The sequence below is a fragment of the Mycolicibacterium insubricum genome, assembly GCF_010731615.1.
GTDB classification, from domain to species: domain Bacteria; phylum Actinomycetota; class Actinomycetes; order Mycobacteriales; family Mycobacteriaceae; genus Mycobacterium; species Mycobacterium insubricum.
Map to the genome: position 1 here is coordinate 3,083,263 of NZ_AP022618.1, position 114,299 is coordinate 3,197,561.

General features: G+C 70.3%; 104 protein-coding genes (1 of these 104 running past the window's edge). 32 read left to right on the forward strand and 72 right to left on the reverse strand.

From position 1 onward, the window contains the following. On the forward strand, positions 1 to 2,084 hold the 3' portion of the coding sequence (gene lysX, locus G6N16_RS14610; RefSeq protein ID WP_083029968.1) for a bifunctional lysylphosphatidylglycerol synthetase/lysine--tRNA ligase LysX. Its footprint begins 1,186 nt before the window's first position; 2,084 of the gene's 3,270 nt are visible here — the last part of the coding sequence; the start codon falls outside the window, past its left edge; its stop codon occupies positions 2,082 to 2,084. A 132-nt stretch (positions 2,085 to 2,216) separates the two neighbouring features. Next, entirely contained in the window at positions 2,217 to 3,638 is a 1,422-nt protein-coding gene (locus G6N16_RS14615; RefSeq protein WP_179961260.1) for an alpha/beta hydrolase, read from the forward strand. A 16-nt stretch (positions 3,639 to 3,654) separates the two neighbouring features. Here G6N16_RS14615 and G6N16_RS14620 read toward each other — a convergent pair whose 3' ends face one another. Then, positions 3,655 to 4,338 (reverse strand): class I SAM-dependent methyltransferase, encoded by a 684-nt coding sequence (locus tag G6N16_RS14620; protein ID WP_083030006.1) that lies wholly within the window; start codon positions 4,336 to 4,338, stop codon positions 3,655 to 3,657. Between the two features lie 74 nt (positions 4,339 to 4,412). Between G6N16_RS14620 and G6N16_RS14625 the strand changes: the two genes are divergently transcribed. Then, positions 4,413 to 4,985, forward strand: a complete 573-nt coding sequence (locus G6N16_RS14625; RefSeq protein ID WP_083029967.1) for a TetR/AcrR family transcriptional regulator — start codon at positions 4,413 to 4,415, stop codon at positions 4,983 to 4,985. On the opposite strand, the gene G6N16_RS14630 is transcribed toward G6N16_RS14625, so the two are convergent. Next, on the reverse strand, positions 4,971 to 6,488 hold the full coding sequence (locus G6N16_RS14630; RefSeq protein ID WP_083029966.1) for a carboxylesterase/lipase family protein: 1,518 nt from the start codon (positions 6,486 to 6,488) through the stop codon (positions 4,971 to 4,973). The genes G6N16_RS14625 and G6N16_RS14630 overlap by 15 nt on opposite strands. A 60-nt stretch (positions 6,489 to 6,548) precedes the next feature. Here G6N16_RS14630 and G6N16_RS14635 point away from each other — a divergent pair, with 60 nt between their 5' ends. Then, positions 6,549 to 7,250, forward strand: coding sequence for a hypothetical protein (locus G6N16_RS14635; RefSeq protein ID WP_083030005.1), 702 nt, complete (start codon positions 6,549 to 6,551; stop codon positions 7,248 to 7,250). Positions 7,251 to 7,359: 109 nt separating this feature from the next. Here G6N16_RS14635 and G6N16_RS14640 read toward each other — a convergent pair whose 3' ends face one another. Beyond that, complete coding sequence (locus G6N16_RS14640; protein ID WP_083029965.1) at positions 7,360 to 7,692, reverse strand: hypothetical protein; 333 nt, start codon at positions 7,690 to 7,692, stop codon at positions 7,360 to 7,362. Positions 7,693 to 7,860: 168 nt separating this feature from the next. Between G6N16_RS14640 and G6N16_RS14645 the strand changes: the two genes are divergently transcribed. Further along, positions 7,861 to 8,199 (forward strand): RNA polymerase-binding protein RbpA, encoded by a 339-nt coding sequence (locus G6N16_RS14645; RefSeq protein WP_083029964.1) that lies wholly within the window; start codon positions 7,861 to 7,863, stop codon positions 8,197 to 8,199. A 193-nt stretch (positions 8,200 to 8,392) separates the two neighbouring features. On the opposite strand, the gene G6N16_RS14650 is transcribed toward G6N16_RS14645, so the two are convergent. The 5 genes from G6N16_RS14650 to G6N16_RS14670 form a co-directional block, all read right to left on the reverse strand. Then, positions 8,393 to 9,151 carry a polyprenol monophosphomannose synthase gene (locus G6N16_RS14650; RefSeq protein WP_110810773.1) on the reverse strand — a complete coding sequence of 253 codons (759 nt, stop codon included), beginning with the start codon at positions 9,149 to 9,151 and terminating at the stop codon, positions 8,393 to 8,395. Beyond that, a complete protein-coding gene (gene lnt / locus G6N16_RS14655) occupies positions 9,141 to 10,934 on the reverse strand; it encodes an apolipoprotein N-acyltransferase (RefSeq protein WP_083029963.1) in 1,794 nt (597 codons plus the stop codon). The genes G6N16_RS14650 and lnt overlap by 11 nt, the downstream gene beginning before the upstream one ends. Beyond that, complete coding sequence (locus G6N16_RS14660; RefSeq protein ID WP_083029962.1) at positions 10,927 to 12,531, reverse strand: amidohydrolase; 1,605 nt, start codon at positions 12,529 to 12,531, stop codon at positions 10,927 to 10,929. The genes lnt and G6N16_RS14660 overlap by 8 nt, the downstream gene beginning before the upstream one ends. 36 nt (positions 12,532 to 12,567) lie before the next feature. Then, a complete protein-coding gene (locus tag G6N16_RS14665) occupies positions 12,568 to 13,065 on the reverse strand; it encodes an FxsA family protein (protein ID WP_083029961.1) in 498 nt (165 codons plus the stop codon). Positions 13,066 to 13,242: 177 nt separating this feature from the next. Then, positions 13,243 to 13,620 carry a PPOX class F420-dependent oxidoreductase gene (locus tag G6N16_RS14670; RefSeq protein WP_083029960.1) on the reverse strand — a complete coding sequence of 126 codons (378 nt, stop codon included), beginning with the start codon at positions 13,618 to 13,620 and terminating at the stop codon, positions 13,243 to 13,245. A 203-nt stretch (positions 13,621 to 13,823) separates the two neighbouring features. Between G6N16_RS14670 and G6N16_RS14675 the strand changes: the two genes are divergently transcribed. Then, positions 13,824 to 13,964, forward strand: coding sequence for a hypothetical protein (locus G6N16_RS14675; RefSeq protein ID WP_163787893.1), 141 nt, complete (start codon positions 13,824 to 13,826; stop codon positions 13,962 to 13,964). A 32-nt stretch (positions 13,965 to 13,996) separates the two neighbouring features. Here G6N16_RS14675 and G6N16_RS21830 read toward each other — a convergent pair whose 3' ends face one another. Further along, positions 13,997 to 17,743, reverse strand: a complete 3,747-nt coding sequence (locus G6N16_RS21830; protein WP_234805767.1) for a cobaltochelatase subunit CobN — start codon at positions 17,741 to 17,743, stop codon at positions 13,997 to 13,999. A 92-nt stretch (positions 17,744 to 17,835) separates the two neighbouring features. Here G6N16_RS21830 and G6N16_RS14690 point away from each other — a divergent pair, with 92 nt between their 5' ends. Beyond that, complete coding sequence (locus G6N16_RS14690; RefSeq protein ID WP_083029958.1) at positions 17,836 to 18,972, forward strand: LLM class flavin-dependent oxidoreductase; 1,137 nt, start codon at positions 17,836 to 17,838, stop codon at positions 18,970 to 18,972. A gap of 24 nt (positions 18,973 to 18,996) precedes the next feature. After that, on the forward strand, positions 18,997 to 20,172 hold the full coding sequence (cobG, locus tag G6N16_RS14695) for a precorrin-3B synthase (RefSeq protein WP_083029957.1): 1,176 nt from the start codon (positions 18,997 to 18,999) through the stop codon (positions 20,170 to 20,172). Here cobG and G6N16_RS14700 read toward each other — a convergent pair. From G6N16_RS14700 to G6N16_RS14770, 15 genes are all read right to left on the reverse strand, one after another. Beyond that, positions 20,160 to 20,306 carry a hypothetical protein gene (locus G6N16_RS14700; RefSeq protein ID WP_163787703.1) on the reverse strand — a complete coding sequence of 49 codons (147 nt, stop codon included), beginning with the start codon at positions 20,304 to 20,306 and terminating at the stop codon, positions 20,160 to 20,162. The genes cobG and G6N16_RS14700 overlap by 13 nt on opposite strands. A gap of 402 nt (positions 20,307 to 20,708) precedes the next feature. Continuing rightward, the gene (locus G6N16_RS14705; RefSeq protein ID WP_083029956.1) at positions 20,709 to 22,175 is read right to left on the reverse strand and encodes a glutamate synthase subunit beta; all 1,467 of its coding nucleotides are present in this window, start codon (positions 22,173 to 22,175) and stop codon (positions 20,709 to 20,711) included. After that, a complete protein-coding gene (gene gltB, locus G6N16_RS14710; protein ID WP_083029955.1) occupies positions 22,168 to 26,775 on the reverse strand; it encodes a glutamate synthase large subunit in 4,608 nt (1,535 codons plus the stop codon). Before gltB ends, G6N16_RS14705 begins: the two co-directional genes overlap by 8 nt. Positions 26,776 to 27,138: 363 nt before the next feature. After that, positions 27,139 to 28,203, reverse strand: coding sequence for a hypothetical protein (locus G6N16_RS14715; protein ID WP_083029954.1), 1,065 nt, complete (start codon positions 28,201 to 28,203; stop codon positions 27,139 to 27,141). Between the two features lie 131 nt (positions 28,204 to 28,334). After that, a complete protein-coding gene (eccA, locus tag G6N16_RS14720; RefSeq protein ID WP_083030003.1) occupies positions 28,335 to 30,164 on the reverse strand; it encodes a type VII secretion AAA-ATPase EccA in 1,830 nt (609 codons plus the stop codon). Positions 30,165 to 30,211: 47 nt separating this feature from the next. Beyond that, positions 30,212 to 31,699, reverse strand: coding sequence for a type VII secretion protein EccE (gene eccE / locus G6N16_RS14725; RefSeq protein ID WP_083029953.1), 1,488 nt, complete (start codon positions 31,697 to 31,699; stop codon positions 30,212 to 30,214). Further along, complete coding sequence (gene mycP / locus G6N16_RS14730) at positions 31,696 to 33,387, reverse strand: type VII secretion-associated serine protease mycosin (protein ID WP_083029952.1); 1,692 nt, start codon at positions 33,385 to 33,387, stop codon at positions 31,696 to 31,698. The genes eccE and mycP overlap by 4 nt, the downstream gene beginning before the upstream one ends. After that, positions 33,369 to 34,886: a type VII secretion integral membrane protein EccD gene (gene eccD / locus G6N16_RS14735; RefSeq protein WP_083029951.1), complete on the reverse strand. Its 1,518-nt coding sequence runs from the start codon at positions 34,884 to 34,886 to the stop codon at positions 33,369 to 33,371. The genes mycP and eccD overlap by 19 nt, the downstream gene beginning before the upstream one ends. Further along, on the reverse strand, positions 34,886 to 35,863 hold the full coding sequence (locus G6N16_RS14740) for a MinD/ParA family ATP-binding protein (protein ID WP_110810779.1): 978 nt from the start codon (positions 35,861 to 35,863) through the stop codon (positions 34,886 to 34,888). Before G6N16_RS14740 ends, eccD begins: the two co-directional genes overlap by 1 nt. 5 nt (positions 35,864 to 35,868) lie before the next feature. Continuing rightward, a complete protein-coding gene (locus tag G6N16_RS14745; RefSeq protein ID WP_083029950.1) occupies positions 35,869 to 36,693 on the reverse strand; it encodes an ESX secretion-associated protein EspG in 825 nt (274 codons plus the stop codon). A 17-nt stretch (positions 36,694 to 36,710) separates the two neighbouring features. Further along, on the reverse strand, positions 36,711 to 36,998 hold the full coding sequence (locus tag G6N16_RS14750) for a WXG100 family type VII secretion target (protein WP_110810772.1): 288 nt from the start codon (positions 36,996 to 36,998) through the stop codon (positions 36,711 to 36,713). A 38-nt stretch (positions 36,999 to 37,036) separates the two neighbouring features. Beyond that, the gene (locus tag G6N16_RS14755; protein WP_083029949.1) at positions 37,037 to 37,363 is read right to left on the reverse strand and encodes a hypothetical protein; all 327 of its coding nucleotides are present in this window, start codon (positions 37,361 to 37,363) and stop codon (positions 37,037 to 37,039) included. A gap of 216 nt (positions 37,364 to 37,579) precedes the next feature. Continuing rightward, positions 37,580 to 38,788 (reverse strand): PPE domain-containing protein, encoded by a 1,209-nt coding sequence (locus tag G6N16_RS14760; RefSeq protein WP_163787894.1) that lies wholly within the window; start codon positions 38,786 to 38,788, stop codon positions 37,580 to 37,582. Further along, on the reverse strand, positions 38,788 to 39,111 hold the full coding sequence (locus G6N16_RS14765; protein WP_083029947.1) for a PE domain-containing protein: 324 nt from the start codon (positions 39,109 to 39,111) through the stop codon (positions 38,788 to 38,790). Before G6N16_RS14765 ends, G6N16_RS14760 begins: the two co-directional genes overlap by 1 nt. Positions 39,112 to 39,243: 132 nt before the next feature. Further along, complete coding sequence (locus tag G6N16_RS14770; RefSeq protein ID WP_083030000.1) at positions 39,244 to 40,458, reverse strand: oxygenase MpaB family protein; 1,215 nt, start codon at positions 40,456 to 40,458, stop codon at positions 39,244 to 39,246. A 42-nt stretch (positions 40,459 to 40,500) separates the two neighbouring features. Here G6N16_RS14770 and G6N16_RS14775 point away from each other — a divergent pair, with 42 nt between their 5' ends. The 4 genes from G6N16_RS14775 to G6N16_RS14790 all read left to right on the forward strand — a co-directional run bounded on the left by G6N16_RS14775 (position 40,501) and on the right by G6N16_RS14790 (position 44,961). Then, the gene (locus tag G6N16_RS14775; RefSeq protein ID WP_083029946.1) at positions 40,501 to 41,163 is read left to right on the forward strand and encodes a precorrin-8X methylmutase; all 663 of its coding nucleotides are present in this window, start codon (positions 40,501 to 40,503) and stop codon (positions 41,161 to 41,163) included. Then, positions 41,160 to 42,629, forward strand: a complete 1,470-nt coding sequence (locus tag G6N16_RS14780; protein ID WP_083029945.1) for a precorrin-2 C(20)-methyltransferase — start codon at positions 41,160 to 41,162, stop codon at positions 42,627 to 42,629. Before G6N16_RS14775 ends, G6N16_RS14780 begins: the two co-directional genes overlap by 4 nt. Before the next feature lie 35 nt (positions 42,630 to 42,664). Further along, the gene (locus tag G6N16_RS14785; protein ID WP_083029944.1) at positions 42,665 to 42,955 is read left to right on the forward strand and encodes a YiaA/YiaB family inner membrane protein; all 291 of its coding nucleotides are present in this window, start codon (positions 42,665 to 42,667) and stop codon (positions 42,953 to 42,955) included. Positions 42,956 to 43,092: 137 nt separating this feature from the next. Then, on the forward strand, positions 43,093 to 44,961 hold the full coding sequence (locus G6N16_RS14790; RefSeq protein ID WP_083029943.1) for a DUF4139 domain-containing protein: 1,869 nt from the start codon (positions 43,093 to 43,095) through the stop codon (positions 44,959 to 44,961). Here the strand turns inward: G6N16_RS14790 and G6N16_RS14795 are convergent. Genes G6N16_RS14795 through G6N16_RS14810 form a run of 4 tightly spaced genes read right to left on the reverse strand, consistent with a single transcriptional unit; the run spans position 44,948 to position 48,334 of the window. Beyond that, positions 44,948 to 45,667: a cobalt-precorrin-6A reductase gene (locus tag G6N16_RS14795; RefSeq protein ID WP_083029942.1), complete on the reverse strand. Its 720-nt coding sequence runs from the start codon at positions 45,665 to 45,667 to the stop codon at positions 44,948 to 44,950. The genes G6N16_RS14790 and G6N16_RS14795 overlap by 14 nt on opposite strands. Next, positions 45,667 to 46,419: a precorrin-4 C(11)-methyltransferase gene (cobM, locus tag G6N16_RS14800; RefSeq protein ID WP_083029941.1), complete on the reverse strand. Its 753-nt coding sequence runs from the start codon at positions 46,417 to 46,419 to the stop codon at positions 45,667 to 45,669. The genes G6N16_RS14795 and cobM overlap by 1 nt, the downstream gene beginning before the upstream one ends. After that, positions 46,416 to 47,591, reverse strand: a complete 1,176-nt coding sequence (cbiE, locus tag G6N16_RS14805; protein WP_083029999.1) for a precorrin-6y C5,15-methyltransferase (decarboxylating) subunit CbiE — start codon at positions 47,589 to 47,591, stop codon at positions 46,416 to 46,418. The genes cobM and cbiE overlap by 4 nt, the downstream gene beginning before the upstream one ends. After that, complete coding sequence (locus G6N16_RS14810) at positions 47,588 to 48,334, reverse strand: decaprenylphospho-beta-D-erythro-pentofuranosid-2-ulose 2-reductase (protein WP_083029940.1); 747 nt, start codon at positions 48,332 to 48,334, stop codon at positions 47,588 to 47,590. Before G6N16_RS14810 ends, cbiE begins: the two co-directional genes overlap by 4 nt. 35 nt (positions 48,335 to 48,369) lie before the next feature. Here G6N16_RS14810 and G6N16_RS14815 point away from each other — a divergent pair, with 35 nt between their 5' ends. Next, positions 48,370 to 48,789: a F420-dependent biliverdin reductase gene (locus G6N16_RS14815; protein ID WP_083029939.1), complete on the forward strand. Its 420-nt coding sequence runs from the start codon at positions 48,370 to 48,372 to the stop codon at positions 48,787 to 48,789. Positions 48,790 to 48,817: 28 nt separating this feature from the next. Here the strand turns inward: G6N16_RS14815 and G6N16_RS14820 are convergent, their stop codons facing one another. Then, positions 48,818 to 49,345, reverse strand: coding sequence for a hypothetical protein (locus G6N16_RS14820; RefSeq protein WP_083029938.1), 528 nt, complete (start codon positions 49,343 to 49,345; stop codon positions 48,818 to 48,820). Positions 49,346 to 49,478: 133 nt separating this feature from the next. Next, complete coding sequence (locus G6N16_RS14825) at positions 49,479 to 50,609, reverse strand: M24 family metallopeptidase (protein WP_083029998.1); 1,131 nt, start codon at positions 50,607 to 50,609, stop codon at positions 49,479 to 49,481. A 41-nt stretch (positions 50,610 to 50,650) separates the two neighbouring features. Between G6N16_RS14825 and G6N16_RS14830 the strand changes: the two genes are divergently transcribed. Together G6N16_RS14830 and G6N16_RS14835 are read left to right on the forward strand one after the other, a co-directional pair. Then, positions 50,651 to 51,082 carry a nuclear transport factor 2 family protein gene (locus tag G6N16_RS14830; protein WP_083029937.1) on the forward strand — a complete coding sequence of 144 codons (432 nt, stop codon included), beginning with the start codon at positions 50,651 to 50,653 and terminating at the stop codon, positions 51,080 to 51,082. 4 nt (positions 51,083 to 51,086) lie between these two features. After that, the gene (locus G6N16_RS14835; protein ID WP_083029936.1) at positions 51,087 to 52,043 is read left to right on the forward strand and encodes a 5'-3' exonuclease; all 957 of its coding nucleotides are present in this window, start codon (positions 51,087 to 51,089) and stop codon (positions 52,041 to 52,043) included. Positions 52,044 to 52,046: 3 nt separating this feature from the next. On the opposite strand, the gene G6N16_RS14840 is transcribed toward G6N16_RS14835, so the two are convergent. From G6N16_RS14840 to tatA, 5 genes are all read right to left on the reverse strand, one after another. Then, positions 52,047 to 52,505: a DUF1942 domain-containing protein gene (locus G6N16_RS14840; RefSeq protein WP_083029935.1), complete on the reverse strand. Its 459-nt coding sequence runs from the start codon at positions 52,503 to 52,505 to the stop codon at positions 52,047 to 52,049. A gap of 86 nt (positions 52,506 to 52,591) precedes the next feature. Further along, positions 52,592 to 53,437, reverse strand: a complete 846-nt coding sequence (locus tag G6N16_RS14845; protein ID WP_083029934.1) for a DUF4333 domain-containing protein — start codon at positions 53,435 to 53,437, stop codon at positions 52,592 to 52,594. Between the two features lie 126 nt (positions 53,438 to 53,563). After that, entirely contained in the window at positions 53,564 to 56,302 is a 2,739-nt protein-coding gene (locus G6N16_RS14850) for a DEAD/DEAH box helicase (RefSeq protein ID WP_083029933.1), read from the reverse strand. Further along, positions 56,299 to 57,195, reverse strand: coding sequence for a twin-arginine translocase subunit TatC (tatC, locus tag G6N16_RS14855; RefSeq protein ID WP_407663694.1), 897 nt, complete (start codon positions 57,193 to 57,195; stop codon positions 56,299 to 56,301). Before tatC ends, G6N16_RS14850 begins: the two co-directional genes overlap by 4 nt. Before the next feature lie 46 nt (positions 57,196 to 57,241). Further along, complete coding sequence (gene tatA, locus G6N16_RS14860; RefSeq protein WP_083029932.1) at positions 57,242 to 57,496, reverse strand: Sec-independent protein translocase subunit TatA; 255 nt, start codon at positions 57,494 to 57,496, stop codon at positions 57,242 to 57,244. Between the two features lie 122 nt (positions 57,497 to 57,618). On the opposite strand from tatA, the gene G6N16_RS21605 reads away from it, so the two are divergent. Both G6N16_RS21605 and G6N16_RS14870 read left to right on the forward strand, forming a co-directional pair. Then, positions 57,619 to 57,957: a hypothetical protein gene (locus G6N16_RS21605; protein ID WP_179961208.1), complete on the forward strand. Its 339-nt coding sequence runs from the start codon at positions 57,619 to 57,621 to the stop codon at positions 57,955 to 57,957. 240 nt (positions 57,958 to 58,197) lie between these two features. Continuing rightward, the gene (locus G6N16_RS14870) at positions 58,198 to 59,688 is read left to right on the forward strand and encodes an HNH endonuclease signature motif containing protein (protein WP_083029931.1); all 1,491 of its coding nucleotides are present in this window, start codon (positions 58,198 to 58,200) and stop codon (positions 59,686 to 59,688) included. Positions 59,689 to 59,805: 117 nt separating this feature from the next. On the opposite strand, the gene G6N16_RS14875 is transcribed toward G6N16_RS14870, so the two are convergent. The 4 genes from G6N16_RS14875 to pafA form a co-directional block, all read right to left on the reverse strand. Continuing rightward, complete coding sequence (locus G6N16_RS14875; protein WP_083029930.1) at positions 59,806 to 60,759, reverse strand: helix-turn-helix transcriptional regulator; 954 nt, start codon at positions 60,757 to 60,759, stop codon at positions 59,806 to 59,808. Beyond that, positions 60,756 to 61,769: a helix-turn-helix transcriptional regulator gene (locus tag G6N16_RS14880; protein WP_083029929.1), complete on the reverse strand. Its 1,014-nt coding sequence runs from the start codon at positions 61,767 to 61,769 to the stop codon at positions 60,756 to 60,758. The genes G6N16_RS14875 and G6N16_RS14880 overlap by 4 nt, the downstream gene beginning before the upstream one ends. 76 nt (positions 61,770 to 61,845) lie before the next feature. After that, positions 61,846 to 62,352 carry a hypothetical protein gene (locus tag G6N16_RS14885; protein ID WP_133052899.1) on the reverse strand — a complete coding sequence of 169 codons (507 nt, stop codon included), beginning with the start codon at positions 62,350 to 62,352 and terminating at the stop codon, positions 61,846 to 61,848. A gap of 90 nt (positions 62,353 to 62,442) precedes the next feature. Continuing rightward, positions 62,443 to 63,801: a Pup--protein ligase gene (gene pafA, locus G6N16_RS14890; protein WP_110810771.1), complete on the reverse strand. Its 1,359-nt coding sequence runs from the start codon at positions 63,799 to 63,801 to the stop codon at positions 62,443 to 62,445. A 124-nt stretch (positions 63,802 to 63,925) separates the two neighbouring features. Here pafA and G6N16_RS14895 point away from each other — a divergent pair, with 124 nt between their 5' ends. Next, positions 63,926 to 64,345, forward strand: a complete 420-nt coding sequence (locus G6N16_RS14895) for a hypothetical protein (RefSeq protein WP_083029926.1) — start codon at positions 63,926 to 63,928, stop codon at positions 64,343 to 64,345. Further along, on the forward strand, positions 64,342 to 66,048 hold the full coding sequence (locus tag G6N16_RS14900) for an alpha/beta hydrolase (RefSeq protein ID WP_163787895.1): 1,707 nt from the start codon (positions 64,342 to 64,344) through the stop codon (positions 66,046 to 66,048). Before G6N16_RS14895 ends, G6N16_RS14900 begins: the two co-directional genes overlap by 4 nt. Position 66,049: 1 nt before the next feature. Here the strand turns inward: G6N16_RS14900 and atzF are convergent, their stop codons facing one another. From atzF to G6N16_RS14925, 5 genes are read right to left on the reverse strand one after another with little or no spacing between them, the layout of a single operon-like run. Continuing rightward, complete coding sequence (gene atzF, locus G6N16_RS14905; protein ID WP_083029924.1) at positions 66,050 to 67,741, reverse strand: allophanate hydrolase; 1,692 nt, start codon at positions 67,739 to 67,741, stop codon at positions 66,050 to 66,052. Continuing rightward, entirely contained in the window at positions 67,738 to 69,738 is a 2,001-nt protein-coding gene (locus tag G6N16_RS14910; protein ID WP_083029923.1) for a 5-oxoprolinase/urea amidolyase family protein, read from the reverse strand. The genes atzF and G6N16_RS14910 overlap by 4 nt, the downstream gene beginning before the upstream one ends. Further along, the gene (locus G6N16_RS14915) at positions 69,735 to 70,427 is read right to left on the reverse strand and encodes a DUF1989 domain-containing protein (protein WP_083029922.1); all 693 of its coding nucleotides are present in this window, start codon (positions 70,425 to 70,427) and stop codon (positions 69,735 to 69,737) included. The genes G6N16_RS14910 and G6N16_RS14915 overlap by 4 nt, the downstream gene beginning before the upstream one ends. Next, positions 70,424 to 71,251: an urea amidolyase associated protein UAAP1 gene (locus tag G6N16_RS14920; RefSeq protein WP_083029921.1), complete on the reverse strand. Its 828-nt coding sequence runs from the start codon at positions 71,249 to 71,251 to the stop codon at positions 70,424 to 70,426. Before G6N16_RS14920 ends, G6N16_RS14915 begins: the two co-directional genes overlap by 4 nt. A gap of 1 nt (position 71,252) precedes the next feature. After that, positions 71,253 to 72,776, reverse strand: coding sequence for an amino acid permease (locus tag G6N16_RS14925; RefSeq protein ID WP_083029920.1), 1,524 nt, complete (start codon positions 72,774 to 72,776; stop codon positions 71,253 to 71,255). 161 nt (positions 72,777 to 72,937) lie between these two features. On the opposite strand from G6N16_RS14925, the gene G6N16_RS14930 reads away from it, so the two are divergent. Further along, the gene (locus G6N16_RS14930; RefSeq protein WP_133052898.1) at positions 72,938 to 73,987 is read left to right on the forward strand and encodes a DUF294 nucleotidyltransferase-like domain-containing protein; all 1,050 of its coding nucleotides are present in this window, start codon (positions 72,938 to 72,940) and stop codon (positions 73,985 to 73,987) included. A gap of 23 nt (positions 73,988 to 74,010) precedes the next feature. Continuing rightward, positions 74,011 to 74,574, forward strand: a complete 564-nt coding sequence (locus G6N16_RS14935; RefSeq protein ID WP_083029995.1) for an exonuclease domain-containing protein — start codon at positions 74,011 to 74,013, stop codon at positions 74,572 to 74,574. Between the two features lie 6 nt (positions 74,575 to 74,580). Here G6N16_RS14935 and G6N16_RS14940 read toward each other — a convergent pair whose 3' ends face one another. From G6N16_RS14940 to dop, 9 genes are all read right to left on the reverse strand, one after another. Beyond that, a complete protein-coding gene (locus tag G6N16_RS14940; protein ID WP_083029919.1) occupies positions 74,581 to 75,330 on the reverse strand; it encodes a succinate dehydrogenase/fumarate reductase iron-sulfur subunit in 750 nt (249 codons plus the stop codon). A 5-nt stretch (positions 75,331 to 75,335) separates the two neighbouring features. After that, the gene (locus G6N16_RS14945; protein WP_083029918.1) at positions 75,336 to 77,312 is read right to left on the reverse strand and encodes a fumarate reductase/succinate dehydrogenase flavoprotein subunit; all 1,977 of its coding nucleotides are present in this window, start codon (positions 77,310 to 77,312) and stop codon (positions 75,336 to 75,338) included. Beyond that, positions 77,309 to 78,094: a succinate dehydrogenase cytochrome b subunit gene (locus tag G6N16_RS14950; RefSeq protein ID WP_083029917.1), complete on the reverse strand. Its 786-nt coding sequence runs from the start codon at positions 78,092 to 78,094 to the stop codon at positions 77,309 to 77,311. The genes G6N16_RS14945 and G6N16_RS14950 overlap by 4 nt, the downstream gene beginning before the upstream one ends. A 94-nt stretch (positions 78,095 to 78,188) precedes the next feature. Beyond that, a complete protein-coding gene (locus G6N16_RS14955) occupies positions 78,189 to 79,454 on the reverse strand; it encodes a methyltransferase family protein (protein ID WP_083029916.1) in 1,266 nt (421 codons plus the stop codon). Further along, positions 79,451 to 80,401: a hypothetical protein gene (locus G6N16_RS14960; protein ID WP_083029915.1), complete on the reverse strand. Its 951-nt coding sequence runs from the start codon at positions 80,399 to 80,401 to the stop codon at positions 79,451 to 79,453. Before G6N16_RS14960 ends, G6N16_RS14955 begins: the two co-directional genes overlap by 4 nt. 10 nt (positions 80,402 to 80,411) lie before the next feature. After that, positions 80,412 to 81,158, reverse strand: a complete 747-nt coding sequence (gene prcA, locus G6N16_RS14965) for a proteasome subunit alpha (protein WP_163787896.1) — start codon at positions 81,156 to 81,158, stop codon at positions 80,412 to 80,414. Further along, on the reverse strand, positions 81,155 to 82,030 hold the full coding sequence (gene prcB, locus G6N16_RS14970; RefSeq protein WP_083034005.1) for a proteasome subunit beta: 876 nt from the start codon (positions 82,028 to 82,030) through the stop codon (positions 81,155 to 81,157). The genes prcA and prcB overlap by 4 nt, the downstream gene beginning before the upstream one ends. Further along, positions 82,027 to 82,218, reverse strand: a complete 192-nt coding sequence (locus tag G6N16_RS14975; protein ID WP_083034004.1) for a ubiquitin-like protein Pup — start codon at positions 82,216 to 82,218, stop codon at positions 82,027 to 82,029. The genes prcB and G6N16_RS14975 overlap by 4 nt, the downstream gene beginning before the upstream one ends. A gap of 67 nt (positions 82,219 to 82,285) precedes the next feature. Further along, on the reverse strand, positions 82,286 to 83,794 hold the full coding sequence (dop, locus tag G6N16_RS14980) for a depupylase/deamidase Dop (protein WP_163787897.1): 1,509 nt from the start codon (positions 83,792 to 83,794) through the stop codon (positions 82,286 to 82,288). Positions 83,795 to 83,884: 90 nt separating this feature from the next. Here dop and G6N16_RS14985 point away from each other — a divergent pair, with 90 nt between their 5' ends. Beyond that, positions 83,885 to 85,123 carry a metal-dependent hydrolase family protein gene (locus G6N16_RS14985; RefSeq protein ID WP_083029694.1) on the forward strand — a complete coding sequence of 413 codons (1,239 nt, stop codon included), beginning with the start codon at positions 83,885 to 83,887 and terminating at the stop codon, positions 85,121 to 85,123. 16 nt (positions 85,124 to 85,139) lie between these two features. Next, on the forward strand, positions 85,140 to 86,315 hold the full coding sequence (locus G6N16_RS14990) for a phosphatidylglycerol lysyltransferase domain-containing protein (RefSeq protein ID WP_083029695.1): 1,176 nt from the start codon (positions 85,140 to 85,142) through the stop codon (positions 86,313 to 86,315). Here the strand turns inward: G6N16_RS14990 and arc are convergent. Further along, complete coding sequence (gene arc / locus G6N16_RS14995) at positions 86,312 to 88,144, reverse strand: proteasome ATPase (protein WP_083029696.1); 1,833 nt, start codon at positions 88,142 to 88,144, stop codon at positions 86,312 to 86,314. The two genes, G6N16_RS14990 and arc, sit on opposite strands and share 4 nt — an antisense overlap. A gap of 188 nt (positions 88,145 to 88,332) precedes the next feature. Here arc and G6N16_RS15000 point away from each other — a divergent pair, with 188 nt between their 5' ends. The 3 genes from G6N16_RS15000 (at position 88,333) to G6N16_RS15010 (ending at position 89,680) form a co-directional block, all read left to right on the forward strand. Continuing rightward, on the forward strand, positions 88,333 to 88,818 hold the full coding sequence (locus G6N16_RS15000; RefSeq protein ID WP_083029697.1) for an MTB12 family secreted protein: 486 nt from the start codon (positions 88,333 to 88,335) through the stop codon (positions 88,816 to 88,818). A gap of 114 nt (positions 88,819 to 88,932) precedes the next feature. Further along, entirely contained in the window at positions 88,933 to 89,385 is a 453-nt protein-coding gene (locus G6N16_RS15005) for a lipoprotein LppK (RefSeq protein WP_234805750.1), read from the forward strand. A 1-nt stretch (position 89,386) separates the two neighbouring features. After that, the gene (locus G6N16_RS15010; RefSeq protein ID WP_083029699.1) at positions 89,387 to 89,680 is read left to right on the forward strand and encodes a DUF503 domain-containing protein; all 294 of its coding nucleotides are present in this window, start codon (positions 89,387 to 89,389) and stop codon (positions 89,678 to 89,680) included. Here the strand turns inward: G6N16_RS15010 and G6N16_RS15015 are convergent. Genes G6N16_RS15015 through G6N16_RS15025 form a run of 3 tightly spaced genes read right to left on the reverse strand, consistent with a single transcriptional unit; the run spans position 89,677 to position 93,429 of the window. Further along, positions 89,677 to 90,471, reverse strand: a complete 795-nt coding sequence (locus G6N16_RS15015; RefSeq protein WP_083029700.1) for a crotonase/enoyl-CoA hydratase family protein — start codon at positions 90,469 to 90,471, stop codon at positions 89,677 to 89,679. The two genes, G6N16_RS15010 and G6N16_RS15015, sit on opposite strands and share 4 nt — an antisense overlap. 11 nt (positions 90,472 to 90,482) lie before the next feature. Beyond that, the gene (locus G6N16_RS15020) at positions 90,483 to 92,552 is read right to left on the reverse strand and encodes a DUF7161 family protein (RefSeq protein ID WP_083029701.1); all 2,070 of its coding nucleotides are present in this window, start codon (positions 92,550 to 92,552) and stop codon (positions 90,483 to 90,485) included. 46 nt (positions 92,553 to 92,598) lie between these two features. Beyond that, on the reverse strand, positions 92,599 to 93,429 hold the full coding sequence (locus G6N16_RS15025; protein WP_083029702.1) for a tRNA (adenine-N1)-methyltransferase: 831 nt from the start codon (positions 93,427 to 93,429) through the stop codon (positions 92,599 to 92,601). Between the two features lie 100 nt (positions 93,430 to 93,529). Between G6N16_RS15025 and G6N16_RS15030 the strand changes: the two genes are divergently transcribed. Beyond that, entirely contained in the window at positions 93,530 to 94,321 is a 792-nt protein-coding gene (locus tag G6N16_RS15030; RefSeq protein ID WP_083029703.1) for a thioesterase family protein, read from the forward strand. A 96-nt stretch (positions 94,322 to 94,417) separates the two neighbouring features. Next, positions 94,418 to 95,203, forward strand: a complete 786-nt coding sequence (locus G6N16_RS15035; RefSeq protein ID WP_234805751.1) for a CD225/dispanin family protein — start codon at positions 94,418 to 94,420, stop codon at positions 95,201 to 95,203. A gap of 25 nt (positions 95,204 to 95,228) precedes the next feature. Here G6N16_RS15035 and G6N16_RS15040 read toward each other — a convergent pair whose 3' ends face one another. The 6 genes from G6N16_RS15040 to G6N16_RS15065 all read right to left on the reverse strand — a co-directional run bounded on the left by G6N16_RS15040 (position 95,229) and on the right by G6N16_RS15065 (position 100,051). Continuing rightward, positions 95,229 to 95,702 (reverse strand): DUF4126 family protein, encoded by a 474-nt coding sequence (locus G6N16_RS15040; RefSeq protein ID WP_083029704.1) that lies wholly within the window; start codon positions 95,700 to 95,702, stop codon positions 95,229 to 95,231. Positions 95,703 to 95,732: 30 nt separating this feature from the next. Next, entirely contained in the window at positions 95,733 to 96,578 is an 846-nt protein-coding gene (gene hisG / locus G6N16_RS15045) for an ATP phosphoribosyltransferase (protein ID WP_083029792.1), read from the reverse strand. 5 nt (positions 96,579 to 96,583) lie between these two features. Further along, positions 96,584 to 96,865, reverse strand: coding sequence for a phosphoribosyl-ATP diphosphatase (locus tag G6N16_RS15050; protein WP_083029705.1), 282 nt, complete (start codon positions 96,863 to 96,865; stop codon positions 96,584 to 96,586). Positions 96,866 to 96,927: 62 nt separating this feature from the next. Beyond that, positions 96,928 to 97,767: a DUF4344 domain-containing metallopeptidase gene (locus G6N16_RS15055; protein ID WP_083029706.1), complete on the reverse strand. Its 840-nt coding sequence runs from the start codon at positions 97,765 to 97,767 to the stop codon at positions 96,928 to 96,930. A 75-nt stretch (positions 97,768 to 97,842) separates the two neighbouring features. Continuing rightward, a complete protein-coding gene (locus tag G6N16_RS15060; protein ID WP_083029707.1) occupies positions 97,843 to 99,300 on the reverse strand; it encodes a sugar porter family MFS transporter in 1,458 nt (485 codons plus the stop codon). A gap of 70 nt (positions 99,301 to 99,370) precedes the next feature. Further along, a complete protein-coding gene (locus tag G6N16_RS15065) occupies positions 99,371 to 100,051 on the reverse strand; it encodes an HAD family hydrolase (protein WP_083029793.1) in 681 nt (226 codons plus the stop codon). 120 nt (positions 100,052 to 100,171) lie between these two features. On the opposite strand from G6N16_RS15065, the gene G6N16_RS15070 reads away from it, so the two are divergent. Further along, positions 100,172 to 100,747, forward strand: coding sequence for a hypothetical protein (locus tag G6N16_RS15070; RefSeq protein ID WP_133052891.1), 576 nt, complete (start codon positions 100,172 to 100,174; stop codon positions 100,745 to 100,747). Positions 100,748 to 100,756: 9 nt separating this feature from the next. On the opposite strand, the gene metH is transcribed toward G6N16_RS15070, so the two are convergent. After that, entirely contained in the window at positions 100,757 to 104,530 is a 3,774-nt protein-coding gene (gene metH / locus G6N16_RS15075) for a methionine synthase (protein ID WP_083029709.1), read from the reverse strand. A gap of 170 nt (positions 104,531 to 104,700) precedes the next feature. Here metH and G6N16_RS15080 point away from each other — a divergent pair, with 170 nt between their 5' ends. Further along, positions 104,701 to 105,582, forward strand: coding sequence for a PAC2 family protein (locus G6N16_RS15080; RefSeq protein WP_083029710.1), 882 nt, complete (start codon positions 104,701 to 104,703; stop codon positions 105,580 to 105,582). 4 nt (positions 105,583 to 105,586) lie between these two features. On the opposite strand, the gene G6N16_RS15085 is transcribed toward G6N16_RS15080, so the two are convergent. From G6N16_RS15085 to G6N16_RS15095, 3 genes are read right to left on the reverse strand one after another with little or no spacing between them, the layout of a single operon-like run. After that, positions 105,587 to 106,588, reverse strand: a complete 1,002-nt coding sequence (locus tag G6N16_RS15085; RefSeq protein WP_083029711.1) for a patatin-like phospholipase family protein — start codon at positions 106,586 to 106,588, stop codon at positions 105,587 to 105,589. Between the two features lie 30 nt (positions 106,589 to 106,618). Then, entirely contained in the window at positions 106,619 to 107,857 is a 1,239-nt protein-coding gene (mshC, locus tag G6N16_RS15090) for a cysteine--1-D-myo-inosityl 2-amino-2-deoxy-alpha-D-glucopyranoside ligase (RefSeq protein WP_083029712.1), read from the reverse strand. A 33-nt stretch (positions 107,858 to 107,890) separates the two neighbouring features. Further along, entirely contained in the window at positions 107,891 to 108,661 is a 771-nt protein-coding gene (locus G6N16_RS15095; RefSeq protein WP_083029713.1) for a 3'(2'),5'-bisphosphate nucleotidase CysQ, read from the reverse strand. 48 nt (positions 108,662 to 108,709) lie between these two features. Between G6N16_RS15095 and G6N16_RS15100 the strand changes: the two genes are divergently transcribed. After that, positions 108,710 to 109,207 carry an META domain-containing protein gene (locus tag G6N16_RS15100; RefSeq protein ID WP_083029714.1) on the forward strand — a complete coding sequence of 166 codons (498 nt, stop codon included), beginning with the start codon at positions 108,710 to 108,712 and terminating at the stop codon, positions 109,205 to 109,207. On the opposite strand, the gene G6N16_RS15105 is transcribed toward G6N16_RS15100, so the two are convergent. The 5 genes from G6N16_RS15105 to G6N16_RS15125 all read right to left on the reverse strand — a co-directional run bounded on the left by G6N16_RS15105 (position 109,204) and on the right by G6N16_RS15125 (position 112,781). Further along, complete coding sequence (locus G6N16_RS15105; protein ID WP_083029715.1) at positions 109,204 to 110,031, reverse strand: Rv2133c family protein; 828 nt, start codon at positions 110,029 to 110,031, stop codon at positions 109,204 to 109,206. The genes G6N16_RS15100 and G6N16_RS15105 overlap by 4 nt on opposite strands. After that, a complete protein-coding gene (locus G6N16_RS15110) occupies positions 110,015 to 110,599 on the reverse strand; it encodes an Rv2134c family protein (protein ID WP_083029716.1) in 585 nt (194 codons plus the stop codon). The genes G6N16_RS15105 and G6N16_RS15110 overlap by 17 nt, the downstream gene beginning before the upstream one ends. Positions 110,600 to 110,656: 57 nt before the next feature. Then, complete coding sequence (locus G6N16_RS22060; RefSeq protein WP_322790459.1) at positions 110,657 to 110,878, reverse strand: hypothetical protein; 222 nt, start codon at positions 110,876 to 110,878, stop codon at positions 110,657 to 110,659. A gap of 378 nt (positions 110,879 to 111,256) precedes the next feature. Continuing rightward, positions 111,257 to 111,937, reverse strand: coding sequence for a histidine phosphatase family protein (locus tag G6N16_RS15120; RefSeq protein WP_083029718.1), 681 nt, complete (start codon positions 111,935 to 111,937; stop codon positions 111,257 to 111,259). Between the two features lie 10 nt (positions 111,938 to 111,947). Beyond that, entirely contained in the window at positions 111,948 to 112,781 is an 834-nt protein-coding gene (locus tag G6N16_RS15125; RefSeq protein WP_083029794.1) for an undecaprenyl-diphosphate phosphatase, read from the reverse strand. Between the two features lie 525 nt (positions 112,782 to 113,306). Here G6N16_RS15125 and G6N16_RS15130 point away from each other — a divergent pair. After that, positions 113,307 to 114,281 (forward strand): YncE family protein, encoded by a 975-nt coding sequence (locus tag G6N16_RS15130; RefSeq protein ID WP_083029795.1) that lies wholly within the window; start codon positions 113,307 to 113,309, stop codon positions 114,279 to 114,281. Positions 114,282 to 114,299: the final 18 nt, after the last annotated feature.

Below are 114,299 nucleotides of genomic sequence, written 5' to 3' on the forward strand. Positions count from 1 at the left end.
TCGCCCACGCCGACGCGTGGCGCGACACCGAGACCGAACGCGGCTTCTCCATGGCGTTGGGCCGCCTCGGCGACCCGGGAGACGGCGACTGCCTGCTGGTGGAGGCCGTCCGCGAAGGTGGCGAGGACCCCGAGGTGGTGGCCATGCTGTCACTGGTGCCGTGGGGCGCCACCGGGGTGTCGCTGGACCTGATGCGCCGTTCCCGACAGTCCCCCAACGGCACCATCGAGCTGATGGTCAGCGAGCTCGCGCTGCAGTCCGAACGCCTCGGCCTCAGCCGGATCTCACTGAACTTCGCCATGCTGCGCTCCGCCTTCGAGGAGGGCGCCCAGCTCGGCGCCGGGCCGGTGGCCAGGCTGTGGCGACGGATGCTGATGTTCTTCTCCCGCTGGTGGCAGCTGGAGTCGCTGTACCGGTCCAACATGAAATACGACCCGGAGTGGGTGCCGCGCTACGTCTGCTATTCCGACGCCCGGCTGATCCCGCGGGTCGGGGTGGCCTCGGTGATCGCCGAGGGATTCCTGGTCCTGCCGTTCAGCCGGCGCAACGAGCAGCACACCGGTCAGCACACGACGGCACCGCGCACCCCGGTGTCCGCCGAGATACCGCCGGCCGAGGAGCCCGTCGGCACCGACGGACGTCGGCTGCCCGAGCAGGTGCGGGTGCGGATGGCCAAACTCGACGAGCTGACCCGCCGCGGCCTCGACGCCTACCCGGCCGGCGAACCGCCCAGTCACACCGTGGCGCAGGCGCTGGCGGCCGCCGACGGGACCGAGGTGAGGGTCGCGGGCCGCATCCTGCGGCTGCGCGACTACGGCGGCGTGCTGTTCGCGCAGTTGCGCGACTGGTCCGGCGAGGTTCAGCTGCTGCTGGAGGACGGCGCCACCGTCGACTTCACCGCCGCCATCGATCTCGGTGACCTGGTCGAGGCCACCGGCACCATGGGCGCCAGCCGCAACGGCACTCGGTCGCTGCTGGTGACCGGGTGGCGGCTGATCGGCAAGTGCCTACGCCCACTGCCGGACAAATGGAAGGGCCTGTCGGATCCGGAGGCGCGGGTGCGGACCCGCTACGTCGACCTGGCCGTCAACCCGGACTCGCGCGCGCTGATCGCGGCCCGCAGCCAGATCCTGCGCTCGATCCGCGACACCCTTTTCGACAAGGGGTTCCTGGAGGTCGAGACCCCGATCCTGCAGCAGATCCACGGTGGCGCCAACGCTCGTCCGTTCCACACCCACATCAACGCCTACGACCTGGACCTCTACCTGCGGATCGCGCCCGAGCTCTACCTCAAGCGACTGTGCGTCGGCGGGGTGGAGCGGGTGTTCGAGCTGGGCCGGGCGTTCCGCAACGAGGGCGTCGACTTCAGCCACAACCCCGAGTTCACGCTGCTGGAGGCCTATCAGGCCCACGCCGACTACCGCACCTGGATCGACGGGGCCCGCGAGTTGATCCAGAACGCAGCGATCGCCGCCAACGGCAGCGCGACCGCGCTGCGTCCCCGGGCCGACGGGACCCTGGAACCCGTCGACATCTCCGGGCAGTGGCCGGTCGTCGGCGTGCACGACGCGGTGTCGGCGGCCCTGGGCGAGCACGTGCAGCCCGATACGGACCTGGCCACCCTGCGCCGGTGGTGTGACGCCGCAGGGATCGCCTATCAGCGCGGCTGGGACGCCGGGGCGGTGGTGCTGGAGATGTACGAGCACCTGGTGGAGGACCGCACCGAGGAGCCGACGTTCTACGTCGACTTCCCCGCGTCGGTGTCGCCGCTGACCCGGCCGCACCGCAGCATTCCCGGCGTGGCCGAACGCTGGGACCTGGTGGCCTGGGGTGTCGAGCTGGGGACGGCCTACACGGAGCTGACCGACCCGGTGCTGCAGCGCCGGCGGCTGCACGAGCAGTCACTGCTGGCCGCCGGCGGCAACCCCGAGGCGATGGAGCTCGACGAGGACTTCCTGCAGGCCCTGGAGTACGCGATGCCGCCCACCGGCGGGCTCGGCATGGGCGTGGATCGTGTCGTCATGCTGATCACCGGCCGCAGCATCCGCGAAACGCTGCCGTTTCCGCTGGCCAAGCCCCGCTGAACGACGGCCGCCGCCCCGATGGGTGGCGGCCTTCCAGCGCGCTCACAGCAACCGTGAAGGTTTGCCCGCGAGGATGAGCGGGTGACGCCTTCCCCGACCGCCGGTGCTCTGTTGCTGGCCGATGCGCCGCAGATGTTCCGGCACCACATCTCGCTGATGCACGGCTGGGTGCCGATCACCGTTCAGGTGCTCGCCGGCCTCACCGTGCTGGTCGCGCTCGGGATCCGCACCCGCCGCTGGTGGGTCGTCAGCCTGCCGATTCTGATCGGCGCCGGCGTCGGCCTGGCGGCGATCACCCACCAGTTCATCTCCACCGGCGGCTATGCCGGGGACCCGGCGCCGCACGGGCTGTGGATCTGGACGGCGATGACCGGCCTGGCCGCGGTTCTGGTGGTGCTCGGCTGGCGGAATGTGCGCTGGTGGCGCCGCGCGGCGTCGCTGATGGCGGTGCCGCTGTGCCTGCTCAGCGCGGGCCTCGCGCTGAACCTGTGGGTCGGGTACTTCCCCACCGTGCAGACCGCCTGGAACCAGCTGACCGCGGGGCCGCTGCCGGACCAGACCGATCAGGGCACGGTGACCGCGATGGTGGCCTCCGTCGCGCAGACCAGGTTGCTGCCCGCCCACGGCAGTGTCCTGAAGGTCGACATTCCCTCCGACGGCTCACATTTCAAGCACCGCGACGAGCTGGTCTACCTGCCGCCGGCCTGGTTCGGCGACCACGTGGCCCCGTTGCCGACGGTGATGATGATCGGCGGCGAATTCAACACCCCGGGTGACTGGCTGCGCACCGGCGATGCGATCACCACCATCGACAACTTCGCCGCCGCGCACCACGGCAACGCGCCGGTGCTGGTGTTCGTCGACTCCGGCGGCACCTTCAACAACGACACCGAATGCGTCAACGGTCCCCGCGGGCGGGCCGCCGATCACCTGGTCAACGACGTCCGGCCGTTCATCATCGACCGGTTCCACGTCAGCGCCTCCCCCACCAACTGGGGTATCGCGGGCTGGTCGATGGGCGGTACCTGCGCGGTCGACCTGGTCACCATGCATCCCGACAAGTTCAGCGCCTTCGAGAACATCGCCGGCGACATGTCGCCGAACTCCGGGAACAAGGAGCAGACCGTCGCCCGGCTGTTCGGCGGGGACCAGGCCGCGTGGGCGTCCTTCGACCCGGCCACCATCATCACCAAACACGGGAAATATGAAGGTATTTCGGGACGGTTTGACGTCAACGGGACCACCCGGACCGCACACGGTCCCGCGGTGATCGAAGCCGCTGTCGGCAACCTGCCCGGGGCCAGCGATCAGATGGCCGCCGCGCAGACGCTGTGCGGCCTGGGCAAGGCCAACGGAATCGACTGCGCGATCGTCGAGCAACCGGGCAACCACGACTGGCCGTACGCGGCCCGGGCGTTCGCGACGTCGTTGCCGTGGCTGGCCGGGGTGATCGGCACCCCGGGTGTGACCAAGGTGCCGGTCGGCTATTCCGACATCCCGACCAACCTGGACCAGCGCAACAACCAACACCCGGTGCAGGCCGAGGGCAGGTAGGGAACCGCCCCCGAAACTAGACAGGCTCTCCGGCGTCGCCGGTGGTGCGCTCCAGGACCCGCAGCGACCCGGTGGCCGATACCTCCCGGAACGCTCCGCCGTCCAGCGCCCGCCGATAGATGCGGTAGGGCGCCTGGCCGCCGTCGGCGGGGTCGGGGAAGACGTCGTGGATGATCAGCGCCCCGCCGTGCGCCACCCAGTGCGCCCAGCCGTCGTAGTCGCGGCCGGCCGCCAGGTCGGTGTGGCCGCCGTCGATGAACAGCACGGCGACCGGGGTGCGCCAGTGCCGCGCGACCACCGGTGAGGACCCGACCACGGCGATGATGTGCTCGGGCAGGTCGGCGTCGTCGAGGGTGCGCCGGAACGTCGCGAGAGTGTCGAAGCGACCGGAATGCTCGTCGACCATCGATGTGTCGTGGTACTCCCAGCCCGGCTGGTGTTCCTCGGAGCCGTGGTGATGGTCGACGGTGTAGAGCACCCCGCCGGTGTGCAGGGCCGCAGCACCCAGCAGGACGGTCGACTTGCCGCAGTAGGTGCCGATCTCGACGGCGACGCCTGAGCCGAGGTGCCCGACGGCCGCCTCGTAGAGGGCACGGCCCTCGTCGGGGGGCATGAACCCGATCACCCGCTCGGCCAGGTGGAACAGGCGCTCGGTTTGCTGGGTCGGATCGTCGGCGATGCGGTCGTCGGCCTCGGTCATGCCGGTCACGCTAGCGGATGGGGGAATCGACGGCGGATTGCCCGCCCCGAACCGGTGTAGTAGCGTCCGGACATGTGTCCGAACCGGTAGCTCGGGAGTCGACCCGCCGCCGGCTGTCGGCAAAACAGGCCGACACCGTCGACCGTCTGGGCCGCTCCGCGGTCGAGGTGCTCAGCCGCCAGGGCTTCGCCGGCCTGACCATCCGCATGGTCGCCGCCAACGCCGGTGTCGGCGCCGCGACGGCCTACACCTACTTCTCCTCCAAGGAGCATCTGGTCGCCGAGGTCTTCTGGCGGCGACTGGCGACCACCCCCGCACCGCCCAACGACTCCCCCGACCCGGTCGAGCGGGTGGTCGGCGTGCTGCGGCACATCGCACTACTGGTGGCCGACGACGCCGAACTGGCCGGCGCGGTGACCAGCGCCCTGCTGGGCAAGGATCCCGACGTCGAACAGCTGCGCGTCAAGGTCGGGCGGGAGATCAACAAGCGCCTCACCGCCGCGCTGGGGCCGGATGCCGATCCGGGCGTGGCGGAATCACTCGAGGTGCTCTACGCCGGAGCGCTGGTGCGCGCCGGCATGGGCTACGCGTCCTACCAACAGATCGCCGACCTGTTGGAGCGGTCGGCGCGGCTACTGCTGCGCTAAATTCCCCATGCTGAAGTCCGCCCAGGCCGCCCGCCGCTCGGCGTGCGGGTCCAGTTCCACGCGAGAACGCTTGTCGAACACCAGAACCGGACGATCGACGGTGTCGTAGCGGGGCCAGTCGCCGCCGGGCACACCGGTACGGGCGAACTCCCGCCACCGGTTCTGCACGTCGTTGCTGATCCGGCGCGCCACCTTTCGGTCACCGGCCACCGTCAGCGCCTTCCCGAACCCGCTGCGGTAGGTGTCGAACACCGCCAGCAGCTCGGTGGCGTGGGTGGCGCCCACACCCGTCCATTTCAGAGTGCGCGGCGCGTAGTCGTAGCGGTACACATAGGTCGGGGCATGCTGGCTGTGCGCGTCGGCGAATTGCCAGACCGCGGAACCGAACGCGAAGTCGCCGCCGAACTGCACGCACGCGGCCTGTGCCGGATATTCGGGGTAGGCGGCCATGATCCGGTCCCGGCCCTCGATGCCCTGGGTGGCCAGTAGCGATTCGATGCGCCGCTCGGTGACCGGCAGCAGTTTGAGGAACCGGGTGAACAGTCGCGCCTCCTCGGCGTTGCTCCCGACGATCAGCGGCACCCGCAGCGCGGTGCCGCTGCGCATCGCCTCCACCGGGTCCACCGGCATCACCTCGGTGCCGTAGGTGGGCCCCAGGGGGAACGCACCGGCCATCTCCTTGGTGGTCTGGCCGATCAACCGGTCGACCGCGCGAACCAGCAGCGCGGTGTCGGCCTGCTTGAGCGCCGAGGCGGCGTCGCTGCGCCGGCAGCCCAGCACCTGGACCAACTTGCCGGCGAACACTTCGGCGATCTGCGGTGAACGGGACATTCCCGCGGCCGGGCTTTCCGAAATCACCTGGGAGAAAAGACCTTCGGCCGACGGCACCGCGAGCAGGCTGGCCACCGCGTGGGCGCCCGCGCTCTCCCCGAACACCGTCACCCGCTGTGGGTCACCGCCGAACACCGCGATATTGGTCTGCACCCAGCGCAGCGCCGCCACCAGGTCCCGGATGAACAGGTTGTCGTCGATCGGGTTGTCCGGCGTCGAGAGCACCGACAGATCCAGGGTGCCCAGCGCCCCGAGCCGGTAGTTGACCGACACGTAGACGCAGCCCCGCCGGGCCAGCCCCGCCCCGTCGTAAATCGGGGTCGCCGAACTGCCCAGCATGTAGGCGCCGCCGTGCACGAACACCATCACCGGCAGCGGCTGGTCACCAGGATTTTCGGGGGCGACGACGTTGAGTGTCAGGCAGTCCTCCCCCATCGGCTGGTAGCGACCCAGACCGGTGACGGTGTACATGCGCGACTGCGGGGCGCAGTTGCCGTGGGTGTGGCAATGCCGGACACCACGCCACGGTTGGACGGGTTGCGGGGCGACCAGGCGCAACGGTCCCACCGGCGCGGCGGCATACGGGATGGCGCGCCAGCGATGCACCCCGTCGCGAGTGAATCCCTCCACCACGCCGGCGTCGATGGTGGCTCGAATAATGCGATCATGCATGCCCCCGAAACTAGCCGACTGTTGACGGGTATCTGCAGCATGGGCCGCTACGGTGGCGATATGCGGATTCCCCTGCTGTGCGGCGCGCTGCTGCTGGTCGCCGGGTGCTCGTCGGGCACCGACACCGGTGCCGCGACCCTGGCCCCGCCGTTGACGCCCCTGACGCCCGTCCCCTCGGCTTCGGCCGGGGTGACGACGACATCCCCCACCTCACGGACGGCGGTACCGACCGCGGCACCGGCCGCCGGCACCGACGAGGCAGCCGTGGCGGCCTGGATCGACGCCGGCACCCGCTCCGATCCGGACAAGTTCCACACCGCCACCCGCGACGGCGTGGCGACCACCTTGCACGAGGGTGTGGCGTTCACCACCCCGGGCGGCCAGGCCCAGTGCATGACGGATCCCAAGCTCGGCGACGGGGTGCTGTCCTGCCTGCTGCGGCTGTCGGATCCGGCGCCGCGACCCATCGGCAGCGAGGGTCAGTGGGTGCCCGGCTGGGTGGACTTCACCGGAACCCAGATCAACGTCGGCTCCCTGCACGCGGACCCGGGGCCGTTCAGCGTGGGCGCCGGCCCGGAGCTACCGCTGGGCAGCGCCCTGGAGTTCGGTGACTACCGCTGCCGCTCGGATGCCGCCGGATTGTTCTGCGTCAACCACGCCCACCAGACCGCCGTGAAATTCTCCGAGGCCGGCATCGAGCCGTTCGGTTGCCTGCAGCGGGTGGACGCGCCGGTGGACGTCGGGGCCAAATACAGCTGCTGAGCCGGTCTGATCACGGCCGGTCCCGGCTTCCCCTCGGCTACGCGGCCACTCGCTACGCTCCCGTCCACCCCACCGAGCCTCGCCGAATCGCCCGACTTAATCGGGGGACTCAGCGCCAGCCATCGGCGGATTCGGCCGCGGTCAGCAACTCCGCGCACAGTCGGCGCAGTTCGTCTGCGTCGGCGCCCTCGGTGACGGCTGTCGCGACGTCCTCCGCGGCGCAGCGGACCTGGTAGATCCGGTCGGTCAGCGCCGCCGCCTCGGCTGCCGACAGTACGACGGCGTCCTCGGGCACCGCGCTGCCCTTGACCATCGACCGCTGCTCGTAAGCCCGCTGCCGGCAGGCCTGGCGGCAGTAGCGGCGACGACGTCCGGTTCCGGCGTCCGCGACGGTCCGGCCGCACCACAGACACGGTTGACGACGAGGCGACGGCGCAGCCATGCGGACGACTCTAAACCCGCCGCCGCCTCCGGCCCGGTATCCTTGGCTGTCAGCGCCGCGGGATCGGGAACAGTGCTGCCCTGCGCAGCGTTGCACCCGTCGGTTCTGCCGGGTCGCCGACCCGTGTCCGCACCGCAGCACCGGATTTTCAGCAAAGGAGTTCACACGATGGCTGATCGCGTTCTGCGAGGCAGTCGACTCGGAGCCGTGAGCTACGAGACCGACCGCAACCACGACCTGGCGCCGCGTCAGGTGGCCCGGTACCGCACCGACAACGGTGAGGAATTCGACGTCCCGTTCGCCGACGACGCCGAGATCCCGCACACCTGGATGTGCCGCAACGGCCAGGAGGGCACCCTGATCGAGGGGGATGCGCCCGAGCCGAAGAAGGTCAAGCCGCCGCGCACGCACTGGGACATGCTGCTGGAACGCCGCTCCGTCGAGGAGCTCGAAGAGCTGCTCAAGGAGCGCCTCGACATCATCAAGACCCGCCGCCGCGGGAGCTGATACCTCGAAACGACAAATGCCGGGCCCTGCTGGGCCCGGCATTTTCGTTGCGCTCGCCAGCTCGTCGAATCAGCCTGTGCTGGTCCGGCTGACCTCTTCCTCGCGGGCTCGTACCTCGCCCGCTCGTCGAATCAGCCTGTGCTGGTCCGGCTGACCTCTTCCTCGCGGGCTCGTACCTCGCCCGCTCGTCGAATCAGCCGATCTGCTCGCCGCGGGCGCGGGCCATCCGGCCGGCGATCCCCCACTGCGCGACCTTGGCCATCGCCTCCCGGATGTTGGAGCCGCTCATCTTCGACACCCCGAGTTCGCGCTCGGTGAAGGTGATCGGCACCTCGACGACGCTGAAGCCGTTGTTGATGGCCCGCCAGGTGAGGTCGATCTGGAAGCAGTAGCCCTTGGATTCGACGGCCGACAGGTCGATCTTCTCCAGCACCTCGCGCCGATAGGCGCGGTAACCGGCGGTGATGTCGTGAATGCCGACACCCAGCAGCAGCCGGGAGTAGGTGTTGGCGGTCTTGGACAGCACCAGGCGCCGCCACGGCCAGTTCACCACGGTGCCGCCTTCGACGTAGCGGGAGCCGATGGCGACGTCGGCACCGGCGTCGATGGCCTCCAGCAGGCGGTAGAGCTGCTCCGGGGCGTGGCTGCCGTCGGCGTCCATCTCGACCAGCACCGAATAGCCGCGGCCCAGGCCCCAGGCGAACCCGGCCAGATACGCCGCACCCAGGCCGTCCTTGGCGCCGCGGTGCATGACGTGCACCCGGTCCGGGTCGGCCAGGGCCCGCTGGTCGGCGAGTTCGCCGGTGCCGTCGGGGCTGCCGTCGTCCACGACCAGGACGTGGACGTCCGGGCGGGCGGCGTGCACGCGATCCAGGATCAGGGGTAGATTCTCCCGCTCGTTATAGGTCGGGATGATCACCAGGGTGCGCTGACTGGGGCGCTCACTGGTCATGGGACTCCTCGGTACGGTCTCGACCCGGGCGGCGCCGGATCCTGCTGATGAACACACCATTCTGCATTATCGCGGCCAGCAGACCCGCCACACCGGCTCCGACCAGCGTCCACCCGATGGCCGGGCCCCATTTGGTGGCTGGCGTCTCGGTGGTCTTCAACCGCACGGCCGAGTCGAGGAACCCGGGGGTGAAGAACTCGGTCCGCGCCATCTCCCGCCCGTCGGGGGCGATGACGGCGCTGATACCGGTGGTACCGGCAACCAGGACGTAGCGGTCGTGCTCGACGGCGCGCAGCCGGGCGATGGCCAGCTGCTGTTCGCTCATGGCCGCGTCGAAGGTGGCGTTGTTGGTGGGCACCGCCAGCAATTGGGCGCCGTTGCGGACGGCCTGGCGCGGCTGCCGGTCGAAGATCACCTCCCAGCAGGTGGAGATCCCGACGGGCACTCCGGCGGCGGTGACCACACCGGTTCCGTCGCCGGGGACGAAATAGCCGGCGCGGGCGGCGTACGGCGACAGTTTGGCGAAGAAGCTGCGCCACGGCAGGTACTCACCGAAGGGCTGCACGATCTGCTTGTCGTGCCGCGCCCCGGGGCCGGTCTCCGGGTCCCACACGATGACGGTGTTGGAGGCGGCCGGGTTGTCGCGGGTGGCTTCGGGCCGGGCGAGCACCGTCCCGACCAGGATCGGCGCGTTGATGGCCTGGGCGGCGGCGGTGATCTGCGCGCCGGCGTCGGTGTTGCGCAGCGGGTCGATGTCCGACGAGTTCTCCGGCCACAGCACGAACTGCGGCTGTGGCTGGTGACCGGCCCGCACTTCCTCGGCCAGCTTCTTGGTCTGGGCGACGTGGTTGTCCAGGACGGCGCGGCGCTGGGCGTTGAAGTCCAGGCCCAGCCGCGGCACGTTGCCCTGGATGATCGCGACGGTGACGCTTGGCTCGTCACCCGACCCAACCCCGGCCCGGCGGATCTGCGGGTAGACCAGGGCGGAGGCCAGCAGCGCGACCGCCACGCACACCCCGGGCAGCAGGACCGCCGGGGGAAGGTCGTGGTGGCCGTGGTGCCACCAGTCGACGATGCCGAACACCACCGCGGCCAGGCACACCCCGGTCAGGGCGGTGGCCAGCGACACCAGCGGCGCGCCGCCCAGCTGCGCCAGTGGCAGCAGCGGCCCGGTGGTCTGCCCAAACGCCGCCACGCCCCAGGGGAATCCTCCGAACGGGATAGTGGTCTTGAGCCATTCGACCGTCACCCAGATCAGCGCGATCCAGACCGGCCAGGCCCACAGGCCGCGGACCATCACCGCGAGCAGGCCGAACAGCCCGGTGAACAGGGCGCACATCAATGCCAGCGCCAGCCACGGCACGGGCCCGACCAGCCCGCCCACCCAGGGCAGCAGCGGGATATAGAAGGCCAGGCCGAACAGCAGGCCGTAGCCGAAGCCGCCGGCGGTGGTGGTGACGGGTTCGCCGCGGATCGCCAAGTGCCCGGTTAGCACCCAGGTCAGCAGGGCCAGCGCCAGTAGCGCCGCCCACCACCAGTTCAGCGGCGGGAAGCTCGCGCACATCAGCGCGCCGGCGACCAGAGAGGTGGTGATGCGGACCAGCCGGGGGCGCAGCCACGCCCAGCTGCGGGCCGGTGCGGCCGCGGCCCAGGTCTGCAGGCGGGCGCCGCGGGTGGGCCCGGGAGTCTCGGTCTCCGGGGCTTCGGGCGTGTCCGGCGAATCTTCCGTGGCGTCCGGTGTATCCGGGGTCTCGGGAGTCTCCGGGATTTCGGCGTCAGTCATGAAATCCTCCGAACAGCACCTCGCCGCGGTGCACGGTCTGCCGGCAGCGCGGTAGCGGAACGTCGGCGTCCAGCGTGGGCAGGGCCGGGACACGCGACCGCGGGTCGGTGGACCAGCGTTCCACCGTATCGGCGGGGGCGGCGACCACCAGGTCGTCGCTGTCCCAGATCGCGTAGGACGCCGGGGCCCCCGGCACCAGCGTGCCGGTCAACCCGTCGTTCACCCCGGCCGCCCGCCAGGCTCCGCGGGTGGCCGCGCCGAACGCGGCACGCGCCGAGATGGCGCTGCCCGGGGTCTGGTGCAGCGTCGCCGCCCGCACCGTCGACCACGGGTTCAGGCCGGTCACCGGGGTGTCGGAACCGAATGCCAGCGGTACGCCGGCCGAGGCCAGCATCGCCAGCGGGTTGAGGCCCGCGGCCCGCTCGGCGCCCAGCCGTCGGGCGTACATGCCGTCCGGACCGCCCCAGCGCGCGTCGAAGTTCGGTTGCATGCTGGCCACGATCCCCCAGGACCCGAGTTTGCGGGCGGCTTCGGCGTCGACCATCTCCAGGTGTTCCAGCCGGTGACCGCACCGGGCCACGGCCGGCACCCCCAATTCGGCAACCAGGGCCTCGAACGCGTCGACGACGACGGTGACGGCCGCGTCGCCGATGACGTGGAACCCGGCGGTGATCCCGGCCCCGGTGCACGCCCGCAGGTGGGCGAGCACGGCTTCGGCGCCCAGGTAGGCGTTGCCGCAGCAGTCCGGGGCGTCGGCGTAGGGATCGCGCAGCCACGCGGTGTGCGAACCGAGGGCGCCGTCGACGAACAGGTCCCCGGCCAGGCCGGCCGCACCGGTGGCCGCCAGCAGCTCCCGGGCCTGCTCGGGGGTTTCGACTGCCTCGCCCCAGTAGCCGCTGACCTGCACACCGTGAGTGGTGTCGCGCAGTTCGACCCAGTCGTCGACGCCGCCGATGTCCGGGCCCGCGCATTCGTGGACGGCCACCACCCCGTGGGCGGCGAACGCGTCCAGCGCGGCGGTGCGGGCGGCGGCCCGCTGCTGCGGGGTCAGCAGGTTTCGGGCGGCGGCGCGGACGCGGTGGTGGGCGTCGGCCGACAGCGGGTGTTGCGGGTGGTATCCGAGGGCGGTGGCCAGCCCGTCGGTGCGGTCGCGCAGTGCGCTGCCGGCAACCGCCGAGTGCGCGTCGATGCGGGTGAGATACACCGGCCGGGAGCCGACGACCGCGTCGATCTCCTCGACGGTCGGCGCCACCGGCTGCGGCCACCGCGTCTCATCCCAGCCGTGGCCCCACAGCACCGCGCCGTCCAGGGTGGCGGCGGCCGCGGCGATCAGTTCCAGGCAGTGTTCCCGCGAGCGGGCTTCGCCCAGGTCCAGGCCGGTCAGGGCCAGTCCGGTGGCGGTGGTGTGCACGTGTGCGTCGACGAAGGCGGGAGCCACGAATCCGCCGTCAAGGTCGACGACCTGGGCGTCCGGGTACTGCTTGCGGGCGACGTCATCGGAGCCCAGCCAGGCCACCGTGCCGTCGCGGACCGCCATGGCGGTGGCATCGGGATGGGTGGTGCTGTGTATGCGGCCACCCAGCAACAACGTCGTCACAACAGAAGAACCTACTGCGCGGACCTGGCGGGGCGATCAGGGGACGATGGCGCGCGGCGCCGGGCCGCCCGGCGTATCGCCGAGGTCGATGATCTCGCCCTCGATGACCTCGCCGTCGATGTAGTCGCCGCGGCCGTAACCACCGGTGGTGAAGCCCACCGCGCCCAGGTCGGCAAAGCGCACCCGGCCCGCCAGGCGGCCTGCGGCCACCGTCGTCACCACCGGGCGCAGCACCCGGCGCACCGGCGGGACCAGCAGGGCCATCCCGATCGCGCTGCTGACCAGCCCGGGAATGGCGACCAGCACCGTGCCGATGGCCACCAGGGCCCCGTCGGTGACGGCTCCGCCGGCATCGCGGACCCCGGAACGCAGCTGCGCGAGCTGGCGGCGCAGCTGGGATCCGGCCAGCAGCAATCCCGCCAGCAGCACACCGATCAGGATCAACAGTGCGGTCCCGATGCCGAGGAAGTAGACCAGGGCGACGACGGCGGCCAGCTCGGCAAGCACGTAGACGGCAAAAGTCCGGCGGATCATGTCTGGTTCAACGCCTCGGAGGGTTAGCGAGTTCCAGGAGCCGCCACCAGTAATCGGGCGGCGAAAAATCGCCGATTTTTCGCCACAGGCTTACTGGCGACGAGGAGCGGGAAGATCAGGCCGCCTGGATCAACGCTTGTCCCAGGACGACCACGCAGCCCCTCACCGTTCCCAGGGTCAGGCCGCCTTGATGAGCAACGCAACGTTCCGGCGTTCCCCGCCGCGCAGCTTGGAGAAGAAGTTGAAGACCTTGCCGATCAACCCGTAGTGGCGGCCGATGGCCTCGTAAGCGTCGTCCAGACGCTCCTTGCTGATCGAGGCCACCGCCTCCACCGCATCGCTGCGGGGGTTGCCCCGGACGTCGCAGCGGGCGATGGTCACCCGCGGGGTGTTGCGGATCCGCTTGACCTTCCAGGAGTCCGCCTCGGTGAGCACGATCAGTCCGTCGCCGTCGGGCACCGCCCACACTGCGGTGGGTTTGGGCCGGCCGTCCTTGGTGAAGGTGGTCAGCAGGATGTACTTGGCGCCGGCGACATCGGCGAAGGTGAGTGCCATTTCCCCAATCTACCGGCGCCGACTTATGTCACGCGGCCCGGTGATTGACCAATTGCGAGCGCATCCGGCGGCTGACCGCTCACCAGCGGCACTCCTCAAGGCGACGTGGCACGCGCAGCGTTGAACGCCGACGACGGCTGGCTCGCGCCCATGTGCCGGGAGAGGTACTACGCACTCTGCACAAAGCGGTCCTGCACGAGCAATTGAAACCTGAGGACGCCGACGCCGACGCCGACACCTTCACCGCACTCGCGATCGAATACGTGCTTCCCGATGCGCTGCTCCTGCGCACCGCCTGGGCCTGGCGGCACAATGTTCCCGGTCGGCCGGAAGGTTGCGGTTGACGATCGCGCCGTTACCGATTCGTTCGCCGCGCTCAGCCCTCCAGCTCACCCTCGGTTTCCAGCAGCACCCGGCGCAGACCGTCGAGGGTGTCCTTGGCCGGTTCCTCCCACATGCCGCGTTCGACGGCCTCCAGCAGCCGCTCGGCCATACCGTGCAGCGCCCACGGGTTGGCCTCGGCCATGAACTTGCGGTTCTGTTCGTCCAGCACGTAGCTGGCGGTCAGCCGCTCGTACATCCAGTCCGCCATCACGTGCGCGGTGGCGTCATAGCCGAAGAGGTAGTCCACCGTGGCGGCCATCTCGAAGGCGCCCTTGTAGCCGTGCCGGCGCATGGCCTCCATCCACCGCGGGTTGACCACCCGGGCCCGGAACACCCGGGTGGTCTCCTCGTGCAGAGTCCGGGTGCGCACCGCATCGGGCCGGGTGTTGTCACCGATGTAGGCGGCCGGGGCCTTGCCGGTCAGCGCGCGGACGGTGGCAACCATTCCGCCGTGGTACTGGAAATAGTCGTCGGAGTCGGCGATGTCGTGTTCGCGGGTGTCGGTGTTCTTGGCGGCCACCGCAATTCGCCGGTAGGCCCGGTTCATGTCATCGGTGGCTGGGCGGCCGTCGAGGTCGCGTCCGTAGGCGAATCCGCCCCAGGCGGTGTACACCTGGGCCAGGTCGGCGTCGTCGCGCCAGTTGCGCGAGTCGATGAGCTGCAGCAGACCTGCGCCGTAGGAACCCGGTTTGGATCCGAACACCCGGGTGGTGGCGCGGCGAAGGTCGCCGTGTTCGGCCAAGTCCACCTGGGTGTGCGCACGCACGTAGTTGTCTTGCGGGTCCTCGTCGAGACCCGCGGCGAGCCCGACGGCATCATCCAGCATGGCGACCACGTGCGGGAAGGCGTCCCGGAAGAACCCGGAGATGCGAACGGTGACATCGATGCGGGGGCGGCGCAGCTCTGCCAGCGGGATCGGCTCCAGATCCACCACCCGGCGCGACGCGTCATCCCACACCGGGCGGATACCCAGCAGCGCAAGGACTTCGGCGATGTCGTCACCAGCGGTGCGCATGGCTGAGGTGCCCCACACCGACAGGCCCACCGACCGGGGCCAATCACCGTGGTCGGTGTGGTAGCGCTCCAGCAGCGAGTCCGCCATCGCCACCCCGGTCTCCCAGGCCAGCTTCGACGGCACCGCCTTGGGGTCCACCGAATAGAAGTTGCGGCCGGTGGGCAGCACGTTGACCAGACCGCGCAACGGGGAGCCGGACGGGCCGGCCGGGATGAAGCCACCGTTCAGGGCGTGCAGCACCCGGTCGATCTCGGCCCCGGTGCCGGCCAGCCGCGGGACCACCTCGGTGGCGGCGAAGCGCAGCACGGTCGCGACCTCGGGGGAACCGGTGAGCTCGGGCACCGCGTCGGGGTCCCAGCCGCGGGCCTGCAGGGCGCCGATGAGCGCGCGGGCCCGGGATTCGGCGTCGTCGACGCTGCCCCGGTCGGCGCTGCCGTCCTCGGCCAGGCCGAGCGCCTCGCGCAGCCCCGGCACGGACTGGGTGCCCCCGAAGAGCTGGCGGGCCCGCAGGATGGCCAGCACCAGATCGAGTTCGGCTTCGCCGGTGGGTGTTTCGGCCAGGATGTGCAGACCGTCGCGGATCTGGACGTCCTTGATCTCGCACAGCCAGCCGTCGACGTGCAGCAGCATGTCGTCGAACACGTCCTCGTCGGGCCGGTCCTCCAGGCCAAGGTCATGATCCATCTTGGCCGCCCGCATCAGCGTCCAGATCTGCTGGCGGATCGCGGGGAGTTTGGCCGGGTCCAGTGCGGACACGTTGGCGTGCTCGTCGAGCAGCTGCTCCAGACGCGCGATGTCGCCGTAGGTCTCGGCCCGCGCCATCGGCGGGATGAGATGGTCGATGAGCACCGCGTGCGCCCGGCGTTTAGCCTGGCTGCCCTCCCCCGGGTCGTTGACCAGGAAGGGGTAGACCAGCGGCAGACTGCCGAGGGCGGCGTCGGATCCGCAGCTCGCCGACATTCCCAGGTTTTTGCCCGGCAGCCATTCGAGGTTGCCGTGCTTGCCCAAGTGCACGACGGCATCGGCTTTGAAATCCCCGCCGAACTCGCCGGGTCGATCGTCGGCGAGCCTCGTGCTCGCGGAACTACACCGCTCGCCGAACTCGCCGGGTCGATCGTCGGCGAGCCTCGTGCTCGCGGAACTACACCGCTCGCCGAACTCGCCGTCCAGCCACCGATAGGCCGCCAGGTAGTGGTGGCTCGGCGGCAGGTCGGGGTCGTGGTAGATCGCCACCGGGTTCTCGCCGAATCCGCGCGGCGGCTGCACCATCACCACCACGTTGCCGGAACGGATTGCGGCGATGACGATTTCACCATCCGGGTCGCGGCTGCGGTCGACGAACATCTCCCCCGGCGGCGGACCCCAGTGCCCGACGATCTCGTCGGCGAATTCGGCGGGCAGGGTGGCGAACCACTGCCGGTAGGCCGCCGCGGACACCCGGATAGGATTGGCCGCCAACTGTTCCTCGGTGAGCCACGCCTGGTCCTGACCGCCCCGGGCGATCAGCGTGTGCATCAGCGCGTCACCGTCACCGGCCTCGACGATTGTCGCCAAGTCCCCCGGATTCTCCGGCGACCCGATGTCATAACCCGAGTCGCGCATCGCCGACAGTAGCCGGACGGCACTGGCCGGGGTGTCAAGACCCACGGCGTTGCCGATCCGGGCGTGCTTGGTCGGATACGCCGAAAACACCAGGGCGATCTGCTTTTCCGCGGCCGGGATGCGGCGCAGCCGGGCGTGCCGAACGGCCAGCCCGGCGACTCGGGCGCAGCGTTCCGGGTCGGCGACATAGCTGATCAGCCCGTCGTCGTCGATCTCCTTGAACGAGAACGGCACGGTGATGATGCGCCCGTCGAATTCCGGCACCGCGACCTGGCTGGCGACATCCAGCGGCGACATCCCGTCGTCGTTGCCGGTCCACGCCGCCCTGTCGGTGGTCAGGCACAGGCCCTGCAGGATCGGGATATCCAGGGCGGCAAGGTGTTCGACGTTCCAGCTATCGTCGTCGCCACCGGCGGAGGCGGTCGCGGGCCGGGCGCCGCCGGCGGCCAGCACAGTGACCACCATGGCGTCGGCCCGCCCGAGAACCTCCAGCAGCTCCGGCTCGGCGGTGCGTAGCGACGCGCAGTACAGCGGCAGCGCCCGGGCGCCAGCGGCTTCGATGGCGCGACACAGCGCTTCGACGTAGCCGGTGTTGCCGGCCAGTTGCTGGGCCCGGTAGTACAGCACCGCCACCGTCACGCCGGAACCGTCCGTGTCGGCGGGGGTGCGTGCCAGCTCACCCCAGGACGGCAGGGCGGCGGGCTCGGCGAAGCCGTGCCCGGTCATCAGGACGGTGTCGGTCAGGAAGTTGTAGAGGTTGGCCAGGTTGCCCACACCACCCTGGGCCAGGTACACGTGCGCCTGGACGGCGATACCGGCCGGCACCGTGGAATGGGCCATCAGCTCGGCATCGGGGCTCTGCTCCCCGCTGACCACGACGGTCGGCAGCCCGGTAGCCAGGACCGCGTCGATGCCGTCCTGCCAGGCGCGGTGCCCACCCAGGATGCGGATGACCACCAGGTCCACGCCGGCCAACAGCTCAGGCAGGTCCTCGACCAGCAGCCGGGCCGGATTGGCCCACCGGTAGTTCGCTCCGCTGGCGCGGGCGGTGATGAGGTCGGTGTCCGAGGTGGACAGCAACAGCACGGTCGGTCGGGCGTCGTCTCCGGCGGGGTTGCTCACCTGTCATTTTCTACCGCATCGGCGTCTTCCGCTGCGAACCCCGAGGTGCCACACTCGATCGAGCGGCCGGCGCCAGCGACGATGGAGGGGCCATGAAGGTCGGGATCGGCATCAATCTGGTCAACACCCGCTTCGGCCCGGGATTCGTCGCGCAGGCCGGTCTGCGGACGGCCCAGGCCACCGGATGTGACTCCCTGTGGGTCTCTGATCACCTGAATTCGCTGCTGCCGCGGGCGATCATGACACCCGCCCACACCGGAGTCGCACGCATCGCGCCGGACGTCGACGCCTGCCCGGAACCGTGGACGGTGCTGGGGGCGCTGGCGGCCGGAAGCAGGTTCCGCCGCATCCGGCTGGCCACCGGTGTCACCGACGCGAGCCGGCGCCATCCCGCGGTGACCGCGCAGGCCGCCGCCACGCTGCACCTGATGACCCGGGGTCGCGCCATTCTGGGCATCGGCACCGGGGAGATGGAGGGCAACGCGCCCTACGGGGTGGACTGGTCGCGACCGGTGGCCCGGTTCATCGAGGCGCTGGCGACCATTCGGGCGCTGTGGGATTCCGGTGGCGAGCTGGTGACCCGGGATTCGGAGTGGTTCCCGCTGCGCGACGCCTCCTTCACCCTGCCGCCGTACCAGGGCGGATGGCCCCAGATTTGGGTTGCCGCACACGGGCCGCGGATGTTGCGTGCCACCGGCCGCTACGCCGACGCCTGGCTTCCGGGGTTCCTGTTCACCCCGCACCTCTACGCTGACGGGCTGGAGCAGGTGCGGGCGGCCGCGGACGACGCCGGTCGGGACCCGGCCGGCATCGTCGCCGCGAACTGGTTCTTCGTGGTGACGGGACGCTCGCGCGGTGAGGTGGACGACGTCTTGAACAGCACGGTAGCCAGGGCGTTCGCGCTCACCGCGTCCGCCGCGGACTGGGCGCGGCACGGGACCCGGCATCCGATGGGCGACGACTTCGCCGGGGCCAACGAGATTCTGCCCCAGCTGCTGGACGAGGCCACGGTGCTGGAATACACCCGCGTGGTCCCGGAATCGCTGCTGCGGGAGACGATCCTGGCCGGCACTTCCGACGAGATCCTGGACCAGCTCGCCGAGTGGCGCCATCACGGACTGGGCTATGGCGTGTTCACCGACATCAGCATGGCCGGCCCGAGCTTGCGCCGCGGTCTGGCGGCGGGGCTGCCGTTCGCCAGGATCCTGCGAGGCGCCCGGCGCCTGTAATCGCCGTCGGCCTACCCTGGACGCGTGGCGCGCACCCGCTCCGACGACGCCTGCCCGGGCACGCGGCAGTTGCACACCGCGGCCGACGGGGCGCTGGCCCGGGTCCGGCTGCCCGGTGGCCTGCTCACCCACGAGCAGTTGCACGCACTGGCCCTGACATCCGCCGAGTTCGGCTCCGGCACATTGGAACTGACCGCGCGAGCGAGTCTGCAGATCCGCGGCATCGCCGTCGAAAACGAGACCGAGGTGGTCGCCGCCGTGGGGGCCGCCGGACTGCTGCCCTCGGCGACGCACGAGCGGGTGCGCAATATCGTCGCCTCACCGCTGTCCGGGCGATCGGGCGGCTTGCGCGACGTCCACCCGTTGGTCGCCGAGTTGGACGCAGCGATCTGTGCGGATCCGGTGCTGGCCGGTCTGCCCGGTCGGTTTCTGTTCGCCCTGGACGACGGGCGCGGCGACGTGGCCGGCCTCGGCGCCGATGTCGCACTGCGGATGTGCGACGACGGCAACGCCGCCCTGCTACTCGCCGGTGCCGACACCGGGGTGCGACTGGCCGCCGATGCGGGGCTGCCGGCGCTGGTCGAGGTCGCCCGACGGTTCGTCGCGGTCCGCGGAACGGCTTGGCGGATCGCCGAACTCGACGATCCGGGTCTGCTACTGGACGGGTTCGCGGTGACCGCGCCAGCCGGTGAACGGGCTGCGGTGAGCGCCCGCGGGCCGGTCGGCTGGATCACCCAGGATGTCCCCGCGGACCAGGTGAGCCTGGCCGCCGCGGTGCCGCTGGGCGTGCTGCCGGCGCGGACCGCGGAGTTCCTGGCGGCGATCGAATCCCCCCTGGTGGTGACGCCGTGGCGATCGATACTGGTTTGCGACCTCGACGAGGGGGTGGCCGACACCGCGTTGCGGGTGCTGGCGCCCATGGGGCTGGTGTTCGACGACGGGTCGCGCTGGGTTTCGGTCAGTGCCTGTACCGGATTGCCCGGGTGCGCGAAGTCCCGGGCGGACGTGCGCGCCGATGCCGCCGCCGCGGTGGCCGGTGGGCCGATTCATCTGGATGCGGCCGAGGACATCACGCTGGAGGGGCTGGCCGGGGGTGGTCACCTTCACTTCGCCGGCTGCGAGCGGGCGTGCGGGAATCCGCACGTCGGCGACCTACTGGTCGCCGAGAACGGCGGCTATCAGCGAGTTCAGACGCCGTAGCGCAGCAGTTCGGCCTGGGTGATCAGCCGCTCGTGCTTGGCCGGGAACTCCCGGCTCTTCATCGGGTGGCGGAAGTAGGACCAGGCGATCCGCCCCACCCGCGACTGGGTAAACGGGTTGATTTGCACTGCCATCACTCCTGCGGTCGAGAATATTTGCTGACCCGAGGGCTCAGCGTACCGCAGTACCCTCGCGCAATCATTAGAACGCCGCGATTCGGCAAACCACCGTAGGCGCGCCGAGTAAATTTCCAATGTTACTGATGTGACGGGTGTGACTCAATCTTAAGAAGCGGGATGATATATCGGCTGGGATTCGAGCAGGCCGCGCGCCATTTCCACAGGAATCTCATGAATTACCCAGAGTCCACGGCGAAGTTTCTGGCAAACACTCCGTAGCCCAGCTACCAAGCCCGGACCGTGTTGAGGCTCACACTATCGACCAATGTCACGCGCGGTTTTCGGGTTGCCGTGGGCCCTCCGTCGTTCGACGACGGCCGCCTCCGGGGCAACCCGGAGACGGCCGTCGTCGAACAGTCAGCGCTGCGGCGCCGCCGTCGGCTTGATCGGCGCCGGAAGCGCCGTCTCCCCCATCAGGAACCGGTCGACCGCCGCCGCGGCGGCGCGGCCCTCGGCGATCGCCCAGACGATAAGCGACTGCCCGCGGCCCATGTCGCCGGCCACGAACACCCCGGGCTCCGACGTCTGAAAGGCGTCGTCCCGGTACACGTTCCCGCGGTCGGTGAGCTCGACGCCCAGCTCGCTCAACAGCCCCTCGCGCTCCGGGCCGACGAAGCCCATCGCCAGGAACACGATGTCGGCGGGCAGTTCGAAGTCCGAGCCCTCGACCTTCTCGAACCGGCCGCCCTTCATCTCGACCTCGTGCACCTTGAGCGCGGTGACGTGGCCGTCGGCGCCGACGAACTCCTCGGTGTTGACCGAGAACACCCGCTCGCCGCCCTCCTCGTGCGCCGAGGACACCCGGAACATCAGCGGGTAGGTCGGCCACGGGGTGGACGCGGCCCGGGTCTCCGGCGGCCGGGGCATGATCTCGAACTGGTGCACGCTGGCCGCACCCTGGCGGTGGCTGGTACCCAGACAGTCCGCGCCGGTGTCGCCGCCGCCGATGATGACCACCTTCTTACCCTTGGCGGTGATCGGCGGCTCGCCATCGGGGCCCAGCACGTCGTCGCCGAGCTGAACCCGGTTGGCCCAGGGCAGGAACTCCATGGCCTGGTGAATGCCGTCGAGCTCGCGGCCCGGAATCGGCAGGTCCCGCCACGCGGTGGCACCACCGGCCAGCACGACGGCGTCGAAGTCCTCGCGCAACTGCTCGACGGTGAGGTCCACGCCCACGTTGACCCCGGTGCGGAACTCGGTGCCCTCGGCGGCCATCTGCTCCAGCCGCCTGTCGATGTGGCGCTTTTCCATCTTGAATTCCGGGATGCCGTAGCGCAGCAGGCCACCGATGCGGTCGGCGCGCTCGAACACCGTCACCGTGTGTCCCGCCCGGGTCAGCTGCTGGGCCGCGGCCAGCCCGGCCGGTCCGGAGCCGACGACGGCGACCTTCTTCCCGGTGTGCACGTCAGGGGGCAGCGGCACGATCCAGCCCTCGGCCCAGGCGTTGTCGACGAGCTCGACCTCAACCTGCTTGATGGTGACCGGATCCTGGTTGATGCCGAGCACGCACGACGCCTCACACGGCGCGGGGCACAGCCGCCCGGTGAACTCCGGGAAGTTGTTGGTGGCGTGCAGGCGTTCGATGCCGTCGCGCCAGCGACTCCGGAACACCAGGTCGTTCCACTCCGGGATCAGATTCCCCAGCGGACAGCCATTGTGGCAGAACGGGATACCGCAGTCCATACAGCGCGACGCCTGCACCGCCAGAGTGTCGTGGTCGAACTCCTGATAGACCTCTTTCCAGTCTTTCAGACGCAGGTCGACGGGCCGGCGGACCGGCAGTTCGCGGTGGGTGTGCTTGAGGAAGCCACTTGGATCACCCACGAGCGGCCGCCATGATCACGTCGCTCAGCTCGGTCTCGGTCAGTCCCGAGTCCGCCGCTTCGGCGATCGCCGCCATTACCCGTTTGTAGTCGCGTGGCATCACCTTGACGAACTTCCTCTGCTCGGTGTCCCAGTCGGCCAGCACGCGCCGGCCGACAGCGGAATCGGTGGCCTCCACATGCGCGGAGATGATCTGCGCCAACCAATCGGCGTCCTCGCCGTCGATGGCCTCGAGCTCGACCATCTCACCGTTGAGGTTGGTCTCCAATGCGTTTTCCGGGTCATAGACGAACGCCACCCCGCCGGACATGCCGGCGGCGAAGTTGCGCCCGGTGCGGCCCAGGATGACCACCCGGCCGCCGGTCATGTACTCGCAGCCGTGGTCACCGACGCCCTCCACAACCGCGGTGGCACCGGAGTTGCGCACCGCGAACCGCTCGCCCACCACACCGCGCAGGAAGGCCTGGCCGCTGGTGGCGCCGAACAGGATCACGTTGCCGCCGATGATGTTGTCCTCGGCGACGTAGTCCGCCGGCGCCCGCAGCGACGGCCGCACCACGATCCGGCCGCCGGACAGGCCCTTGCCGACGTAGTCGTTGGCGTCGCCGTGCACCCGCAGCGTGATGCCGCGCGGCACGAATGCCCCGAAGCTGTTGCCGGCCGACCCGGTGAAGGTCAGGTCGATGGTCCCGTCGGGCAGGCCCTGCTCACCGTATGCCTTGGTGACCTCGTGGCCGAGCATGGTGCCGACGGTGCGGTTGACGTTGCTGATGGCGTGCTCCACCTGCACCGGGGTGCCCGAGTCCAGGGCGGCCCGGCAGGCCACGATCAGCTGCTGGTCCAGCGCCTTGTCCAGGCCGTGGTCCTGCTTGGAGGTGCAGTACAGGTCCTGGTTCATGAACGCCGACTCCGGCTCGTGCAGCACCGCCGACAGGTCGAGTTTGTAGGCCTTCCAGTACTGGCGGGCGCGCACCGTGTCGAGCATGCCGACCTGGCCGATCGCCTCGTTGAGGGTACGGAAACCCAACTGCGCCAGCAGCTCCCGGACTTCCTCGGCCAGGAACAGGAAGAAGTTCTCGACGAACTCCGGCTTGCCGGTGAACCGCTCGCGCAGCACGGGGTTCTGGGTGGCCACACCCACCGGGCAGGTGTCGAGGTGGCAGACCCGCATCATGATGCAGCCCGACACCACCAGCGGCGCGGTGGCGAAGCCGTATTCCTCGGCGCCCAGCAGCGCCGCGATCATCACGTCGCGGCCGGTCTTGAGCTGACCGTCGACCTGCACCACGATCCGGTCCCGAAGCCCGTTGAGCAGCAACGTCTGCTGGGTTTCGGCCAGCCCGAGCTCCCACGGGGCCCCGGCGTGCTTCTGCGAGGTCAGCGGGGTGGCGCCGGTGCCGCCGTCGTGCCCGGAGATCAGCACGACGTCGGCGTGCGCCTTGGACACGCCCGCGGCGACGGTGCCGACGCCGTTCTCGCTGACCAGCTTGACGTGTACGCGGGCCTCGGGATTGGCGTTCTTCAGGTCGTGGATCAGCTGCGCCAGATCCTCGATCGAGTAGATGTCGTGGTGCGGCGGCGGGGAGATCAGCCCGACCCCCGGGGTGGAGTGCCGGACCTCGGCCACCCACGGGTACACCTTGTGCCCCGGAAGCTGGCCGCCTTCACCGGGTTTGGCGCCCTGGGCCATCTTGATCTGGATATCGCTGCAGTTGGTCAGGTAGTTGCTGGTGACACCGAAGCGCGCCGAGGCCACCTGCTTGATGGCACTGCGGCGCCAGTCGCCGTTGGCATCCGGGGTGAAGCGGTCCACCGACTCGCCGCCCTCACCCGAATTCGACCGTCCGCCAAGGCGGTTCATCGCGATCGCCAGGGTCTCGTGGGCCTCGGCGGAGATCGAGCCGTAGCTCATCGCGCCGGTGGAGAAGCGTTTGACGATCTCCGCGGCTGGCTCCACCTCCTCGATCGGGACCGGCGGGCGCACACCTTCTTTGAAGGTCAGCAGGCCGCGCAGCGAGTGCATCTTCTCGCTCTGATCGTTGACCAGCGCGGTGTACTCCTTGAACACCTCGTACTGGCCGGTGCGGGTGGAGTGCTGCAGCTTGAACACGGTGTCCGGGTTGAACAGGTGGTACTCACCCTCGCGGCGCCACTGGTACTCACCGCCCACCTCGAGTTCCCGGTGGGCGCGCTCGTCGGGCCGGTCCAGGAACGCCAGCGAGTGCCGCAACGCCACGTCGGCGGCGATCTCGTCCAGGCCGATGCCGCCGGTCGGGCACGCCAGACCGGTGAAGTACTCGTCGAGGAGCCGGCGGCTGATGCCGATCGGCTGGAACAGCTGGGCGCCGGTGTAGGACGCCAGGGTGGAGATGCCCATCTTGGACATCACCTTCAGCACGCCCTTGCCGGCGGCCTTGACGTAGTTGTCCTTGGCCTTGTCGCTGGAGAGCCCCTCGATGAGGCCGCGGTCGATGAGGTCCTCGATCGACTCGAAGGCCATGTACGGGTTGATCGCGGCGGCGCCGAAGCCGATCAGCAGGGCCATGTGGTGCACCTCGCGGGCGTCACCGGACTCCACCACTAGACCGACCTGGGTGCGGCTGCCCTCGCGGACCAGGTGGTGGTGCACGGCGGCCGTCGACAGCAACGACGGGATCGGGGCCAGCCACTCGTTGGACTCCCGGTCGGACAAGACGATCAGCCGGGCGCCGTTGCGGATGGCCTGCGACACCCGCTTGCGGACGTCTTCGAGCGCCTTGCGCAACCCCGGGCCGCCGTCGGCGACCGGGTAGAGGCACTGGATCACCGCCGCACGCAGGTTGTGCCTGCGGCCACGGATCTCGTGGTCCGGGTCGACGTTGACCAGCTTGGCCAAATCGGCGTTGCGCAGGATGGGCTGCGGCAGCACGATCTGGCGACAGGAGTTCTCGTCGGGGTTGAGCAGGTCGCCCTCGGGGCCGATGACGGCCTGCAGGCTGGTGACGACCTCCTCGCGGATGGCGTCCAGCGGCGGGTTGGTGACCTGGGCGAACAGCTGCTGGAAGTAGTCGAACAGCATCCGCGGCCGCTGGGACAGCACGGCGATCGGGGTGTCGGTGCCCATCGAGCCCAGCGCCTCGGCCCCGCTGCGGGCCATCGGCGCGACCAGCAGGTTCACCTCTTCGTAGGTGTAGCCGAAGATCTGCTGGCGGGCCACCACGCGGTGGTGCGGCATCTTGACGTAATTGCCCTGCGGCAGTTCGTCGAGGTGGAACAGCCCGTCGTCGAGCCACTGGGCGTACGGCTCGGCGGCGGCGAGTTCGGCCTTGATCTCGGCGTCGGAGACGATCCGGCCCTGGGCGGTGTCGACCAGGAACATCTTGCCCGGCTGCAGCCGCAGCCGCTTGACGACGGTGGCCGGGTCCAGGTCCAGCACGCCGACCTCCGAGGCCATCACGACCAGCCCGTCGTCGGTGACCCAGACGCGCGACGGGCGCAGTCCGTTGCGGTCGAGCACGGCGCCGACGACGGTGCCGTCGGTGAAGCACACCGAGGCCGGGCCGTCCCACGGCTCCATCAGGGAGGCGTGGTAGCGGTAGAACGCCCGCAGCGCGGGGTCCATCGACTCGTTGCGCTCCCAGGCCTCCGGGATCATCATCAGCACCGCGTGGGCGATGCTGCGGCCACCCAGGTGCAGTAGTTCCAGCACCTCGTCGAACCGGGCGGTGTCCGAGGCGCCCGGGGTGCAGACCGGGAAGATCTTGTTGAGGTCGTTGTGGTAGCCGAAGACGTCGGTGTGGATGAGCGCCTCGCGGGCCTTCATCCAGTTCTCGTTGCCGTTGACGGTGTTGATCTCACCGTTGTGCGCGACCCGGCGGAACGGGTGGGCCAGCGGCCAGGACGGGAAGGTGTTGGTGGAAAACCGCGAGTGCACGATGCCCAGCGCGCTTTCCATCCGGTCGTCCTGCAGGTCGAGGTAGAACTCGCGCAGCTGCGGGGTGGTCAGCATGCCCTTGTAGACGAACGTCGCACCAGAAAGGCTCGGGAAGTACACGGTCTCCCGGCCGGGGCCGTCCTGGCCGGGGCCCTTGGTGCCGAGTTCGTGTTCGGCCCGCTTGCGGATGACGTAGGCGCGGCGCTCGAGTTCCATTCCGGAGGCGCCGCCGAGGAAGATCTGCCGGAACACCGGCATGGCGTCACGGGCGAGTGCCCCCAGCAGCGAATCGTCGGTGGGGACATCGCGCCAGCCGAGCACCTCCAGGCCCTCGGCCTCGACGATCTTCTCGACGGCCGCGCACGCGGCGGTCGCCTCACGCTCGGACTGCGGCAGGAAGGCGATGCCGGTGGCGTAGCTTCCGGCCTCGGGCAGCTCGATGGGGTTTTCCTGCTCGAGGCAGGCCTCGCGGAAGAACCGGTCGGGGACCTGGATCAGGATGCCCGCGCCGTCGCCGGTGTTGGGTTCGGCGCCGGCGGCTCCGCGGTGTTCCAGGTTGAGCAGGGCGGTGATCGCCTTGTCGACGATGTCGCGGCTGCGGCGGCCGTGCATATCGACGACCATCGCGACGCCGCACGAATCGTGCTCGTACGCGGGGTTGTAGAGGCCTACGCTGCTCGGCGGCATAACCACCTGACCCTTCGCTAGGTCCGGGGTCGTCCGGCGGCGCTGCGGTGCGCCGCCCGTCGTCCTCGGATGAGGGGGTGGCGCGGATGCGTCCCCCGGTCTCCAGATGTGGTCGACGACGCCTCGTTGCGCCGCACACTGTCGGGGGCGGGCTGCGCCCCACGACCGTTCGTGTCCCCGGGGCCCGCCATGCAGCGCTGGACGGCGGCCCGTTTCGATTGGGTCACAAGAATCAGTAAAACGATAAAGCAACACCGGCCCGGCGCGCCAATTTCGGGAGGAAAAACCCTCTCGATGGCGCGGTCCGGGCCGCTATCCGCCCCGTGAGCCGCCTCCCCACGGCTCCGGGGCGGGTCTGAGTGGTTACTTACCGCCGGATTCGGCGGCGCGGTGCTTGCCTACGGAGTGCCGCGGCGACGACGGCTTGCCGTCGCCTGCCTGGCGGGAGTGGTCGCCCAGCGAGAAGTGCCGGCCGGCGCCCTTGCCGGCCTCCTGACCTGCGCCCTTGCCCGTTTCCTTGACGGTCTCATTGCCTGCCAGGCTCTGGGTGCGGGCGGACTTGCTGGGCAGGAACGTCTTGGTGACGTTGCTCAGTGCCTGGCTCGGGGTCTGGGCCTTCGCGTTCAGGGCGCTGATGCCGGAGCCGGGGGTGATGGCCCCCGAGGTTGCGACCACGTTCGTCTTGTTTGCCGGGCCGGCCGGGACGGGATCGTAGGTCTTGGAGTCGATGGTCACGCCCAGGGCCGACGCGAGGTTGGTCTCGATGCCGTGGTTGAGGTTGGTCACCGCGGTGACCAGGCTGCCGAACCGCACGGTGGAGGTCGCGCCGCCGGGATTGACCTGGGTCGCCACCAGCTTGGAGATACCCAGCGGCGTCTCCAGGGCGTCCTTGATGTCCTGGTAAACCTTGACGTTGTCCCCCGCGCTGACGTCGGTGACGAACTTGGAGAGCTTCTGCGGGGAGGCCGCCAGGGCGTTCCAGGTCGCAGTGGCAACATCGTCGGAACCGTGAATCAACGCCGCGGCCGGATTATCGCCCGAAATGGGGGTCTTGGTGGTGAACGAGGCCGCGGCGGTCTTGAGCCCGGCTGAAAGCGACTGCAACGCGGCGGTCACCTGGGGCTGATCGCCCAGCACCGGGCCGAGAGCCCACGCGGGGGCGTCGGCGATGGCACCCAGCTGGTCGGCCAGGGTCTGCTGGTCACCGAAGGCGACGGAATAGCCGATCACCCCGATCACCACCGGTGACGACACCAGCGCCTGGCCGACGCGCTCGGCGGAGGTGAGCAAACCGGAGCTGTCGGCCGCCAGCTGGATCGCGGTGGCCGAACGCAGCACCTCGGGGGCCTGGACCTGCGCGTGGGTAACCGCCAAGGCGGGGGCGGCCACGACGGCGGTGGCGCTCAGCGCGGCCAGGCCTGCGTTCACTCGATTTTGGACGCGCTGACTCATGACGAAATCTCCCCTGGTGGCTGTTACCGGATTCGGCAGCTACCGAATCGGCGGGCGTGACGCTACGGGAACGCCTGCCGCATGAGCAGAATTGAGTTCAACGCGAGTCAAAACAGCGGGTGAACAGCTGGCGCCAGGCGCACCGGGACGTGTTTCTCCTCACAGCACTCCCCCACGGCCGCGGCGATATCGGCGCCGGTCACCGTCTGCAGGTCGGTGACGGTCACCGATCCGCGGCCCGCGCGGTGCTGGGCCGCCACCCGGGTGTCGCGCAGCCGCTCGGCGCGTTCCAGCACGTTGCGGGCGAACCGCCCGTTCTGCATGACGTCGATACCGTGGCTGCCGTCGGGCGCGCGGTAGCCGGCCAGCTCACAGCAGGCGCCGTTCAGCACATCCCGGGCATCCGGTGCCAGGATCGTCGCCCGCGGCGCTCCGTAGCGCTCCGCGATCTCCACCAGTTCCTCCGGTGAGTACGACGCGAACCTCAGCTTCCGGTTGAACCGGCCGGCCAAACCCGGGTTGACGGTGAGGAATTCGTCCACCTCACGCTCGTAGCCCGCGCCGATGAAGCAGAAGTCGAACCGGTGGGTCTCCAGTGCGATCAGCAGCTGGTTGACCGCTTCCATGCCGATCATGTCCGGGCGACCGTCGTGGTGCCGCTCGACCAGTGAGTAGAACTCGTCCATGAACAGGATCCGGCCGAGTGATCGGGCGATCAGTTCGTTGGTCTTGGGCCCGGATGCCCCGATGTGCTCACCGCAGAAGTCCGCGCGACGGACCTCGATGATCTCCGGGTGCTCGACGATGCCCAGGCCGGCATAGATCATGCCGAGTGCCGCTGCGGTGGTGGTCTTTCCGGTGCCCGGCGGGCCGACCAGCAGCATGTGGTTGGTCTGGCCGGCCACCGGAAGTCCGTGCGCCAGCCGCAGTGCGCGGACCTCGATCTGGTCCTCCAGCTCGGCGACGGCCCGTTTGACCTCGTCCAGGCCGACCTGATCGGCCAGCAGCGCGCGGCCGCTCGCCAACATCTCGGCGCGCTGGGCCTCGTCGGCGGCCACCTGCCGATCGGCGGCGGTGCACTCGGTGGCCGGATCCCAATGGTCGGTGCGGGTGTCGATGGTGTCGGCGTCGGTGACGACGAGCTGCAACTGCGGGTCGGCCAGCGCGTCCCGGGCTGCCGGCAGCAGCGCACCGTTGATGCACGCCTTCGACAGCGCAGTCTGGGCCCGGTTCTCCTCACCGAGCTGCCGATGCGCCATACCCCGGACGTAGGCGAGATCGGCTGCCAGTAAAGGGAATTCATTCGGGTCGATGATGGCGTTCAATGCATCGCCGCCCCCCGGTGCCGCCCCGGCGTTCACGCCGTCGCCGAGGTGACCACGGAAGTGCACGCGGTCGGCCCAGTCCAGCGCCACCCGGGCCTGTCCCAGGTGCGCGGCCGCGTGGGCGGCGAGGGTATTGGTGGCGGCGGTGACCGCGGCCATCACGATCGCCTGCGACGGCAACTCGGTGGTGGCGGCGGTGAGCACGTCGGGCCAGCGGGCGGTGGCGAACATCAGGTGGGCCAACACGTGCTGGCGCCATTGATGGTTCTCCCAGCAGTCCAGCAGCGCGGGGTCGTCCAACAGGACGCGGGCCGATTCGAACCGGCACGCGTCGACGTAGGCGGTGGCCAGCGCGAGCCCCGCGTGCGAGGCCTCGGTCACGGTGATCGCCAAGTACGGCCCGGCCTTGATGCGGGCGGCCAGCCGGGCACCGATCCGGTTGGTCTCCCGGTGCAGCCGATCGCCGCAGGCGTGCAGTGCGATCAACGTGTCCAGGGAGTCGTCACCGGCAGCGATCCGGCCGAGCCACGCGTCGGCCATCTGCGGGTCGATCGCGGTGGCCGCACCGAACCGGGCCCACGCCGCGGCGGCATCATCGTCGAGCAAGGCCATCGCCCGGTCGAATTCGCGGCGGGCCGCGGCGGTTTCGGCCACGGCGGTCACGACGGATCACCCGGAGACGTCTGTGCGTAGCGGTTTTCGGCCCGGAACAACTCCATCTCGACCGGATACACCCGTCCCCCGGTGCGGATCTCGACACGCCCCGGGCCGGTCTGTGCGACCACGATGTGGGCGTCCCCCGGCCCGGCCCGGCCCAGCCTGGCCACGGCGGCCGGACGCGGGGTGGGAGTGACCGACCCGTCGACGACGCTGAGCGTGCTGTCCGGTGCCGGGCGGGCACCGTCGGTGACGACGATGCCGGGCATCCGTAGGCCCGCCCAGCGCAACTCGTCGCGGCTGTGCACGGTGACCCGTTCCCCGGCCCCGGCCGCGCGGATGATGAGCCGCTTGGCCAACTCGTCGTCGACGTCGAGGAGCACCCGGGTGTATTCGCCCGGGTCGACCAGCGGCAACGCCAGCCGGTTCCCGGCCCCGGAGCGGCCGATGAGCACGCCGGACGGTCCGATCGGAATGGGCAACGACGGCGGCACCGGGCCGGCACGCAGCCCACCGAGCCGCAGGGTGGGCCCGCATCCGCAGGCGGCCACCGCGTCGGCCTGCTCGCCGGGCAGCCCGGTCAGCCGCACGCTCGGCGGGGAGTTGAGGCGCTGGTTGGTGCGGACCGTGACGGTGGCGGTCATGGTGGCGTCGGGGTACAGGGTGAGGTTCTGGGTAAGCCCGTCGACGCGCAACGTCCAGGCCGCCGCCAGGCTGGCCGCGGTGATGTCGGCGGGGCGATAGCCGTAGCTGCTCAGCCAGCCCGCGTCGGTGCGCACCGACCGCCACCGACGTTCGCGCAGCGGGGTACCGAGGTGCCGTTCCAGCTCGGCGATGTCCGCACAGCCGGCCACCCGCGCCCGGACACCCGATTCGCGCAGTGCCGCGACCACCCGCTGCGCGGCCGCGAGCACCGCACTGCCCGCGGAGATGCGGTGTTGCAGCGCTTGTGCGTTCGGTAGCTCAGCTACGCGCAGGATGAGCCAGGTCTGCCGGGTCCCGGCGTAGGGCGGGGTACCGATCAGGGTGTCGTAGACCCGCGGGTAATCCCCCACCGGACGCCGGCGCGCGCCGGTGCTGATCACGCTCATCGACTCCAGCTCCAGTCCCAGGCTCTGGTGCAGCAACGGCATCAGGGTGGCCACATCGAGCACGTCCTCGGTGACCGCGGCTGTCGAACCGGTGAACAGGGTCGGGCGGTGACGTCGCCCCAGAACCTGCACGGCGGCGACGACAGTGCCGGCCACCTGCCGTACCCCGCCGCCGGCCCGATCGTTGGCGGCGGTCACCGGGTCGGGCCAGGCCGGCGTCCGGTCGCGGCGCCGCCACAGCGCCAGCCAGGCCCACAGCGGCCGACCCCACCACGGGATCACCGCAGCCACGACGGCGGCGGCGCCCCCGATTCCGGCGCCCGGCAGCCCGCCGACCGTCCACCCGGCCAGGGCGGCCAGCTGCACCGCAATCAGTTCGGCCAATCGGATCGGCGTCACGGCAGTGTCCTGCGGGCGCGACCGACGAGCACCGCGATCCCCGCCCCCATCACGACGGTGACGGCGAAAACCAGTGCCGCATTGCGGGCGCGGGTGTCGCGCGGGGGTGTCGGCGCTGGTGGGGCGAGTACCCGCGTGTGGCTCTCCGGGGCCAGCCGGGGACCCGGGGCCACGTCGAACGTCAGCGCCGCCACCGGGTCGACGACCCCGTAGCCGACGGCGTTGTCCACGCCGTGCGCAGGGTTGTGTGCGGTCTGCCGGATCCGGTGGATGACCTGGTGCGCGCTGAGTTGCGGGTATTTCGCCCGGACCAGGGCGGCGACACCACTGACGTAGGCGGCCGAGAAACTGGTACCCCAGAACGGCATATTGCGTTCGCCGGTGCGCCCCGGTGGCAGCGCGTTCACCGGTCCTCCGGTGTGCGGTGACAGCCCGAGCACTCCGACTCCGGGTGCGGCGACCGCCACCCACGGCCCGGACAGGCTGGCCGGCAACGGCGCTCCAGTGTTGTCGACGGCGGCCACCGACAGCACGTAGTCGGAGAACCAGGACGGTGAGGACACGGTTTTCACACCCGCCCAGTTGCGCGGATCGTCGATGTTCAGCGGGTCGGCGAGTGGGTTCTGTTCGCAGCCCTCCTCGCCCTCGTTACCGGCCGCGGCCACGATGACGGCGTCGCGGATGGTGGCCGCGTACCACAGCGCTGCGCCCAGGGTCCGTTGGTCGAGGGGGTCGGCGGCCGGCATGCACGAGGTGACGCTGAGGTTGATGACCTTCGCACCGAGGTCGGCAGCATGGACAACGGCGCGCGCCAGGGTGCTCAGGGTCCCGGCCTTGCGCAACTGATCGGTGTTGTCGGAACGGGCATTGACGGCGGTGAACGCCCGCGAAGTCTGCCGCACGGAGATCAACACCGCGTGCGGTGCCACCCCGACGACCCCGTCGGGCGCTCCCGGTGCCGGTCCGGGCACCGCGGGAACCTCCGGTGCCGAGGGGTCGGCCGGGCCGTTTGCGGGCACGTCGGTCGGGGGTTCGGCGTCCGAGAGCAGCTCCGGCGGGTGTGCCGGTGGCGGCGGCGTGGCGGTTTTCGTCTCGGTCACGGTGACCGGCACCGGTGGCGGGTCCGGTGGCCGGGCCGGGGGTTGACCGGCCAGCGGGGCCGGGCCGGCGGTGAGCGGCGAGATCGCCGGCGCATCGAATGCCGGGCCGGGTGGGCGTCGCGGCGGCAACGGCGTGCCCTGGGGTGCCGCGGCGATGATCGACGCGACGATGGTGCCGTGCGAATCGCAGTCCGACAGTCCGTCGGCGCCCATGACGTAGTCGCCGCCGGGGATCACCGGCAGACGCGGACTCGGGTTGACGCCGGTGTCGATGACGGCGACCGGGACGCCGGTGCCCGTCGAGTAACGCCAGGCTTCTGCGATGTTGAGCGTGGTGAACCCGGGGGCGGTGGTGCCGGCGTCGGGTTCGGCGACGGTGATCGGCTCGGCGCAGCGGTTGGATTGCCGCATCGGTTCCTCGGGTCCGGGCTGCTGGTCGGCGGGTACCTGGGCGGGATCGACCGCCGGAGCCGGGATCGCCTGAGCCACAACGATGTTTGCTCCGAGCGCCAGTAGCAGCGTCGCCGCCAGCGCCGCGGCGCGAGGTGCCCGGTCGGATCGAGCCGGGGTCAGCGCATCCGCACCCATGCGAACAGCCCTCCGATCCAGGCCGCCAGCGGCAGCGCGATCACTATGGCGACCAGCTCGGCCCACTCGGCCGCCATCCGGACCAGCGGGGTGAACCGGGTGGCCGGCACCAGCAGCGCGGCGATCAGCACCAAGGCGCCGAAGCCCGTCAACGCCGCGGCGGCGCAGATCAGCGCCGAACCCAAGTCAGCCGGGGCCGCCCACAGATAGCGGGACACTCCGGCACAGACGGCGACGATCACCCCGCCCAGCAGCGCGGCGCTCTGCTTGCGGTCGGCGAAGTTACGGGCCCGGATGGCGAAGATGACCAGGAACAAGCCGGCCAGCCAGGCCGCGGCGGTCGCCCTGGGCCGACCGGGCATCAACGTCAGCCAGACCGCCGGCGGCAGTGCGACGGCGATCGCGGCGCAAAGCCCGGTCAGCACCGCGTTGCCACGGCGGGCGGCCGCGGCGATGTCGGCGCCGCGCGCGGTGGTGTCGGAGTTCGGCTCGGCGTCGGTGCCCCGCTCATCGACCGGTGCGACGGCGTCGGCGGGCAGTCCGTCGGCCCGGTGGAACAGGTCGCGGCCGGTGATCGAGCCGAAATGGGGCGGCCGGATCCGGGCCGCGCGCAGCGCGATGGTGGGGGCCAGGGTCACCGCCAACAGCAATGCGATCAGCCCGATCATGCCCAGCCACTGCGCCGGCATCGGTCGCCACATCCGCAGCGCCGCGGCGCCGTCGAGCAGCGTGCACAGGCTCACCAGGGTGGCGGTGACGGCGGTTGCCGCCGGATCCGGCCGGCCGCGCAGCGCGCCGACCCCGACCACGGCGACGGCGGCGGTCAGTGCGCCGATGAACACGTGCGGCGCCCCGAGGGGTCCCGGCGCGGCGGTTGCCGCCGCCACCGCCAGTGCCGGTACCGCCGCCGCCCCGAACCCGGTTCGCAGCTCGGTGCGTCGCGGCCACCACCGCCGGACGACGACGGCCGCGAGCAATGCCGCCACGCCGGGCGCACCGGTCACCAGGGTGGTCAGTACGGAGTCATCGGTCAGTCGGTGCCGGATGCCGGCGGCCAGCAACGTCGCCGTCGCTGCCAGCAACGCAACCAGTGCCAGGTGCACGGCGGTCCGGGCGGTCATCGGGGTGAACAGTGCCCTACCCGTCCGGGCCAGACCGGTCGACAGCGACTCGCACTGCGGCTCGAATGGATCGCCGGCGCCCGTCGGTGCCAGCATCAACGCCTCCCCGTCCTCCACCCCGAGCTCGTCGAAGGACTTCTCGGGTTCCAGGCGGGTTCCGTTGACGCGCAGGAACTCATAGCCGGTGCCGGTCTGCAGTCCGGTGCCGCCCCGGCGGCGAAGTTCCTCGTCGAGCAGTTCCACCGCGTTGTCCAGGAACGCCTCGATGGGCACGGCGGCCGGATACACCTGGGAGATCAGTTGGTCGCCACAGATCACCGCCACCGCGCAGCGGGCGGGCAGTCTGACCGTCGGGCCCGCCTGGACCGCGGACGCCATCACCGCGGCCTGCCGGCGTCCGGGGTGTATTTGTCGGCCAGGGTCGCGGTGATCTCGGTCAGTCGCAGCCGGGTGCGCCGGGCTGCCTCGTGTTCGACATCGATGATGCCGCCCTTGGCCAGATGCGGGTCATACGGGAGGAATTCGACACTGGCTCCGCATTGGGCGAAGCGTTCGGTGAGGTATCCGCGGGCCGCGGGGTCGTCGCGGGCATGCGCGTCGTTGAGGATGACCATGCTGCGGGATACCAGGTCGTGGTGGCCCATCGCGCGCAGCAGGTCCACCGAACGGGTCACCGGCAGCGAGGAATCCGGGGTCAGACCGGAGACGAAGACCAGGGTGTCGGTGGCCTCCAGCACCGATTCCATCACCGGGTGCTCCAGGTCGTCGCAGGTGTCCACCACGATCACCGTGTGCGTGCGCCGCAGCCGTGACAGCACTCCGGAGAACATCTCCGGTGTCAGTGGGCGCGACTGGTCCGATGACCGGTTGCCGGCGAGTACGTCGAGGCCGATATCGTTCTGCCCCAGGTATTCTCGGATGTCGGCGTAGCCCTGCACGTCCGTGTCGGCGAGCACCGCCGCGTAGTCGCCGGGTGGGTTCTCGTCAATGCGTCCGGCGAGCGTGCCGAATCCCGGGACGGCGTCGACGGCGACGACGTTCTCCGGTCGGGCACCGCGGAAGACCGCGCCGATGGCCGCGGTGACGGTGGATTTGCCGACCCCGCCCTTGCCGGAGACCACCGTGATGACGTACTGCTTGCGGATGTGACGCCGGATCCGCTCGCAGAGTTCCCGGTAGTGGCGCTCGGCGCGGGACTCCCCGAGGTTCAGGCCGGTGAAGGTGGCGGTGTAGACCGCGCGGCGCCAGCCCGAGCCCGGCGGTATCTTGCGTGGCGCCACCATGTCCGAGATCCGCAGTGAGCCCGATACCGACTCCCCTTCGCAGACGGCCGTTCGGCCGACAGTGTCCCCCATCGTGCTCACACCACCTTCCGGTAGGAATACCAATCCGATTCGGCCGGCAACCGGCCCAGCATCGCGCCCACCGCGGCCATGATCGCCCGGGAGGTGCCCGGGCCCGCGATCAGCCACCGCCGGCCCGCGCGAACGACGACCTCCGCGACGATCCGGCCCTCGGGGGTGTCGAGCACGGTGACCGCACCCGCTTCCACCACCGCTCGCGCCCCGCCGTCGACACCGGACTGCACGGCGACCACCCCCGCCTGGGCGGACTTCTCCGGGTCACCGGCCAGCGAGAGCAGCCGGATCTGTTCACCGTCGAGACCTTGCGATCTCAGCAGGGCCCGCATCGCCGTCGTGTCACGCACGCCGGCCACCGCTTCGGCGGGCAGCGTCACCGGTTTCAGCGGGGCCGGTTCGGCGCGTCCGCACAGCCGGTCGATTTGCTCGCCGATCAGCGCGGTCGCACCGAGCAGGGTGGTCGAGGTGCCGGCCGGTCCGATCCGCACAAGGTCGTCGCAGCGTTCCAACACCACCCACCACTGGGCGAACCGGGCCAGCAGCACCCGCGCGGGCGGTCCCGGCGCGGGGGTTACCACGTTGACCACCAGGGCGATATCGCGGCGTTCCGCCACGGTCAGCCATTCCGCCACCGGCGGGTCCACCCTCCCGGCGTCGTCGATCAAGCCGCAGCGGCGCAGCTCCTCGGCGATCGGCAGCCCCAGCGCGGATTCCCGGGTTTCGGCGCGCGGAAGATGCGGGCGCAGGCCCAGTTCGGGGCCGAGCACCTCAATGCCGGTGAGTACCTGAAGTACCCACAGGCCGTCGATGGTGGTGGTCAGCACCCGCCGGACCCGCTCGGTCAGCCGAAGAAATTGGCGACGGTCTGATCGGTGATGGCGGCGCTGTCGCACACGGTCTGCACGGCACCGCCGTGGTTGCCGACCGTCTCGGCGAGGTGTTTGAGCGCGCGCAGCAGCTCCTGCTGGTGTAGGAAGAAACCGTCGGCGCCGATGCCCTGGAAATCGGCGACCAGGGCGTTGGTCTTGGCTTCGACGTCACCGCTGATGTCGGCCAGTCCGACGCCGTGCTGCACCGTCTGCCCCGCCGCGTCCAGGATGGTCGGCAGCGCGTAGGTGATCTTGTCCATGTTCGGGTCTCCTTGTCAGAGAGGGGATTCGCCGGGTCTCAGAACGGCGTCGGACTGGTGGCGTTGAGTACCTGGCAGATCTTGTTGGCCGCGTCGGCCTCGTTCTGCTCGACGAAGTCGGCGGTCTTGGCCAGCCCGTTCGCCAGGAAGATGCCGTGCTGGACGGCGCGCTGCAGATCACTTTCGATGGAGATCGCCGCGTTGGTGGAGGTGTTCTGGGTGAGGCCCTGGAACACTCCGGGTGCGGCGATGTTCTGGTGGGTGGCCAGGTATTGGGTGGCGACCGCGCCGGCGGTCTCCAGCGCGGACATGATGGAGTTGCGGGCCTCGCGCAACTGGGTGGGCGGAACGTCGAATGTCGTCATGGTGGTCTCCCTGGCGGTAGCGGACTCCGGATGGGTTCCGATCTGACTGTGAGCGTAGGCCGATTCGATGATTCGTCACTTCGGCCTCGACGGGAGCTGTGGATAACCTGCCGGTGTCCACAGGCTGGAAGTGGTTTGGGCACAGCGGATCCCCGGGCATCGTTGCGATGCCCTCGGTCTGGCTGACGGTCTAGTCGATGTCCGCCATCGGCAGCCTCAGTCCCGGGTCGCCGGCGAACCGGCGACCACCTTCACTCGGCTGATGTCTTCTGCCCTGCCGGATCCCGCCCCGACCCGGCCCAACATTCCCGGCGCCATCGGCATGGCGGCACCGCCGGTGGCGACCCGCGCCTCGGCGGCGTTGAGTGCCCCGGCGGTGCGCCACCCGGTCGGCCGGCCGCCCGATTCCGGGGCGAAGTTCGACGACGGCCGGGTGTAGCTGGTCAGCCCGACGGCCGCGCCGCGGGCCGGGCCGGAACCGGCGGTCGGGCCCAGGCCGGCGGACACCGGGACCCCGCCCGTGGCGCGAACCGGTTCGGCCGTCCGCGGCACCGCCTCGTCGGCCAACTCCGGGGCCAACGCGGTTTCCCCTCGCCCGAACGATCCGAACATCCCGGGCAGCGCCTGGAACGCACCGAAGGCGGTCTGCCCCAGTTGCATCGGTATTCCGGTGACGGTTTGCATCAGCTGCGAGCCCACCTGGCCGACCTGCTGGGTGACGCCGGAGACCTGCCCGATCACCGAGTCCATCCCCTGGGCCGGACCACCCGCGGCCTCCCCGGCCAGGCCCGCGGCCGCCTTCGACGCCTGCATGGCGGTACCGGCGGCGCCCGTCGCGGTCGCCTCGGCGACCGCGGCACCGGCCTCCGCCGGCGCCGCCGGGGAAGCGCCCATCGCCGTGATCGGCGGCGGGACGGCCAGCGCCGGGATCAGCGCCATCAGGGCGGCCGAGTACCCGGTTCCCACCCCGGCGTTGTTGGGCCACATGCCCCCGAAGTACTCCACGTCCTTTTCGATGATCTGCGGTGTCAGCATTCCCAGTGCAGGAATATTGGCTGCGCACAACGCTTCCCATTGGACGCGGTTTCCCTCGCACAGCGCCGCCGGGATCATCGTCGAGGTGGCCGTCAGGTAGGCGTTGATGGCGGTGGCGAACACCGGCGGTTTCTCCATCAACCACGCCGAGAGCAGGTGCAAGGTGGTGTTGAGCATCGTCTGGGTCAGCTGCGACCCGATTCCGGCGACGCCGACGAACTCCGGTGCCAATGCCGCCGCGTTGCCCATCGACACTCCGGCGGCGGTTTCGCAGCCGGCGAGTTCCATGGCGTAACCCACGGCCGCGGCCGCGGTGGTGCCGACTCCGGCGCCTGCCCGGAGGATGAAGTCGTTCACCTCCGGTGGGCGGGCCGCCCAGAAGTCGGTCATCAGCCGAGGACGGAGCCCACGCTGGTCGCCAGCCGTCGCAGCGACTCGGTCGTCTCGAAGGTCACTCCGGCCAGCCCTTGGGCACCGGCGAACAGACCTCGCTGGGCCGTGTGTTCAGCGGCCGCGCCGAGATAGGAGGCACCGGTGGCGTTGCAGGCAGCGGCGAAGGCCGCCGAGACTGGATCGGCGCCCATCGGCAGGACGCTGATCAGCGTCGCGGCGCCGCCGGCGGTGACTGCTCCGAGTTCCGCGGTGATGGCCGCTTCGACCGCGGCCGACAGGCCGACACCTTCCGGTGAGACGTTGAGAAGTGGCTCGCCCATTGGATTTCTCCTCCCCCACTCCACAATTCGCGATCGACGGCGCGTGCGGATCGTTAGAGCATAGGCCCGTTCCGGGCGGCTGGAAAGGGATAGTTGCGGAGGAAAATAAACTTTCTGCGAAACGGCTGTGAGTCAGCGCCGAAGCTCCCGGCCGGCGTCGAAACGCTCCTCTTCCTGGCCGAGATACCAAGCGTGCCAACGCTGCCAGCGTCGCATCGAGGATTCCTGCCAGTGCCGGTCCAGCTCCGGGGAGAACCGCCGGGCGAGCTCAACGGCGGCGATCAGCGGTGCGCGGCCGACGAGCAGCCCCGCCCCGGGCAGGCCGCTGGGTAGTGCGTAGTGCCGCCGGTTCCACGGCAGCATGAACAGGCGCGTGTAGCCGGCCTGCAACTGCAGGTGAAACCGTGCCCGCAGCCGGTCGGAGGTGCGGGCACCCGCCGGCGGGGTGAAGGACGGGACGAACGCCTCGACCAACTCCGGTCCCAGCGGTCCGGAGTCGTGCTTGCGGGTGGCGTCGAAGTAATACAGCAGCCGCAGCCCGTCGGCGACGGTCTCGGGGTACATCTCGTCGACCCGGCAGCCGACCAGGTGCCCGAGGTACCGGTTGAAGTGCAGTACCGCCCGCATCTCGGCCGGCGAGGTCAAGAATCCCAGTGCGAACAGTCCGAAGGCCGGCCCGACGCTGCCGCCGAGCAGGGTCAGCATCATCTCGGACTGACTGATCGGCAGGCCGTGGACCTCGGCGTCCCACTCCGGGTGTTCGGCCACCCGGGCGCGCACCGAGACGTGCATGACCCGGACCTTCAGCGATACCTCGCGGGCCTTGGACCCGGGCGTCAGCACGGCGCCGGGTTGGCAGACCTCCAGCCACCAGCGGGTGGTCTCCAGATAGCGGTGCAGCGCGCTCTTGCCCGCATAGCCGCCCGACAGCGACAGCGGGATCGCCAGGGATCCCTCGGTGTAGGTGTCCATGGTCCCGGCATTGCCGACCGCGCCGAGGCTGTAGCCCCAGCGCCGCCACACCGCCGCGCCTTCCTCGAGCAGCTCGGGGTCGACCCAGTCCGGGATGGTTTCGAATTCGGCGAACAGCTCGCGCATGGAGTCCGGGGCGTCGGCCACGTTGTCGATGCCGACCGCCAGCGCCTCGTCGAGCAGCTCGCGGGCCCGGTCGGGTCCCATCTCGCCGTGGTAGGTCTGTGCGACGAATCGTTCGGCGACGGGGTCGCCGGCGGTGTGGCCGGCGAGAAACGCTGCGGCCACCTCGTCAGAGGGCAGCAGGTCGAAACCCGTCACCTGCTTGACGCGGTCACGCAGCCGCTGGTGCGCTGGGTCAACGGTCAACTCCACGTCGGCCTCCGTCCCGATGGACAACCCACCTAGGCTAACCCGGTGCTCGACTACATACGCGACGGTACCGAGATCTACCGGCAGTCGTTCGCCGCGATCCGGTCCGAGGCCGACCTGTCGGCGTTTCCCGGCGACGTGGCGGCGGTCGTCGTTCGGATGATCCACACCTGCGGGCAGGTGGATCTGCCCGAGCACATCGCGTTCACCCCGGGAGTCGTCGAGCGGGCTCGCGCCGCACTGGCCGTCGGGGCGCCGGTGCTCTGCGATTCGTCGATGGTGGCGGCCGGGATCACCCGCCCGCGGCTGCCGGCCGACAACGAGGTGATCGCCCTGGTGGCCGATCCGCGGGCGCCGGAGCGGGCCGCCGCGACCGGCAACACCCGCTCGGCCGCCGGGGTGGAGTTGTTCGCCGATCGCCTCGCCGGCGCGGTGGTGGCGATCGGCAATGCGCCCACCGCACTGTTCCGGCTGCTGGAGTTGCTCGACGAGGGCGCTCCGGTGCCCGCCGCGGTGCTGGGCGGCCCGGTCGGGTTCGTCGGATCGGCCCAGTCCAAGGAGGAGCTGATCCGCGATCCGCGTGGCATGGACTACCTGGTGGTGACCGGCCGCCGGGGTGGCAGCGCGATGGCCGCCGCGGCGGTCAACGCGATCGCCAGCACCAGCGAGTCGACCGTGTCGGCCGGGCGGCGAGGTGGCACCGAATGAGCCCGGGCATCCTCTACGGGGTGGGCCTGGGGCCCGGGGACCCGGAGCTGGTGACGGTCAAGGCAGCCCGGGTGATCGGCGCGGCCGACGTGGTGGCGTATCACAGTGCCCGGCACGGGAAGTCGATCGCGCGCCGGATCGCCGAACCCTACCTGCGTGCCGGCCAGACCGAGGAGCACCTGGTGTACCCGGTCACCACCGAGACCGTCGACCATCCCGGCGGTTACGCCGGGGCCATGGAGGACTTCTACGCCGAGGCCGCCGCGCGCATCGCCGCGCATCTGGAGGCCGGCCGGGATGTGGCGCTGCTGGCCGAGGGCGATCCGCTGTTCTACAGCAGCTACATGCACATGCACTCCCGGCTGACCGAGCGGTTCTCCGCGGTGATCGTCCCCGGGGTGACCGCGGTGAGCGCGGCTTCGGCGGCGGTGGCCACCCCGCTGGTGACCGGCGAGGAGATCCTGACCGTGCTGCCGGGCACCCTCGGTGGCGCCGAGTTGACCCGGCGGCTGGCCGACACCGACGCCGCGGTGGTGATGAAGCTGGGCCGCTCGTTCCCGAAAGTGCGCCGCGCCCTGGAGGATTCCGGCCGTATCGGCGACGCCTACTACGTCGAGCGGGCCAGCACGCAGGATCAGCAGGTGGCACCGGCGGATCAGGTCGACGCCGACACGGTGCCGTATTTCTCACTCGTTCTGGTGCCCGGTGGCCGCCCGGTCGACCACGCAGGGTCCGGCGCGGTGGTGGTCGTGGGCCTGGGTCCCGGAGATCCGGAGTGGCTGACCCCGCAGAGCCGCCGGGAACTCGCCGCGGCGACGGACCTGATCGGCTACGGGCCCTACCTGGACCGGGTGGCACCGCGGGCCGGTCAGGTCCGGCACCCGTCGGACAACACCGATGAGCCGGAACGGGCCCGGCTGGCCTGCCGGCTGGCCGCCGAGGGACGACGGGTCGCCGTGGTGTCCTCCGGGGATCCCGGGGTGTTCGCGATGGCGACCGCCGTGTTGGAGGAGGCGGTGAACCACCCCGGCGTGGACGTGCGGGTGATCCCGGCGATGACGGCCGCCAATGCCGTCGCGAGCCGGGCCGGGGCGCCACTGGGGCACGACTACGCCGTCATCTCGCTGTCCGACCGGCTCAAGCCGTGGGACGTCATCGAGGCACGGCTGCGGGCGGCGGCCGCCGCCGATCTGGTGCTGGCGATCTACAACCCGGCATCGAAGTCGCGGACCTGGCAGGTGGCGGCGATGCGGGATCTGCTGTTGGAGCACCGGGACCCGTCGACGCCGGTGGTGCTGGGCCGCGATGTCGGCGGTGCGGGCGAACGGGTGCGGGTGGTGACGCTCGGCGAGCTGGACCCCGGGGAGGTGGATATGCGGACACTGCTGATCATCGGCTCGTCGCAGACCGTCCGCGACGGAGACCGGGTGTTCACCCCGCGACGGTATCCGGGAGCAGTTGAGTAGATTTGCCCACGGATGCCCGGGTGAGCATTTTCGGCATGGAAACACCACAACCGCTGCTCCGTACCACCTACGCCTACTTCGTCCAGTCCGCGATCGCCTTCGGGGTGTCGTTCGGCGCCCTGGCGATCGGCGTCACCTTTCTACCGATCTCGGTCTGGCAGCGCGGCTTCCTCGCCGTCTGCGGGCTCTTCCTGGTGACGAGTTGCTTCAACCTGGCGAAGGTCATCCGCGACCAGCACGAGGCACAACTGATCCGCAACCGGGTCGACGAGGCGCGCATCGAGCAGATGTACGTCGACCACAATCCGCTCAAGGGCGTCGGCTGAGGCGTTCCCCCACCGATCCGGCCACCGACACCGACGTGTCGGTGGCCGGACACGTTCATCGGCACGTTCAACCAGATCCTCGCCACGCCCGGCGGAGTCCCCTCCGGCGGTGACGTGCACGCCTACCCTGGGGCACCATGAACACTCCCCCGGTTGACCGGCTGGTCCTCTACAAGCACGGCATTGCGCTGGTGGGGCGCAGCGGACCCGTCGACGGGGATTTCGAGCTGACCCTGCGCCGCGAGGACATGCCCGACGTGCTGAAGTCGCTGTCGGTCGAGGTTGCCGACGGCGCGGCGTCGGTGGGTGCCATCTCCTTCGACTCGCCGTCGGAACCGGCGCGCGAACTGGCCGAGCGAAACCTGCTGCTGGGCTCCGGTGCCGCACTGGTCGGACTGCTGGACGCGGTCCGCGGCCGGATGGTCGAGGTCGATCTGGGCGAGGGTGTTCGCCGGCGCGGCGAAGTCGTCGGCGTCGATGATTCAGGCCCGGATCGCCGAGTGCTGTTGCTGCGCACCGAATCCGGCACGGTGAGCCTGGTCGATCTGGCCGGTGCACACGGTGTGCAGCTGGCCGAGGAGCCGTCGCGCCAGGACCTGGACTACCTGGTTGACCGTTCCCGGGCGGCGTCGGCCGGCCCGACCTGCACGGTCGGGGTGGTGGTGCGGGGCCGGGCCGAGCGGGTGGCGCTGTCCTACATCGTTCCCTCGCCGATGTGGCGGGTGTCCTATCGGCTGGTCCGCACCGGTGAGCGGTTGGCGCTGACGGCGCTGGGTCTGGTGCACAATCCGCTCGACGAGGACCTGCGCGATGTGGCATTGACGCTGACCACCGGGCAACCGGTGAGCTTCGACATCGACCTGTATCACCCGCGCACCGTGCACCGCGCCGTCATCGAGGAGCGGGAACGCGGTGCCGACCTGATGGTGGCCGGTGGTATCGCTCCATCGCCCCCGTCCGGTGCGGGACCGGTGAGCAGGTCGATGGCCGCACCCGCAAACGCCTATGCCGTCGATCGCGTCGAAACCGGTGACCGCGGTGAGTATTTCGAGTACCGGATCCCCGCAACGATGTCGATCAAGCGCGGCGGTGCGGCTATGGTCCCGCTGGCGGTATCCGAGGCCGACGACGTCCGGCGCGAACTGGTGTGGGCCGATGGCGAGGATCGAGCACCCGACATCACCCTGACCTTCACCAACAGCACCGGCATCGTGCTGGAGGAGGGCCCGGCGGTGATCTACGAGGACGGCGGCTACGCCGGCGAGGCCATGGTGGACTTCACCGCCCGCGGTGCCACGGTCCGGCTCGCGTTCGCCAAGGATCTGGCGGTGCGCTGCAGCCGGGATGCCGACGTCATCACCGTGGCAGTTCGCGTTCAGCTGGCCCAGGAGGCCGCCGTCGAGGAACGGCGCCGACAGAAGCAGCACACCCTCACCGTGGAGAATGACCACGACGAGCCAGTGACCGTGGTGTTCGAACTGTCTGCTCACCCCGATCATCTGCTCAGCCCCGCGCAGAATGCGACGGCGCTGCCCCCTCCAGGCCGACACACCCGTCGTTTCCAGGTGACCGCGCCCGCGCACGCCACGGCGACGGCATCGGTGCTGGAGACGTGGTCGGACTACACCCAGATCGACTACCAGCAGCTGGCCCCCGGCCGGCTCGATGATTGGCTGGCCGGCCGGTCCCTGGACACCGAGACCATCGGAGCGCTCTCGGGTGTGCTGGGCAACTGGGAACAGGCCAAGCGGCTCGACGCCCGCTGCGAACAACTCACCGTCGAGCGCGACGACGTGTTCGCCGCCCAGTCCCGGATCGCCGAGCAACTCGCGGTTCTGGGGACCGACGGGCCGGAGGGCGAGCTGCGGGCGCGTCAGGTCGGCGAGCTGCAGCGACGTATCGCCCAGGTCACTGCCATCGAGGCAGGTATCGCCGAGGTCCGCGCCGACGCCGCCGCGGCTCGCCAGGCGGCCACCAATGCTCTGGGCGCTCTTATCGGCTCCTGACCCAGGCCACCGCGTCGTCGACGGTGCCGACGGACGGCACGTCCGGCGCCGACGGCCGCGCGATCATCACGATGTCGATGCCCATGTCGGTGGCGGCGTCGATCTTCGCCCGGGTCATCGATCCCCCGCTGTTCTTGGTGACCAGCGCATCGATCCGGTGCTCGCGCAGCAGTGCCCGCTCGCCGTCGTAGGTGTAGGGACCGCGGGACAGCAGTACCTCGTTGCGCTCAGGCAGGGTGTCGGGTTCCGGGGGCGTGACGGCGCGGATCAGAAACCACGCCGGGCTGCCCGCGAAGGCCTGCGTTCCGGAGCGTCCGGTGGTCAAAAACACTCGCCGGTAACCATTTTTGTCGACGACGGCGGCCGCCTCGGCGTTGGATCCCACCGTGATGGCCCCGGCTGGGTCCCAGGCGGGCCGGGCCAGCCGCAGCAGCGGGAGTTCCAGGGTTGCGCACGCCGCGGCCGCGTTGGCGCTGATTCCCGCCGCGAACGGGTGGGTGGCGTCGACGACCGCGTCCACCCGGTGCTGTCCCAGCCAGCCGATCAGCCCGTCGACACCGCCGAACCCGCCGATGCGGACCTCACCGACGGGCAATGCCGGGTCGGGCACCCGCCCGGCCAGGGAACTGATCACCTCGACGTCGGGGTGCAGCCGAGCCGCAAGCGCGCGGGCCTCGGCGGTGCCGCCCAGCAACAGGATGTGCATCAGTGCCTCGTTCCCCGCCGGCGCCCGGTGGAGTACAGGTAGCTGTCGGTGAATCCCTCCGCGGCCAGCACGTCGCCGACGAAGATCACCGCGGTCTTGGTGATTCCGGCGAGCCGCAGCGACGTGGCGATGGTGTCCAGGGTTCCGCGCACGACGGTTTCGGTCGGCCAGCTGGCGTAGGCCACCACCGCGACCGGGGTGTCCCCGGCCAGCCCGCCCGCGCGCAGATCGGCGACCACCGTGTCGATCTGGGCGGCGGCCAGGTGCAGCACCAAGGTACCTTGCCCGGCCAGGCTGCCCAGGTCTTCGCCGGCCGGCATGGCGGTGGACAGCGTGGCCACCCGGGTCAGCGTCACCGTCTGGGCGACACCGGGCACCGTGAGCTCGCGGCCGAGAACCGCGGCGGCCGCGGCGAACGCCGGCACCCCGGGCACCACCTGGTAGTCGATGCCGAGTTCATCCAGGCGGCGGCACTGTTCGGCCAGGGCGCTGTAGAGCGACGGGTCCCCGGAGTGCAACCGGGCCACGTCGTGACCGGCCGCGTCCGCCGCGGTGAGTTCGTCGACGATCTGTTCCAGCGTCAACGGCCCGGTGTCGACGACCCGGGCGTCCGGCGGGCACAGCGCCAGCAGGTCCTCGGGCATGATGGACCCGGCGTACAGGCACACCGGGCAGTGCTGCAGCAGCCGCTGGCCGCGGACTGTGATCAGGTCCGCCGCGCCGGGTCCGGCGCCGATGAAATAGACGGTCATCGGATCAGTGTCCACTGGGTGACCGGGAAGGCGGGCCGCCACCCGGTGAAACCGCCGATCGGCTCACCGCGGTAATGCTGGAAACGCTGGAGTTCACCGCCGAATTCCGAATGGTTCTGTATCAGAACGGCTTCCGACTCGGCGGTGACGGCGTTGGCCACCAGCCTGCCGCCCGGCCGGAGTCGCCGCAGACAGGCTGTCAGCAGGCCCGGGGTGGTCAGTCCCCCGCCGATGAAGATGGCGTCGGGGTCCGGCGCGTCGGCCAAGGCGTCGGGCGCCGCTCCCCGTAGCTGCAGGGTTACCCCGAATGCCGTGGCGTTGACGGTGATTCGCGCAGCACGTTCCGGGTCGCGCTCGAATGTCACCGCCCGGCAGCCGTTTCCGGCGCGGCACCATTCGATGGCGATGCTGCCCGACCCCGCGCCGACGTCCCAGAGCAGCTCACCGGGTCGCTGAGACAGCGCGGCCAGGGTGACCGCGCGCATCGGTTGTTTGGTGAGCTGGCCGTCGTGCGCGAATTCCGTATCCGGCAGCGGCGTCAGAATCCGCGCGTCCGGGAGGTAGTGCACGGCAATGATATTGAGTGGATCGATATCGGTCGGCGGGTTCTGCGCCCACTGCTCGGCGGTGCCGGCGAGACGGCGCTCGGCCGGCCCACCGAGGTGTTCCAGGACGGTGAGCTCGGAGTCGCCGCGGCCGGTGCCGGCCAATAGCCGGGCCAGCGCGGTCGGGGTGGTTTCGTCGCGGGACAGCACGACGGCGCGCCCGCCGCGGCGCACCGCGGTGACCGGTTCGGCGTCGACGACCCGGATCACCTCGGTGCCCTCGACCGGCCAGCCCAGCCGGGCGCAGGCCACCGCGACGCTGGACACCGCCGGGATCACCCGGACCCGCTCGGCACCAAACGTCCGGGTCAAGGTGGTGCCGATGCCGTGCAGCAGTGGATCGCCGGAGGCCACGACGTGCTGATCACCGTCCTGACCGCCGAACAGGCCGGGCAGGGCGGGCAGCAGTGGCGATGGCCAGGGGCGCCGCTCGGCGGTGACGGTGTCATCGAGCAGGTCCAGCTGCCGGGGCGCCCCGTGCACGACGGTGGCCCGGCGCAGTTCGGCGCGGGCGGGCTCCCCCAGGCCGGCCATGCCGTCGTCGCCGATGCCGACCACCACGATCATCGGGGCATCCTGCGCCACACCGATCTCGGCACGAACCGGGTGGCGAACGCGAGCACTCCCACCGTCCGCGGCACCCACACCGATCCCCTGCCGCGCCGCAGCGCCCGCACGGCTGCCTCGGCGACCTGCGCCGGGGTGCTGGCCAGCGGTGCGGGGTCCATGCCGGCGGTCATCCGGCCGATGACGAACCCGGGCCGCACGATCAGCAGCTGCACGCCGGAGCCGTGCAGCGCGTCGGCCAGACCGCTGGCGAACCCGTCGAGGCCGGCCTTGGCGGATCCGTAGACGTAGTTGGCGCGGCGCACCCGGGCGCCGGCGATCGAGGAGAACACCACGATGCGGCCGCGGCCGGCGCCGCGCATCCGCTGGGCCAGCAGGGTGAGCAGGTTTACCTGGGCGACGTAGTCGGTGTGCACGACGGCCACCGCGTGCTCGGCGTCGACCTCGGCGCGGGCCTGGTCGCCGAGCAGCCCGAAGGCCAGCACGGCGGTGTCGATCGGACCGTGTTCGGTGACCAGTTCGTCGAGAACGGCGGCGTGTGACGGCAGGTCGTCGGCGTCGAAGGCCTTGACGTGCACGGCGTGGGCGCCGGCCGCCCGCAGCGCGGCAACCTGGCCATCGAGGCGATCGGCGCCGCGGGTGGTCAGCACCACGGTGGCGTCCGGGCAGAGCCGAAGCGCCAGCTCGCCGCCGATCTCGCTTCGGCCGCCGAAAATCACCACTACTGCAGGAGTGTCTGCCACGCAGGTGATTATCACCTGCGCTAGCGTGGACGGTGATGCCGCACGCAACGACTCGCCTTACCGACGACGCCCTGACCTTTCTCACCGAACGTCATCTGGCGATGCTGACCACCCTGCGCGCCGACGGATCACCGCACGTCGTGGCCGTCGGGTTCACCTTCGACCCGAAGACGCACATCGCCCGGGTGATCACCAACGGCGGGTCCCAGAAGGCCGTCAACGCCGAGCGCGGCAAGGTCGCCGTGCTGAGCCAGGTCGACGGCGCCCGCTGGCTGTCCCTGGAGGGCACCGCCTCGGTCAACACCGACTCCGACGCCATCCGCGACGCCGAGCTGCGTTACGCCCAGCGCTACCGCACCCCGCGGATCAACCCGAACCGGGTGGTCATCGAGGTGCACATCGAGCGGGTGCTGGGTTCCTCCGGCCTGCTCGACCACGGCAAAACCGTGGACTGAGGGCCCCGGCCCGGGGTGCGGGGTCGAGTCAGAATGTCGAGCTGCCGTCCGGGCCCAGCACGAACCCGTGCGGAGTCGCTGGGGTTGAGTCGCCAGGCGCCGGGACGGTGTGCACGATGCAGGCGGTCATCGCCTGGTCGACTGCGCAGGTGCCCGTCCATACGCCCCGGGTGTACACGACCTTGCTGCCGGCCGGCAACAACTTCGAATGCCCTGGAGTGGACGCCGAGTCGGTGAACTTGCCGGCTTCCAGGTAGCTCGCGGTGGCGGTGTTGTTGTCAACCCCCGGAATCGCCCCGGTGCAGGTGGCGATGTCCCACTGACCCCGGATATTGATCACCACGCTGCAGTTTTGGCCCGCCGGGGTGCTGAACTGCACGCTGCTCACCGCGCCGTTGTAGCCGCTGGTCGGGATGGCGACGACATAGTCGGCCGTGTTCACCGCGGTGTAGCGGTCCAGGTCTGGGAATTGCGGTTCGGCGTTGGCCGGCGGCACCAGCGACAGACCGGCGACGGCCAGAGCTCCGATGCATCCGACGGTCCCGATGGTCTTCATCCTGCCAAGTTAACACCGGCGCGCGGCACCTCCCCGACGCTTTTTCCGGCCTACCCGAGGCTCACTGGATGTCCGCGCGGGCTGATTGTGCGGCACAGACTCAGCGGTCGGAGGCGCCGGCAACAATACGCCGCTACTCGGCCACCGGCACGACGACGAGCTCATGCGGCCGGGTGTTGAGCGGCTCGGCACCGTCGTCGGTCACCACCACGATGTCCTCGATGCGCGCACCCCAGGCGCCCGGGAAGTAGATGCCCGGCTCCACCGAGAACGCCATGCCCGGCGCCAAAGGCAGGTCGTTGCCCGCAACGATGTAGGGCTCCTCGTGCACCGACAGGCCGATCCCGTGCCCGGTGCGGTGCACGAAGTACTCGGCCAGACCCGCCCGCTCGAGTACGTCGCGCGCGGCGGCGTCGACCTGCTCGGCGGTGACTCCGGGCCGCACCGCGGCGACCGACGCCCGCTGCGCCTCCAAAAGCACCGAATACTGTTGCGCCACCGCCGGATCGGGCTCACCCAAACTGTAGGTGCGGGTGCAGTCGGAGTTGTAGCCCGGGTCGACGGGTCCGCCGATGTCGACGACGACGACGTCCCCGGCCTGCAGCGTCCGGTCGGAGACCTCGTGGTGCGGGTCGGCTCCGTGCGGTCCGGAGCCGACGATGATGAACGCCGCCTCGGTGTGCCCCTCGGCGAGGATGGCCGCCTCGATATCGGCGGCGACCTGCGCCTCGGTCCGTCCCGGCCGCAGGAACTCCGGCACCCGTGCGTGCACCCGGTCGATGGCCGCGCCGGCCCGGCGCAGCGCGTCGATCTCGGCCGGGTCCTTGATCATCCGCAGCGACCGCATCACCTCGGTGGCCAGCACCGGCAGCGTCTGCAGCCGATCGGCCAGCGGCAACAGGTGCAGCGCCGGCATCGCGTCGGCGACCGCCGCGGCCGCCGGGGCACCGCCGAGGGCCGCGGCCACCAGCGCGTACGGGTCGTCGCCGTCGACCCAGTCCGACACCGTCACCGCCAGGTCGGGCACCGCGGATTCCCGCAGCGCCGCCAGTTCCAGCCGGGGCACCACGATGGTCGGCGTGCCGGCGGACGGGATCACCAGCGCGGTGAGCCGCTCGAACGTCTGCGCCCGGGACCCCACCAGGTAGCGCAGATCGTAGCCGGGGGTGATGACCAGGCCGTCGAGTCCGGCGGCGGCGGTCACGGCGGCGGCTGCGGTCAGTCGGTCGGCGTAGACGCGGGTTTCGAAGCGGCCGGCAGTCATGGCGTCCACCCTAGTAGAGGGCCTGCGCATACCATCGGACGGTGGAATCCTGGGAATTGACTGCGCGGGAATGCATTCGTGACACGCTGGCCCGCTACACCTGGTCCGGCGACGCCGGCCGCATCGAGGACCTGGCGGCCTGCTTCTGCGCCGACGGCGAGCTGGAGATCCGCGGCGAAGCGGTGCTGGCCGGCCGCGCGGCGATCGTCGCGCGGCTCGCGGCGGTGACCGCCGCCCCGGCGGCGGCCGGTCTGCGGCGCATCGTGCGGCACAACGTCGCCAATGTCCGGTTCACCAACGTGACGCGCGAGAGCGCCGAGGTGTCGTCGTATTTCACCGTGTTCACCGAGATCGGGCTCGATCACTACGGCCGCTACCGGGACGTGTTCGTACCGGTCGCCGGGGACTGGCTGATCGCGCACCGGCTGGCCGCCACCGATTGGAGCGCCGAGAACTCGACCATGGTTGGCTGAGAGGATGACTGCTCCCCTGGTTCTGCTCGACGGCGCCAGCATGTGGTTCCGCTCGTTCTTCGGCGTGCCGTCGTCGATCACCGCGCCCGACGGGCGCCCGGTCAACGCCGTGCGCGGATTCCTCGACGCGATGGCCACGGTGATCACCGCCCAGCAGCCGCACCGGCTGGTGGTGTGCCTGGACCTGGACTGGCGGCCGCAGTGGCGGGTCGACCTGATCCCGTCGTACAAGGCGCACCGGGTCGAGCAACCCGGGAGTGCGGGAGACCCGGACGTCGAGGAGGTGCCCGACGAGCTGACCCCCCAGGTCCAGATGATCGCCGAGCTGCTGGACGCGTTCGGCATCGTCACCGGCGGGGCGCCCGGTTTCGAGGCCGACGACGTGCTGGGCACGCTGGCGGCCCGGGAGATCGAGGATCCGGTGGTCGTGGTCAGCGGGGACCGTGACCTGCTGCAGGTGGTGACCGACGAGCCGGTGGCTGTGCGGGTGCTCTACATCGGGCGCGGGCTGGCCAAGGCAACGCTGTTCGGCCCGGCCGAGGTCGCCGAGAAGTTCGGACTTCCGCCGCAGCGCGCCGGCGCCGCGTACGCGGAGCTGGCGGTGCTGCGCGGTGATCCGTCCGACGGATTGCCCGGGGCCGCCGGTATCGGCGAGAAGACCGCCGCAACGCTGCTGTCCCGGTACGGTTCGCTGGCTGGGCTCCTGGAAGCCGCGACCGACCCGGGTTCCGGTGTGGCAAAAGGGGTCCGGGCCAAGCTGGCCGCCGCGGCCGACTACCTCGAGGTCGCGGTGCCGGTGGTCCAGGTGGCCACCGACGCCCCGGTGGCACTGTCCCGGTTCAGCGACGCACTGCCGCGAACGGCGCTCGACCCCGCACGGGTGGCCGAGTTGGCCGCCGCGTACGGGGTCGAGTCGTCGATCAAACGCCTGCAGAAGGCGCTCGACGGGTTGCCGGATTGACCGTCAGTGCCAGCACATCCGGTCGGTGACTCCGTCGTTGTAGACCACCCGGGTCGGCGCCGGACCGGTCACGTCGAAATAGATGTTGCCGTGGGACTTCTGTCCCTGCTCCAGGGTCGCGCCACTGAGCGATTCCGGGCCCACCGCCCAGTACAGCGGCCGGTAGTTGGTGCCGTCGGCGGCGCGGGCGTTGAAGAACGGAATGACCGGGGTGACCGACCCCTTGACCGCCGCGACGTCCACGCTGACTTCCCACAGCTTGCCGTGGACGTCGGCGTTGGTGATCGTGTCATCGCTGGGCTCGAGCTCCTCGAGCGTGTAGGCGATGGTCACTCCGCCGTCGGTGAGTTCCTGCGTCGCACCGAATTTGCCTCTTCCGTCGGCTGTCGCCGGTGCGGCGACGGCCAATGCCAGACCCACGGCGATCGGCGCCGCTACCAGAGTCCGTTTCGTGAACTTCATCGTGCCCCCTTGTTGGCGTAAGAAAGTTACTTACCCAATTTAACTGTTGCCGTAGGGGTTTAGAAGTCCGGCGACGGTGACGCGGGTTACTTGGGGCGGCCGACCTCGTAGGTGCCCTTGTCGTCGGTGAAGGTGACACTCACCTGACGCTTGGCGCCGTCGATGCTGACCTCGCAGGTGAAACTGTCACCCTTCTTGACGTCGGGGTTGTTGCCGTTGTTGCACTTGACGTCCTTGACGTTCTTGGCGCCGTACCCGTTGGTGTCGTCGGTCAGGATCTGCTGCACGCCCTGCTGAGCCTTGGTGATGTCCAGGGTGGTGGTGACGAAGAACCCGGGCTTCCAGAAGCCGGTGATGAGCACGGCCGCCACTACGACGGCGGCGACCACCGCGGCGATGATGGTGATGTTCTTCTTCGACGACTTGTCCGCCTCGGTACCGGCAGCTCCGGGGGCGCCGGGTGCGGCCTGGCCGGGCGCGCCGTACTGCGGGGGCGGGCCATAGGGAGTGGCGGGCTGGGCGCCGTACTGCGGGTAGGGGGCCTGACCCGGCGCGGCCGGGTAGCCCGGGTAACCCGCGGCGGCGGGTTGTCCGTAACCGGGTGCGGGGGCCGGGGCCGACGGCGGTGCGGTGTAGGTCGGCTGTGCCTGCGGCGCGGCGTAACCCGGCTGCGCATACGCGCCGGCGCCCTGGGGCGGGTAGGCGGTGGTCGCCTGATCCGGCTGGCCCGGGGGCACACCCTGGCTCGCCGCCGGCGGACCCCACGCGGGTGCCGCGGGCGGGGCGGCGGGGTTCGGAGCGATGGTGGTGGCCTGGTCAGCGGGCGGGACGGGCTGCTGCCAGGCGGACGGCGCCTGCCACGGCGTCTGCGTGGTCGGCTGCTCCGCGAAACCGTCACCCTGTGCCGGGTCGGCGCCGTGCGGTCCGCTCATCGTCTCTCCTCAAAGTCCTGCTCGTCGGGCCGGCCCCAAGGCCGCCTCAACGGTATCGTCTGCCTCACCCTACCCGCTTCCGACACACCTTCGGCGCGTGATATTCGCGCGTACCGAGCCGTCGTCTCAGGTGTTGTCGGTGGCGACGACACCGCGCCGGACGTCGTCGATCGCCCGTTTGGCCGCCGCGCGCAACGCCGGTTCGGCGGCGGCGTTGCGGACCTGGTCGAGCAGGTCGAGCACCTGCCTACACCATCGCACGAAATCCCCGGCCGACAGCGGGCCGCCGGTGTCCTCGAAGGCCATCAGCGCGGTGGTCAGATCCCCGGTGGTGGCCCACCGGTACATGGCGGTGACGAACCCGGCGTCGGGCTCCCGGGTCGGGCCAATCCGGTGCCGGTTCTCGTCGCGGCGCAGAGTCCCCGACAGCCGCCGGGTCGCCGCCAGTGCCCGGCGCAGCCCGGCGGTGGGCGCATCCGGCTGGGCTGAGGGCCCGTCGGAGCCGCGGGGTTCGTAGAGCACGGCCGAGACCATGGCCGCCAGTTCCGCGGCGTTGAGCCCGTCCCACGCGCCGGTGCGCAAGCATTCGGCCACCAGCAGGTCGGACTCGGAGTAGATGCGGGCCAGCAGCCGGCCGTCGTCGGTGACGGTGACAGTGTCGGACCCGTCGGCCGCGGTGACGTAGCCGCGTTCGGTGAGCAGACCGAGGATCCGGTCGAAGGTGCGGGCCAGCGAATTCGTCGCGGCGGCCACCTTCTGCCGCAGCGCGGCGTTGTCCCGCTCGATGCGCAGGTAGCGCTCGGCGATGCGCATCCGGGCCTCCCGGTCGCCGAGCCCGTGCACCCGGTGGCGGCGCAGCCGGTCGCGCAGTTCGCCCAGTTCCGGGTCGACGTCGAGCTCGGCGGTGGCCTTGCCGCGCCGCCGCGACGGCACGTCGAGCCCGGTGGCCGCCGAGCGCAGCGCGGACGCCAGATCGCGACGCACCCGCGGGACCCGGTGCTCGACGCGCTTGGGCAGCGGCATCGACCCGATCTTCGCCGACGGCCCGGAGTAGTCGGCGGTGGAGATCCGGCCGGCCCACTTGTGTTCGGTGAGCACCAGCGGGCGCGGGTCCTCGGCGTCGTTGGCCGGTTCCAGCACGACGGCCAGGCCGGTGCGCCGCCCGGCGCCGATGGTGATGATGTCGCCGCGGCGCAGCTCGCCGAGCGCGTCGAGGCTGGCCCGGCGGCGCTGCATCCGCGACGCCCGGGCCTGGGCGCGTTCGCGTTCGCTGATCGCGGCGCGCAGCCGGGCGTAGTCGAGGACCTCGGCGCAATCCGGCCCCAGTTCGGCGGCCACCTCGGCCAGCATCTTCTCGCCGCGTTCCACACCGCGGACCAGTCCCACCACCGACCGGTCGGCCTGGTACTGGGCGAACGAGCGTTCCAGCAGGGCCCGGGCCGCGGTGGGGCCGAACTGGCTGACCAGGTTGATGGTCATGTTGTAGGTCGGCGCGAATGAGCTGCGCAGCGCGAAGGTGCGGGTGGACGCCAGGCCGGCGACCTCGGCCGGGTCGGCGCCTGCGTCGTCGGGGCGCCACAGCACGACGGCGTGGCCCTCGACGTCGATGCCGCGCCGCCCGGCCCGGCCGGTGAGCTGGGTGTACTCCCCCGGCGTCAGCGCCGCGTGCTGCTCGCCGTTGTATTTGACCAGCCGCTCCAGCACCACCGTGCGGGCCGGCATGTTGATGCCCAGGGCCAGGGTTTCGGTGGCGAAAACGGCCTTGATCAGCCCGGCGGCAAACAGCTCCTCGACGGTGTGGCGGAACGCCGGCAACATCCCGGCGTGGTGGGCGGCCAGCCCGCGCAGCAGGCCCTCGCGCCACTCGTAGTAGCCGAGCACGGCCAGGTCGGCGTCGGGCAATTCGGCGCAGCGCCGGTCGACGATCTCGGCGATGCGCTCACGTTCGTCGTCGGTGGTCAATCGCAGCGGTGAACGCAGGCACTGGGCGACGGCGGCGTCACAGCCACTGCGGGAGAAGATGAAGGTGATGGCCGGCAACAGGCCTTCGCGGTCCAGCGTCGTGATGACGTCCGGGCGCGACGGCGGTCGGTATCCGCCGCGGTGCCTGTTGTGCCCGCGCCCCCGGGGTTCGAAGTCGGTGAGCCGGTCGGCCTCCCGGCGGTGCGCGATGTGGCGCAGCAGTTCCGGGTCCACCTTCGGTTTGCCGCCGGTGGGCGCACCGTCGGGGGTGTGCCGGCTGTAGTCGAACAGGTCGAAGAGCCGTCGGCCGACCAGGACGTGCTGCCACAGCGGAACCGGGCGGTGCTCGTCGACGACGACGGTGGTGTCACCGCGCACGGTCTGGATCCAGCCGGCGAACTCCTCGGCGTTGCTGACCGTCGCCGACAGCGACACCAGCCGCACGTCCTCGGGCAGGTGCAGGATCACTTCCTCCCAGACCGCGCCGCGCATCTTGTCGGCCAGGAAATGCACCTCGTCCATCACCACGTAGGCGAGGCCGTCGAGCGCCGGGGACCCGGCGTAGAGCATGTTGCGCAGCACCTCGGTGGTCATCACCAGGACCGGCGCATCCGAGTTCAACGACACGTCACCGGTGAGCAGGCCGATCTTGTCGCTGCCGTAGCGGCGCACCAGATCGGAGTGCTTCTGGTTGCTCAGCGCCTTGATCGGGGTGGTGTAGAAGCATTTGCGCCCCGAGGCCAGCGCCAGGTGCACGGCGAATTCGCCGACGACGGTTTTGCCGGCACCGGTGGGTGCGCAGACCAGCACGCCGTGCCCGGACTCCAGGGCCGCACAGCCGCGCCGCTGGAAATCATCGAGCGCGAACGGCAGCTCGGCGGCGAACGCGTCGAGTTGGCTCATTGCTGGCGCGGTTCGGACGGTTCCAGCGGGGCGGCCTGGTCGTCGGGAATCTCCGGGCCGGTCCGTCGTGCCTTGCGCTTGTCGTGAATGCGGGCGATCTGGATGGCCATCTCCAGCAGCACCACCAGTGCCGCGCCGAGCGCCAGCATGGAGAACGGATCCGAGCCGGGGGTGGCGAACGCGGCGAAGACGAACACGGCGAAGATCAGGCCGCGGCGCCAGGCCTTGAGCCGCTGATAGGTCAGCACCCCGGCGAAGTTGAGCATGACGATCAGCAGGGGGAATTCGAAGCCGATGCCGAAGATCACCAGCAGGTTGATCAGGAAGCCGAAGTACTGCTCACCCGACAGCGCGGTGACCTGCACGTCGCTGCCGACGGTGAGCAGGAATTGCAGCGCGGTGGACAGCACCAGGTAGGCCAGCACCGCCCCGGCGACGAACAGGACGGTGGCGCAGACGACGAACACCGACGCGAACCGGCGCTCCCGCTTGTAGAGGCCGGGCATGATGAACGCCCAGATCTGGTGCAGCCACACCGGGCAGGCCAGCACGATCCCGGCGGCCAGACCCATTTTCAGACGCAGCATGAACTGGTCGAACGGCCCGGTCGCCAGCAGCCGGCAGCCGCCGTCGGCGCTGATGTCGGCGCGGGCGGAGGCGGGCAGCGCACAGTAGGGGGCGCGCAGCCACTCGCCGAGGCTCTCCAGGCCGAAGAAGGCGTGGCCGTACCAGAGGAACCCGATGATGGTGGTCAGCGCGATGGCGGCGACGGAGATCAGCAGCCGGGTCCGCAGTTCCCGGATGTGGTCGACGAGGGACATGGTCCCGTCGGGATTGGTCTTGCTGCGGCGGTTACGCGGATCCAGCCGCCGGAAGGTGGATTTCACAGACAGTAGGCACTAGCCGCCGCGGTATGCGCCGGGCCTGGCGTCGTCGGGATCAGGCCGACCGGGCGTCTGGGTCGGCGGGGGCGTCGACCCGCTCGGAGACGACGGGAGTGGGCTCCGCGGTCGTCGGCGGGGCCGGGGTGACCGCCTGCGGCGCGGACTCGTGATTCAGTTCCTTGATCTCGGACTTGAAGATCCGCATCGACTTGCCCAGTGACCGGGCAGCGTCCGGCAGGCGCTTGGCACCGAACAGCAGTACCAGCACCACGATGAGAATTGCCCAGTGCCACGGACTCAGCGCACCCATTAGCTACCTCCAGAGGTTCTTGTCCATGCTACCGCGGGGGACGGACAGGTCCCAATGACACGCGATCGGGCACAGGCCGACTACGCTGCGCGGAGATCAGACCGTCGTGGGAAGGTTCAGGGATGGCCAGTATGTCGTTGCTGCTGGGACTGCTGGTCCTGCTGCTTATCGTCGGCGGCATTGTCACCGCGGTGGTGTTGATCGTGAAGTCCTCGAAGAACCGGTCCGGGCAGCCTCCGGTTGTCGGTTTCGGCCCCGATGGTCGGCCGATCTATCCGGGTGGCGGCTATCCCGGTCCGGGTTATCCGGGATCCAGCTATCCGGGCCCCGGCTATTCGGGCGGCTACCCGCCCGTCGGACCGCCGCCCCAGCCCGGCTATCCGGGTCAGGGTTACCCGAACCAGGGGCACGCCGGCGGTCCGCCGGCGCAGCCGGGACCATCGTCGCCGGGCGGGATGTAGAACCGCCCTCACCGCCGTCCGCTCTCCGGTTGTCCGGGTCGTGTGACCGGGACGCGATCCGGGTTTGAGATCGCGATCAAGGATTGCCCGCCGGGAACCCGTGGGCACCGGCCGCCCACCCTTGGCGTCGGCACGCTAACCGAGGCGGCCCAAAACTCTTAGATAATTCTTATTTTTAGCGCACCCTTTCCGGTGGTCTGGCGAGCGTTTTTGTCGGAGCCTCGAAATAATGTTCTATACATGAGCACCGCGACGTCGACACTTCCGCCTCCGGGGATCCCCGGCCCCGGCGACGTGGACGACGCCGACGCCGCTCTGATCGCGCGGCTGACCGGATGCCGGGCCGACCGCGCCGAATACCACCGGGCCCTCGTCGGATTCGAAGCCGCCGCCACCACCCTGGCCGGCCTCAGTGCCGACGCGCTGACCCCCGCCGACATGCTGGCCGTCCTGGAACGCACCGAAACTACTGTCCGCGCGCTGGCCACCCTGTCGCACCGATTGATCCGGCGGTTGCAAACCGAAACCACCCCCATCGAACTCGGCGCCAAATCCTGGGTCGAAGTCCTCGCCCAACGCCTGCGCTGCTCACGCGGCGAGGGCCACCGCCGCATCAAAGACACCGCCGCGTTCGGCCTGCGCCGCACCCTGGCCGGCCAACCCCTCGCACCCCGGCTGCCCGACGCCGCGGCCGCCATCGCCGACGGCCGCATCGGGCCCGAACACGCCGCCATCCTGCGCGACTTCACCACCCACCTGCCCACCCACACCGACCCGGAACGCAAAAACGAAGCCGAAACCCAATTGGCCGGCATCGCCGCCGACTACACACCCGAACAAACCCGCCAATTCGCCCACCGACTGCTGGCCGTCCTGCATCCCGACGGCGACTACACCGAGGCCGAACGCACACGCCGACGCGGCATCCACATCGGCGCCCAAGACTTCACCGGCATGAGCCCCATCACCGGCCGGCTCACCCCCGAACTACGCGCCGTCCTCGACGCCATCCTCGCCAAACTCGCCGCCCCCGGCATGTGCAACCCCGACGACGAAAAACCCTGTGTCGACGGCCCCGCCACCGAAGACCAGATCACCGGCGACCGCCGCGAACAAAACCAACGCAACCACGACGCCCTACTGGCCGCCGGCCGCGCGCTCCTGGCCTCCGGACAACTCGGCCAACACAACGGCCTGCCCGTCACCGTCGTCGTCTCCACCAACCTCCAAGACCTGATGGACGCCTCCGGCTACGCCGTCACCGGCGGCGGCACCCTGGTCCCCATGCGCGACGTCATCCGCCTAGCCGCCCACTCCTGGCACTTCCTGGCCGTCTACGACAAACACACCAACATCCCGCTCTACCTCGGGCGCAGCAAACGCATCGCCACCGCAGGGCAACGGATCATGCTCACCAACCGCGACCTCGGTTGCACCTTCCCCGGCTGCACCACCCCCGCCAACCGCTGCCAAGCCCACCACTGCGACGACTGGCACCACCACGGCCTCACCAACATCACTGACCTCACCCTCACCTGCCCCGGCAACCACCGGATGGCCGACGACGGCCCCAACCAATACAGCGCCCACGTCAACGCCGACGGCCACGTCGAATGGATACCCCCACCCCACCTCGACACCGGCGGACCCCGGGTCAACACCTACCACCACCCCGACCGTTTACTACCCAAAAAACCCAAGCGGCCCAACATCACCCACCGACGCGAATGACCATGCACGCAGGACGAGCTGCGGTTCACCTGCGGTACGCCGACCCAGCCCGGCGAGGCTCCCCCGGGCCGGGTCTGAGCGGTCCACGCCCGGCCGTCGAAATACTGTCGTTCGTCGTCAAACCATGGATTCGTAGGCCACCAGCGCTTCGGCGGCAGCTTCCCGCACCCGCTGAGCCAAAGAGGCAGGCTCCAGCACCCGCACCGACGCCCCGAAGCCGAGCAGCAGCCGGGTCATCCACTCCTCGGCCGCGTAGGTCATGGCGGCTTCCAGCGAACCGTCGGAATTGGTGGCCAACAACCGGATCGGGTAGTACTCCAGCATCCAGGCTGCCTCCGGGGCGATGCGCAGCGTCGCCGACGGCAGCGACGGGTCCGCGTCGAACAGTGCGGTATCGGTCTGCGCGGTGACCGCCTCGGGCGGCGGGGCCGACGGCTCGTCGAGCACACTGGCGTCGCGGATCCGGTCGAACCGGAACAACCGGACCCCGTCGGCGTCGCGTGACCACGCCTCCAGATAGCTGTGACTGTCGATCAGCAACACCCGGATCGGGTCAACGGTACGGCTGCCGAACGTGTCGCGGGAGGCCGAGAAGTAGTCGATGCGCAGTGCCCGGTGATCGCGCACCGCGGACCGCACCGCGGCGATCGCCGGACTCTCCTCGGCAGCCTCCTCCGCATCCGGCGTGCCGCCGGTGGCGGTCGCGGTGGCCGATTCGATCTTGGCGATCGCGCTGCGGGCGGCCCCCGGGTCGATCACCCCGGGCACCTCCAGCAGCGCCCGCAGTGCGAGCAGCAGGCCGGTCGCCTCGGTCACCGTCAGCCGCAGCGGCCGGTCCATCCCGGCGGAGAAAACCACGTCGATGGTGTCGTTCTCGAAGTCGAGGTCGATCAGGTCGCCCGGGCCGTAGCCGGGCAGCCCGCACATCCACAGCTGGTTGAGGTCCTTGATCAGTTGCTCACGGCTGACGCCGAGTTCGGCGGCGGCCTCCTCGTGGCCGATCCGCGGGTTGGCCTGGAAGTACGGGACCATGTTCAGCAGTCGCACCAGCCGATCCGAAACGGTGGTCATTGCCGGCTCCCCTCGGTCTCCGCCGCCCTGCTCGCCGCGGCCCGCAGAATCGCCACTGCCTCGTCGCGCAGGTCCGGCGGCTCCAGCACGACGGCGTCGACACCGTGTCCGGCGATCTCCCGTACCAGCGCCTCGCGCGGCGCGGCGCCGAGTTCGAGCACCTGACCGGTACGGTCGTGCAGTTCCCGGTCGGCCAGTTCCACCCCGTGGCGACGCAGCGCGTTGGCCCGCCCGTCGGCCAACCAGACCCGCACCGGTGCCACCCCGACGCCGGGTTCGGCCGCGGCCACCGCATCCGCCGCGAACTTCCGCACGTCCACGTCGTCGGGCCGCACGACCACCCCGGCCGGGTCCAGTGCCCGGACGTCGTCGATGCGCGACACCCGAAAGGTGCGAACACCTTCGCGGTCCCGGTCGTGGCCGACCAGGTACCAACGTCCGCGGTGGGTGACCACCCCCCACGGTTCCACGACCCGCTGGGCCCAGGGCACCGCCGGCGAGGACCGGTGCCGGAACGACACCGCCCGGCCGGTTTCGACCGCGCCGAGCAACACCGCCAATGCCTCCTCGGACCCGCGCAACCCGGGCAGACCGGCCGGCGCGCTGAACGCGATGCCGTCGGCGTCGACGTCGACCCCGGCCGCGCGCAGCTTGAGCACCGCGCTGGCAGCGGCCGTCGTCCACTCCGGGGAGCGCCACAGCTGGGTGGCCACGGCGACGGCGGTCGCCTCCTCGGCGCTCAGGGTGATGTCGGGCAGTTCGTAGGCATCACGGCGGATCCGGTAGCCCTCGGCGGTATCGGCGTGCCCGACCCGGCCGGTCTCCAGCGGGATACCCAGATCGCGCAGCTCGTTCTTGTCGCGCTCGAACATCCGCGAGAACGCCTCGGCGCTCGGGCTTTCGGTGTAGCCCACCACATTCCGGTGAATCCACTCGGCGGACAGGTACCCCGGGGTGGACAGCAGCGCGATCACCAGGTTCAGCAGTCGCTCGATCTTCTGGGTCGCCACCGGTACAGCTTATTGGTGCCGGCCCCGTCACCGTGGCGGCGCGCCCTTGTCGGTCCCGGCGGCCGACGGGGTCGGTTCAGGCGCGGACCATTGGCACGCACTTTCCGCCCGCCGGCCACTGGTTGACCGCGCAGGTATAGCCGAGGTCGCGGCCGTCGAGGTACCCGGGCAGCCAGGACCGCACCCGCGACGACGTGCCGTACATCCCGGACAGCAGCGGAATCAACCGATCGTCATTGGGGAAAAGCACCGAGAAGTTATCCCCGTCATGCACATCCCGCGTTTCGGTAAATGTCGCGACGTTAGGGCCGCCACCGATGCTGATCGGGCCGTCTTTTCCGCCGGCGATGAAGGTCATCGAGAACGTCAGTTGAGTCACCGGCAGGTTGGTCTGACAGTTGCTGGCGTCCACCCGGTTGCCGACGTGGTCCACCCCGTCGAGGGTGTAGATGTAGGGCGTCGCCAGATTGAACTCGCAGCGCACGAAGTCGTTGGCGTGTGCGGTCGGCGCGCTCACCGTCGCCAGTGCGGTCAGCACGGTGGCCGCCCCGGCCCCCACCATCCGTCGTTTGTTCGCAGCCAACGTAGCCCCCCTCGGTTTCGCGGTCGCGTCAAGTCAATCACGACGGCGACGGGGGTTCCGACGGAAGTTTCTCCGATCCCTGTGCCGCTGCTACATGCTGGCGATGAGCCGGTCCACCCGCTCGTCGACGCTGCGGAACGGGTCCTTGCACAGCACGGTCCGCTGGGCCTGATCGTTGAGTTTGAGATGCACCCAGTCGACGGTGAAATCCCGGCCGGCGTCTTGGGCGGCGGCGATGAACTCCCCGCGCAGCCGGGCGCGGGTGGTCTGTGGCGGCGTGGTGACCGCGGCGTCGATCTCCTCGTCGGTGGTCACCCGGGCGGCCAGCCCCTTGCGGGCCAACAGGTCGAACACGCCGCGGCCCCGCTTGATGTCGTGATAGGCCAAATCCAGCTGGGCGATCTTGGGATCGGACAGCTCCATGCCGTAGCGGTCCTGGTAGCGGCCGAACAGTTTGCGTTTGATCACCCAGTCGATCTCGGTGTCGACCTTGGCGAAGTCCTGGCTCTCGACGGCGTCGAGCTGGCGGCCCCACAGGTCGACGACCTGCTCGAGCTGCGGATCGGGCTCGCGGCTCTTCAGGTACTCCACGGCGCGGCCGTGGTATTCGCGCTGGATGTCCAGCGCGCTGGCCTGCCGCCCGCCCGCCAGCCGCACCGGCCGCTGTCCGGTCAGGTCGTGGCTGACCTCGCGGATCGCCCGGATCGGGTTGTCCAGCGAGAAGTCGCGGAACGGCACGCCGGCCTCGATCATCTCCAGTACCAGCGTCGCGCTGCCCACCTTCAGCAAGGTGGTGGTCTCGCTCATGTTGGAGTCGCCGACGATGACGTGCAACCGACGGTACTTCTCGGCGTCGGCGTGCGGCTCGTCGCGGGTGTTGATGATCGGCCGGCTGCGGGTGGTCGCGCTGGACACGCCCTCCCAGATGTGTTCGGCGCGCTGGGACAAGCAGAACGTCGCGGCCTTGGGGGTCTGCAGCACCTTCCCGGCGCCGCAGATCAGCTGGCGGGTGACCAGGAACGGCAGCAGCACATCGGAGATGCGGGAGAACTCACCCGCGCGGATGATCAGGTAGTTCTCGTGGCAGCCGTAGGAGTTGCCCGCCGAGTCGGTGTTGTTCTTGAACAGGTAGATGTCGCCGCCGATGCCCTCGTCGGCAAGGCGCTGCTCGGCGTCGATGAGCAGGTCCTCCAGCACGCGTTCACCCGCCCGGTCGTGGGTGACCAGCTGGATCAGCCCGTCGCATTCGGCGGTGGCGTACTCGGGGTGGCTGCCGACGTCCAGGTACAGTCGGGCGCCGTTTCGCAGGAAGACGTTCGAACTGCGGCCCCACGACACCACCCGACGGAACAGGTAGCGGGCGACCTCGTCGGGCGAAAGCCGCCGGTGCCCGTGGAACGTGCAGGTCACGCCGAATTCGGTCTCGATTCCCATGATTCGTCGCTGCACGTCGTCGAGCCTACTTGCTGGACGTTCACCGCGGCGGCAGCCCGGCCGGGCAATCCCGCCCAATGTGCGCCGGGGCTGTGGACAACCGATCCGGGCCGAGGGCGCGGAGCTGTCAGCATGACCCATGGCCGACACCACCGTGGCGCTGGATCCGGACCGATTGCGCAGCACGTCCGGCACGCTGGGCGCGGCCGCCGCCGCGCTGGCCGCCGTCGCGGCGCGCGCCGGTCTGGCCCGCCCCGACGCGCCGCCGGGTTCGGCACTGACCGCGCTCACCGGGCCGACGGCGGCGCTGCGACGGCTATCGACACTGGCCCGCGAACTCGACGACTGGGCCGCGTCGGCCGCCGCCGCCGGAACCCGGCTGGCCGCCGGGGACGGCGCCGCGGCCGGGCGGCTCGCCGGGTTGGACGAGCAGTGTCGTTCTGCGAGGAACAGGCCCGGCGACATGGACACCGCCGGGTTGGACGAGCAGTGTCGTTCTGCGAGGAACAGGCCCGGCGACACCGACACTGCCGGCACCATTGGGGTCAGACCGCCGTGACCCGCCCGTCTCTGTCCCAGGCCCGCCTCTGGCGGCCGGACTCCCTCGACGAAGCGGCCGCCCGCTGGGACCGCGCGGCCGTCGACATCCACACCAACGCCGACGTCGCGGTGCGCGGAGTCACCGCTACCCGGGACTTCTGGCGCGGGTCCGCCGCCGAAGCCGCCCGCAACCGCGCATCGGCGCTGACCGGGCGGGTGGTGGCACTGGCCCGGGCGTTCATCGCCGCCGCGGCGGCCCGCAACGGCGCCGCGCTGCTCCGAGCCCGCCGCGACGACGTGCTGACGACCGTTGCGGCGGCCGAGTCCGAGGGGTACACCGTCGCCGACGACGGCACCGTCCGTACAAATGACACGGCCGGCACGACGGCCGCCGCGCCCAGCCCGGCCATGCTCACCCGGGCCGGGGAACTCACCGTCGACGTGCAGTCCGACCTGGATCGCCTCGCCCTGGCCGACGAGGACACCGCCCGCGACATCGAGGCGGCCTTCGCAGTCGAGGCGCCCGCACCGACCCAGCTGGCGGGCTGGCCTGCAGGCCCCGAGGCGCTGATCTCCCGGTGGCCCTCGACCGGTCAGGACGAGATCGCCGCGCAGATCGCGGCGCTGTCGCCGCAGCAGCGCCGCCAGCTGGTCGAGGCCGCACCGGCCGTCGTCGGCAACACCGACGGCGTGCCCTGGGACCTGCGTGTCGCGGCGAACCGGCTCAACATCGCCGATGCGATCCTCGCCGAGCGGGCGCTGCTGGCCACCCCGGAGGACACCAAGGTCGCCGCCGAGGTGGACGCCATGCGGGTCGGCGTCGACCCGGCGACCTGGGAACGGGTCCGGGCGCAGCTGCGCCGCGATCCGGCGGCCCGGGCCCGCGCCGTCGCCTCCTACGACGACAAGGTCAACGACCGGATCGCGTTCTATCAGGGGTTGCTCGGCGAGGTCGCCGATCCGACCGGCCGCAGCAGCATGCCGATTCCCCGCCAGATCATCGCGTTCGACCCCGACCGGTCCTCACTCATCGAGTTGCACGGCGATCTGGCGACCGCCACCTCGGTCGGCGTGCTGATCCCGGGCCTGAACACCACGATGCCCGGCTCGGGGGCCAACGTCGCGACAGCCCGCCGGTTCACCCGGGCCGGCGGCGGGAAGGTCGCGATGATCACCTACCTGGGCGGCCCGTTCCCGACGGGTGAGGGCGCTGCCGGGTTGCGGGCCGCGGCCAGCCCGCGGTTCGCCGAGCAGATGGCGCCGCGGCTGGTGGCCTTCAGCGAGGACGTCAACCGCACCGTCGACGCCACCGGGCGCGATATTCCGGTCACCTATCTCGGTCATTCCTACGGCGGATCGATCCTGGGCACCGCCGAGCGCGACGGGTTGACCGCCGACCGGGTGGTGTACGTGGAGGCGGCCGGCGCCGGGGTCGGGGTGCACAGTCCCGCCGACTGGCACAACCGCAACCCACACGTGGTGCGGTTCACGATGACGGCGCCACTGGACTGGATCGAGGCCGTGCAGGGGGTGCCGCTGGGCCCACACGGCGCCGATCCCGACACCATGCCCGGGGTGCTGCGGCTGCCGACCGGCCGACGCCGCAACCGGTGGCCGATGGTCGGGCCGAGCACTCACAGCGACGTCATCAACGAACCGTCGGATGCCTGGGACCGGCTCTACGAGGTGATCTCGGCTCCCGGACGCCGGCCGCGGCGCTGAATCAGCAGGCCGGTACCGAGCGGGCCGCCCGCCACCCGCCGGCCGCGGTGATGTCGCGGCCGGCCATGGCGGCCTCGTGATCGGCGGCGAAACCGGTGATCCAGGTCCCGTCGTCGAGTTCGACGGCGCCCAGCTGCATCGGTGCCGGCAGCGCCGCCAGGAACTCACCGAGCAACGCGACCGGCAGCACCCAACGCTCCCCCGCGATGGACGCGCCGACGTGCTCGTCGCGGATCAGCGCCGGTTTGGCGGGTTCGGTGTCCAGTTCGAACAGCCGGTAGCGGGGTGCGGTGCGCAGCGGACCGGCCCACCGGGCGCCGCGGCCGGCGAGTTGGTGTTCCAGCGGCTGGCCGCGCAGATGCAGGCCGAACACCGCCAGGTCCGCGCACGCGACGACACCGCCGGTCTCCGGCCACCCCCGCGCCTCGTCGCAGCCCAGGAAGCGGGCGGCGAGATCGGCAAGGACGCCGTCTTGGTGGGCCGGGGCGAGCAGCGTGACGCCGAATTGGGCTCCGTCGGTGGTCATTCCGGCCGGGACGGCGATCGCGCACAGGTCGAACAGGTTGCAGAAGTTGGTGTAGCGGCCCATCGCGGTGTTGACGCCGATCGGGTCGGCGGTCACCTCGGCGATCTTGGGGTGCCGAGGTGCGGTGGGCACCATCAGCGCCGCGCAGTCGCGCAGCAGGGCCATCGCCCGGTCCCGCAGCCGGTCGACGGCGGCCCGGTCTGCGAGCAGATCGACGGCGCTGTGGTCTTTCCCGCCGGTGATGATCGCCGCGACGGTGGGATCCAGGCCGGCGTCCGGCCCGGCGGCGGTGACGAATTCGCCGACGGCGGCGTAGCGTTCGGCGACCAGTGCCCCGTTGTAGAGCAGGTCGGCGGCGGCGAAGAACTCGGCCATCGGGATCTCGGTGATCGCCATGCCGGCTGCCTCGGCGCGGGCGACGGCCGCGCCGAACGCTGCCCGCCACTCCAGATCAAGGCCGGGCAACTCGGCGGGTATCGCGATGCGCGGCAGCGTCGCGGCGGCCAGCGGTGTGTCGGCGGGCCAGTCACGCTGCGGTGCACCGGAACTCATCGTCGCCATGGCGTCCTGGGCGGTGGCGAGATCACGGGCGAAGATGGTGACGCAGTCGTAGCTCGCGCAGGCCGGGACGACACCGCTGGTGGAGACCACGCCCAGGGTCGCTTTGATGCCGACGATGCCCTGCAGACCGGCCGGTACCCGTCCGGATCCGGCGGTGTCGGTGCCGATGGCGATGTCGGCGAAACCCAGGGCCACCGCGACCGCCGAGCCGGAGCTGGAACCGCCGGAGATGTATTCCGGGCGGTTGGCATCGCGCACCGCGCCGTACGGGCTGCGGGTGCCGACCAGTCCGGTGGCGAACTGGTCCAGGTTGGTCTTGCCGATCACCACCGCGCCCGCGGCGCGCAACGCGGCGACGGCCGGGGCGTCGGCCTCCGGTGTGTAGCTGTAGCCCGGGCAGGCCGCCGTGGTGGGCAGACCCGCGACGTCGACGTTGTCCTTGACGGCCAGCAGCAGTCCGGCCAGCGGGCCGCCCGCCGCCAGCGCGGCCCGGTAGTCGGCCTCGACGTCGGCGGCCTCGCGCAGCGTGATGAACACCTCGTCGCGCCCGGATTCGGTGATCCGGCGGTAGGCCTCGGCGATCCGGTCCGGGTCGGGGGTCCTCATGCGGGTTCCTTCCGGGCGAATTCACCGGCGGCGGCCCACCGGCGGCGTTCCTCGGTGCGGGCGGTCTCCATCGCGGTGCGGGTCGCGGCGATGTCGACGGCGTTGTCGGTGAGGAACCGCTGATAGTCGGCCAGCGAGAACTCGCCGTCGGTGATGTCGAGGCGCCCACGACCCGCGGCGGTGTCCGCCCGCAGGTCGGCGAGCTCTTCGGCCGACACCGGGTACCACTGGATACGGTCGAAAAACCGCAGCAGCCAGGGGTGATCGGGGGAGAACCCGGCCGCGGACTGCGGGTGCCGGTGGTTCCACACCTGGGTGGTGCGCCCGACGAACTGGTAGCCGCCGGGGCCTTCCATGCCGTAGATGCACAGGTAGGCGCCACCGATGCCGACCGCGTTCTCCGGGGTCCAGGTGCGGGCCGGGTTGTACTTGGTAGTGACCAGCCGGTGCCGCGGGTCCAGCGGGGTGGCCACCGGGGCACCGAGATAGACGTCGCCGAGCCCGAGCACCAGGTAGTCGGCGGAGTAGACGATCCGGTGCACGTCGTCGACGGAGTCCAGGCCGTTCATCCGGCGGATGAACTCGATGTTCCACGGACACCACGGCGCATCGGCGCGCACCCCGTGCATATAGCGCTGGATGGCTTCCCGGGTGGCCGGGTCGTCCCAGCTCAACGGCAGCCGGACGGTGCGGCTGGGCACCACCAGTTCGTGTGCGGGCGGCAGCGTCGCCTCCAGCTCGGCAAGCAGTGCGACGGCGGCGTGCTGCGGCAGCCGGTCCGGGTCGATCTTGACCTGCAGGGAGCGCACTCCGGGGGTCAGGTCGATCAGGCCGTCCGCGGCGCCCAGGGCGCCGGACACGGCGGTCTGCAGGGCGTGCACCCGGGCCCGCAGCGCCAGATCCAGGCTCATCTTCCCGAATTCGACCAGCACGTTGTCATCGCCGCTGCGGCGGTAGGTGATCTCGATGCTGCCGTCGGCGGATTCCCCGCGCGCCAGGATGCCGTCGTCGGTGTCGGCGCCGGCGGAGAACACCGCCGGCAGGTAGGCCCGACGGGACGGGCCGACGGTGCCCGCCGACGGCGCCTCGGCGGCCCGCACGGCGACGAACCGGACGGTGGATCCGGGGGCGAGTTGCCCGAGTTTCCAGCGGTCGGCGGTGGTGACGGTGACCGGGCAGACGAAGCCGCCGAGGCTGGGCCCGTCGGGACCGAGCAGAATCGGGGTGTCGCCGGTGAAGTCCAGCGCGCCGACGGAGTAGGCGTTGTCGTGGATGTTCGACGGGTGCAGGCCGGCCTCTCCGCCGTCGGTGCGGGCCCAGTGCGGGCGCGGGCCGATCAGCCGGACGCCGGTGCGATCGGAGTTGAAATGCACCTGGTAGTCGTGGCTGAGCACGGTGTCGATGTCGGTGCGGGTGAAGAACTCCGGGGCAGAGTGCGGCCCGACGGTGACCGCGATGTACCAGTGCGCGCCGATGGCGGGTTGTTCGTCGGACAGGATGCGCCGGCGCGGACCCGTCCGCGCCGTGCCCGCGGTGAGCTCGTCGCCGGCGGCCAGCACCCGGCCGGCGTGCCCGCCGAAGCGGCCGAGGGTGAAGGTGGCGGCGCTGCCGAGGAATTCGGGTACGTCCAGTCCCCCGGCGATCCCGATGTAGCTGCGCATGCCCGGGCCGGTCACCGGGCCGACGTCGAGCACGCCGCCGGCGGGCACCAGGACCGGTTCCCACTGCGGCACAACGACTCCGTCGACGGTGAGGGTAACCGGTGCGCCGGTGACGCAGACCCAGCGGGCTGCGGCGAACCGCAGGGCCGGCCCGGCCAGCGTCGCCTCCAGGGCGGGTGCCCCCTCGGGGTTGCCGACGGCGATATTGGCCAGCCGGAAGGACACGTCGTCCATCGGGCCCGACGGCGGGACGCCGATCTGCCAGTAACCCAGGCGCCCGGGCCAGTCTTGGACGGTGGTCGCCGGCCCCGGGCGCAGTACCTCGATGCCGGTCATCGGTGGGTCACCACCATCCGGACCTCGGTGGGGTCGAAACCGTTGCAGGGGTTGTTGATCTGCGGGCAGTTGGACACCAGTACCAGGGTGTCGATCTCGGCGCGCAGTGACAGTGACTTGCCGGGCGCGGACAGCCCGTCGACGATGCCCAGCGACCCGTCGGGGTCCACCGGCACGTTCATGAAGAAGTTGATGTTGCTCACCATGTCGGCCTTGGTCAGGCCCCACCGGGCGCCCTCGCCGATGAAGTTCTCCACGCAGGCGTGCTGGTGTTTGGTGTGGTGCCCGTAGCGCAGCGTGTTGGATTCCTGCGAGCAGGCACCGCCGATGGTGTCGTGGTTGCCCACTTCGTCGGCGACGATGGTCAACATCGGCCGGCCGTCGGCGTCGCGCAGCACCGACCCGGTGGTCAGGAAGATGTTGCGCTGCGCGGCGATGGTGGCCGGTGCGCTGTAGCGGACGTCGTGATCCGCGCCCCAGTGCTGGTGGGCGCCAGGCTCGTCGCGGTTCGCAAGCTCACCGCTCGACCTGGCGCCGAAGAACAGCGTGTCGACGGCCTGGTTGCCGTGCAGGTCGATGATGGTCAGCACATCACCGGCGGCTACGACGGCCGACCACGGCCCGCGGGCGCCCACGATCTCGTCACGGATGATCTTTCCGGTGGTGTTTGCGGTCGCGGTCGCGGTCATCGGGCACTCCAGACGTCTTCGGTGTTGTGGTAGGCGCGTTGGTATTCCGGGTCCCGGCCGGTCAGGCCGGCGCCGATATCGGCGAGGTCCTCGGGTGCCCGCCAGGCCAGCACCTCCAAGTTTCCGGTGTCGAACTCCGGTGCGGGGTCCAGCGGGTGGGCGGTGTTGGCGATCGCGACGATCACCGGCAGGTGCAGGATCAGTTCGACCGTCGTGCCGGGTCCCGCGGATCCGGTGGACACCAGGGTGCCGTCGGGCTCGACGCGCACACCGTGAAAGAAGGACAGGCTGGGGGCGACGTCGCGGCGGGTCAGTCCGTGCTTGAGGGCGGCCAGTGCCAGCAGCTCCCGGCCGGCCGGGCTGGCCGACTCGGGGGCCCCGGCACCGTATTTCGCGGTGTTGCCGGCCAGCGTGGTGGTCCCGCAGAGTGCGTCGTGGTGGCCGGAGGTGTCGGTGACGACGGTGGCCAGCACCCGGCCCTGGTCGCTGAGCAGCGGGTGCCCGGCCGAAAGGTAGGCCTGCCAGGGAACTTTCACCGTGTCGGCGACGTTGAGTCGCTCCCAGGGGGCGTCGGCGCGCCACAGCAGCAGGTGCGCGCAGGCGGTTCCGGTGAGGTCGCGCAGCCGCAGCCGGGTGCCGCGGCCGAGCACCTTGTTGGTGTAGCGGCCACCGGGAACGGTTTCGGCCCAGGTCAATCGTTCGGCGTCGACGCCGGCGGGCGGGTCGGGCCAGCCCGATGCCGGGACGACGGGCATCGCCCCGGTCCGGTTGTCGGCCTGAGCGCGGGCGTGTTCGCGGGCCCCGAGGGTGGTGGCGGTGGTCATATCAGGCTCCGATCGTCACGGGGTTGGGGTGGGTCTTGCGGCGCGGGTAGCACAGTGCGCCGAGGGCGACGACCGCGGCGACGGTGATTGGCCCGGCCCACTGCAGCAGCGGGAATTCGCCGGTGGGGTTGAAGATCTCGGCGCGCGGCCAGCCGAGGTTGACGATCATCAGGGCGCCGTAGCAGACCGCCACCAGGTTGATCGGGATACCGTAGCGGCCGAGGGAGAACAGCGGCTTGCCTTCGGTGTCCACGAGTGACCGGTTCTTCGGCCAGCCGCGCAGTCGCCGGTATAGGAGCGGGCCGGTCACCATCAGGTAGGCCAGGTAGATCAGGATGATGCAGACGCTGGCCAGGGTGGCGAAGATGGCCGAGTTGCCGACGTTGACTACCAGGATGGCGATGCAGGCGAGGCCGACGAGCACCGACGGCCAGATCGGTGTTCCGGTGCGGCCGTTGACCTTTGACAGGATCGATGACGCCGGCAGCCGGTGGTCGCGGGCCATGGAGAACATCAGCCGCGACGCCGCGGTCTGGATCGCCAGCGTGCAGATCATGATGGCGATGCAGACGTCGACCAGCAGCACGGTTCCCCATGGCGAGCTGAGCACCGCGTCGAGCACATAGGGCAGTCCCTCGGTGGCCAGCCGGCCGTCGGTGAGGCTGGGTGCGGCCATCAGGGCGCCGAGGATCATCAGGCCGCCGCCGAGTGCGGATACCGACAGCGCCAGCCGGATGGTCCGCGGGGCCACCCGGCGTGGGTTGCGGGTCTCCTCGGCGAGTTCACCGGCCGAGCCGAAGCCGACCATTACGTAGGCGGCCATCAGACCGCTCATGATCCAGGCCCAGATGTAGCCGGGCTGCCCGCCGGGTGCGCCGGTGTCGAACACCACCGACGGGCCGCGCTGGGCGTGGGTGAAGAACACCCCGACGACGGCGATCACCCCGACGATCTCGCAGAGCACGCCGGCGGTGTTCACCCGCGCCATCCACTTGACCCCGAGGCAGTTGATGGTGGTGGTGAAGACCAGCAGGACCGTGCCGAGCAGCACGGCGTTGGCGGCACCGCTGGGCGAGGTGAGCGCCGGGTCGCTGCCGATCAGCTGGAAGCCGCCCCAAATGGTGGGCAGTACGACCTGCAGGGCGATCGCGGCGGCCGAGGCGGTGACGATCTGCGCGATGATCATGAACCAGCCGCCGAACCAGCCGACCAGTTCGCCGCCCATCCGGCGCGACCACTGGTAGATCGCCCCGGACAGCGGGTAGCGCGCGGCGAGTTCGGCGAAGCACAGCGCGACGGTGAACTGCCCGGCGAACACCAGCGGCCAGGTCCAGAAGAACGCCGGGCCGCCGAAGCCGAAGCCCAGGCCGAACAGCTGGAAGATGGTGGTCAGGATCGAGACGAAGGAGAAGCCGGCGGCGAACGATTCGAATCGTCCCAGGCGCCGGTGCAACTGCTGGTCGTAGCCGAACGCGGCGAGGTCATCGTGGTCGGCCGGTGCCGATGACTGGGTGTCGATGACCATTCGGGGGCCCTCTCGCTCGGATAACAACTCAGCGCCAGGTAACAGGGCCGGAATGTCGGGTTTGTCACCGCGATGTTTCTCCGGTATGGCCGAAGGTAACCGGGGTGTTTCGTCCCCCGGTGACGGCGACGCGGAGCCCGCGGGCTGGAAGAATCCCCGGCGTGTCCGACGACGATCTGTCCGCCGCCGCCGCGGAAATCGCCGCGGCGTCAGACGCCGATCAGCTGGTCGCCGCCTGCATCCGGGCGCATTCGGTGGCCGGCGCGATCACCGGCGTGCAGGTGAGCGGGCTGGCCCGGGACTGGTCGACGCTGTGCCGGACCGCGGTCGCCACCGCGGCGGCCAGCCTCGGCGGGCCCGATCAGTGGCTGGTGTCGGGCAGTGTGGGCCGCGGCGAGGCGCTGCCCGGTGCGGATCTGGAGACCCTGGTGGTCCGCGCCGACGGCACCGATCCCGCGGCCGGGCTGGCGCGCGCGTCGGCCGTGCACGAGCTGCTGTCGCGCTGCGGGTTCGCCGCGGATCCGCACGGGGCGTTCGCCGCGCGGGCGCGGTTCAACCGGTCCCTGGACGACTGGACCGCGGGCATTGACCGCTGGACGTCGGAGCCGGAGGCCGACCGCGGGGTGGTGATGGCCGGGCTGCTCGCCGACGCCGTCGCGGTGTCGGGCGGCCCCGAACTCCCCGATTTGGTCGCGGGTGGTCCCGGTGTCGCTTCGGCTCCGCCGGCACTCGTCGAACCACCCGACTTACGCTGCCGCACCGGCGCCGCGATGCGCGCTCACCCCCAGTCACTGGCGGCGATGCTGCAGGACGCGTGCTACGAGCGTGCCGCGGTGCCGTCTCGGCTGCGGATCTTCGGCGGGGCCTCGACTGCCGATGTCAAACGGGCGGCGGTGGATCCGGTGGTGCGCATCGCCCGCTGGGCCGCGGTGTCGGCCGGTTCGGATGCACTGACCACCCCGGACCGGCTGGCCGCGGCGGCCGGCAGCCGGTTTCTGGACGCCGCCGACGCGGCCACCCTGAGCCGTTGCTACACCATCGCCTCCAGCATCCGACGACGTACCCGCGACCTGGGCGAGGACGGTGTGCTCGAGATGGCCGCGCTGGCGCCGCGGGACCGGACGGCGCTGCGCGGCATCGGCCGGGAAGTCACCCGGATCGCGCGGACGCTGAACTATCTGGCCTCGACCTCGGCGTTCTCGCCGTGGTGAGCCCGGGGCAGCCGGCACAGCCGATGGGCCCGTTGGTATTCCTCGATACCGAGACCACCGGGTTGCACCGAGACCGGCGGCCGTGGGAGATCGCCATTATCCGGCGCGACGGCGATGCCCACTCGCGGCTGCTTCTGTGCGTGGACATCGACGATCTCGATCTGGCGCACGCGGACCCGGCAGGCCTGACGATCAGCGGGTTCCACAAACGCCATCCACAGGTCCGGCACCGGTCACGGCACTACCCTCGCGTCTATCCCGCGCGCGAAGCCGCCGCGCTGGTGCGGCAATGGACCGCCGGCGCGACGGTCGTCGGGGTGGTCCCGACGTTCGACACCGAATGCCTCGCCGCGATGCTCGCACGCCACGGCGTCGAACCCGGGTGGCGGCCCGGCCCGGTGGACGTGATCGCCCTGGCCCGGGCCACTGTGGAACGCCTTGGCCGGCAACCCGATCCGGACTACGTCACGCTTTCGCTGCAGTGCGGTGTGAAGCCACCCACGCACACCCAGCAGCACACGGCGCTGGCCGACGCCCGCTGGGCGATGCGCTGGTACGACGCGCTGACGGGCGGGATCGACGGCTGATCGCGGTCAGTCGGCCCGGCCGCGCAGCCGCGCCCTCATCACCTCGCGGTTGACCGCGGCGATGGCGGTCAACGGAATGGATTCCGGGCACACCTGGGCACATTCTCCGTAGCTGGAGCACGGCCCGAACTCGTCCTCCATGGCTGCCACCACCGCGCGCGCCCGCCGGCCGCGCTCCAGGCGCCCGCGGGTGACGGTCCCCAGGTGCAGCAGTTTCGACCCGGCGAACAGGTGCGCGGCACCGTTTGGGCAGGCCGCCACGCAGGCCCCGCACCCGATGCAGGCCGCGAAATCCAGGGCGTATTCGGCGTCGTCCTTGGTCAGCGGCTCGGCATCGGCGTCGGCGGCGGTGCCCGCGTCGACGGCGATGTGGCCACCGGCGCTGATGATCCGGTCCAATGCGCTGCGGTCCACGACCAGGTCGCGCACCACCGGGTAGGCCGCCGAGCGCAGCGGCTCCACCCGGATCCGGGCGCCGTCGTCGAACGATCGGACGTGCTGGCGGCACGACGGGGTGTTGGGCACCGGGCCGTGCGGGCGGCCGTCGACGGTGATCCCGCAGGAACCGCACACCCCTTCCCGGCAGTCGGAGTCGAACGCGACCGGGTCCCGACCGTCGGCCACCAGGGCGTCATTGAGCCGGTCCAGAAGCTCCAGCAGTGACATCTCCGGTGCGGCGTCGTCGACGGGGTAGCTCTCGAACCGGCCGGGCGATGCCGTATCGGGCTGCCGCCAGATCTCCAGGGTGACTTTCACAGCGACTACCTTTTGTAGTTTCTCGTGGCCAGCGGTACGGCGGTGAATTCCAGCGGCTCGTCGCGGCGGACGGGGCCCCCACCGCCCGGTCCCCCGGGCTCCGATGAACCGCCGGCGGCGGGTTCCCACGCCGAGACGAAGCACCAGCGCTCGTCGTCGCGTTGCGCCTCGCCGTCGGCGCTCTGGTGCTCGAGGCGGAAATGCGCGCCGCAGGACTCGTCGCGGTCCAACGCGTCGATGCACATCAGTCGGGCCAGGCCGAGGAAATCGGCGACCCGGCCGGCCTTTTCGAGTTCCTGGTTGAATTCGCCGGGGCCGCCGGCAACCCGCAGATCGGTCCAGAACTCGGCGGTCAGTTCGTCGATCTCACCGATCGCGGCCCTCAGGCCGGCCGCCGACCGGGACACCCCGGCCCCGCGGTAGAGGATGTCGCCGAGGCGGCGGTGGAACCGGTCGGGTCCCTGGGTGCCGCCGATGGCCAGCAGCCGGTCCACCCGCACCGTGACCTCGGCCAGGGTTTCCCGCACGGCCGGCTCGTCCCCGCCCGGCGCCGCCGTGCCGAGTTGTCCGGCAAGGTAGTTGGGCACCGACATCGGCAGGGTGAACCAGCCGTCGACGCACGCCGACAGCAGCGAGTTGGCGCCCAGGCGGTTCGCTCCGTGATACGCCCAGCCGGCCTCGCCGGCGACGAAAAGCCCCGGGATGGAGGTCATCTGGTCGAAGTCGCTCCACAGCCCACCCATCGAGAAGTGTGCGCCGGGGGCGATCCGCATCGGCACCCGATAGGGGTCCTCACCGGTGGCGTCGCGGTACATGGCGAACAGGTTGCCGTAGCGCTGCGCGATCGTGTCCTTGCCCAGCCGCTCCAGCGCGTCCCGGAAGTCGAGGTACACACTGTTTTTCAGCGGTCCGACGCCGTGGCCGGCGTCGATCTGGGTGCGCGCGGCACGCGACGACACGTCCCGGGGCGAGAGGTTGCCGAACGCCGGGTACATGCGTTCCAGGTAGTAGTCGCGATCGGCGTCGGGGATGTCGCCCGGTTCGCGGTTGTCCCCGGCGATCCTGGGAACCCAGATCCGGCCGTCGTTGCGCAGCGATTCGCTCATCAGGATGGTCTTGGACTGCCACTCCGAGTTCACCGGCAGCGCCGTCGGGTGGAACTGGATGAACGACGGCGAAGCGAACAGCGCCCCGCGCTCATGCGCCCGCCAGGTCGCACTGGCGTTGGAGTTGCGCGCCAGGGTGGAGCGGAAGAACACGTTCCCGTAGCCGCCGGTGGCCAGGACGACGGCGTGACCGGTGGTCGCGGAGATCTCGCCGGTGACCAGGTTGCGGGTGACGACGCCGACCGCCCGCCCGCCGTCGACGATCAGGTCCAGCATTTCGGCACGGGTGTGCAGGTTCACCGTGCCGGCCGCCACCTGGCGCAGCAGCGCCTGGGACGCCGCGATCTGCAGCTGCTGGCCGGTCTGGCCGCGGGTGTAGTAGGTGCGCGACACCTGCACGCCGCCGAAGCTCCGGGTGGCCAGGCTGCCGCCGTATTCCCGGGCGAACGGCGCGCCGATGGCGTTCATATGGTCGATGACGCGGCTGGATTCCTGCGCGAGCCGGTAGACGTCGGCTTCCCGGGCCCGGAAGTCCCCGCCCTTGACGGTGTCCTTGACGAACCGGGCGACGCTGTCGTTGTCGACCTTGCGGCCCCGGGCGGCGTTGATGCCGCCCTGGGCCGCGACGCTGTGCGCACGCCGCGGTGCGTCGTGGAAGGTGAACGACTCGACGTGATAGCCGAGTTCACCGAGTGCGGCCGCGCAGCCGGCGCCGGCCAGGCCGGTACCCACGACGATGACGGTGAATTTGCGCCGGTTCAGCGGGCTGACCAGCCGGTAGTCGAGCAGCCGTCGTTGCCAGGCGGTGGCCGGATCCCCGTCGGGCGCGCCGCTGTGCAGGGGTGCGCCGACCGTGCGCAGCTGGTCGGGGTTCATCGCAGCCACCCGGCCATCACCGCGATCGGGATGGTGATGTTGCCGGCCATCACCGCCAGCGCCAGCAGTCCGCCGGCGGCGGTGAGCAGGGCCCTGCTGCGCGCGCCGGTCACACCCAGATCGTTGACGGCGGTGTACAACCCGTGCGCCAGGTGTGCGCCGAGCACCACCATCGCCAGCAGGTAGAACCCGGCGACGGCCGGTCGGTCGAAGCTGGCGACCAGGTTCGCGTAGGCGGCGCTGGAGGTGTGGGTGGCGGCGGTGAATGTGGGCGACGCCGCGGGCCGGGTGCCGGTGGTGAGGTCCAGGATGTGGAAGGCGATGAAGGCCAGCAGCACGATGCCGCTGACTCCCATGGTGCGCGCGGTGAACGATCGCAGTCCGTGCAGGCCGCGGCGGCGGAACGGGCCCCGGGCCCGGTGGGCGCGGGCGGTGAGCACTACGGCGGCCCACACGTGGGCGACCAGCGCGGTGACCAACACCGCCCGGAACAGCCACAGTGCCCCCTCGTAGGGCAGCAGCGGTTCGGCCAGCGTGCGCAGCCAGTGCGCGTAGGCGTCGAAATGCTCTGCACCGGTGTAGATCTTGAGGTTGCCGATCATGTGGACCAAGACGAACAGCGCGAACACCACGCCGGTTGCCGCCATCACGATTTTCAAGCCGGCGTTCGACGGCCGCAGGCGCAGCGCCAGTCCGGGTGGGATCAGCGCGGGCCGCCGGGGCACCTCGTGGCCGGCGTCGGCGGCGTCGGCCGCCTGGACCTCCCCTGCCGAGGCAGTCATCGCATCACTCCGTTGCGTCGTCTCCTGCAGCGAAAAAGTCTCCTGTAGCGAAAACTACACGGGGTCGTAGATATCCGCTCGGGATCAGCGCGGGTCAGGAGGCCGCACGCGGCCCGGCGCCGACCGCGTCCGCCACGAGCTGGACAAACCAGCCCACCCCCGGCGTGCGCAGCAGCCAGCCGGCCACCGCCCAGCCGAGGTTGAGGTGCTCCAGCGCGGCACCGAGCGCCCGGGTGCCGTCAGCGACGGTACCGCCGGCCGCCACGTAGCGCAGCCGGCGCAGCGGCGGGTGGTGTGACGCGGCGTCCTGGATCTGCAGCGCCACCGGCCGGCGCGCCGCCAGCCACGACCCGAGCCGGCTGCACGGTTCGCAACCACCGGCGACGTAGAGCCGGGCGGGTTCGCGTCGCGGGCTCGGCGACCAGCGGGGCAGCCAGTCGCGCACACTCGCCCGGTAGCGACGCCAGTCGTCACCGAATCGATCGGCGAGGTCGCCGTGTTCGCTCCAGGCGGCCAGCCCGGCGCCGAACGCCGCGGCCAGCACCGCGATCCCGGCGATCTCGGGGGAACGCAGGATCACCGCGGCCAGTGCCAGGATCGCCACCCCGCACAGTTGCATCGGGTTGGCCACGTACGCATACGGCCCGCCGGTGACCAGCCGCGGCGGCGGGTCCCACGGGTACGGCGTCCCGCCGGCGCGGGCGAACGCGGCCACCGCCGCCACGGCAACGACCGCCGGCAGCGCGGCCAGTTGCACCAGCACCAGGTCGACCGGGCCGCCGAAGTCCGCGCGGACCGCTGCCCAGGACCGCCCGGTGGCGGCGAAGGCGATCGTCGGCAGCAGGAACCCGGCGATCGCGGCGAACAGCACCACCTGCATCACCACCCGTGCCCGCAACCAGACTCCACGGTCGGTGAGCACCCCGAGCAGCACGCCGGGGACCAGGCACAGCGCGACGGCGGCGATCTCCCCCAGCCACCAGGACGGCGCCAGGTGCACCAGCGGCGCCAGTGATCCCATCACCAGGGCGTCGAAGACCACCAGGATCGCCGCGCACAGCGCCGGGTGCAGCCACGGCGTCAGCAGGATCGGCACGGCGCCCCACAGCAGCGCCCAGCCGAACACCACGTCGACCGGGACGCCGGCCCACATGGCGCCCGTCGTCCCGAACGTCCAGGCGCCGGCGGCCACCGCCAGCGCGTTGACGACGAGCAGACCGACCAGGTTCCACAGGGTCGCCAGGACAGCCGCCCCGCGGCACCTCGGCCCGGCGCCGGCCAACCACAGCGCCGCCGTCAGCAGCACCGGGGTCAGCACCGCGCCGGTGCGCAGCACGGCGATGTCCAGGCCGGTGGTCACCGTTGCGGCGCGGCGGGATCGAGATCGATGGCGTCCAGCAGGTAGCCGGCGGCCTCGGTGGCGACGACCTGCTCCAGCGGGCCGAAGTACCACGCCGGAGCCAGCCGGCGGGTGAAGCCCAGGGTCCAGGTCAGCTCGGTGCCGCCCGATGCCACCGCCCGCCAGGACAACCGGCTGCGCTGCCAGCCCAGCCAGGTGGCCAGCGGGGTGTTGTCGGACACCGTCTCGAAGGTCACCGAATCGGCGGTCCGGTCGACGACGCGGAGCACCAGCTCGGTGCTGTGTTCGCCCCAATGGTGCGCGGCCATCCCGGGCGGCCGGTGGTGCGCACCGGAGAACGTCACGGTGCGCCGGTCCCCGACGTCCAGGCCGCTACCGGCATCCGAGAGCGGCCGGGGGAAGCCGAGTGCCAGCAGCCCGCCGGGTTGCCGGTCGGCGAACCGCAGCGGCCGGGCCACCGCGGCCTGCACCTGTTCGGGTGTCGCGGCGACCTGGCGGGTGGCCGACACCGACTGCTGGTCGGGCAGGGTGGTGGCCGGGGTGACGCCCTCGCACGACATCAGCAGCAACACCGCGGGTGCGACGAACGCCGGTGCGCGCGGCCCGTCGAGGCGGCGGGCCCAGCCGACCAGTAGCGCCACCAGCAGTCCGACCGCGTAGCACAGCGGCGCGGCGACCAGCACGCAGACGAACCCCTCGCCGAGCACCGGCATGGCGAGCAGCAGGGCGATGGTGATCGCCCGCATGGTCATACCGACGAGGCTCTTCGCCGGTGTCGACAGCGCCAGTACCAGGGCGAAGACACTCGGGATGCCGATGTAGAACGCCGCGGTCTGGCCGAGCCCGACACCCTTGACGACCCGTACCGCGACGACGCCGACCGCCAGGGCCAGGATCAGCCCGGCCAGGGCCCATTGCGGGCGGGTCGGGTGGTGCAGTGGCCGCATCCGGTCGACGCTACTCGGCGTCCGGGGTGTCCTCGGTCGCTTTTTCGGCGGTCTCCGCCGGTGCGGGCAGCAGTGCCTCCAGCGCGGCGCCGGTGATCCGGCGGAACGCCCGGCGCGGGCGATTGGCGTCGAGGACGGCCACCTCCAGGGTGCCCGCGCCGAGGGTGCGGCGTTCGCCGTCGGCGCCGGTCTCCAGTGCGTGCACGGCGATCCGGATCCCGTCGGCCAGTGACGCATTCGCGCTGTAGCTGTCGCGCAGCGCCGCGGCGATCGGTTCGGTGGCACCGCCCATCACCACGAACTCCGGCTCGTCGGCGATCGACCCGTCGTAGGTGATCCGGTACAGCTCAGGGGGTTTCGACTCGCCGTAGTGCGCAACCTCGGCCACACACAGCTCCACCTCGTAGGGCTTGGCCTGCTCGGTGAAGATGGTGCCCAGGGTGGAGGCGTACCGGTTGGCGAGTTGGCGTCCGGTGACGTCGCGGCGGTCGTAGGTGTAGCCGAGGGTGTCGGCGAGCTGGATGCCGCCGCGGCGCAGGTTGTCAAACTCGTTGAACCGGCCCACCGCCGCATAGCCGATCCGGTCGTAGAGCTCGCTGACCTTCTGCAGCGACCGCGACGGGTTCTCCGCGACGAACAGCACGCCGTCGGCGTAGGCCAGTGCGATGACGCTGCGGCCGCGCGCGATGCCCTTGCGAGCGAGTTCGCTGCGCTCCCGCATCGCCTGCTCGGGCGAGATGAAGTACGGAAAGCTCATGACTGCTCTCGAATGTCGGTATGCGGTCCGTGGGTTCGCCGTGCGACGCCGCGTTCCCGCGCGGCGATCGTCGCCCGGGCCAGCCCGGCGATCCGTTCGGCGGGCACCTCCTCGGCGCCGGTGGCCGAGATGGTGACCGCGGTCGGATAGATGCCGCGGACCAGATCTGGGCCGCCGGTTGCCGAATCGTCGTCGGCGGCGTCGTAGAGCGCTTCGATGGCGGCGCTCAGCGCCGAATCCGCGTCCGTGACAGCCGAATACAGCTTCTTCAGCGAGGACCGGGCGAACAGCGACCCGGAACCCACCGAGTGGTAGCCCTCTTCCTCGATGTTCCAGCCTCCGGCGGCGTCGAAGGAGACGATGCGCCCGGCGTCGGACGGATCCGGATCACCCAGGTCGTAGCCGACCAGCAGCGGCAGCGCGACGAAACCCTGAAGGGCCGCACCGAGATTGCCGCGCACCATGTTGGCCAGCCGGTTCACCTTGCCGGCGAAGCTCAGCGCCACCCCCTCGAGCTTCTCGTAGTGCTCGAGTTCGACGGCGTAGAGCCGGGCGAATTCCACGGCGATGGCGGCGGTTCCGGCGATGCCGGTCGCGGTGTGGTCGTCGGTGATGTAGACCTTCTGCACGTCGCGACTGGCGATCATGTTGCCCTGGGTCGCGCGCCGGTCGCCGGCGATCAGCACCCCGCCGGGGTACTTGACGGCGACGATGGTGGTGCCGTGTGGCAGATCCGCACCGCCGCCGGTTGTTCCCGACGGCGACGGGAGCAGGTGCGGGGCGTGGTTGCGCAGCAACTCGGCGAAGGAGCTGAGATCGGCGGCCGATCCGGACACCAGGTTGTCAATGCGGCCCGACGACGGCCGGGTCACTGGCCGCCCTTTTGCACATAGGCCCGGACGAAGTCCTCGGCGTTCTCCTCCAGGATGTCGTCGATCTCGTCGAGCAGATCGTCGGTTTCCTCGGTGAGCTTCTCGCGGCGTTCCTGGCCGGCGGCCGTCGTGCCGGTGACATCCTCGTCGTCGCCGCCACCGCCGCCGCGTTTCTGCTGCTGAGCCATCGCCGCCTCCCGCCTCTGTGATCGATCTCCCACCCTACCGGTCTGCCCGCCGCAGCCCGGGCCGACCTCAGCTGGTGAGGTGGTCCACCAGTTCGGCGGCGCTGTCCACCGAGTCCAGCAGCGCCCCGACGTGAGCCTTGCTGCCGCGCAGCGGCTCCAGGGTGGGGATGCGGATCAGCGATTCGCCGCCGAGGTCGAAGATCACCGAGTCCCAGCTCGCCGCGGCGATGTCGGCGCCGAATCGGCGCAGGCACTCCCCGCGGAAGTAGGCGCGGGTATCGGTCGGCGGGTTCACCACGGCGTCGAGCACCTGCGCCTCGGTGACCAGCCGCTGCATGGAGCCGCGGGCCACCAGCCGGTTGTACAGGCCCTTGTCGAGGCGCACGTCGGAGTACTGCAGGTCCACCAGGTGCAGCCGCGGAGCGGCCCAGCCCAGGCCCTCCCGGCTGCGGAAGCCCTCCAGCAGCCGCAGCTTGGCCGGCCAGTCCAGGATCTCCGCGCACTCCATCGGGTCGCGCTCCAGCAGATCCAGCACGTGGGCCCAGGTCGCGACGACGTGCTGGGCGCGGGGGTCGGGGTCGCGGCGGTCCAGCAGTTTGGCCACCCGGTCCAGATAGATGCGCTGCAGCGCGAGCGCGGTGAGCTCGCGGCCGTCGGCCAGCGCGACGGTGGCCCGCAGGCTCGGGTCGTGGCTGATCACGTGTACGGCGTGCACCGGGCGGGCCAGTGCCAGGTCGTCGAGCTCCAGGCCGTAGGCGGGGCCCTCCTCGATCAGGTCGAGCACCAGCGAGGTGGTGCCCACCTTGAGGTAGGTGGACGTCTCGGCGAGGTTGGCGTCGCCGATGATGACGTGCAGCCGGCGGTACTTGTCGGCGTCGGCGTGCGGTTCGTCGCGGGTGTTGATGATGCCGCGCTTGAGAGTGGTCTCCAGCCCGACCTCCACCTCGATGTAGTCAGCGCGCTGGGACAGCTGGAAGCCCGCGTCCTCGCCGTTGGCGCCGATGCCGACCCGGCCAGAGCCGGTGACAACCTGCCGGGAAACGAAAAACGGTGTCAGACCGGCGATCACCGAGGCGAACGGTGTCGCGCGGCTCATCAGGTAGTTCTCGTGGCTGCCGTAGGAGGCGCCCTTGCCGTCGACGTTGTTCTTGTACAGCTGCAGTTTCACCGCCCCGGGTACCGACGACGCGTAGCGGGCGGCGGCCTCCATCACTCGTTCGCCGGCCTTGTCCCAGATCACCGCGTCCATCGGATCGGTCACCTCGGGCGCGGAGTATTCCGGGTGCGCGTGGTCGACGTAAAGCCGGGCGCCGTTGGTGAGGATCATGTTCGCCGCACCGATCTCGTCGGCGTCGATGATCGGCGCGGGGCCCGAGGAGCGGCCCAGGTCGAAGCCGCGGGCGTCCCGCAGCGGTGACTCGACCTCGTAGTCCCAGCGGGTGCGCTTGGCCCGCGGTACCCCGGCCGCCGCCGCGTAGGCGAGCACCGCCTGGGTGGAGGTGAGGATCGGGTTCGCAGACGGGTCCGACGGTGAGGAAATGCCGTATTCGACCTCGGTCCCGATGATCCGCTGCATAGCCTTAGCCTATCGGGGCGCCGCCCGGGCCACGTCGGGAGCCGCGTGCGGTCGCGGCGCGCACCGCGACGTGAGGGGAGTTGGCCCGCTGTGACGAACTACGTGCTGGAGCACGCCCGGCTGATCGACGGGACGGGAGCCGACCCGATTGCCGACGCGACGGTATACGTCGAGGACGCCTCGATCACCTGGGCCGGCGCCAGCGCGGACGCCCCGGCCACCGCGCCGAAGGGGGCGGTCTCGATCGATCTCACCGGCCACAGCCTGTGCCCGGGCTTCTTCGACTGCCACGTGCACCTCAGCCTGCCCGGCACCAAGGGCAGCCCGCTGGAGCTGGCCATGCACCCGCAGTCCTACCTGCACTTCCAGCTCATCGACCGGCTCCGCACCACACTGCACAACGGGGTGACCACGGTGCGGGACCTGATGGGCATCGACACCGGGGTGCGCGAGGCGGTGTCCGCGGGGCTGATCGAGGGCCCGCGGCTCCTCGTAGCGATCAACATGCTCAGCCAGACGGCCGGGCACTCCGACTTCTGCCTCCCCTCGGGCATCGATCTGACCCCCTACGTGGGCGCCGCCCTGGTGGATTCGGTCGACGAGGCCCGGCACCGCACGCGCGAGCTCATCCGCGCCGGTGCCGACGTGCTCAAGGTGGCCTCCAGCGGCGGGGTCACCTCACCGAACGACGATCCGACCTGGCTGGGTATGCGCCGGGAGATGATCGCCGCCATCGTCGAGGAGGGCCAGAATTACGGTGGCCGGCCGGTAGCCGCGCACGCCATCGGCTACGCCGGGATCCGGGCGGCCGTCGAGGCGGGAGTGCACAGCATCGAGCACGGCTACGCCCTCGACGACGAGTTGCGTGCGCAGATGGTGGCCCAGGGCACCTTCCTGGTGCCGACCCTGCTGGAGACCATGCACGAGGTGACGGCCACACCGCAAGGCGCCGCCAAGAGCGCGAAATGGCATGCGATGGCCCATGATTCGATCGCCGCTTCGGCGGCGGCCGGCATCAAGATCGCGGTCGGCACCGACGCCGGCCTGTCACCGGACCACGGCACCAACCTCAAGGAGCTCGGGCTGCTGGTCCGTTTCGGCGGGCTCACCCCGATGCAGGCGATCGTCGCCGGCACCCGTACGTCGGCGCAGCTGTGTGGCGTCGCGGACACCCTCGGCACCGTCGAGGAGGGCAAGACCGCCGATCTGGTGGTCGTCCGCGGCAACCCGCTCGACGACGTCGACACCATCGGAGACCCGGAGAACATTCTGCTGGTGGTCAAGGAAGGCCGGGCGGTGGGCAACCGCGGCGGATTCCCCGTCGGCTGACCGGGTCCACAGACCGATGGACGCCAGCCCGAACCCAGCCCGCGAACAGCAACGCGCGGCCGAGCACTGGCTGCTGCATCGCGGGCTGCCGTACGTGCTGCGCCCGGACCGGCTGCTGCGCAACGTCTGGGCGCGGTCGGCGCCGGCCCTGGCGGCCAACGCGGTGAGCATGGCGTTTTCCATCATCACCGTCGCGATCACCGGCCAACACACCATCGACATCGAAGGCTCCCCCACCCGCGACGAGTGGTTCCTGCTACTCGTGGTGCTGGTGCTGATTCCGGCGGCGACCCTGGCCGGCGTGCTGGTGTCGAGGATCACCAGCCGACCGGCACGGCGTCTGGTCTCGACGGCCTCGGTCGCCATGGTGATCCCGGGTGTCGTGTGGGGCGGGCCGAGTGCGTCTCGGTCCATCGACATCGCGCTCGACGTCGTCGTCATCGTCGTGATCCTGTTGTGCACCGCGACCGGTCTCGGGTCGGTCCTGGGCTGGGCGGCACGGATGACGCTGAGCAACCTCACCTCCATCGGCGGCCTGCTGGTGCGGGCGCTGCCGGTGATGCTGCTGACCATGCTGGTGTTCTTCAACGGCCCGGCGTGGGCGATGGCCGAGACGCTCAGCCGGGGCCGACTGTGGCTGGCGCTGATGCTTCTGTACGCCATGGCGACGGTGTTCCTCGGCTCCAGCGCGCTGCGGCGGGTGCGCCCCGCGCTGGACCGTCCCGGCCACGCCGGGCGCACCCGCAGGCTCGACGACACCCCGTTCGCCGGGCTGCCCGACCCCGAGGAACCAACGCCGCTGCACAAACCCGAGCGGGCGAATGTGCTGCTGGTCATCCTGATCTCGGAGGTGGTGCAGGTGCTGACGGTGGCGATCGTCGCCGGCGCGATCTTCGGTGTGTTCGGGCTGATCGTGGTTACCCCGGAGCTGCTGGCCAGTCTCACGCAGAACGGGCCGACCGACGGCCGGGTGCTCTGGATGACGCTGCCGATCCCCGACGCCCTGATCCAGCTGGTGATGTTCCTGACCGCGCTGACCTACATGTACCTGGCCGCACGTGCGGTCAGCGACAAGGAGTACCGCAGGCAGTTCCTCAAGCCGCAGCTCAAGGAGATGCGGGTGAACCTGGTCGCCCGAGACCGCTACCGCGCCTTCCTGGCCGGCCAGGCACCTCCCGGCCGTCGGCCCTAGAGGTACTGGCCGAGGTTGGACTCGGTGTCGATGGCCCGGCTGGCGCTGGCGTTCTTGCCGGTCACCAAGGTTCGGATGTAGACGATCCGCTCGCCCTTCTTGCCCGAGATCCGCGCCCAGTCGTCCGGGTTGGTGGTGTTGGGCAGGTCCTCGTTCTCGGCGAACTCGTCGACGATGGAATCCAACAGGTGCTGGATGCGCAGACCCGGTGCACCGGTCTCCAGCACGCTCTTGATCGCGTACTTCTTGCCCCGGTCGACGACGTTTTGGATCATCGCCCCGGAGTTGAAGTCCTTGAAGTACATGACCTCCTTGTCGCCGTTGGCGTAGGTCACCTCCAGGAACCGGTTGTCGTCGATCTCGGCGTACATCCGGTCGACGACCTTCTCGATCATCGCCTTGATGCACGACGACTTGTCCCCGCCGAATTCCGCCAGATCGTCGGCGTGCACCGGCAGCGTGTCGGTGAGGTACTTGCTGAAGATGTCCTGGGCCGATTCGGCGTCCGGGCGCTCGATCTTGATCTTGACGTCGAGGCGGCCGGGGCGCAGGATCGCCGGGTCGATCATGTCCTCCCGGTTGGAGGCGCCGATGACGATGACGTTCTCCAGCCCCTCGACGCCGTCGATTTCGGCGAGCAGCTGCGGCACCACCGTCGTCTCCACGTCCGAGCTCACGCCGGTGCCGCGGGTGCGGAAGATCGAGTCCATTTCGTCGAAGAACACGATCACCGGGGTGCCCTCGGATGCCTTCTCCCGGGCCCGCTGGAAGATCAGCCGGATGTGCCGCTCGGTCTCGCCGACGAACTTGTTGAGCAGCTCGGGGCCCTTGATGTTGAGAAAGTAGGACTTGGCCTCCCGGGAGTCCTCACCGCGGCGCTCGGCCATCTTCTTGGCCAGCGAGTTGGCGACGGCCTTGGCGATCAGCGTCTTGCCGCAACCGGGCGGACCGTAGAGCAGCACACCCTTGGGCGGGCGCAGCGCGTACTCGCGGTAGAGCTCCTTGTGCAGGAACGGCAGTTCGACGGCATCGCGGATCTGCTCGATTTGGCGGGTCAGGCCGCCGATGTCGGAGTAGGAGACGTCGGGCACCTCCTCCAGGACCAGGTCCTCCACCTCGGCCTTCGGGATGCGCTCGAACGCGTAGCCGGCCTTGGTGTCGACCAGCAGGGAATCCCCGGGGCGCAGCCGCCGTGGCCGGTCCTCTTCGGCCAACGCTTCGAGTTCCTCTTCCGACATGGTGTCGGCCAGGGTCAGCGGCTCCGCCAGCCAGACGATGCGTTCCTCGTCGGCGTGACCGACCACCAGGGCCCGATCACCGTCCGCCAGCAGTTCGCGCAGCGAGCAGATCTCGCCGACGGACTCGTAGGACCCGGCCTCGACGACGGTCAGCGCCTCGTTGAGCCGCAGGGTCTGCCCCTTGCGCAGGGTGTCGACGTCGATGTTGGGCGAGACGGTCAGTCGCATCTTGCGCCCGGAGGTGAAGACGTCGACGGTCTCCTCGTCGGCGATCCCCAGCAGCACACCGAAGCCGCTGGGCGGCTGGCCGAGCCGGTCGACCTCCTCGCGCAGGGCCAGAAGTTGCTGACGGGCTTCCTTGAGGGTTTCCATCAGTTTGGAGTTCCGGGCGGTCAGCGACTCGATCCGCGCCTCCAGCGCTTCGATGTCGCGGGCGCTGCGCAGCCCCGATCCGCTGCCGGCGGCGTTCTCCAGCCGGGTGCGCAGGGCGGCGGTTTCGCGGCGCAATCGCTCCAGTTCACCGGCATCGTCGCTGGAAGCGGCGGGTCCGGCCGGACCCGACTGCTGCTCTGAACGCTCTGATGTACTCATGGTGCGCTCCTCCCCCGTACCAAAATCGGTGCGGTAACACCTTCAACGCTACCGGCGATTGACTCATTGCGTGCGTACTGGGAACCCCGACACACCCAGAACACCGCGACCCCCGGTCGGCTCTTGGAATGTTCACAGCCGGTTGGGTTAGCCTCGAAAAAGCACTCGGCAATCTCGGAAGGACAGCCGTGATCAAGAAAATCCTCGTTACCGGTATCGCCGCCGCGGCGGTCACCGCGGGAGCCGCTGCCGGCCTGACCGCTCTGGCCGGCCCCGCGGACGCACCCCAGGTGCAGACCGTCGTCCGCGGAATCCCGATGCCCCAGGCGCCGGCGCCGGACCTGACTCCCGCGCTGACCCGGACCCTGACCGGGCTGGCCGGCAGCGGCTCGTTCGCCAGCAAGAAGAGCTACATCCAGGGCGGCATGGGCCGCATCGAGACGGCGGCCGCCGACGCGAAGTACAACCAGAAGGCCGCCGAGGGTTACTTCCCGCTGACCTTCAACGTCGCCGATGTGGACCAGGACGGCGACTCGGCCACCGCCAACGTCACCGCGACGGCCGCCACCGGCGCGACCGCGTCGATGCCGCTGACCTTCGTCCAGGGCCCCAGCCCGAGCGGCTGGCAGCTGTCGAAGGAATCGGTGGGCAATCTGCTTTCCGCCCTGAACTAGGGGACCGACCTGCCTGTCTCCCGAGCGATCCTGAGCGCCGCCACCATCGTGGCGGCGCTCGGGCTTTGCGGCTGCACCACCCAGGGGCCGCCCGCTGCCACCCCGGGCAGCAGCGTGACCGCCGCGACGGTGCCGGCCCATCCACTCCCGGAAGCGGCCGCACTGACCGACGTGGTGGCCCGGATGTCGGATCCGGCGGTGCCGGGTACCGACAAACTCGGGTTGATCGACGGCTCCTCGGCCGCCGACGCCTCCGCGATGGACGGCTTCGCCAAGGCGCTTTCCGACAACCACCTGCTGCCGCTGACTGTCACCGCCACCGACCTGGCCTGGTCGGAGTCGACGACCGGCGTGGTCACCGCGACGGTGACCATCACCGGGGCGGGTAGCTCGCCGGACGCACCGTTCAGCTACCCGATGGAGTTTGTCCCCGCCGGCGACGGCTGGCGGCTGTCCCGCCAGAGTGCCAATCAACTGTTCTCGACCGCGTCGCCGGGTTCGCCGGAGCCCGCCTCACCGGCGCCCGCATCACCGGCCACCCCGTCGTCCTCGGTGCCGCCGCGCTGATATGTGGATCGGCTGGCTGGAATTCGACCTGCTCCTCGGCGATGTGCACTCGCTGAAGGAGAAGCGCTCGGTGGTGCGCCCGATCGTCGCCGAGCTGCGCCGGCGGTTTGCCGTATCGGCAGCCGAGACCGGGCAGCAGGACCTGCACCGCCGGGCCGGGATCGGTGTGGCGGTGGTGGCCGCCGACGCGGCGCATGTCACCGAGGTGCTCGACGCCGCCGAGCGCCTGGTGGCCTCGCGCCCGGAGACCGAGCTGCTCTCGACCCGCCGGGGACTGTCGCGCAGCGACGACTAGAACTGCCGCTCGGTGAATTCGGGCTTGCTCTTGGCCAGCCCGGCCTTGCGGGCGATGGCGTGGTTGCGGCCGCGCAGCAGCCGGATCTGTAGCGCCTGTTCGACCGGGAACGACAGGCGGGAGCCGTTGTACCAGGTCTGCTCGAACAGCGCCTTGGACGCGGCCACCGCATCCGGGGAGCGTTCCCGGACGGCGGCGATCAGCTCGTCGGCCGCCGCGTACGGGTCGTCAGCCACACCCGAGATCAGCCCGTACTCCAAAGCCTGTGCCGCGCTGAAGATCTCACCGGTCATGGTCAGCCGCTTGGCGATGTCGATGGTGGTCAGCTCCGCGATACTGGCCGACAGCGACATGTCCGGGATCAGCCCCCAGCGCGCCTCCATGATCGAGAAGTCGGACTTCGGCGCGGCGAACCGGAAGTCGGCACCGAGGGCGACCTGCATCCCGCCGCCGAAGCAGTGACCGGTCACCACCGCGATCACCGGGACCGGAACGCTGCGCCACGCCCAGCCGGCCGCCTGAAAATTGTTGGCGACGGTGTGGCGTTTCGGGATCAGATTCCGCATGACCCGGGCGCGCTGCGTGCCCGTCGACGCGAAATCCAGTCCGGAGCAGAAGGATTCGCCGTTGCCGCTGAGCACCACGGCGCGCAGCGAGCGGTCTTTGGCGGACCGGTCGGCGGCCTTGGCGAGGTCGTCGATCATGTCGAGGGTCAGCCCGTTGTGTTTCTCCGGCCGGTTCAGCCGGACGTGCGCGACGTCGCCGATCACCTCGTAGTCGATGTTCGTCATCTGTCACCCTTTCATCGCTGCAGCACGTCGGCGGCGTCGAGCACAGCCATCGCCGCGGCCAGGTCGAAGTTCGACGGTACCCCGTCACCGAACATCCGCCGCAGCAGCGGTTCGGTGACGGCGTCGGCCTCGGCGGCACGGACGAAATCTGTTGCGGAATAGTGGCTTCTGTCATTCAGAGGGACGCCGATCGCACCAAGCAGCCCGGTTACCGTCCTCGCGGTGGCGTCGGTCGACCAAACCGCGGGCACCGCACCGAACATCTCCTCGATTCCGTCGCCACCGAAATCGGCGCCACGCCAAACCTGGCCGTCCCACCAGGAACAGAACGACAGCAGGCCGCGGGCGGCGTACGGGTCCAGGTAAAGGTTGTGCACCCAGGGCGGGGCGCCCTGATACAGATCCGGCCATCCGATCTTCCCCTGGTAGGCCGCGGTCAGCAGCGGCGAATCGGGTCTGCCGCCGGAGATCACCCCGCGCCCGCCGGGCAGCCGCGCCACCGTGCACCAACCCTGGTCACCGCGGAACACCGCGAACGCCTGATCGAGGCGGACACCGTAGGGTTCGTTGACGCCGCGGCACATCGCGGCGATCACCGCCATCCGCGACCACAGCAATCCGAACGCCGGAAGCGCGTCGACGACGCGGACCGCTCCCCCGGCCGGCTGCTGGGCTTGCGCGGCGGTGCGCAGTTGCCGGCCCTCATTGCCCATGTGCGCCAACAGCCACAGTGCGATCTGTTCGCGGGGGTACTGCGCGACGTCGCGCAGGTACGCCTCCGGAGCCAACAGCTGATCCGCGGGCAGCGGCACGTCGCCGTAGTCGAAGGACATCTGCAGCCGGCCGGCGGAATTCAGCTCCATCAGCATTCGCAGCCACGGTCCGGCCGCGCCCGCCGTCATCACCCGGTGTTCCCGCGCCAGTTCCGCGGCACGCAGCGGAACAGCGACGTTGACCGGGCCACCGGGTGTCAGCGCCACCACCTGGATGATCTCCTGCCCACCGGCCATACTGAACGCAGCCTGCAGGCTCTGCCAGCCGGGCGGGCAGGCCGAGGCGAGGATCTGGGCGATCTCGTCGGAGCGAGCCCGGTGCGGATAGCTCGACGGCTGCCCGTCGACCGTCGTCTGAATTCCGGCTTTCCGCAACAGTTGGAACGCCACCTGAACCGCGTCCTCGACCCCGGTCTCGACGGGGTCCTCGTCGCGCACCGCGAGCTGGTCGAACCGGACGTAGGCGGCCACCGGATGGTCACCGAGGGTCTGGACCCGCAGGGTGAGTGTCGGATTAGGGGTGTCGTCGACGATGACGACCTGACGGGTCCCGGGCGGCAGGTCCGCCGGGTACCCGGCGTCGTCGGTCGGCTCCTTGGTCAGTAGCCGGGCCCGCCGCCCCGCCAAACCTGTCTGATCCCCCTCGACGCAATGCCAGCGCAACAACTCGGTGGTGTCGGGGAAGACCTGTCGCGGCGTCATCTGCGCCAGCAGATCCAGATGCACCGCCGCGTCGACAACCTCGATCCGGTCCACCCGCGCCGGCCCGCCGATCGCCAGCGCCGGGAAGAAGCCGTAGACGGTGTCCGGCCCGACCTGGCCGTGCGCCCGCAACGCCCGGTCGAACAGTCCGTCCCCGTCCTGGCCGGTCACGTCGAAGGTGTAGCGCGACGGTGTCATCAGCGCCTCGCGGAGTTGTTCGTCGCGCTGCCGCGGCGTAGCCATGTTCGCCGACTCATCGTGCTGATAGACCGCCCCGAGGTGCGGCACGATCTCCAGGCTCATCCCGGTGCGCCGGCCCCACAGCGACAGCCTGCCGAACGCGCCGCGGGACACCGCGATCCAGTCGTCCTCGCCGATCTCGAGGTTGGCGCGCGGGATCCACACGTCCACGGCGTCTTGCCAAGCCACCGGATCGCACAGCCACCACAGACCGTCGGCGAAGCCGGAGAAGCCGAACTCCGCCCACAGCAGCAGCAGTAGGTCCGGAACCATCTCGCGAAACCGCGCGATTCGGTCCGGCGAAGCCGCGACGCGATGGGTCGGCTGGCCCCATTTCGCGATGATCTCGGCGGCTTCGGTGGTCACAGCGGCAACGCTACCGACCGGGAGCCGCGGTCACCGACACCAGTTTCTAGATGTGTTTCTTGCGCCGCAACGGCGTCGGCGTGACGGTCCCCGGGGCCAGCCGTCGGGCCGAGACCAGAAACGCCGTATGCCCGCGCATGTTGTGTTGGGGCCGCACCGCCAGGCCGACGACGTCCCAACCGCGCTGCAACGTCTCCCAGGACCTCGGCTCGGTCCAGCACTGCTGTTCGCGCAACGCCTCCACGATGCGGGACAGCTGGGTAACGGTGGCGACGTAGACCATCAGCACACCGCCGGGCACCAGCGCCTTGGCGACGGTGCCCAGCACGTCCCACGGCGAGAGCATGTCCAGCACCACCCGGTCGGCCTGCGGGCCGTCGTAGTCGGCCAGGTCGGCGATTACCAGGTCCCAGTTGTCCGGGCGCTCTCCGAAGAAGGTGTCGACGTTGCGGGCGGCGTGCACGGCGTGGTCGTCGCGCACCTCATAGGAGATCACCCGCCCGGTGGGGCCGACGGCGCGCAGCAGCGAGCAGGTCAGCGCCCCGGAGCCGGCGCCGGCTTCGAGCACCGTGGCACCGGGGAAGATATCGCCCTCGTGCACGATCTGGGCGGCGTCCTTGGGGTAGATGACCTGGGCGCCGCGCGGCATGGACAGCACGTAGTCGATGAGCAGCGGGCGCAGCACCAGGAACGGGTCCCCGTTGGTGGAGGTGACGACGCTGCCCTCGGGCGCGCCGATGACGTCGTCGTGCGCGATGGCGCCCCGGTGGGTGTGGAACTCCCCGCCCGGGCTGAGCAGCATGGTGTAGTGCCGGCCCTTGGCGTCGGTGAGCTGTACCCGGTCACCGACGACGAACGGACCCGTTTTCTCAGACACAACCGGTCAGCCTGCCATGCGCAGCCCCGGGGACACAGCTGGGCGGGGCCAACCGGTGTGCCCCGCGTACAGTCCGATCCGGAAGAGATAGGAGATCGCGGTGACCGGCAGTTACTACCATCGGCTCCCCTCGTCCGGCGACGCGCAGCGGTTTGCGGCCAGCGAGATCACCGCCAGCGCGTGGGGCCCGAACCTGCAGCACGGTTCTCCCCCGCTGGCCCTGCTCACCAAGGTGGTCGAGGAGCGGCTGGCCGGATCCGGGCAGCGGATCGGCCGGCTGTGCCTGGACATCCTGGGCGAGATGCCGATCACCGAGCTGACCGTCACCGCCTCGACGCCGCGCCCGGGGCGTCAGATCAGCCTGCAGGCGGCCGAGCTCGCCCCCGCCTCGCAGCCACAGCGCCCCGCCGCCCGGCTCTCGGCCTGGGCGCTGTCGGTCTCCGATACCGCCGCGGCGGTATCGGACCGCTACCCGCCGCAGGCCCGCACCGACGAACAGCCGCTGCCCGATTTCTGGTGGGACGCGGCGGGTTACCTGGACACGCTGACGCTGCGGCGCGAGGCCGACGAGGCCGGTGCCCGGGTGACCTGGGCGACCTCGAACGTCGGCCTGGTCGACGACGAACCCACCACGCCGCTGCAACGGCTGGCGATGGTGGTGGACACCTGCAACGGGCTGGGCTCGCCGCTGAACCCGACCGAGTACACGTTCATGAACACCGACGTCACGGTGCACCTGCACCGGGAGCCCACCGGATCGGAGTTCGCCCTGAGGGCCCGCGGGTCGATCGGCCCGGACGGTCTCGGGGTCACCACCTCGGAGCTGTTCGACGCCACCGGATTCGTCGGCGTCTGCGCCCAAACGGTGCTGGTCCGGCGCCGGGCGGACTGAATCGCCCGGGTTCCGCCGGCCGCGGGATCGACGGGCTGCGATTCTCAGCGACCTGTACGGTTTGTCTGGTAGAGCCACGTCCGAACGAGGAGTTTCATGAGTTTCCCCAGCGATCCCTACGGGTCCACCCCGGGTGCGTCGGGCAACCAGCCAAACCTGTTCGGCGCGTCGTCGGAGGAACCGCCGATCTCCAGTGGCTACGCCGTACCGGGCTACGGTGCCGCACCGGGCTACGGGGGCCCACCGAACTACGGGGCCGCTGCGGGCTATGACGCGATGCCGGGTGGCTACGAGGCGCCCCCGCTGGGTGCCGGCGGCTATCCCGGGATGCTGCCGTACGGCCAACCGAACAACAACCTGGTCTGGGGCATCCTCACCACCATCTTCTGCTTCCTGCCGCTGGGCATCGTGTCCATCGTCAAGGCCAATCAGGTCAACTCGAAATGGCAACGGGGCGACGTCGCGGGCGCCTACGCCTCGGCGCGTTCCGCCAAGCGCTTCGCCATCGCCTCCGCCATCGTCAGCATCGTGATCACCGCCATCGCCGCGGTCGTCATCGGCGTCATCGTCAGCCAGGAGAACAAGCGCAACCGCAGCTACTACTCCTACTCGACGCCGACGTCGTACGTGCCGTCGTACCAATCCAAGAGCGACATCGAGTACGCGATCCGCGGCGCCTCCTACGGCGACTGCTTCTACCGCGAGTCCAGTGGCTCCACGCTCAGCATGTTCGTCAAGGTGTCCTGCAGCCAGTACAAGGCCAATGTCAAGGTCACCAAGGTGACAACCTCGACCAGCAACTGCAGCGGCAACTGGGTGCGCAGCGACTACGACTCGTCCTACAGCACGTCGCAGGTGGTGCTCTGCCTGACCAGCGTCTGAGCGGGACCGGGCCGCAAGCGCGGCGCTACACCGCGCCCACCGACGCCGCGATGGACAAACCGGCCAGCACGGCGACCGCGTCCTCGATCAGCCCGTAGAACAACGGGTGGCCACCGGCAAACCGCCGTTTCAGCGCCACACCGGCAATTGTGCCCAGCGCGGCACCGGTGATGCCCGCGCCGATTCCGCCGACGGTGTAGCCGTGCGTCGAACCGAGCAGCGCGCCGGCCACCCCACCCATGATCAGCCGGCCACCGAACTGGGTGAGCGCGGTGCGCGGACGGGTGCGGGCCAGCTGGTCGGTGATCATCTCCACGATGGCGGCCAGGGTGAACAGCGTCAGCGTCACCGGATGCCCCAGCCACAGCGCCCAACTACGGTCCAGGTCGATCCAACCCAGCATCGCCGCCCAGCACAGCACGGCCGGAGCTGTGAACATCCGCAGGCCGGCGACCATGCCGAGCAGCAGGGCCAGCCCCAACACCAGAAAATGCGTCATGCCCGGAAGCTAACACGTCCGGGTATGGCGCTAGAACCGGCAGAACCGGATATCGGAGGCCAGGATCGCCTTGGCCCCGATGGCCGCCAGCCGGTCCATCACCGCGTTGACGCCCTTGCGTGGCACCAGCGCCCGCACCGCCACCCAGTCCGGATCGGCCAGTGGTGCGATGGTCGGCGATTCCAGACCCGGGGTCACCTCCGTGGCCTGCTCCAGCACCGCGCGGGGGCAGTCGTAGTCCAGCATCAGGTACTGCTGACCGAACACCACGCCCTGGACCCGGGCGGCCAGCTGGTCGCGCGCCGGATCCGCGGCCGCGCCCGCGCGCTCGATCAGCACGGCTTCGGAATCACACAGCGGCGCACCGAAAGCCACCAGGTTGTGCTGGCGCAGGGTGCGCCCGGAACCGACCACGTCGGCGATGGCGTCGGCCACACCGAGCTGAATGGAGATCTCCACCGCGCCGTCGAGGCGGATGACCGTCGCCTCGATCCCCTTGGCGACCAGGTCGTTGCGCACCAGGTTCGGGTACGCCGTGGCGATGCGGCAGCCCGCCAGATCCGCGACCGTCCAGTCCCGCCCGGCCGGCGCGGCGTAGCGGAATGTCGACGAGCCGAAGCCCATCGCCAGGCGTTCGGTCACCGGCGCGCCGGATTCGGCGGCCAGATCCCGTCCGGTGATCCCGAAGTCCAGCTGCCCGGACCCGACATAGATGGCGATGTCCTTGGGGCGCAGGAAGAAGAACTCGACGTTGTTGACCGGGTCGACGACGGTCAGGTCCTTGGGGTCGGTGCGCCGGCGGTAACCGGCCTCGGACAGCACCTCAGCCGCCGACTCACTCAGCGCCCCCTTGTTGGGCACGGCCACCCGCAGCATGGCGTTCACAGCTTTCGGTAGACGTCGTCGAGGGTCAGGCCCCGTGCCAGCATCAGCACCTGCGTCCAGTACATCAGCTGGCTGATCTCGCCGGCCAGCTCGTCGTCGCTCTCGTGTTCGGCGGCCAGCCAGACCTCGCCGGCCTCCTCGAGGATCTTCTTGCCCACGGTGTGCACGCCGGCATCCAGCGCGGCCACGGTCGCGCTGCCCGGCGGGCGGGTGCGGGCGCGCTCGCCGAGTTCGGCGAACAGTTCCTCGAAGGTCTTCACGGGCAGTGATTCTTTCATGGCGCCGCCCGTACCGGCCGCACGCGGTACCCGGCGCATCCGCCCGCGCGCGGGGATCCGGGCTATTTCAGGTGCGGTGCCAACAGCTCCGACCAGGCATTCGACAGTGTCTTCCACTCCGTCTCGCAGCGATCGGCACGATCCTGCGGCAACCCCTCCTCGGTGATCATGGCGCCCTGGCTGTCCGGGTCCGAACCGTAGATCCAGCACAGGATGTTGTACATCCGGGCCTCGTTGGGGGTGTGCGGGTCGGCCAGGGCGTCCTTGTCCGGCTGGCCGTCGCGCTTGGCGTAGATGCGCCATTCGGTGGCGAAGTCCTTGGCCGCCTGTACGTAGTCCGGGTCGATCGTGCCGTCGTCGTCGGGTGCCAGCAGTTCGTATGCGGCCAACTGATCGGCCACGTCCTCCTGACGCCCGGTGGCCGGGAGCTGGTAGATGTCGACCGCCATGTGCCCGAGTTCGTGGTAGAACGATGCGACCACCATGCGGCGCGCGGTGGCGTTGACATCCGGGTGGTCACCGTCATCGAAGATCCTCAGACTCTCGTCGACATCCTCGTAACACATGATCACCTTCTTGTCGTCGGGGTCCCAGTAGTCATTGGCCTCGTCGCACTGTGACGCGACCAGCGGGATGTCGTAGGGCAGACGGAACGACGAGGTCACCGCCTCGGCCAGGCCTTCGAGTACCCGGGTGTCCTGCAGCAGCTGACGGCCGCGCTGCGCCTGCGGTGTGGTGGCGTCCTCGTATTCGACGCTCATGGTCCCGTAGACGTCCTCGGCGGCCGCGGTGGTGGTGCCCGCGGGCACCAGTCGTTCCGACGGGGAGGCCTCGGTTTTCGGGGCCTGGTGTCCGCATCCGGCGGCCAGCGTGGCCGTGACGAGCACCGCGGCGGCCCACATCAAGGTGGGTGTCAACCGACGCACTGTGGATCCCTTTCGGTCCGGTGAGTGGGCGACCGCCCGCGCCCGATGTCGTCAGGCGCGCTCGTCGAGCGCCTCGGCGTGCATGTCCTCCAGCGAGACCCCCTTGGTCTCCCGCACGAACCGCCACACGAAGACGAACGACAGGGCCGCGCAGACGGCGTAGAAGCCGTAGGCGCCGCCGAGCACGCTGCGCAGGCCGGGGAACGTCGTGGTGATGATGGCGTTGGCCACCCACTGCGCCGACGCCGCCAGACCCAGCGCCGCCGCCCGGATCCGGTTGGGGAACATCTCGCCGAGCAGCACCCACACCACCGGGCCCCAGGACATGCCGAAGGCAATCACGAACAGGTTCGCCGCCACCAGCGCGATCGGACCCGCGGCGCCCACCAGACTCACCGCACCGTCGGCATCGGTGGTCGCGAAAAAGCCGAATATGACGGCCATTGCGCCCAGGGAGACGGCCATACCCGCCGACCCCATCAGTAGCAGCGGCTTGCGGCCGATCTTGTCGATCAGCGCGATGGCGATCAGGGTCGTGGCGATATTGACGATCGAAGTGATCACCGTGATGGTGAACGACGAACTCTCGTCGAACCCGACGGCCTGCCACAGCACGTTGGAGTAGTAGAAGATGACGTTGATCCCGACGAACTGCTGAAACACCGACAGCCCCACGCCGATCCAGACGATGCCGTACAGACCGCCGGTGGGTTTGCGCAGGTCACGCCACGACGGTGGTTTGTCGGCGGTCAGTGATTCCTGGATCCGAGTGATGGTCAGCTCCAGGTTCTTCTCCCCCAGCAGCATGGTGAGCACCTTGCGCGCCTCGGGGATCCGGAACTTGGCCACCAGATAGCGCGGCGACTCGGGGATGGTGTAGGACAGCGCGCCGTAGACGACGGCGGGCACCGCCATCGACAGGAACATCCACCGCCAGGCCTCCAGACCCAGCCACAGTGTCTCCCCCGAGCCGCCGGCCAGGTGCGCCAGCAGCGCGTCGATGCCCAGTGCGATGAAGATGCCGGTGACGATCGCCAGCTGCTGTAGGGAGCCCAGACGCCCGCGGATGCGCGGCGGGGAGGTCTCGGCGATGTAGGCCGGGGCGATCACCGACGCCACGCCGACGCCGAGGCCGCCGACGATGCGGAACGCCCCGAACATCCAGATGTCCAGGGCCAGCCCGGTGCCGAAGGCGCTGATCAGGAACAGCGCCGCGGCGATCTTCATCACCGCCAGCCGGCCGATCCGGTCGGCCAACCGGCCCGCCACCATCGCACCGGTCGCCGCACCGAGCAGCGCCGCGGCCACCGCGACGCCGGTGGCCAGATCCCCGATGCCGAAGCGGTTCTGGACCGCGTCGACGGCACCGTTGACGACGGCGCTGTCGAAGCCGAACAGCAGGCCGCCCAGGGCCGCGACGGCGGCGATCAGCACCACCCGGGCCGAGCCGGGCGAGGCATCGTCGTCGTAGTAGGACGTTTCGCCGACATTGGCGGGTCCGTGGGACATCACCGGCACCTTTCGCCCAGCTGAATGAGGGAATTCACCCTAACTTCCCGGGGCATTGTTGCGGGCGCGTTCAGCTGCGTTGCGCGACGGCGGTTTCCGGTGCGGCGTGGATACGGCGCAGGTCGGCCACACCCAGCCCACGCAGCGAGTCGACGAAGCCGCGACCCGGGCCGGCGGGGACCACCACCGCGTTGGGGACCACCAGAACCACAGCACCGGCGGCCGACGCCGACGCCGCGCCGGTCACCGAGTCCTCGATGGCCAGGCACTGGGCGGGCTCGACCTCCAGCAGCCGGGCCGCCCGCAGGTACGGATCGGGTGCGGGTTTGCCGCGCGGCACCTCGTCGCCGCATACCGTGACCGAAAACCATTCCCGTCCAATACTTTCCAGCGCCTTCTCGGCGAGGTCGCGGCGGGTGTTGGTGACCAGAGCGGTCGGCAGGCCACTGGCCGCGACGGCTTCCAGCAGCTCCGGCGCTCCCTGGCACCACGGCAGATCGGTCTCGAACAGTTCCCCGACATAGGTGTGCACCCAGTCCGCCGTCGCCGCCATGTCCGACGGGTCGGGGTCCAGGCCCAGGTCGTCGTAGACGATGCGCATCACCGCCTCGCTGGACCCGCCGACCGTCGAATCGCGCACCGCGGTGCTCAATTCACGATCGTGGCGGTGGTAGAGCTCGCGGATCGCGACGTCCCACAGTTTCTCGGTGTCGACGAGGGTGCCGTCCATGTCCCACAGCACCGCGCGCATGGCGCCGATTCTCGCACCGGCCGGCCCCGGAACCGAAATCACCATATCCCCGGGCGGCGCGGTACCGGCGGGTCTAGCATTTCCCCTCGGGCCGGGGGGCTACCCAGGGGAGGAACACCCATGTCGATGTCCATGAATTCGCCGCGCTCCGGCGCGCTGCGCCGGGCCGCCGGGATCACCGTCGCGGTGGCGGCGCTGCCGTTGCTGTTGCTGGCCGCTCCGGGTGCCACCGGGTTCCAGGCGGGTGCGGACCCGGGGACCGAGAACTCCGATAACCAGGAAAACCAGAATCCGGACAACCAGAACAACGACGATCAGGATCCGAACAAGGACCAGAACCAGGCCCCCAATCTGCCGGACAATCAGAACAAGAATCAGAACCAGCAGAGCGTCGGCGGGGGCAGATTCAGCGGCACCTACACGGGCGTCGCGCACTACCGCACCGCGGACCAGCCTCTGACCGGGCACTACTCGTCGCCGTGCGCGGCCTGCGACGCGTCGGTCGGTGGAAACACCTTGACCTGGACCGGCGTCGGCTGGACCACCAGCCAGCCCGGTCCCTGCTCGCCGATCGTGACAATGTTCGTCCCGACCTCGGTGTCGGGCGGCTACGCGCAGACCATCGCCGCCTCGGTCACCGGACAGTGCGGCCAGCAGGAACCCGTGCTGGGCACCCTGACCCGCGTCGGCCCCTGACCGGCGGGATCAGTCCTCCGGGTTGTAGCCGAGGTTGGGGCTCAGCCAGCGCTCGGCCTCGGCCAGGGTCCAGCCCTTGCGCTTCGCGTAGTCGGCGACCTGGTCCTGGGCCAGCCGGCCGACCACGAAGTACTGCGACTGCGGGTGCGAGAAGTACCAGCCGCTCACCGCGGCGCCGGGCCACATGGCCATCGAGTCGGTCAGCTCGATGCCGGTGCGCTCGTGCACGTCCATCAACGTCCAGATCGTCGCCTTCTCGGTGTGCTCGGGGCAGGCCGGATAACCCGGCGCCGGCCGGATCCCGACGTAGCGCTCCCCGATCAGCGCCTCGTTGTCCAGGTGCTCGTCGGGCTGATAGCCCCAGAACTCCTCGCGGACCCGCTGGTGCATCCGTTCGGCGAACGCCTCGGCCAGCCGGTCGGCGACCGACTCCAGCAGGATCGCGCTGTAGTCGTCGAGGTCGGCCTTGAACTCCATGATCTTCTCCGTGCTGCCCAGGCCAGCGGTGACGGCGAACGCGCCGACGTAGTCGGCCAGACCGGTGTCCCGGGGCGCGATGTAGTCGCCGAGGGAGCGGTTCGGGATGCCCTCGCGGTGCTCGCCCTGCTGACGCAGGTTGTGCAGGGTGGTGAGCACCTCGGTGCGGGTTTCGTCGGTGTAGACGTCGATGTCGTCGCCGACCGCGTTGGCGGGGAAGAAACCGATCACCCCGTTGGCGCGCAGCCACTTCTGGTCGATCAACGCATCCAGCATGGCCTGGGCGTCGTCGTACAGTTTGCGGGCCGCCTCGCCGGAGGCCGGGTTGTGCAGGATGTCGGGGAAGCGGCCCTTCATCTCCCAGGCGTTGAAGAACGGCTGCCAGTCGATGTACTCCCGGAGCTCGGCCAGGTCGTAGTCGAGAAACGCCCGGACGCCGACGCCCTGGGCGGGCACCGGCGGGGTGTAGCCGTCCCAGTCGATGGGTGCGCGGTTGGCGCGGGCCTGTTCCAGCGTCAGCATCGGCCGTTCGTTCTTCTGCGCGTGCCGTTCCCGCAGCGCCGCGTAGTCGGCAGCGGTGGCCTCCAGCAGCGCCGGACGCTGACGTTCGTCGAGCAGAGCCGCGGCGACCGGCACCGAACGGGACGCGTCCTTGACCCAGACCACGGGGCCTTTGCGGCGGGGCGCGATCTTCACCGCGGTGTGGGCGCGCGAGGTGGTCGCACCGCCGATCAACAGCGGGATCTGCAGGCCCTTGCGTTCCATCTCGACGGCGAAGTTGACCATCTCATCCAGCGACGGGGTGATCAGGCCCGACAGCCCGATGATGTCGGCGTCATATTCCTCTGCGGCGGCCAGGATCTTCTCGGCGGGCACCATCACCCCGAGGTCGATCACCTCGTAGTTGTTGCACTGCAATACAACTCCGACGATGTTCTTCCCGATGTCGTGGACGTCGCCCTTCACCGTCGCCATCACGATGGTGCCGTTGGTGTCGTCGGAGGAGGTGTCTCCCGATTTCGCCTTCTCCGCCTCGATGAACGGCAGCAGGTAGGCGACGGCCTTCTTCATCACCCGCGCCGACTTCACCACCTGGGGCAGGAACATCTTGCCCGCGCCGAACAGGTCGCCGACGACGTTCATGCCGTCCATCAGCGGCCCCTCGATCACCTCGATGGGACGCCCACCCGCGGCGGCGATCTCGGCCCGCAGTTCCTCGGTGTCGGCGTCGACGTGCGCGTCGATGCCCTTGACCAGCGCGTGGGTGATGCGTTCGCGGACGCCTAGGGTGCGCCACTGCGCGGCGGCCGGGTCGGCGTCCGGAGCGCCGGTGCCCTTGCTGTTGAACCGTTCGGCGATCTCCAGCAGCCGCTCGGCCGCGTCCTCGCGCCGGTTCAGTACGACGTCTTCGATGCGGTCCCGCAATTCGGGGTCGATCGAGTCGTAGGGCACCAGGGCACCGGCGTTGACGATGCCCATGTCGAGGCCGGCCTTGATGGCGTGGAACAGGAACACCGCGTGGATCGCCTCGCGGACCGGGTTGTTGCCGCGGAAGGAGAACGACACGTTGGAGATGCCGCCGGAGATGTGCACACCCGGCAGGTTCTCCTTGATCCAGGCGCAGCCCTCGATGAAGTCGATGCCGTAGGTGGCGTGTTCCTCGATGCCGGTGGCCAGTGCGAAGCAGTTCGGGTCGAAGATGATGTCCTCGGCCGGGAAGCCGACCTCCTCGGTCAGGATCCGGTAGGCGCGCCCGCAGATCTCCTTGCGGCGCTCCAGATTATCGGCCTGGCCCTGCTCGTCGAACGCCATGACGACAACGGCGGCGCCATACTTGCGGCACAGTCGCGCCTCGGCCACGAACTTCTCCACGCCCTCCTTCATGGAGATCGAGTTGACGATCGGCTTGCCCTGGACGTTTTTCAGTCCGGTCTCGATGACCTCCCACTTCGAGGAGTCGATCATCACCGGGACCCGGCTGATGTCCGGCTCGGCGGCGATCAGCTTGGTGAACCGGTCCATCGCGGCGACGCCGTCGATCATGCCCTCGTCCATGTTGATGTCGATGACCTGCGCGCCGACCTCGACCTGCTGCAGCGCCACCGACAGCGCGGTGTCATAGTCGGAGGCCTTGATCAGGTTGCGGAACCGGGCCGAGCCGGTGATGTTGGTGCGCTCACCGATGTTCACGAACAGGGACTCGTCGGTGATGTTGAGCGGCTCCAGCCCGGACAGGCGGGTGGCCACCTCGACCTGGGGAACCTCGCGCGGCGCCTTGCCCTCCACCACCCTGGCGATCTCGGCGATGTGCTCGGGTGCGGTTCCGCAGCAGCCACCGACCAGGTTGACCAGACCGGCCTCGGCGAACTCGGCGAGATAGCCCGCCTGACACACCGGGGACTCGTCGTACTCGCCGAAGGCGTTGGGCAGCCCGGCATTCGGGTAGCAGGACACGAAGGTGTCGGCAATCCGCGCCATCTCGGCGATGTAGGGCCGCATCTCCGGCGCGCCCAGGGCACAGTTCAAGCCGACGGCGATCGGACGGGCGTGCCGAATCGAGTTCCAGAACGCCTCGGTGACCTGACCGGACAGCGTCCGCCCGGACGCGTCGGTGATTGTGCCGGAGATGATGACGGGCCAGCGCCGGCCGCGCTGCTCGAACAGCGTCTCGATGCCGAAGATCGCCGCCTTGGCGTTGAGGGTGTCGAAGATCGTCTCGACGATGAGGATGTCGGCGCCGCCGTCGACCAGCCCGGCCGCGGCGTCCAGATAGGCGTCGACCAGCTGGTCGTAGGAGACGTTGCGGGCACCGGGGTCGTTGACGTCCGGTGAGATCGACGCGGTCCGCGTCGTGGGCCCGAGCGCGCCGGCGACATAGCGGGGCTTCTCCGGCGTGCTGAACTCGTCGCACGCTCTGCGGGCCAGCGCGGCACCGGCGTAGTTGAGTTCGTAGCTCAGCTCCGCCATGCCGTAGTCCGACAGCGAGACCGCGTTCGCGTTGAAGGTGTTGGTCTCCAGGATGTCCGCACCCGCGGCGAGGTACTCGCGGTGGATCGCGGAGATGATGTGCGGCTGGGTCAGGGTGAGCAGATCGTTGTTGCCGATCAGGTCGCTGGGCCAGTCGGCGAACCGCTCGCCGCGGTAGCCGGCCTCGTCCGGGCGGTCGCGCTGGATCGCCGTACCCATCGCCCCGTCGATCACCATGATCCGGCGGCGCAGCGTGGCCGTCAGTTCCTCGGTGGCATCCGGCCGGATGTTCGGCACGAAAGGGGCCGGCGCCGCGCTGATCGGCTCGGGGACGTTCACATGCAATCCTTCCGTGACGGAAGGCGTCCTTGCTCCGCCGAGCGTGGCGGATGCCGGCTGACCGCACGGCTCCGTTGCAACGCCTCTCGACGGTGAAAGTCTACGTCGTCAGCCCGACGGCGCCGCGTGCCCTGGCACACCGGGGCCGGTTCAGCCCGTAGGCTTGATCGGTGACCCCGTCGGAGGACCGAGGCCAGGAGCTGCCCGAACTGCGCGACAGCATCGTCGTGGTGGCCTTCGAGGGCTGGAACGACGCCGGTGACGCCGCGACCGCCGCGGTCGAGCATCTGCACGACGTGTGGTCGGCCCGGGTGATCGCCGAGATCGACGACGAGGATTTCTACGACTACCAGGTCAACCGGCCGGTGATCCGCCAGATCGACGGCGTCACCCGGGAACTGCTGTGGCCGACCATGCAGATCTCCTGTTGCCGTCCGCCCGGATCGCAGCGCGACATCGTGCTGATGCGCGGGGTCGAGCCGAATATGCGCTGGCGGACGTTCTGCGCACGGCTGCTGGAGGTGACCAACGCCGTCAACGCCGACACCGTGGTGATCCTCGGGGCGCTGCTGGCCGACACCCCGCACACTCGCCCGGTCCCGGTGTCCGGGGCGGCCTACTCCCCCGATTCGGCGAAATACTTCGGGCTGGAGGAAACCCGCTACGAGGGGCCGACCGGGATTGCGGGGGTGTTCCAGGACGCCTGCGTGACGGCGGGTATCCCGGCGGTGACGTTCTGGGCGGCAGTCCCGCACTACGTGTCGTCGGCGCCGAGCCCGAAGGCCACGGTGGCGCTGCTGCGCCGGGTGGAGGAGGTGCTCGACATCGAGGTACCGCTCGGCGAGCTGCCGGCCCAGGCCGAGGAGTGGGAGAACATGGTCACCGAGATGACCGCCGAGGACGAGGAGATCGCCGACTACGTGGCGTCGCTGGAGGAACGCGGCGACGCCGAGGTCGACCTGACCGAGATGGTCGGCAAGATCGACGGCGACGCGCTGGCCGCGGAATTCGAGCGCTACCTGCGCCGGCGGGGCCCCGGCTTCAGCAAGTGAGTTCTCAGCGGAACCGGGCGCGGTAGTCGTCGAAGTTCCAGGTGGACAGGAACTCCCGGGCCGCGGCGTAGCCGTCGTCGTAGAGGGCGGCCTTGGCATGCGGGGACAGGTCGAATTCCAGCACCCCGACCTGGTGGGTGTCGACCCGGATGGTGCGGGCGGCTACCCGCGGCTGGTTGAGCAGCGTCTGGTCGTGCCCGACGAGAATCGTGGTGACGACCTGTTCCATCAGCGTCGGCGGGCGGACCTTGTGCAGCAGCCGCAACGCCGGGAACACCTCCTCGTTGTGGTCGGGCAGGCTCGGCATCAGCGTGATGCCCAGCGTCGGCCAGCGCGGCGGTTTCTCGTCGGCCCGGTCCAGCGAGTCGATCGGATAGTTCGACAGCAGGCCACCGTCGACCAGCGTCGACACCCCGCCGTCGGGCCGGGCCAGAGTTGCCGGTTTGAAGAAGAACGGGATGGCGGTGGAAGCCCGCACGGCGTCGGCCACCAGTTGCTCGTCGGGATCCAGACCGTAGACCCGGGCGTAGTCCCACGGCAGCCGGACCAGCTGGCCGATGCTGACGTCGGCGACGGTGACCACCAGGCGGTAGCGCTGTTCGGGCGGCAGACCGTCGTCGTCGATGGCCAAGTCTGCAAACGTCCGCACGCCGAACTCCGCGAGGTTCTTGACCAGCCAGTTGTGCAGCGCGTCGCCCCGGTAGATGCCGTCACCGGTCAGCACGCCGACGGCCGGGCCCAACAGCGGTACCCGTTCGACGGGGCCCTGGTCCAGGAAGCTCGCATAGTCGATGTCCATGGCCAGCTGTTCGAGGTCGGGAACCTTGACCCGGCCGGCCGCCGTCGCCGCCGCCAGGATCGCCCCCACGAAGGCGCCGGCCGAGGTACCGGAAATTCGCTGCGCCTCGTATCCCGCATCCGCCAACGCGGCGGCCGCACCGACCAGCGCGATGCCCTTGACTCCCCCACCAGATAGCACCAGATCGGCGCGTTTGCTCGACGGCATACCTTCGACCGTAGTCCCCGCAGCTCTGGCTTAGAGAGCCACGCCGAGCAGCGCGTCGACCGCAGCGGCAAATGACCCCGGGGCTGCGGTGTCGTGTCCGCCGTATTCCAGTGCGTCGGTGACCCAGCCGTCGACGGCGGCCAGCGCCTTGGGTGTGTCGAGGTCGTCGGCGAGATAGCCACGCAGCCGGGTGATCAGATCGGTGGTGTCGGGACCGGCCGGCAGCGCGGCCGCCGCACGCCAGCGGCCCAGGCGCACGGTCGCCTCGGCCAGCACCTCGTCGGTCCAGAACCGGTCGGCGCGGTAGTGTCCGGCGAACAGGCCCAGCCGGATCGCACCGGGGTCGACACCGAGCGCCCGCAGCCGCGACACCAGGACCAGGTTGCCGCGGCTCTTGCTCATCTTGTGGCCGTCCCAGCCGATCATCCCGGCGTGCACGTAGTGCCGGGCGAACCGGCGCGCCGAGGTGGCGGCCTCGGCGTGCGCGGCGGAGAACTCGTGGTGCGGGAACACCAGGTCGACCCCGCCGCCCTGGATGTCGAAGCCGACGCCGAGGCGGTTCAGGGCGATGGCGGAGCATTCGACGTGCCAGCCGGGCCGGCCCGGACCGAACGGGGAATCCCAGCTGGGCTCCCCGTCGCGGGCCGCCCGCCACAGCAGCGCGTCGAGTTCGTCGGCCTTGCCGGCCCGATCGGGGTCGCCGCCCCGCTCGGCGAACAGCTCTGTCATCTGCGCACGGTCCAGCCCCGACTCGTAACCGAACCAGTCGGTGGCCCCGACCCGGTAGTAGATGTCGGGATACTCGGGGTCGTCGACCCGGTAGGCGGCGCCGACGGCCAGCAGCCGCTCCACCAACGTCACCACCTCGCCGATGGTGTCGGTGGCGGCCACGTAGTCGCGCGGCGGCAGCACCCGCAGAGCGGTCATGTCCTCGCGGAAGAGCTCGATCTCGCGGGCGCCGAGGTCGCGCCAGTCGATCCCGTCGCGCTGCGCGCGTTCGAACAGCGGGTCATCGACGTCGGTGACGTTCTGCACGTAGTGCACGTCGTGGCCGCCGTCCCGCAGCACCCGGTTGATCAGGTCGAACGTCAGATACGTTGCGGCGTGCCCGAGGTGGGTGGCGTCATACGGGGTGATGCCGCAGACGTACATGGTGGCCGTGCGCCCCGGCGACACCGGTCGCAGCTGGCGATCCGAGGTGTCATACAGCCGCAGTTGCGGCCCCTGTCCGGGCAGCACCGGAACGTCGTGGGCAGACCAGGACCGCATGGCCCAGACTCTATCGGTGCGCACCGGCGCGGCTCACCGATGGATGGCGTCGAGCAGCACCCGGCCCAAGTCGGCGCGGCAGATCAGCAGATCGGGCAGGTACGGGTCGGGGCGGTTGTAGAGCATCGGGGAGCCGTCGAGGCGGCAGGTGTGCAGACCGGCGGCGCGGGCCACCCCGACCGGGGCCGCCGAATCCCACTCCCATTGCCCGCCGGCGTGCACGTAGGCGTCGACATCGCCGCGTACCACCGCCATCGCCTTCGCTCCGGCCGAGCCGATCCGGACCAGTTCCACCTCCATCCGCTCGGCGATCCGGTACAGCACCGCGGGCGGCCGGTTGGCCGAGGCGGTGATCCGGATCGGGCCGGTGCGCGGTGCGGCGGGGGCGGTGACGGTGTCGCTGCGGTACACCTCGTCGTAGGCCGGCAGGGAGACCGCGGCGTCGGTGATGGTCCCGTCGGGGCCGCCGACGCGCTGCCACAGGGCGATGTGCACGGCCCAGTCCCGCCGCCCCGGCAGCGAGTATTCGCGGGTGCCATCGACGGGGTCGACGATCCACACCCGGTCGGCACTCAGCCGCGCCAGGTCGTCGGGAGCCTCCTCCGAGAGCACCGCGTCATCGGGACGTTCGGCACGCAGCCGGGCCAGGATGTGGGCGTTGGCGCGGGCGTCACCGGCATCGCCGAGATCCCACGGGAAATCGTGGCCGACCTCCTCGCGGACCGCCAGCAGCAACCGGCCGGCGTCGACCGCCAGATCGGCGGCCAGATCGACATCGCTGCGATCGTCGGGGGCAGAGGTCACCCTGCCAGTATCGTGGGCAGCCGGAATCACCGACGAACGGAGGGCCCGATGGGCCGGATTTCAGCAGTCACCGGCACCGCCGCGGTATTGACGGCGGTGGCGGCACTCGCCGCCTGCAACAGCCACAACAGCGGCAGCGCGGCACCGGAAACGAGCGCTTCCGCGGCCGCGCCCGAGAAGCTGGACGGTACGTCCTGGCAGCTGTTACAGATCCAGTCCTCCGACGACGCCCAGGGCATCACCACCGTCGACGACCCGTCGAAGTTCACCGTCTCCTTCGGTCCCGACGGCCAGGCGGCGATCAAACTCGACTGCAATACCGGGGGCGGCAGCTGGACCGCGGAGCCCGCCGAGGGTGGCGAGTCGGGGACCCTGACGTTCGGGCCGATCCGGCAGACGTTGATGGCCTGCGGCGACGGGTCGCTGGACGGTCGGGTGGGCCAGGAGTTGTCGCACGTGACCGGCTATCTGTTCCGCGACGGGCAGTTGCACCTGTCGACGAAGTTCGACGGCTCCACCCTGACCTGGCGACCGACGCCTTCTTAGAACGCCGGCCACGGGATCGGGCGGGACCGCTCGTCGGGGCCGGGTAGCACCGGGTTCTCCAGCAGCCCGCGGGTCCGGCCGGCCAGTGCCGTGATCTCGGCGTCGGTCAGATGCGCGGCCAATTCCGCGCCGAGTTCACCGTCGAGCAGCCCGGCGAACTCGGCGACCGCGGCCAGGGTGTCGTCATCGACCGGCAGGCCGGCCCAACCCCACAGCACCGTGCGCAGTTTGTCCTGGGCGTGCAGGCACAGGCCGTGGTCGACGCCGTACACCCGGCCGTCGGAGCCGGCCAGGATGTGCCCGCCCTTGCGGTCGGCGTTGTTGACCAGCACGTCGAATACGGCCAGCCGGTGCAACCGCCGGTCGTCGGCGTGGACCAGCGCCACCTCGTTGCCGTCGTAGTCCTGCGCCCGCAGCACCGGCAGATAGCCGACCGGCACCTCGGCGACCGGGCACACGTCGACCAGGTCCGGTCCCGGGTCCGCGGTCGGTTCGGGTGAGCCGGCCAGCCCGTCGCCGGCCTGGTTCACCCAGCGCTGCACCATGCCGGGTCCGTGCGGCCCGTCCCGAATCACTGTGTCGGGCACCAGGTTCCAGCCGAGCCGTTCGGAGATGAGGTAGCTGGCCAGTTCCCGCCCGGCCAGCGTGCCGTCGGGAAAATCCCACAGCGGCCGCTCGCCGCGGATCGGCTTGTACACACAGTGCCTCGCTGAACCGTCGGGGAGTTGGGCCTCGCACAGGAAGGTGGCATTGCTCGCCGAACGGATACGGCCCAGCACCTGCAACGCGCCGTGGCGCAAGGTCTCCTCAGTCGGCGGTGTCATCGGCGGCCCCGAACGCCTCGCGCCGGTACCCGTTGGTGCGCACGCAGACATGTCCAGCCGGATCCAGCGGCTCGTCGCACAGCGGGCACGGCGCGCGGCCAGCCGAGATCACCCGGGTCGACCGGCTGGCGAACTGCCGCGCCGATTCCGGGGACAGGAACACCCGGACGGCGTCAGGACCATCCTCGGTGTCCTCCAGCACCACCGACGCGTCGAATTCGTTGTCGGTCACCGCGAGCAGTTCCACCACCACCGAGTTGGCCTCGGCATCCCAGCCCAGGCCCATGGTGCCCACCCGGAACTCCACGTCGACCGGCGTCTGCAGCGGCGAGAGGTCGTCGACCGCGTCGGTTTCCGGCGGCAACGGGGCCCCGAACCGGCGGTGCACCTCGACCAGCAGCGCGCCGATCCGCTCGGCCAACACCGCGACCTGCTGCTTTTCCAGCAGCACCGAGACCACCCGGGATTCGTGGACGGCCTGCAGATAGAAGGTGCGGTTGCCCGGCTCGCCGATGGTTCCGGCAACGAAACGATCGGGGGTGCGGAAGATGTGGATTGCGCGGGCCATTTGCTGTCCAAAATACCGGGTGATCGCCGTACCGATTCGCCGACGTGCGGCAGCGGTTCACAATCCGGCCACGGTCGACGCCAAAACACCGCCGAACACCACCGCGGGCACCGCCATCCCGGCGGCGAATCCGAGGCCGAAGCGACGGCCACCGGCGGTGACCGCGAGAACCGTCTTGACCAGCAGGTTCGACCCCAGCGCGGCGGCGATCGCGACCAGCGCGGTGCCCGTGTCGATGGCACCCATCGACGCCGTCGTCGCCGTCGCCGTCGCCGACACGAACCCGCCGGCACGAACCCGCCGGCCAGGCCGGTGACCAGCAGGCCGCGCTCGGGGCCCAGCGCCCGCACGCCGATGTAACCGACCCAGCCGATGCCGGTGAACAGCACCACCAGCAACCACAGCTTCTCCGGGTTGAGCTGGCCGTAGGGCCCGAGGTCCCGGTCCGGCAGCAGCGGCAGGACGACGAACGCCACGACGAAGAACTTGATGGCGTCCTCCACCTCGACTTCGGTGAGGATCCGCCGGACGAACCGGTGGATGCGAGTCTTGGACCACAGCAGGGTGGTCACGATGACCGCGACCGCGACCGCCACCAGGAACGGTTCGATCTGCTGCCAGTTCGCGTCAACTCCTCAGCGGTCCGGAACCCAGTAGTCAGGCGGTGGAACCGCCGACCGGTGCGTCGCCGGTCGGCGTCTCGACGGACGCCGACAGGGCGGCGGCCAGCGCCGACCCGGTGTGATTGATGTGCACGACGAACGGTCGCACCGGCGTGTAGCGGATGACGCTCATCGACGCCGGGTCGGCCACGATGCGCTGGAATCCGTCCAGGTGCAGGCCGAGCGCGTCGGCGAGCACCGACTTGATGACGTCACCGTGCGTGCACGCCAGCCAGAGCACGTCGCCGCCGGCGCCCTCGGCCAGACGCCGGTCGTGCTCCCGGATCGCCGCGACCGCTCGGGTCTGCACCTCGGCCAGTCCCTCGCCGTCGGGGAACACCGCCGCGCTGGGTTGCTGCTGCACGACCTTCCACAGGGGTTCGCCGGCCAGGTCGGTGAAGGTGCGGCCGGTCCAGCTGCCGTAGTCGACCTCGACCAGGCGTTCGTCGATGACCTGCTCCAGCCCCAGGGCGGCGGCCAGCGGTTCCAGCGTGCGTTCGCAGCGCAGCAACGGGGAACGGACCAGCGCCGCAATCCGCAGCCCGGCGAGCCGGTCGACGACGCCGGCCGCCTGCTCGCGGCCGGTGTCGTCGAGGTCGACGCCGGGGCTGCGTCCGGCCAGGGTGTGGGCGGTGTTGGCGGTGGATCGGCCGTGCCGCAACAGGATGACGGTCATCGGGGGCGCCTCACGACGCCGCCAGCACGCCGGTGCCCAACAGGGCCATCACCACGGTGCCCAGCAGGATCCGGTAGCCGACGAACCAGTACATGCTGTGGTTGCTGACGAACCGCAGCAGCCAGGAGATCGCAGCGTATCCGACGACGAAGGTGATGATCACCGAGACCAGCAGCTGCGGGCCGGTGGCGCTCATCCCTTCGGTGACCGGTTTCCAGGCGTTGGGCAGTTCGTGCAGGCCGGAGGCGAAGACTGCGGGGATGCCGAGCAGGAAGCCGAACCGGGCGGCCAGCGCCCGGTCCATGCCCAGGAACAGCCCGGCGCTGATCGTCGACCCGGACCGGGATACCCCGGGGATCAGTGCCAGGCACTGGGCGAAGCCGACGGCCACCCCGTCGCGCACGGTGAGGTCCTCGGCGTGGCGGGTCTGGCGGCCGAAGTATTCCGCCGCGGCGATCACGAAGGAGAACGCCACCATCGCTGTCGCGATTACCCATAGGTTGCGCACGTCGCCACGGATGAAGTGCTGGAAGACCACGCCGATCACCACGATCGGGATGCTGCCGATGATGACCAGCCAGCCCATCCGGTAGTCGACGTTGTCGCGGTGGGTTTTGATCAGCAGGCCGTCGAACCAGGCCCGCACGATCCGGACGATGTCGCGGGCGAAGTAGGCCAGCACGGCAATCTCGGTGCCCAGCTGGGACACCGCGGTAAACGACGCCCCGGCGTCGTCGGAGAAGAACAGCCGCGAGGTGATCGCCAAGTGCCCCGACGAGGACACCGGAAGGAACTCGGTCAGGCCCTGTACGACGGAGAGCACCACGACCTGAAGCCACGACATGGCCGACACGGCGGTATCCACGCCGACGACCGTACCGCCAAATACTGATCACAACGGTGTTGCGCACCCCGCCGGTCTACGTGGTGTCGTGGCGATCATCCACCCGGTGAACAGTGCCGGAATCGCCAGGAAGAGGTAGAACCACACCGCCAGCGTCTGGTTGGAAAACATGGGGCTCCGGTTCGGCTCCTCGGCCGAGGCGCGGGATGTGTAACCCAAGTGGTCCTTCGGCGGGGAAATGGGCGTTGATCGACCAGTTACGTACACCCAGGCGGGCTCGGCAGGCAGCTGACCTGGGAATTTGCCCGTGATGGGGAATCGTGGCTGTCCGTAAGTGGTCTGTCGAGGAGCCGACGGACGCCGACAGACCACTTAGCTGCATGCCCCGACAACCTCCGGCGAAGGTCCTTCACGAACCGCCCGAATACACTCGACCGGACCCGTCGCCCAGCCGAAGAGAACACCGTGCCCCGCTACGCCTGCCCCACCGCCGCCCGGCGCGCCCTGGCCGGGGCGTGTGTGCTGATGCTGCTGGCCGGTTGCTCATGGATGCCCGACAAGCACCTGGGCGGGGCGCCGCCGACCATCGAGACGGCCCGGCCCGCGGTCTCCCCCGCGACGACCGTCACGCCGGCCGGCACGGTCCGTCCGCTGGCGGGCATCCCGCAGGCTGCGCTGGTCGACCCGGACACCGCGTCGTTGGTCGTGCTGGTCGGCGGCGACACCCCCTCCCTGCAGGTTCTCGGATCCACCTCGGGCACCCGGGTGATTCCGCTGCCCAAGACCGCGCCGACGACCGCACTCGCGGCCGCGCAACCGGGCACGGTGCTGCTGACCACCCGCGGCGGTTATCTCACGGTCGACCTGCGGGCCGGCACGGTGACCCGCATCGACATCGACGGCCAGGCGAACACCGATTTCACCGCGATCGCCCGGCGCGCCGACGGCCGGTTGCTGCTCGGCACCGTCGACGGCACCCTGCTGCTGTTGGCCGGGCCCGCCCAGGTCGCCCACTCCGAGCGGATCTTCGCCCGGGTGGACGCCATCGTCACCCAGGGCGACATCGGGGTGGTGCTGGATCGAGGGCAGACCTCGGTCACGGCGGTCAACACCGACGGCAGCCCCGGTGAGGCGCTGCGGGCCGGCGAGGGCGCGACCACCATGGTCGCCGACAGCGCGGGCCGGGTGCTGGTCACCGACACCCGGGGCGGGGAACTCCTGGTGTTCGGCACCGACCCGCTGATCATGCGTCAGCGCTACCCGGTGCCCTCCTCCCCGTTCGGTCTCGCCGGGTCGACCGCGCTGGCCTGGGTGTCCACCACGGTCGACAACAAGGTGACCGGGTACGACCTATCCACCGGCATCCCGGTGCAGCGCGTGCAGTACCCGACGGTGTCCCAACCGGACCTGCTGGCCCACGACGCGGCGACCGACACCCTCTACGTGGTGTCGACGACGGGCGCCGGTGTCCAGATGATCGCGCACGCGAGTCGCCCGTGAGCCGCGCGTCGCGCGGGC

Coding starts and splice junctions, on each gene's coding strand:
- G6N16_RS14650 (WP_110810773.1), bottom strand. CDS start 9,151: ATGACCAGTGAGCGCCCCAGTCAGCGCACCCTGGTGATCATCCCGACC.
- G6N16_RS14820 (WP_083029938.1), bottom strand. CDS start 49,345: ATGAAGACCATCGGGACCGTCGGATGCATCGGAGCTCTGGCCGTCGCC.
- G6N16_RS14950 (WP_083029917.1), bottom strand. CDS start 78,094: ATGACTGCCTCGGCAGGGGAGGTCCAGGCGGCCGACGCCGCCGACGCC.
- G6N16_RS14850 (WP_083029933.1), bottom strand. CDS start 56,302: ATGAGCCAACTCGACGCGTTCGCCGCCGAGCTGCCGTTCGCGCTCGAT.
- G6N16_RS14915 (WP_083029922.1), bottom strand. CDS start 70,427: ATGACCGCGACCGCGACCGCAAACACCACCGGAAAGATCATCCGTGAC.
- dop (WP_163787897.1), bottom strand. CDS start 83,794: ATGCAGCGGATCATCGGGACCGAGGTCGAATACGGCATTTCCTCACCG.
- atzF (WP_083029924.1), bottom strand. CDS start 67,741: ATGAGGACCCCCGACCCGGACCGGATCGCCGAGGCCTACCGCCGGATC.
- G6N16_RS15015 (WP_083029700.1), bottom strand. CDS start 90,471: ATGACGAACATCGACTACGAGGTGATCGGCGACGTCGCGCACGTCCGG.
- G6N16_RS14760 (WP_163787894.1), bottom strand. CDS start 38,788: ATGACCGACTTCTGGGCGGCCCGCCCACCGGAGGTGAACGACTTCATC.
- G6N16_RS15050 (WP_083029705.1), bottom strand. CDS start 96,865: ATGAAAGAATCACTGCCCGTGAAGACCTTCGAGGAACTGTTCGCCGAA.
- G6N16_RS14700 (WP_163787703.1), bottom strand. CDS start 20,306: ATGGCAGTGCAAATCAACCCGTTTACCCAGTCGCGGGTGGGGCGGATC.
- G6N16_RS15060 (WP_083029707.1), bottom strand. CDS start 99,300: ATGTCCCACGGACCCGCCAATGTCGGCGAAACGTCCTACTACGACGAC.
- G6N16_RS14875 (WP_083029930.1), bottom strand. CDS start 60,759: ATGACCACCGTTTCGGATCGGCTGGTGCGACTGCTGAACATGGTCCCG.
- G6N16_RS14635 (WP_083030005.1), top strand. CDS start 6,549: ATGCGGATTCCCCTGCTGTGCGGCGCGCTGCTGCTGGTCGCCGGGTGC.
- cobM (WP_083029941.1), bottom strand. CDS start 46,419: ATGACCGTCTATTTCATCGGCGCCGGACCCGGCGCGGCGGACCTGATC.
- arc (WP_083029696.1), bottom strand. CDS start 88,144: ATGAGTACATCAGAGCGTTCAGAGCAGCAGTCGGGTCCGGCCGGACCC.
- G6N16_RS14765 (WP_083029947.1), bottom strand. CDS start 39,111: ATGGGCGAGCCACTTCTCAACGTCTCACCGGAAGGTGTCGGCCTGTCG.
- prcA (WP_163787896.1), bottom strand. CDS start 81,158: ATGAGCTTTCCGTACTTCATCTCGCCCGAGCAGGCGATGCGGGAGCGC.
- eccA (WP_083030003.1), bottom strand. CDS start 30,164: ATGGCCTTGCTCGACGATGATGCCGCCGCGGCGTGGGCCCGGTTCGGT.
- G6N16_RS14935 (WP_083029995.1), top strand. CDS start 74,011: ATGGGCCCGTTGGTATTCCTCGATACCGAGACCACCGGGTTGCACCGA.
- eccD (WP_083029951.1), bottom strand. CDS start 34,886: ATGGCGTCCGCGGTCCAGGCGGGCCCGACGGTCAGACTGCCCGCCCGC.
- G6N16_RS14945 (WP_083029918.1), bottom strand. CDS start 77,312: ATGAACCCCGACCAGCTGCGCACGGTCGGCGCACCCCTGCACAGCGGC.
- G6N16_RS14620 (WP_083030006.1), bottom strand. CDS start 4,338: ATGACCGAGGCCGACGACCGCATCGCCGACGATCCGACCCAGCAAACC.
- G6N16_RS14840 (WP_083029935.1), bottom strand. CDS start 52,505: ATGAAGTTCACGAAACGGACTCTGGTAGCGGCGCCGATCGCCGTGGGT.
- G6N16_RS14920 (WP_083029921.1), bottom strand. CDS start 71,251: ATGACCACCGCCACCACCCTCGGGGCCCGCGAACACGCCCGCGCTCAG.
- G6N16_RS14910 (WP_083029923.1), bottom strand. CDS start 69,738: ATGACCGGCATCGAGGTACTGCGCCCGGGGCCGGCGACCACCGTCCAA.
- G6N16_RS14925 (WP_083029920.1), bottom strand. CDS start 72,776: ATGGTCATCGACACCCAGTCATCGGCACCGGCCGACCACGATGACCTC.
- G6N16_RS14870 (WP_083029931.1), top strand. CDS start 58,198: ATGAGCACCGCGACGTCGACACTTCCGCCTCCGGGGATCCCCGGCCCC.
- G6N16_RS15040 (WP_083029704.1), bottom strand. CDS start 95,702: ATGACGCATTTTCTGGTGTTGGGGCTGGCCCTGCTGCTCGGCATGGTC.
- G6N16_RS15100 (WP_083029714.1), top strand. CDS start 108,710: ATGGGCCGGATTTCAGCAGTCACCGGCACCGCCGCGGTATTGACGGCG.
- G6N16_RS15065 (WP_083029793.1), bottom strand. CDS start 100,051: ATGCGCGCGGTGCTGTGGGACATGGACGGCACCCTCGTCGACACCGAG.
- G6N16_RS15010 (WP_083029699.1), top strand. CDS start 89,387: ATGTGGATCGGCTGGCTGGAATTCGACCTGCTCCTCGGCGATGTGCAC.
- G6N16_RS15110 (WP_083029716.1), bottom strand. CDS start 110,599: ATGGCCCGCGCAATCCACATCTTCCGCACCCCCGATCGTTTCGTTGCC.
- G6N16_RS14640 (WP_083029965.1), bottom strand. CDS start 7,692: ATGGCTGCGCCGTCGCCTCGTCGTCAACCGTGTCTGTGGTGCGGCCGG.
- G6N16_RS14615 (WP_179961260.1), top strand. CDS start 2,217: ATGTTCCGGCACCACATCTCGCTGATGCACGGCTGGGTGCCGATCACC.
- mshC (WP_083029712.1), bottom strand. CDS start 107,857: ATGCGGTCCTGGTCTGCCCACGACGTTCCGGTGCTGCCCGGACAGGGG.
- G6N16_RS14630 (WP_083029966.1), bottom strand. CDS start 6,488: ATGCATGATCGCATTATTCGAGCCACCATCGACGCCGGCGTGGTGGAG.
- G6N16_RS14755 (WP_083029949.1), bottom strand. CDS start 37,363: ATGACGACATTCGACGTTCCGCCCACCCAGTTGCGCGAGGCCCGCAAC.
- G6N16_RS14690 (WP_083029958.1), top strand. CDS start 17,836: ATGAAGGTCGGGATCGGCATCAATCTGGTCAACACCCGCTTCGGCCCG.
- G6N16_RS14815 (WP_083029939.1), top strand. CDS start 48,370: ATGCCGCACGCAACGACTCGCCTTACCGACGACGCCCTGACCTTTCTC.
- G6N16_RS15120 (WP_083029718.1), bottom strand. CDS start 111,937: ATGACCGTCATCCTGTTGCGGCACGGCCGATCCACCGCCAACACCGCC.
- tatA (WP_083029932.1), bottom strand. CDS start 57,496: ATGGGTGCGCTGAGTCCGTGGCACTGGGCAATTCTCATCGTGGTGCTG.
- G6N16_RS14975 (WP_083034004.1), bottom strand. CDS start 82,218: ATGGCTCAGCAGCAGAAACGCGGCGGCGGTGGCGGCGACGACGAGGAT.
- G6N16_RS14990 (WP_083029695.1), top strand. CDS start 85,140: ATGGACGCCAGCCCGAACCCAGCCCGCGAACAGCAACGCGCGGCCGAG.
- G6N16_RS15105 (WP_083029715.1), bottom strand. CDS start 110,031: ATGACACCGCCGACTGAGGAGACCTTGCGCCACGGCGCGTTGCAGGTG.
- G6N16_RS14790 (WP_083029943.1), top strand. CDS start 43,093: ATGAACACTCCCCCGGTTGACCGGCTGGTCCTCTACAAGCACGGCATT.
- G6N16_RS14895 (WP_083029926.1), top strand. CDS start 63,926: ATGGCCGACACCACCGTGGCGCTGGATCCGGACCGATTGCGCAGCACG.
- G6N16_RS14785 (WP_083029944.1), top strand. CDS start 42,665: ATGGAAACACCACAACCGCTGCTCCGTACCACCTACGCCTACTTCGTC.
- G6N16_RS15070 (WP_133052891.1), top strand. CDS start 100,172: ATGTCGATGTCCATGAATTCGCCGCGCTCCGGCGCGCTGCGCCGGGCC.
- G6N16_RS14750 (WP_110810772.1), bottom strand. CDS start 36,998: ATGGACAAGATCACCTACGCGCTGCCGACCATCCTGGACGCGGCGGGG.
- G6N16_RS14780 (WP_083029945.1), top strand. CDS start 41,160: ATGAGCCCGGGCATCCTCTACGGGGTGGGCCTGGGGCCCGGGGACCCG.
- gltB (WP_083029955.1), bottom strand. CDS start 26,775: ATGCCGCCGAGCAGCGTAGGCCTCTACAACCCCGCGTACGAGCACGAT.
- G6N16_RS14835 (WP_083029936.1), top strand. CDS start 51,087: ATGACTGCTCCCCTGGTTCTGCTCGACGGCGCCAGCATGTGGTTCCGC.
- lnt (WP_083029963.1), bottom strand. CDS start 10,934: ATGACTGACGCCGAAATCCCGGAGACTCCCGAGACCCCGGATACACCG.
- G6N16_RS15085 (WP_083029711.1), bottom strand. CDS start 106,588: ATGCCGTCGAGCAAACGCGCCGATCTGGTGCTATCTGGTGGGGGAGTC.
- G6N16_RS14825 (WP_083029998.1), bottom strand. CDS start 50,609: ATGACTGCCGGCCGCTTCGAAACCCGCGTCTACGCCGACCGACTGACC.
- G6N16_RS15125 (WP_083029794.1), bottom strand. CDS start 112,781: ATGTCGTGGCTTCAGGTCGTGGTGCTCTCCGTCGTACAGGGCCTGACC.
- G6N16_RS15130 (WP_083029795.1), top strand. CDS start 113,307: ATGCTGCTGGCCGGTTGCTCATGGATGCCCGACAAGCACCTGGGCGGG.
- G6N16_RS14795 (WP_083029942.1), bottom strand. CDS start 45,667: ATGCACATCCTGTTGCTGGGCGGCACCGCCGAGGCCCGCGCGCTTGCG.
- G6N16_RS14670 (WP_083029960.1), bottom strand. CDS start 13,620: ATGGCACTCACCTTCGCCGATGTCGCCGGCGCCAAGTACATCCTGCTG.
- G6N16_RS21605 (WP_179961208.1), top strand. CDS start 57,619: ATGGCCAGTATGTCGTTGCTGCTGGGACTGCTGGTCCTGCTGCTTATC.
- hisG (WP_083029792.1), bottom strand. CDS start 96,578: ATGCTGCGGGTGGCCGTGCCCAACAAGGGGGCGCTGAGTGAGTCGGCG.
- G6N16_RS14845 (WP_083029934.1), bottom strand. CDS start 53,437: ATGAGCGGACCGCACGGCGCCGACCCGGCACAGGGTGACGGTTTCGCG.
- G6N16_RS14960 (WP_083029915.1), bottom strand. CDS start 80,401: ATGCGGCCACTGCACCACCCGACCCGCCCGCAATGGGCCCTGGCCGGG.
- G6N16_RS14740 (WP_110810779.1), bottom strand. CDS start 35,863: ATGGGGGACACTGTCGGCCGAACGGCCGTCTGCGAAGGGGAGTCGGTA.
- G6N16_RS14645 (WP_083029964.1), top strand. CDS start 7,861: ATGGCTGATCGCGTTCTGCGAGGCAGTCGACTCGGAGCCGTGAGCTAC.
- G6N16_RS14665 (WP_083029961.1), bottom strand. CDS start 13,065: ATGATCCGCCGGACTTTTGCCGTCTACGTGCTTGCCGAGCTGGCCGCC.
- G6N16_RS15035 (WP_234805751.1), top strand. CDS start 94,418: ATGAGTTTCCCCAGCGATCCCTACGGGTCCACCCCGGGTGCGTCGGGC.
- mycP (WP_083029952.1), bottom strand. CDS start 33,387: ATGGGTGCGGATGCGCTGACCCCGGCTCGATCCGACCGGGCACCTCGC.
- cbiE (WP_083029999.1), bottom strand. CDS start 47,591: ATGATCGTGGTGGTCGGCATCGGCGACGACGGCATGGCCGGCCTGGGG.
- G6N16_RS15055 (WP_083029706.1), bottom strand. CDS start 97,767: ATGTGGGCCGCCGCGGTGCTCGTCACGGCCACGCTGGCCGCCGGATGC.